The organism is Halosolutus halophilus, assembly GCF_022869805.1.
GTDB lineage: Archaea > Halobacteriota > Halobacteria > Halobacteriales > Natrialbaceae > Halosolutus > Halosolutus halophilus.
The window spans coordinates 276133-387734 of sequence record NZ_CP094974.1 but is presented as its reverse complement, the minus strand read 5'-3'; the positions used below and the strand labels follow the sequence as shown (position 1 = coordinate 387734).

114 protein-coding genes, 1 tRNA gene and 4 pseudogenes (1 of these 119 running past the window's edge) are annotated in these 111602 nt (G+C 65.3%); 50 read left to right on the top strand and 69 right to left on the bottom strand.

Annotated features, from left to right (window positions below; genetic code table 11):
• On the top strand, positions 1 to 29 hold the end of the coding sequence (locus MUG98_RS02030) for a KEOPS complex subunit Pcc1 (RefSeq protein WP_265110520.1). The gene continues 265 nt to the left of window position 1, outside the view; only the last 29 of its 294 coding nucleotides appear in the window; its start codon lies beyond the left edge, outside the window; the stop codon is at positions 27 to 29.
• Positions 26 to 670 carry a 30S ribosomal protein S3ae gene (locus MUG98_RS02025; protein ID WP_265110519.1) on the top strand — a complete coding sequence of 215 codons (645 nt, stop codon included), beginning with the start codon at positions 26 to 28 and terminating at the stop codon, positions 668 to 670. Before MUG98_RS02030 ends, MUG98_RS02025 begins: the two co-directional genes overlap by 4 nt.
• Positions 671 to 921: 251 nt before the next feature.
• Here the strand turns inward: MUG98_RS02025 and MUG98_RS02020 are convergent, their stop codons facing one another.
• Positions 922 to 1356, bottom strand: a complete 435-nt coding sequence (locus tag MUG98_RS02020) for a cupredoxin domain-containing protein (RefSeq protein WP_265110518.1) — start codon at positions 1354 to 1356, stop codon at positions 922 to 924.
• Positions 1357 to 1659: 303 nt separating this feature from the next.
• On the opposite strand from MUG98_RS02020, the gene MUG98_RS02015 reads away from it, so the two are divergent.
• The 3 genes from MUG98_RS02015 to MUG98_RS02005 all read left to right on the top strand — a co-directional run bounded on the left by MUG98_RS02015 (position 1660) and on the right by MUG98_RS02005 (position 5760).
• Positions 1660 to 2388 (top strand): protein sorting system archaetidylserine synthase, encoded by a 729-nt coding sequence (locus MUG98_RS02015; RefSeq protein WP_265110517.1) that lies wholly within the window; start codon positions 1660 to 1662, stop codon positions 2386 to 2388.
• Between the two features lie 66 nt (positions 2389 to 2454).
• Complete coding sequence (locus tag MUG98_RS02010) at positions 2455 to 3804, top strand: HEAT repeat domain-containing protein (protein WP_265110516.1); 1350 nt, start codon at positions 2455 to 2457, stop codon at positions 3802 to 3804.
• 72 nt (positions 3805 to 3876) lie between these two features.
• Positions 3877 to 5760 (top strand): phospholipase D-like domain-containing protein, encoded by a 1884-nt coding sequence (locus MUG98_RS02005; protein ID WP_265110515.1) that lies wholly within the window; start codon positions 3877 to 3879, stop codon positions 5758 to 5760.
• Positions 5761 to 5808: 48 nt separating this feature from the next.
• Here MUG98_RS02005 and MUG98_RS02000 read toward each other — a convergent pair whose 3' ends face one another.
• From MUG98_RS02000 to MUG98_RS01970, 7 genes are all read right to left on the bottom strand, one after another.
• Complete coding sequence (locus MUG98_RS02000; protein ID WP_265110514.1) at positions 5809 to 6243, bottom strand: metal-dependent transcriptional regulator; 435 nt, start codon at positions 6241 to 6243, stop codon at positions 5809 to 5811.
• 109 nt (positions 6244 to 6352) lie between these two features.
• Entirely contained in the window at positions 6353 to 6847 is a 495-nt protein-coding gene (locus MUG98_RS01995; RefSeq protein ID WP_265110513.1) for a M41 family metallopeptidase, read from the bottom strand.
• An 84-nt stretch (positions 6848 to 6931) separates the two neighbouring features.
• Entirely contained in the window at positions 6932 to 8056 is a 1125-nt protein-coding gene (locus MUG98_RS01990) for an MSCRAMM family adhesin (RefSeq protein ID WP_265110512.1), read from the bottom strand.
• A gap of 208 nt (positions 8057 to 8264) precedes the next feature.
• Positions 8265 to 9479, bottom strand: a complete 1215-nt coding sequence (sufD, locus tag MUG98_RS01985) for a Fe-S cluster assembly protein SufD (RefSeq protein ID WP_265110511.1) — start codon at positions 9477 to 9479, stop codon at positions 8265 to 8267.
• Position 9480: 1 nt separating this feature from the next.
• Positions 9481 to 10911 carry a Fe-S cluster assembly protein SufB gene (gene sufB / locus MUG98_RS01980; protein ID WP_265110510.1) on the bottom strand — a complete coding sequence of 477 codons (1431 nt, stop codon included), beginning with the start codon at positions 10909 to 10911 and terminating at the stop codon, positions 9481 to 9483.
• Between the two features lie 61 nt (positions 10912 to 10972).
• Positions 10973 to 11884: an ABC transporter ATP-binding protein gene (locus MUG98_RS01975; RefSeq protein WP_265110509.1), complete on the bottom strand. Its 912-nt coding sequence runs from the start codon at positions 11882 to 11884 to the stop codon at positions 10973 to 10975.
• Positions 11885 to 12116: 232 nt separating this feature from the next.
• Positions 12117 to 14846 (bottom strand): DNA-directed DNA polymerase, encoded by a 2730-nt coding sequence (locus MUG98_RS01970; RefSeq protein WP_265110508.1) that lies wholly within the window; start codon positions 14844 to 14846, stop codon positions 12117 to 12119.
• A 137-nt stretch (positions 14847 to 14983) separates the two neighbouring features.
• On the opposite strand from MUG98_RS01970, the gene MUG98_RS01965 reads away from it, so the two are divergent.
• From MUG98_RS01965 to MUG98_RS01955, 3 genes are all read left to right on the top strand, one after another.
• The gene (locus MUG98_RS01965) at positions 14984 to 15172 is read left to right on the top strand and encodes a DUF7331 family protein (protein WP_265110507.1); all 189 of its coding nucleotides are present in this window, start codon (positions 14984 to 14986) and stop codon (positions 15170 to 15172) included.
• Positions 15173 to 15251: 79 nt separating this feature from the next.
• A complete protein-coding gene (locus MUG98_RS01960) occupies positions 15252 to 15866 on the top strand; it encodes a DUF7322 domain-containing protein (protein ID WP_265110506.1) in 615 nt (204 codons plus the stop codon).
• An 88-nt stretch (positions 15867 to 15954) separates the two neighbouring features.
• Positions 15955 to 16425 carry a DUF7346 family protein gene (locus MUG98_RS01955; RefSeq protein ID WP_265110505.1) on the top strand — a complete coding sequence of 157 codons (471 nt, stop codon included), beginning with the start codon at positions 15955 to 15957 and terminating at the stop codon, positions 16423 to 16425.
• A gap of 49 nt (positions 16426 to 16474) precedes the next feature.
• Here MUG98_RS01955 and rad50 read toward each other — a convergent pair whose 3' ends face one another.
• The 3 genes from rad50 to MUG98_RS01940 form a co-directional block, all read right to left on the bottom strand.
• Entirely contained in the window at positions 16475 to 19153 is a 2679-nt protein-coding gene (gene rad50, locus MUG98_RS01950) for a DNA double-strand break repair ATPase Rad50 (protein ID WP_265110504.1), read from the bottom strand.
• Positions 19150 to 20511 (bottom strand): DNA double-strand break repair protein Mre11, encoded by a 1362-nt coding sequence (gene mre11 / locus MUG98_RS01945; RefSeq protein ID WP_265110503.1) that lies wholly within the window; start codon positions 20509 to 20511, stop codon positions 19150 to 19152. Before mre11 ends, rad50 begins: the two co-directional genes overlap by 4 nt.
• A gap of 174 nt (positions 20512 to 20685) precedes the next feature.
• A complete protein-coding gene (locus tag MUG98_RS01940) occupies positions 20686 to 20949 on the bottom strand; it encodes a MarR family transcriptional regulator (RefSeq protein WP_265110502.1) in 264 nt (87 codons plus the stop codon).
• A 126-nt stretch (positions 20950 to 21075) separates the two neighbouring features.
• On the opposite strand from MUG98_RS01940, the gene pan1 reads away from it, so the two are divergent.
• On the top strand, positions 21076 to 22293 hold the full coding sequence (gene pan1, locus MUG98_RS01935; RefSeq protein WP_265110501.1) for a proteasome-activating nucleotidase Pan1: 1218 nt from the start codon (positions 21076 to 21078) through the stop codon (positions 22291 to 22293).
• A 114-nt stretch (positions 22294 to 22407) separates the two neighbouring features.
• On the opposite strand, the gene MUG98_RS01930 is transcribed toward pan1, so the two are convergent.
• Positions 22408 to 22545, bottom strand: a complete 138-nt coding sequence (locus MUG98_RS01930; protein WP_265110500.1) for a hypothetical protein — start codon at positions 22543 to 22545, stop codon at positions 22408 to 22410.
• Between the two features lie 437 nt (positions 22546 to 22982).
• On the opposite strand from MUG98_RS01930, the gene MUG98_RS01925 reads away from it, so the two are divergent.
• Positions 22983 to 23870, top strand: coding sequence for a cell surface glycoprotein (locus MUG98_RS01925; protein WP_265110499.1), 888 nt, complete (start codon positions 22983 to 22985; stop codon positions 23868 to 23870).
• 117 nt (positions 23871 to 23987) lie between these two features.
• Here the strand turns inward: MUG98_RS01925 and MUG98_RS01920 are convergent, their stop codons facing one another.
• Positions 23988 to 24488, bottom strand: a complete 501-nt coding sequence (locus MUG98_RS01920; RefSeq protein WP_265110498.1) for a hypothetical protein — start codon at positions 24486 to 24488, stop codon at positions 23988 to 23990.
• A 143-nt stretch (positions 24489 to 24631) separates the two neighbouring features.
• On the opposite strand from MUG98_RS01920, the gene MUG98_RS01915 reads away from it, so the two are divergent.
• Together MUG98_RS01915 and MUG98_RS01910 are read left to right on the top strand one after the other, a co-directional pair.
• A complete protein-coding gene (locus tag MUG98_RS01915; protein WP_265110497.1) occupies positions 24632 to 25183 on the top strand; it encodes a GMP synthase subunit A in 552 nt (183 codons plus the stop codon).
• A 294-nt stretch (positions 25184 to 25477) separates the two neighbouring features.
• Positions 25478 to 26383 carry an NmrA/HSCARG family protein gene (locus MUG98_RS01910; RefSeq protein ID WP_265110496.1) on the top strand — a complete coding sequence of 302 codons (906 nt, stop codon included), beginning with the start codon at positions 25478 to 25480 and terminating at the stop codon, positions 26381 to 26383.
• Positions 26384 to 26649: 266 nt separating this feature from the next.
• Here MUG98_RS01910 and MUG98_RS01905 read toward each other — a convergent pair whose 3' ends face one another.
• From MUG98_RS01905 to MUG98_RS01865, 9 genes are all read right to left on the bottom strand, one after another.
• Complete coding sequence (locus tag MUG98_RS01905; protein ID WP_265110495.1) at positions 26650 to 26898, bottom strand: DUF3194 domain-containing protein; 249 nt, start codon at positions 26896 to 26898, stop codon at positions 26650 to 26652.
• Positions 26899 to 27300 (bottom strand): prefoldin subunit beta, encoded by a 402-nt coding sequence (locus MUG98_RS01900; protein WP_265110494.1) that lies wholly within the window; start codon positions 27298 to 27300, stop codon positions 26899 to 26901. It lies immediately after the preceding gene.
• 124 nt (positions 27301 to 27424) lie between these two features.
• Positions 27425 to 27700, bottom strand: coding sequence for a KEOPS complex subunit Pcc1 (locus tag MUG98_RS01895; protein WP_265110493.1), 276 nt, complete (start codon positions 27698 to 27700; stop codon positions 27425 to 27427).
• A 4-nt stretch (positions 27701 to 27704) separates the two neighbouring features.
• Positions 27705 to 27839 carry a DNA-directed RNA polymerase subunit P gene (locus MUG98_RS01890; RefSeq protein ID WP_250141105.1) on the bottom strand — a complete coding sequence of 45 codons (135 nt, stop codon included), beginning with the start codon at positions 27837 to 27839 and terminating at the stop codon, positions 27705 to 27707.
• 23 nt (positions 27840 to 27862) lie between these two features.
• On the bottom strand, positions 27863 to 28123 hold the full coding sequence (locus MUG98_RS01885) for an eL43 family ribosomal protein (protein ID WP_265110492.1): 261 nt from the start codon (positions 28121 to 28123) through the stop codon (positions 27863 to 27865).
• Between the two features lie 42 nt (positions 28124 to 28165).
• Positions 28166 to 28369, bottom strand: coding sequence for a hypothetical protein (locus tag MUG98_RS01880; protein WP_265110491.1), 204 nt, complete (start codon positions 28367 to 28369; stop codon positions 28166 to 28168).
• 106 nt (positions 28370 to 28475) lie between these two features.
• On the bottom strand, positions 28476 to 29234 hold the full coding sequence (locus MUG98_RS01875) for a DUF2103 domain-containing protein (protein WP_265110490.1): 759 nt from the start codon (positions 29232 to 29234) through the stop codon (positions 28476 to 28478).
• Between the two features lie 77 nt (positions 29235 to 29311).
• On the bottom strand, positions 29312 to 29749 hold the full coding sequence (locus MUG98_RS01870; protein ID WP_265110489.1) for a zinc ribbon domain-containing protein: 438 nt from the start codon (positions 29747 to 29749) through the stop codon (positions 29312 to 29314).
• Between the two features lie 110 nt (positions 29750 to 29859).
• The gene (locus tag MUG98_RS01865; protein WP_265110488.1) at positions 29860 to 30132 is read right to left on the bottom strand and encodes a hypothetical protein; all 273 of its coding nucleotides are present in this window, start codon (positions 30130 to 30132) and stop codon (positions 29860 to 29862) included.
• Between the two features lie 140 nt (positions 30133 to 30272).
• Between MUG98_RS01865 and MUG98_RS01860 the strand changes: the two genes are divergently transcribed.
• A complete protein-coding gene (locus MUG98_RS01860; protein ID WP_265110487.1) occupies positions 30273 to 30788 on the top strand; it encodes a DUF8173 domain-containing protein in 516 nt (171 codons plus the stop codon).
• Between the two features lie 99 nt (positions 30789 to 30887).
• On the opposite strand, the gene truD is transcribed toward MUG98_RS01860, so the two are convergent.
• Positions 30888 to 32261, bottom strand: coding sequence for a tRNA pseudouridine(13) synthase TruD (gene truD, locus MUG98_RS01855; RefSeq protein ID WP_265110486.1), 1374 nt, complete (start codon positions 32259 to 32261; stop codon positions 30888 to 30890).
• A 141-nt stretch (positions 32262 to 32402) separates the two neighbouring features.
• Here truD and MUG98_RS01850 point away from each other — a divergent pair.
• Positions 32403 to 32645 (top strand): annotated as a pseudogene (locus tag MUG98_RS01850) (DUF2270 domain-containing protein); the annotation flags it as partial.
• 61 nt (positions 32646 to 32706) lie between these two features.
• On the opposite strand, the gene MUG98_RS01845 reads toward MUG98_RS01850, so the two are convergent.
• The 3 genes from MUG98_RS01845 to pth2 all read right to left on the bottom strand — a co-directional run bounded on the left by MUG98_RS01845 (position 32707) and on the right by pth2 (position 34934).
• Positions 32707 to 33780: a 2,3-butanediol dehydrogenase gene (locus tag MUG98_RS01845; RefSeq protein ID WP_265110484.1), complete on the bottom strand. Its 1074-nt coding sequence runs from the start codon at positions 33778 to 33780 to the stop codon at positions 32707 to 32709.
• Positions 33781 to 33865: 85 nt separating this feature from the next.
• Positions 33866 to 34534 (bottom strand): alpha/beta hydrolase, encoded by a 669-nt coding sequence (locus MUG98_RS01840; RefSeq protein ID WP_265110483.1) that lies wholly within the window; start codon positions 34532 to 34534, stop codon positions 33866 to 33868.
• 61 nt (positions 34535 to 34595) lie between these two features.
• Positions 34596 to 34934, bottom strand: a complete 339-nt coding sequence (gene pth2 / locus MUG98_RS01835) for a peptidyl-tRNA hydrolase Pth2 (protein WP_265110482.1) — start codon at positions 34932 to 34934, stop codon at positions 34596 to 34598.
• Between the two features lie 84 nt (positions 34935 to 35018).
• Here pth2 and dcd point away from each other — a divergent pair, with 84 nt between their 5' ends.
• Positions 35019 to 35621 carry a dCTP deaminase gene (gene dcd / locus MUG98_RS01830; RefSeq protein ID WP_265110481.1) on the top strand — a complete coding sequence of 201 codons (603 nt, stop codon included), beginning with the start codon at positions 35019 to 35021 and terminating at the stop codon, positions 35619 to 35621.
• A 63-nt stretch (positions 35622 to 35684) separates the two neighbouring features.
• Here the strand turns inward: dcd and MUG98_RS01825 are convergent, their stop codons facing one another.
• Positions 35685 to 36065, bottom strand: coding sequence for a DUF8147 domain-containing protein (locus MUG98_RS01825; protein ID WP_265110480.1), 381 nt, complete (start codon positions 36063 to 36065; stop codon positions 35685 to 35687).
• 244 nt (positions 36066 to 36309) lie between these two features.
• Here MUG98_RS01825 and MUG98_RS01820 point away from each other — a divergent pair, with 244 nt between their 5' ends.
• Together MUG98_RS01820 and MUG98_RS01815 are read left to right on the top strand one after the other, a co-directional pair.
• On the top strand, positions 36310 to 37209 hold the full coding sequence (locus MUG98_RS01820) for a thiamine-phosphate synthase family protein (RefSeq protein ID WP_265110479.1): 900 nt from the start codon (positions 36310 to 36312) through the stop codon (positions 37207 to 37209).
• Between the two features lie 19 nt (positions 37210 to 37228).
• Entirely contained in the window at positions 37229 to 37936 is a 708-nt protein-coding gene (locus MUG98_RS01815; protein ID WP_265110478.1) for a class I SAM-dependent methyltransferase, read from the top strand.
• A gap of 266 nt (positions 37937 to 38202) precedes the next feature.
• On the opposite strand, the gene MUG98_RS01810 is transcribed toward MUG98_RS01815, so the two are convergent.
• The 8 genes from MUG98_RS01810 to MUG98_RS01775 form a co-directional block, all read right to left on the bottom strand.
• On the bottom strand, positions 38203 to 38925 hold the full coding sequence (locus tag MUG98_RS01810) for a DUF7345 domain-containing protein (RefSeq protein WP_265110477.1): 723 nt from the start codon (positions 38923 to 38925) through the stop codon (positions 38203 to 38205).
• 2 nt (positions 38926 to 38927) lie between these two features.
• A complete protein-coding gene (locus tag MUG98_RS01805) occupies positions 38928 to 39695 on the bottom strand; it encodes a hypothetical protein (RefSeq protein WP_265110476.1) in 768 nt (255 codons plus the stop codon).
• 177 nt (positions 39696 to 39872) lie between these two features.
• Complete coding sequence (locus MUG98_RS01800) at positions 39873 to 41003, bottom strand: helix-turn-helix transcriptional regulator (RefSeq protein ID WP_265110475.1); 1131 nt, start codon at positions 41001 to 41003, stop codon at positions 39873 to 39875.
• A 190-nt stretch (positions 41004 to 41193) separates the two neighbouring features.
• Positions 41194 to 41439, bottom strand: coding sequence for a hypothetical protein (locus MUG98_RS01795; RefSeq protein ID WP_265110474.1), 246 nt, complete (start codon positions 41437 to 41439; stop codon positions 41194 to 41196).
• Positions 41440 to 41621: 182 nt separating this feature from the next.
• Complete coding sequence (locus MUG98_RS01790) at positions 41622 to 42035, bottom strand: acyl-CoA thioesterase (RefSeq protein ID WP_265110473.1); 414 nt, start codon at positions 42033 to 42035, stop codon at positions 41622 to 41624.
• A gap of 118 nt (positions 42036 to 42153) precedes the next feature.
• The gene (locus MUG98_RS01785) at positions 42154 to 42921 is read right to left on the bottom strand and encodes a DUF7001 family protein (RefSeq protein ID WP_265110472.1); all 768 of its coding nucleotides are present in this window, start codon (positions 42919 to 42921) and stop codon (positions 42154 to 42156) included.
• Between the two features lie 138 nt (positions 42922 to 43059).
• On the bottom strand, positions 43060 to 43950 hold the full coding sequence (locus tag MUG98_RS01780) for an NAD-dependent epimerase/dehydratase family protein (protein WP_265110471.1): 891 nt from the start codon (positions 43948 to 43950) through the stop codon (positions 43060 to 43062).
• Positions 43951 to 44020: 70 nt separating this feature from the next.
• Entirely contained in the window at positions 44021 to 44950 is a 930-nt protein-coding gene (locus MUG98_RS01775) for a sulfide-dependent adenosine diphosphate thiazole synthase (protein WP_265110470.1), read from the bottom strand.
• Between the two features lie 197 nt (positions 44951 to 45147).
• On the opposite strand from MUG98_RS01775, the gene MUG98_RS01770 reads away from it, so the two are divergent.
• From MUG98_RS01770 to MUG98_RS01760, 3 genes are all read left to right on the top strand, one after another.
• The gene (locus MUG98_RS01770; RefSeq protein ID WP_265110469.1) at positions 45148 to 45537 is read left to right on the top strand and encodes an FxLYD domain-containing protein; all 390 of its coding nucleotides are present in this window, start codon (positions 45148 to 45150) and stop codon (positions 45535 to 45537) included.
• Positions 45538 to 45685: 148 nt separating this feature from the next.
• Positions 45686 to 47206, top strand: a complete 1521-nt coding sequence (locus tag MUG98_RS01765) for a flippase (RefSeq protein WP_265110468.1) — start codon at positions 45686 to 45688, stop codon at positions 47204 to 47206.
• 156 nt (positions 47207 to 47362) lie between these two features.
• Positions 47363 to 47638, top strand: a complete 276-nt coding sequence (locus MUG98_RS01760; RefSeq protein ID WP_265110467.1) for a HalOD1 output domain-containing protein — start codon at positions 47363 to 47365, stop codon at positions 47636 to 47638.
• A 104-nt stretch (positions 47639 to 47742) separates the two neighbouring features.
• Here the strand turns inward: MUG98_RS01760 and MUG98_RS01755 are convergent, their stop codons facing one another.
• Entirely contained in the window at positions 47743 to 49194 is a 1452-nt protein-coding gene (locus MUG98_RS01755; RefSeq protein ID WP_265112535.1) for an MATE family efflux transporter, read from the bottom strand.
• A gap of 217 nt (positions 49195 to 49411) precedes the next feature.
• Positions 49412 to 49540 (bottom strand): hypothetical protein, encoded by a 129-nt coding sequence (locus MUG98_RS01750; RefSeq protein ID WP_265110466.1) that lies wholly within the window; start codon positions 49538 to 49540, stop codon positions 49412 to 49414.
• 85 nt (positions 49541 to 49625) lie between these two features.
• Here MUG98_RS01750 and MUG98_RS01745 point away from each other — a divergent pair, with 85 nt between their 5' ends.
• Positions 49626 to 50120 carry a hypothetical protein gene (locus tag MUG98_RS01745; protein ID WP_265110465.1) on the top strand — a complete coding sequence of 165 codons (495 nt, stop codon included), beginning with the start codon at positions 49626 to 49628 and terminating at the stop codon, positions 50118 to 50120.
• Between the two features lie 452 nt (positions 50121 to 50572).
• Here the strand turns inward: MUG98_RS01745 and MUG98_RS01740 are convergent, their stop codons facing one another.
• Positions 50573 to 52591 carry a hypothetical protein gene (locus tag MUG98_RS01740; protein ID WP_265110464.1) on the bottom strand — a complete coding sequence of 673 codons (2019 nt, stop codon included), beginning with the start codon at positions 52589 to 52591 and terminating at the stop codon, positions 50573 to 50575.
• Between the two features lie 568 nt (positions 52592 to 53159).
• Here MUG98_RS01740 and MUG98_RS01735 point away from each other — a divergent pair.
• Positions 53160 to 55688 (top strand): DNA topoisomerase I, encoded by a 2529-nt coding sequence (locus tag MUG98_RS01735; protein WP_265110463.1) that lies wholly within the window; start codon positions 53160 to 53162, stop codon positions 55686 to 55688.
• Between the two features lie 159 nt (positions 55689 to 55847).
• A complete protein-coding gene (locus MUG98_RS01730; RefSeq protein WP_265110462.1) occupies positions 55848 to 60098 on the top strand; it encodes an outer membrane protein assembly factor BamB family protein in 4251 nt (1416 codons plus the stop codon).
• Between the two features lie 90 nt (positions 60099 to 60188).
• On the opposite strand, the gene MUG98_RS01725 is transcribed toward MUG98_RS01730, so the two are convergent.
• Positions 60189 to 60827 (bottom strand): TlpA family protein disulfide reductase, encoded by a 639-nt coding sequence (locus MUG98_RS01725; RefSeq protein ID WP_265110461.1) that lies wholly within the window; start codon positions 60825 to 60827, stop codon positions 60189 to 60191.
• A gap of 202 nt (positions 60828 to 61029) precedes the next feature.
• On the opposite strand from MUG98_RS01725, the gene MUG98_RS01720 reads away from it, so the two are divergent.
• On the top strand, positions 61030 to 61671 hold the full coding sequence (locus MUG98_RS01720; RefSeq protein WP_265110460.1) for a class I SAM-dependent methyltransferase: 642 nt from the start codon (positions 61030 to 61032) through the stop codon (positions 61669 to 61671).
• A gap of 39 nt (positions 61672 to 61710) precedes the next feature.
• On the opposite strand, the gene MUG98_RS01715 is transcribed toward MUG98_RS01720, so the two are convergent.
• Positions 61711 to 62421: a TlpA family protein disulfide reductase gene (locus MUG98_RS01715; RefSeq protein WP_265110459.1), complete on the bottom strand. Its 711-nt coding sequence runs from the start codon at positions 62419 to 62421 to the stop codon at positions 61711 to 61713.
• A 267-nt stretch (positions 62422 to 62688) separates the two neighbouring features.
• On the opposite strand from MUG98_RS01715, the gene MUG98_RS01710 reads away from it, so the two are divergent.
• Complete coding sequence (locus MUG98_RS01710) at positions 62689 to 63297, top strand: LysE family translocator (RefSeq protein ID WP_265112534.1); 609 nt, start codon at positions 62689 to 62691, stop codon at positions 63295 to 63297.
• A gap of 144 nt (positions 63298 to 63441) precedes the next feature.
• Here the strand turns inward: MUG98_RS01710 and MUG98_RS01705 are convergent, their stop codons facing one another.
• The gene (locus MUG98_RS01705) at positions 63442 to 64116 is read right to left on the bottom strand and encodes an HD domain-containing protein (protein ID WP_265110458.1); all 675 of its coding nucleotides are present in this window, start codon (positions 64114 to 64116) and stop codon (positions 63442 to 63444) included.
• Positions 64117 to 64524: 408 nt separating this feature from the next.
• Between MUG98_RS01705 and MUG98_RS01700 the strand changes: the two genes are divergently transcribed.
• From MUG98_RS01700 to MUG98_RS01690, 3 genes are all read left to right on the top strand, one after another.
• Positions 64525 to 64941 (top strand): cobalamin B12-binding domain-containing protein, encoded by a 417-nt coding sequence (locus tag MUG98_RS01700; protein ID WP_265110457.1) that lies wholly within the window; start codon positions 64525 to 64527, stop codon positions 64939 to 64941.
• Complete coding sequence (gene meaB / locus MUG98_RS01695) at positions 64938 to 66032, top strand: methylmalonyl Co-A mutase-associated GTPase MeaB (protein WP_265110456.1); 1095 nt, start codon at positions 64938 to 64940, stop codon at positions 66030 to 66032. Before MUG98_RS01700 ends, meaB begins: the two co-directional genes overlap by 4 nt.
• 174 nt (positions 66033 to 66206) lie before the next feature.
• Positions 66207 to 67139, top strand: coding sequence for an alpha/beta fold hydrolase (locus tag MUG98_RS01690; protein ID WP_265110455.1), 933 nt, complete (start codon positions 66207 to 66209; stop codon positions 67137 to 67139).
• A 141-nt stretch (positions 67140 to 67280) separates the two neighbouring features.
• Here MUG98_RS01690 and MUG98_RS01685 read toward each other — a convergent pair.
• A pseudogene (locus MUG98_RS01685) lies at positions 67281 to 67352 on the bottom strand (hypothetical protein); the annotation flags it as partial.
• A 234-nt stretch (positions 67353 to 67586) separates the two neighbouring features.
• Complete coding sequence (locus MUG98_RS01680) at positions 67587 to 68912, bottom strand: dicarboxylate/amino acid:cation symporter (RefSeq protein WP_265110454.1); 1326 nt, start codon at positions 68910 to 68912, stop codon at positions 67587 to 67589.
• A gap of 332 nt (positions 68913 to 69244) precedes the next feature.
• Here MUG98_RS01680 and MUG98_RS01675 point away from each other — a divergent pair, with 332 nt between their 5' ends.
• The 8 genes from MUG98_RS01675 (at position 69245) to MUG98_RS01640 (ending at position 77487) form a co-directional block, all read left to right on the top strand.
• Positions 69245 to 69733 carry a cupin domain-containing protein gene (locus tag MUG98_RS01675; RefSeq protein ID WP_265110453.1) on the top strand — a complete coding sequence of 163 codons (489 nt, stop codon included), beginning with the start codon at positions 69245 to 69247 and terminating at the stop codon, positions 69731 to 69733.
• A gap of 165 nt (positions 69734 to 69898) precedes the next feature.
• Complete coding sequence (gatB, locus tag MUG98_RS01670) at positions 69899 to 71395, top strand: Asp-tRNA(Asn)/Glu-tRNA(Gln) amidotransferase subunit GatB (RefSeq protein ID WP_265110452.1); 1497 nt, start codon at positions 69899 to 69901, stop codon at positions 71393 to 71395.
• A 181-nt stretch (positions 71396 to 71576) separates the two neighbouring features.
• Positions 71577 to 72599, top strand: a complete 1023-nt coding sequence (locus MUG98_RS01665; protein WP_265110451.1) for an MBL fold metallo-hydrolase — start codon at positions 71577 to 71579, stop codon at positions 72597 to 72599.
• 114 nt (positions 72600 to 72713) lie between these two features.
• Positions 72714 to 74048, top strand: coding sequence for an ABC transporter substrate-binding protein (locus tag MUG98_RS01660; protein ID WP_265110450.1), 1335 nt, complete (start codon positions 72714 to 72716; stop codon positions 74046 to 74048).
• 2 nt (positions 74049 to 74050) lie between these two features.
• Positions 74051 to 74932, top strand: a complete 882-nt coding sequence (locus MUG98_RS01655) for a branched-chain amino acid ABC transporter permease (RefSeq protein ID WP_265110449.1) — start codon at positions 74051 to 74053, stop codon at positions 74930 to 74932.
• Positions 74925 to 76043 (top strand): branched-chain amino acid ABC transporter permease, encoded by a 1119-nt coding sequence (locus MUG98_RS01650; protein WP_265110448.1) that lies wholly within the window; start codon positions 74925 to 74927, stop codon positions 76041 to 76043. Before MUG98_RS01655 ends, MUG98_RS01650 begins: the two co-directional genes overlap by 8 nt.
• Positions 76040 to 76768 carry an ABC transporter ATP-binding protein gene (locus MUG98_RS01645; RefSeq protein ID WP_265110447.1) on the top strand — a complete coding sequence of 243 codons (729 nt, stop codon included), beginning with the start codon at positions 76040 to 76042 and terminating at the stop codon, positions 76766 to 76768. The genes MUG98_RS01650 and MUG98_RS01645 overlap by 4 nt, the downstream gene beginning before the upstream one ends.
• Positions 76768 to 77487: an ABC transporter ATP-binding protein gene (locus tag MUG98_RS01640; protein ID WP_265110446.1), complete on the top strand. Its 720-nt coding sequence runs from the start codon at positions 76768 to 76770 to the stop codon at positions 77485 to 77487. Before MUG98_RS01645 ends, MUG98_RS01640 begins: the two co-directional genes overlap by 1 nt.
• 57 nt (positions 77488 to 77544) lie before the next feature.
• Here MUG98_RS01640 and MUG98_RS01635 read toward each other — a convergent pair whose 3' ends face one another.
• On the bottom strand, positions 77545 to 78006 hold the full coding sequence (locus tag MUG98_RS01635; protein WP_265110445.1) for an acyl-CoA thioesterase: 462 nt from the start codon (positions 78004 to 78006) through the stop codon (positions 77545 to 77547).
• 76 nt (positions 78007 to 78082) lie between these two features.
• Positions 78083 to 78877, bottom strand: coding sequence for an N-acyl homoserine lactonase family protein (locus MUG98_RS01630; protein ID WP_265110444.1), 795 nt, complete (start codon positions 78875 to 78877; stop codon positions 78083 to 78085).
• Positions 78878 to 78981: 104 nt separating this feature from the next.
• On the opposite strand from MUG98_RS01630, the gene MUG98_RS01625 reads away from it, so the two are divergent.
• Together MUG98_RS01625 and MUG98_RS25320 are read left to right on the top strand one after the other, a co-directional pair.
• Positions 78982 to 79116, top strand: a complete 135-nt coding sequence (locus MUG98_RS01625) for a transporter (protein WP_265110443.1) — start codon at positions 78982 to 78984, stop codon at positions 79114 to 79116.
• 312 nt (positions 79117 to 79428) lie between these two features.
• Positions 79429 to 79719 (top strand): annotated as a pseudogene (locus MUG98_RS25320) (halocyanin domain-containing protein).
• A gap of 91 nt (positions 79720 to 79810) precedes the next feature.
• Here the strand turns inward: MUG98_RS25320 and MUG98_RS01615 are convergent.
• Positions 79811 to 81574: a GMC family oxidoreductase gene (locus MUG98_RS01615; protein WP_265110442.1), complete on the bottom strand. Its 1764-nt coding sequence runs from the start codon at positions 81572 to 81574 to the stop codon at positions 79811 to 79813.
• Entirely contained in the window at positions 81574 to 82569 is a 996-nt protein-coding gene (locus MUG98_RS01610) for a gluconate 2-dehydrogenase subunit 3 family protein (protein ID WP_425601105.1), read from the bottom strand. Before MUG98_RS01610 ends, MUG98_RS01615 begins: the two co-directional genes overlap by 1 nt.
• 207 nt (positions 82570 to 82776) lie before the next feature.
• Here MUG98_RS01610 and MUG98_RS01605 point away from each other — a divergent pair, with 207 nt between their 5' ends.
• Complete coding sequence (locus MUG98_RS01605) at positions 82777 to 84075, top strand: NAD(P)/FAD-dependent oxidoreductase (protein WP_265110440.1); 1299 nt, start codon at positions 82777 to 82779, stop codon at positions 84073 to 84075.
• Here the strand turns inward: MUG98_RS01605 and MUG98_RS01600 are convergent, their stop codons facing one another.
• Together MUG98_RS01600 and artA are read right to left on the bottom strand one after the other, a co-directional pair.
• Positions 84076 to 84798 (bottom strand): metallophosphoesterase, encoded by a 723-nt coding sequence (locus MUG98_RS01600; RefSeq protein ID WP_265110439.1) that lies wholly within the window; start codon positions 84796 to 84798, stop codon positions 84076 to 84078.
• Complete coding sequence (artA, locus tag MUG98_RS01595; RefSeq protein WP_265112532.1) at positions 84798 to 85838, bottom strand: archaeosortase A; 1041 nt, start codon at positions 85836 to 85838, stop codon at positions 84798 to 84800. Before artA ends, MUG98_RS01600 begins: the two co-directional genes overlap by 1 nt.
• A 207-nt stretch (positions 85839 to 86045) precedes the next feature.
• Between artA and MUG98_RS01590 the strand changes: the two genes are divergently transcribed.
• Positions 86046 to 86825 (top strand): DUF7839 domain-containing protein, encoded by a 780-nt coding sequence (locus MUG98_RS01590; RefSeq protein WP_265110438.1) that lies wholly within the window; start codon positions 86046 to 86048, stop codon positions 86823 to 86825.
• A gap of 195 nt (positions 86826 to 87020) precedes the next feature.
• Here MUG98_RS01590 and MUG98_RS01585 read toward each other — a convergent pair whose 3' ends face one another.
• Genes MUG98_RS01585 through MUG98_RS01565 form a run of 5 tightly spaced genes read right to left on the bottom strand, consistent with a single transcriptional unit; the run spans position 87021 to position 89238 of the window.
• Positions 87021 to 87788 carry a proteasome assembly chaperone family protein gene (locus MUG98_RS01585; protein ID WP_265110437.1) on the bottom strand — a complete coding sequence of 256 codons (768 nt, stop codon included), beginning with the start codon at positions 87786 to 87788 and terminating at the stop codon, positions 87021 to 87023.
• 6 nt (positions 87789 to 87794) lie between these two features.
• Positions 87795 to 87974, bottom strand: coding sequence for an RNA-protein complex protein Nop10 (locus MUG98_RS01580; RefSeq protein ID WP_265110436.1), 180 nt, complete (start codon positions 87972 to 87974; stop codon positions 87795 to 87797).
• A gap of 6 nt (positions 87975 to 87980) precedes the next feature.
• Entirely contained in the window at positions 87981 to 88781 is an 801-nt protein-coding gene (locus MUG98_RS01575) for a translation initiation factor IF-2 subunit alpha (RefSeq protein WP_265110435.1), read from the bottom strand.
• Positions 88778 to 88951, bottom strand: a complete 174-nt coding sequence (locus tag MUG98_RS01570) for a 30S ribosomal protein S27e (RefSeq protein ID WP_265110434.1) — start codon at positions 88949 to 88951, stop codon at positions 88778 to 88780. The genes MUG98_RS01575 and MUG98_RS01570 overlap by 4 nt, the downstream gene beginning before the upstream one ends.
• A 5-nt stretch (positions 88952 to 88956) precedes the next feature.
• Positions 88957 to 89238, bottom strand: coding sequence for a 50S ribosomal protein L44e (locus MUG98_RS01565; protein WP_250141044.1), 282 nt, complete (start codon positions 89236 to 89238; stop codon positions 88957 to 88959).
• Between the two features lie 502 nt (positions 89239 to 89740).
• On the opposite strand from MUG98_RS01565, the gene MUG98_RS01560 reads away from it, so the two are divergent.
• The 4 genes from MUG98_RS01560 to MUG98_RS01545 all read left to right on the top strand — a co-directional run bounded on the left by MUG98_RS01560 (position 89741) and on the right by MUG98_RS01545 (position 91464).
• Positions 89741 to 90007, top strand: coding sequence for an HAH_0734 family protein (locus MUG98_RS01560; protein WP_265110433.1), 267 nt, complete (start codon positions 89741 to 89743; stop codon positions 90005 to 90007).
• A gap of 64 nt (positions 90008 to 90071) precedes the next feature.
• Entirely contained in the window at positions 90072 to 90884 is an 813-nt protein-coding gene (locus tag MUG98_RS01555; protein WP_265110432.1) for a glycosyltransferase, read from the top strand.
• Positions 90877 to 91323 carry a GtrA family protein gene (locus tag MUG98_RS01550; RefSeq protein ID WP_265110431.1) on the top strand — a complete coding sequence of 149 codons (447 nt, stop codon included), beginning with the start codon at positions 90877 to 90879 and terminating at the stop codon, positions 91321 to 91323. The genes MUG98_RS01555 and MUG98_RS01550 overlap by 8 nt, the downstream gene beginning before the upstream one ends.
• A gap of 66 nt (positions 91324 to 91389) precedes the next feature.
• Positions 91390 to 91464 (top strand) — tRNA-Met (locus MUG98_RS01545).
• A 248-nt stretch (positions 91465 to 91712) separates the two neighbouring features.
• On the opposite strand, the gene MUG98_RS01540 is transcribed toward MUG98_RS01545, so the two are convergent.
• From MUG98_RS01540 to MUG98_RS01480, 13 genes and pseudogenes are all read right to left on the bottom strand, one after another.
• A complete protein-coding gene (locus tag MUG98_RS01540; protein ID WP_265110430.1) occupies positions 91713 to 92237 on the bottom strand; it encodes a DUF7974 family protein in 525 nt (174 codons plus the stop codon).
• Between the two features lie 121 nt (positions 92238 to 92358).
• Positions 92359 to 93324, bottom strand: a pseudogene (locus MUG98_RS01535) (ABC transporter ATP-binding protein); the annotation flags it as partial.
• Positions 93321 to 94370 (bottom strand): ABC transporter ATP-binding protein, encoded by a 1050-nt coding sequence (locus MUG98_RS01530; RefSeq protein WP_265110428.1) that lies wholly within the window; start codon positions 94368 to 94370, stop codon positions 93321 to 93323. The gene MUG98_RS01530 and the pseudogene MUG98_RS01535, both read right to left, overlap by 4 nt.
• On the bottom strand, positions 94371 to 95408 hold the full coding sequence (locus MUG98_RS01525; RefSeq protein WP_265110427.1) for an ABC transporter permease: 1038 nt from the start codon (positions 95406 to 95408) through the stop codon (positions 94371 to 94373).
• 2 nt (positions 95409 to 95410) lie between these two features.
• Entirely contained in the window at positions 95411 to 96358 is a 948-nt protein-coding gene (locus MUG98_RS01520) for an ABC transporter permease (RefSeq protein ID WP_265110426.1), read from the bottom strand.
• Between the two features lie 39 nt (positions 96359 to 96397).
• Positions 96398 to 98065, bottom strand: a complete 1668-nt coding sequence (locus MUG98_RS01515) for an ABC transporter substrate-binding protein (protein ID WP_265110425.1) — start codon at positions 98063 to 98065, stop codon at positions 96398 to 96400.
• 517 nt (positions 98066 to 98582) lie between these two features.
• Complete coding sequence (gene hpt / locus MUG98_RS01510) at positions 98583 to 99149, bottom strand: hypoxanthine/guanine phosphoribosyltransferase (RefSeq protein WP_265110424.1); 567 nt, start codon at positions 99147 to 99149, stop codon at positions 98583 to 98585.
• A gap of 78 nt (positions 99150 to 99227) precedes the next feature.
• Positions 99228 to 99806, bottom strand: a complete 579-nt coding sequence (locus MUG98_RS01505; RefSeq protein WP_265110423.1) for a DUF7344 domain-containing protein — start codon at positions 99804 to 99806, stop codon at positions 99228 to 99230.
• A 126-nt stretch (positions 99807 to 99932) separates the two neighbouring features.
• On the bottom strand, positions 99933 to 101132 hold the full coding sequence (gene coaBC, locus MUG98_RS01500; RefSeq protein WP_265110422.1) for a bifunctional phosphopantothenoylcysteine decarboxylase/phosphopantothenate--cysteine ligase CoaBC: 1200 nt from the start codon (positions 101130 to 101132) through the stop codon (positions 99933 to 99935).
• A gap of 156 nt (positions 101133 to 101288) precedes the next feature.
• A complete protein-coding gene (locus MUG98_RS01495; RefSeq protein ID WP_265110421.1) occupies positions 101289 to 102071 on the bottom strand; it encodes an NAD(P)/FAD-dependent oxidoreductase in 783 nt (260 codons plus the stop codon).
• 93 nt (positions 102072 to 102164) lie between these two features.
• Positions 102165 to 102509 carry a helix-turn-helix domain-containing protein gene (locus tag MUG98_RS01490; RefSeq protein WP_265110420.1) on the bottom strand — a complete coding sequence of 115 codons (345 nt, stop codon included), beginning with the start codon at positions 102507 to 102509 and terminating at the stop codon, positions 102165 to 102167.
• Between the two features lie 74 nt (positions 102510 to 102583).
• Positions 102584 to 103273, bottom strand: a complete 690-nt coding sequence (locus MUG98_RS01485) for a helix-turn-helix domain-containing protein (protein ID WP_265110419.1) — start codon at positions 103271 to 103273, stop codon at positions 102584 to 102586.
• 106 nt (positions 103274 to 103379) lie between these two features.
• Entirely contained in the window at positions 103380 to 104207 is an 828-nt protein-coding gene (locus MUG98_RS01480) for an IS5 family transposase (protein WP_265110418.1), read from the bottom strand.
• 232 nt (positions 104208 to 104439) lie between these two features.
• Here MUG98_RS01480 and MUG98_RS01475 point away from each other — a divergent pair, with 232 nt between their 5' ends.
• Positions 104440 to 104676, top strand: a complete 237-nt coding sequence (locus tag MUG98_RS01475) for a DUF2061 domain-containing protein (RefSeq protein WP_265110417.1) — start codon at positions 104440 to 104442, stop codon at positions 104674 to 104676.
• Positions 104677 to 104704: 28 nt separating this feature from the next.
• On the opposite strand, the gene MUG98_RS01470 is transcribed toward MUG98_RS01475, so the two are convergent.
• Positions 104705 to 105457, bottom strand: a complete 753-nt coding sequence (locus MUG98_RS01470) for a helix-turn-helix domain-containing protein (RefSeq protein WP_265110416.1) — start codon at positions 105455 to 105457, stop codon at positions 104705 to 104707.
• 247 nt (positions 105458 to 105704) lie between these two features.
• On the opposite strand from MUG98_RS01470, the gene MUG98_RS01465 reads away from it, so the two are divergent.
• The 5 genes from MUG98_RS01465 to trkA all read left to right on the top strand — a co-directional run bounded on the left by MUG98_RS01465 (position 105705) and on the right by trkA (position 110400).
• A complete protein-coding gene (locus MUG98_RS01465) occupies positions 105705 to 106166 on the top strand; it encodes a plastocyanin/azurin family copper-binding protein (RefSeq protein ID WP_265110415.1) in 462 nt (153 codons plus the stop codon).
• A 139-nt stretch (positions 106167 to 106305) separates the two neighbouring features.
• The gene (locus tag MUG98_RS01460; protein WP_265110414.1) at positions 106306 to 107661 is read left to right on the top strand and encodes a sulfite oxidase; all 1356 of its coding nucleotides are present in this window, start codon (positions 106306 to 106308) and stop codon (positions 107659 to 107661) included.
• Positions 107662 to 107663: 2 nt separating this feature from the next.
• Positions 107664 to 108185 (top strand): FKBP-type peptidyl-prolyl cis-trans isomerase, encoded by a 522-nt coding sequence (locus MUG98_RS01455; protein ID WP_265110413.1) that lies wholly within the window; start codon positions 107664 to 107666, stop codon positions 108183 to 108185.
• 183 nt (positions 108186 to 108368) lie between these two features.
• A complete protein-coding gene (locus tag MUG98_RS01450; protein WP_265110412.1) occupies positions 108369 to 108890 on the top strand; it encodes an SRPBCC family protein in 522 nt (173 codons plus the stop codon).
• A gap of 172 nt (positions 108891 to 109062) precedes the next feature.
• Positions 109063 to 110400, top strand: a complete 1338-nt coding sequence (gene trkA, locus MUG98_RS01445; protein WP_265110411.1) for a Trk system potassium transporter TrkA — start codon at positions 109063 to 109065, stop codon at positions 110398 to 110400.
• 21 nt (positions 110401 to 110421) lie between these two features.
• Here trkA and MUG98_RS01440 read toward each other — a convergent pair whose 3' ends face one another.
• The gene (locus tag MUG98_RS01440) at positions 110422 to 111489 is read right to left on the bottom strand and encodes a M42 family metallopeptidase (protein WP_265110410.1); all 1068 of its coding nucleotides are present in this window, start codon (positions 111487 to 111489) and stop codon (positions 110422 to 110424) included.
• Positions 111490 to 111602: the final 113 nt, after the last annotated feature.

The window sequence follows — 111602 nt, the reverse complement described above, 5'->3', positions numbered from 1 at the left end:
ACAGCGAACCAGACGATACCCAACAATGAGTGAACGATCAGTTTCACGCGCGAAACAGGAGAAGCGGTGGTACACCGTGCTCGCACCGGAGCAGTTCGACCGGCAGGAGCTCGGCGAAACCCCCGCTGACGAACCGGAAAAGGTCTACGACCGAACCATCGAAACGACGCTCGGCGAACTGACCAACAACGCCAGCGAGAACAACACGAAACTCACCTTCAAGATCACCGACGTCGGCAGCGACTCGGCCTACACGGAGTTCGTGGAACACTCCCTGACCCGCGACTACCTGCGGTCGCTGGTCCGTCGCGGTGCCTCGAAGATCGAGGCCTACGTCACCGTCCTGACGACGGACGACTACCGCGTCCAGATCCAGCCCGTCGCCTTCACGACGAAAAAGGCGGACGCGAGCCAGGAGAAGGCCATCCGCGAACAGATGGTCGAGATGGTCGAAGACGCCGCCGCCGAACGCGACTTCGAAGAACTCATCGACAGCGTCGTCGAGGGCCGACTCTCCTCGGCCATTTACGGGGAGGCCAAGACGATCTATCCGCTGCGTCGCGTCGAGGTCCAGAAAGCGACGCTCGAGGCCCACCCCGAAGAGGTCGCCGAAGAGGAGGCGACCGCGGTCGACGTCGACGAGGAAGACGTCGCGGCCGGCGACGACTGATCGCCGCTGGCGATCGAGTGTCGCGGTACGACGAGCTTTTTTGCGTGTTCAGCGTCCGAGAGCTATCAGTCGGGCGATTGGCAGCGGACAGCTGTTAGTCGGGAGATAGGCTGCGAGCGGCTGGAATAGATCACGTTCGATAGCGTCGTGACTGGATCGCTGTGCCCAAAAAATACCGCAGACCTCGTGTACCCCTACCCGAGGTAGTTCACAGATTCGTCCACTATCATAAATACTTTCTGCAAAGTCAGTTACTCTGTAACGATAATTTCGCCGACCATTCCGGCCCTCACGTGTGGGATGCAGATGTATTCGTAGGTCCCCGGGACGTCGAACGTGTGTTCGAACGTCTCACGGGTCCCCAATCGACCGCCGTGGTGGTCCCAGGCGGTTCTCGCCGTCTCCTCGTCCTCGTAGCCGCCGGTGGCGAAGTAATCGGCACCCTCGGGGAGGCTGTTCTCGAGGGCCGTGATCGTGTGAACCGCACCACTCGTGTTCTTCCAGACGACCGGCTCGCCGACCGTCGTCTCGTAGGTTTCGGGGAGGAACTCGTTTCGTGTCATCCCGATGTCGCACTCGTCGCCGCCGCAGGGCTCGTCGTCGGAGAGGCTGAGAACGGACGAACAGCCCGCCAGCCCAGCGGTGGCCCCGGTTCCGAGGGCGGCGAGCAGGACGCGCCGGTTCATACCTAGGCGTTGGGACACTCGTGATATAACCGCCCCGGTTCGACTCTCGAATCGGCCGTCCGACGCCGTGTAAATGCCCCGAAGATGATCGGCTCAAGCGAGGATGAATTCGGAATCGCGAGCGTCGGACCCCGCGTCGTTCGGTGCGATTTTGTATCGAACGAACAGCCAGTGGTGTCGGTATACTGAACCGATGATTTCAGCCCGGCAGATCACCGAGACCGCTCCGGAACGATCGACACCGCTCCCGATCCGCGATCCGAACGAAAACACGTAAGGTACCCGCCGGACGAATCCGCGAGTATGCTTCCCCGGTTCGTCGGCCGCCTGGGCGTCGCCGACGCGGTGACGATCGCGAACGCCGCGCTCGGGTTCGTCGCCGTCGTCGTCGCGTTCGTCGACATTCGACTCGCCGCTCGCCTCATCCTGCTGGCCGCGATCGCCGACGGACTGGACGGGATCCTCGCCCGGCGCTACGGCGGTACCGAGGCTGGCCCGTACCTGGACTCGCTCGCAGACGTCGCCTCCTTCGCCGTCGCGCCCGCGGTACTCGCGTTCGTCGTGGTCCGCGACGGGCTCGGACTCGAGTCTGAGGCTGTTACCCCGGACCTCCTGCTCGTGACGGCGATCAGCGCGCTGTTCGTCGCGATGGCCGTCGCGCGACTCGGACTGTACACCGCCTACGACACGTCGGGGAGCTACACCGAGGGAGTCCAGACGACGCTCGCGGCGACGATCCTCGGCGCGGCCATCCTCGCGGGGGTGGCGGACCCCCGGCTCGTCCTCGCGGTCACCGGCGCGTTCTGTTACCTGATGGTCTCGCGGATCCAGTACCCCGATCTGCTCGCGCGCGACGCCGCCATCATGGGCGTCGTCCACGCGCTCGCGATCCTCGTCCCCAATTTTGCCGGACGGACGTTCCCGTACGCCCTTCTGATGCTCGGCATCGCGTACATGACCCTGAGTCCCTGGTTCTACTGGCGCGAAGACGAACCACAGCCGACCGAGACGGGCCTGCATGGAAACGCTTAGGAACGTGCTGACACGACCTGTGAGTATGAACGCAGTCACGCGTCGGCGCCGTCGCGGGGTGGAACGATGAGTGACGAGGAGTCACCCGACGAGCCAGCCGAGGAGGCGGACGACCCGGTCGATCTCGACGCGATTCGGTCCGACCTCGCGGCCCTCGAAGACGACCTCGAGGAACTCGAAGCGGACCTCGAAGCCGCCGAGACAGAGGACGACCTGGACGTCGTCGAGGAAGACGTCGAGACGTTCCGATCGGACCTCGAGCCGATCGAGATTCCGGAGCCGCCCGAGGAAGACGAGGACGAGGACGAGGACGAGGACGAGGACGAGGACGAAGAGACGGTCACGCCGGAAGAAGAACTGCAGGACCGGTACGACGACATCGAGAGCGACGTGTCGGACCTCGAGTCCGACCTCGAGGACCAGCGCGGCCCCTACGCCGAAGACGTCGTGAGCGAAATCGAGAGCGCCAGCGGCACGATCACGGGCACCCGCTGGACCGAAGAGGGGAACGCGGAGTTGATCGAGGCGGTCGAGGACTTCCTCGACGAGTGCAACGACATCCTCGGGGCCGCCGTCACGCTGGGCGACGAGGTCGACTCCGTTCCGGAACAGCTCGAGGGGACCCTCGAAAACGCGATCGGCGCGGTCGAAGCGGCCGATCTGGATCCGGACGACGATGCGGAGACGATCGCCGCGCTGCTCGACGCGACCGACGAATTCCAGAGCGACGTCGACGACGCGACCGAGTGGACGGACCTCCAGATCCGCGAGCAACTGCGACGCGAGGGGTTCTACGACGTCCTCGATCACGTCAAGGACTTCCCGCCCGAGTGGCACGCGCTCAAGGTCCACGAGAAGCGGGGCAACGTCGACATGATCCTCCTCGCGCTGGAGACGTTCGACTCGGACTTCATGGAAGAACACTGCATGGAGGCCTTAGAACGGATGGGCCCCGAGGAGGCGATCGAACCGATGCTCCAGAAGGCCGCCCGCCGCGACCAGGCAGCGATGCGCAACCTCGGCAAGATCGGCGTCGACGACGACGAGGTCGTCGACACCCTGCTGGACTACGTCGACTCGAACCCGAACCTGCAACAGCCGGCGTTCCGCGCGCTCGGCGAGATCGGCACCGAAGAAGCCGTCCAGCCGATCGCCAACCAGCTCGTCGACGACAACCCCGACGTCCGCAGCTGGGCCGCACGCGCACTGGGCCTGATCGGTGACACCCGCGCGATCGACCCGCTCGCCGACGTCCTCGAGGACGACGAGGCCGATCGGGTTCGGGCCAGCGCCGCGTGGGCGCTCACCCGGATCGGCACGCGAGACGCCCTCGAGATCGTCGCCGAATACGACGACGATCGCGCGTACCTCGTCCAGGCCGAGGCCGAGAACGTCGACCTCGAGCCGGCAGCCTGATCCCACGCGACGCCGGTCTCCGACCGCGGCTCTCCTCACAGTTTAAGTACGAAGAGGCAGCCAGACGCCCCGATGGCCGATCGACGGTGGACAGTCACCGCGTTCGCGATCGCGCTCGTGCTGGTCGCGAGCGTCACGATCGTCGGACCTCTCGTCGTCGCACCGGCGACGACCGCAGGCGAACCGCTATTCCAGAAGACGGCGACCGGCGAACTGCGATCGCCGACCCCTCGGCCCAGCGATCCGGCCGCCGATCGGAACGGCTCCGCGACGCCGGCGATCGACGCGGACTGTCCGGTCGAGAGCCAGCGAGAGACCGGAACCGGCCCGGAGCCGACGGCGACCACGGACGCCGACACCCGGATCGTCGAACTCTATCCGAACCCGACGACTCGGGGGAACGTCGGCGAGTATCTCGTCCTCGAGACGCCACCCGGAACGAGGCTAACGAACTGGACGATCACCGACGGCCACACGGTCGCCCGGTTCCCGAACGAGACCGTCTCCGGCCGGATCGCCGTGAGTACCGATCCGGCCGCCATCGACGCGATGACCGACGATCCCGTTCTCCAACTCGACGGGACGCTCCGACTCGCGAACGACGGTGACAAACTCACGCTCCGGAACGGGACGGCAATCATCGACGAGGTAGCCTACGATCGGGCACCCCTCGCGGAACGTTGGTACCGGGCCGAACACGGGGACGGGGCCCGCGAGGCCGACGCCGCGACTGCCGACGGCGACAGCAAATCACTGGGACGGTGGTGGCCCCGTGACGCGACCTGTCGCCCGGTTTCGACGTTCGATCCGGACGAAGCGACGGCGTTCGTCCTCCCCGACGCGCCCGAAGTCCCACGCGAGACGATTCGCGACGCCGACGATCGAATCTTGCTCGCCGGCTACACCTTCACCGATCGCGAGATCACCGCTGCACTCGCGGACGCGGCAGCTCGCGGCGTCGACGTCGCCGTCCTCCTCGAGTCGGGGCCGGTCGGCGGTGCGCCGTCGGAAACCCGATCGCGGATCGAGACGTTGCGTGCCGCGGGCGTCGACGTTCGCGTCATCGGTGGCGAGGGAGCGCGGTACCGGTATCACCACCCGAAGTACCTCGTCGCCGACGACACGGTACTCGTGACGTCAGAGAACTGGAAACCTGCCGGCGTCGGCGGGGCGTCGAGTCGCGGCTGGGGCGTTCGACTCACCGACGCCGCGCTCGCGGCCGACCTCGCGTCGGTCTTCCGGACCGACTTCCGCGGGTGGGATACCGAATCTGGAACCGCATACCTCGCGAACGCCTCGTTCGTCGCGGACGACCCCCCGCCACGGCGATCGTTCGACGCCAGCCACGAACGGGCCACCGTCCCGGTCGAGTCGGCCGAACTCCTGCTCGCACCAGACAACGCCGAGTCGCGCCTCGTATCCCTCGTCGCGTCGGCGGAGGACGAACTGCTCGTCGAGCAGGCCACCGTCGACCCCGACGTCTCCCTGCTCGAGGCGACGATCGCGGCCGCTCACCGCGGTGTCACGGTCCGGCTCCTGCTCGACTCGTCGTGGTACGTCGCGGACGAACACGACCGGCTGGCCGCCGACCTCGAGCGAACCGCCGCCAGGGACGACCTCGATTTCGAGGTCCGTCTCGTCGACGACACCGACGCCTTCGAGAAGATCCACACCAAGGGGATCGTCGTCGACCGGACGACTGCCGTCGTCGGGAGCGCGAACTGGAACGACAACTCGCTCCGGGAGAATCGCGAGGTGCTGCTCGCCGTGCACGGCGAGGCGATCGCTACCTACTACGCGACGGTCTTCGAGGACGACTGGGCGGGCGAGACGTGGTCGCTCCCGATCGAACTGTCCGCAGTCGTCGTGGCCGCGATCGTCGGGGCCGCGATCGTCGGTCGACGGTACGTCAGGTTCGGTGACGAGGCGGCCGCGGCGTCACGGGAGCGGAACTGATCGTGGTTGATCGCGGGTATCGGGTCGAAAACGTAACTCGTCGACGGTTCAGTTCGCACAGCCGCCGACTTCGAGTTCCAGACGTTCACAGCAGTCCCGTTCGGGGTCGAAACAGTCGGGACACTCCGCGGGGCGATCGATGATGGTGTCGAGGCGCTCGGCGACGGTGTCGTCGATGACGCTCTCGAGCGTGCGAGCTTCCTCCCGGAACTCCTCGACCTCGAGAACGTTCGCGAGGAACCGCTCGATGATACAGTAGGTCTGGAGCGCGTCGTGAGCGCGTTCGAGTCCTTCGTCGGTCAGGCTGGCACCCTTGTACTTCTCGTGGTCGACGAGGCCGCGTCCCTCCAGTTTGCCGATCATCTCGTTGACGCTCGCGGGACTGACCTCGAGCAGGTCGGCGAGCGTGCCGGTCGAGGCGGGGCCGTCTTCGATGCGCTGGGCGAGATAGATCGCTTTGAGATACTGGTCTGCAGTGTTCATTGCCTCCCTCCGTCGGTCGTGAAGCCGGTATCTGTGGTCGATTCTCGTCGGGGAATCCGGCGCGGCGTACGCGGGTGGACGGCGGGCGTCCGCCAGGTCGTCGCCCCGATCATGCTCTGTGCTCCATGACCTCGGTCACGTCCTGGACCCCCTCCTTCTCTTCCTCGCGGATATTCGAGAGCGTCTCGAGCACTCGATCCCGATCGATCGCGAACGTCGCGTCGGAAGCCTCGATCGCTTCGATCAGGTCGTCGTAGAACTTGTAGGCGGTCTCCTCGTTGGCCAGTTGATCGTAGAGGACGCCGTCCGTGTCCTCTGGCGGTCCGTACTGGGCGTCGACCAGTGCGTTGATCTCTTCGTAGGCGACCGTCTCCGCGTCGAGGTCGTCGATCAGCGCCTCCAGCCGCTCGCGATGGTCGGCCGATTCCTCGGCAGCCTCGGCGAGCAGCGTTCGCACCTCCTCGTCGACAGCCTCCCGCTCGTCGGCGGGCAGCGACTCGAGGTGGTGGGCGGCGCGGGACTCGACGACCTCTTCCAGCACGACCCCGATCTGGAGGAGTCGGGCGAGCTGGTGATCGCTCGAGACGCGCTGTCCCAGACTCATAGGTGGCCTTCGGGGTGCATGGTACTTAACTTCCTGCATCCGATCGGTATCCGAACGCGGCGACGATCGATAGGCAGCACAGCTTCAGCCGGTGAACCGCCAGACCCGACTGCCGTCGCCGCCCTCGATCGCGTCGACCTGTTTGAGGGCCCCCTTCAGACAGGCCCACCAGCTGTCTGCCGTCTCGTACCCCGCGGGAGACGCCGCGTACAGGGCGTCGACGAAGTCGGATTTGCGCGCGCGCTCTTCGTCCCGGAGGAACGCGATCGCCCGCCCGGCGACCTCCCGGCGAGCCTCGATCACGTCGTCGTCGCGACCGGGGACGGACAGCGAATCGAGGTCGACCACGTCTTCGCCCGGCCGGATCGTCTCGTCGACCAGCGTCGTCGACGAGCGGTACTCGAGGCCGGTCTCGACCGGTCGGTCCAGCCGGGAACGCGTCTTCGCGACCGCACGCCGCGAGAGTTCGTCGAGCCGATCGAACTCGACCGTCTCGAGGACGTCGGCGTCCTTCGAGACGGGATCGCCCGGGATGCGCACGACGCGTTCCGGCGAGAGGTGTGCCGACTCCGATTCCGGGTTCCGGTCCGACTCCCGTTCCGGATCCGACCCCGATTCCGGATCGCGACCGGGATCGGTGTTCGACTCCGCCACGGGATCTACGGCTCCGGACTGATCGGCCGTCTCCTCGGCCGTCGAACTGCTCGCCGTCTCGGCAGGACGGTCCCGGGAGACAGTCGTTCGCGGGGACCCCCGGACCTGGACCGACGGATCGATCTTCGCTCGCGTCCACCCGTTGCCGTCCGCTCGCGACTCGTTCGGGACCGATCGGGCATCGTCGTCGGCACTGGCCGTCGCGCCGTCACTGGCGTCGCCGTCGGCTCCGACGCCGCCGTCGCGGGCGAGAGCCGATTCGCTGCCCGTCGCGTCGACGCGGCCCGAAGTCGGCTCCGGGTCGTCCGGTCGCTCACCCTCCGGTTCCGGTCGCTCCCGACTGGTCAGTGCCGCCAGTTCCCCCTCTAACGTGGCGATCCGCTCGCGATAGCCCTCGAGCAGGTCGGGCCCGTCGTCGAGTTCGTCGGCGATCGACGCCCGGTGGTCGACGATCCACCGGACGTACGCGGCACGGCTGTCGAATCCGATCAGCCGTCGCTCCATCTCGAGCGCCTCGAAGGTGTCGTCGTCCAGTTTGACTGAGAGGGACCGCATCGCCACTCGCTACTCTGCTGACGTACTAAAAAGGACGTCAGACGATTTCCCCAGCGATCGATCGTCGGAGAAAACGGACCGCGATCGATACGGTCGGGACGACGGCGGGCGGTGCTCGTCGTCGAGAACCCGACACGCTCGCTTCGCTCGAGTCTCGCTACCCTCGTTCGCGAAGTCGCCGTGGGATCGACGATCCCACGAGCCGTCCTCACTGCCGTTCGCGAAGACGCGTCCGGATCAGGTCCTCGAGGTCGTCGCGCAGTTCGTCGACCGCGATCTCCTCGAGGACCGGCACGAAGAAGCCCTCGACGAGCATGTTGCGCGCGGATCGCGGATCGATGCCACGGGAGGTCATGTACAGCAGGTCCTCCCGGTCGATCTGGCCGACCGTCGCCGAGTGGCTGGCCTCGGTGTCGTGGTTGTTGATGATCAGCTTCGGCGAGGCGTCGGCCTCGGACTCGTCGCTTAACATCAGCGTGTTCTCGCGCTGGTAGGAGCTGGTGTCCCACGCGTCCGGGCCGACGTCCTGGACGCCCTCGTAGACCGATCGGGCGACGTCGTCGGTGACGCCGCGCGTGACGAGGTCCGCCGTCGTGTGCTCCGCACGATGCCAGACCTTCGCGTCGAGGTCGAAGTGCTGATCGTTGTGACCGTAGAAGGCCCCGACGATCTGCGTCTCGGAGCTGTCGCCGCTGAGCGTCGTCGACACTTCGGTCTTGGTCAGTTGGGTGCCGAGGTTGGTCTCGATCCAGTCGATCGTCGCGTAGGTGTCGGCCTCACCGCGCTTGACGGTGAAGTTGTAGGCGTCCTCCGAGAGATTTTGCAGGCTTCCGTACTGGACGCGGCTGTTTTCGCCGGCGGCTACTTCGACGATGCCGCTGTAGTACTGCTCCTCGGCTTCCTCGCCCGTGGCCTGACGCTCGAGGATCGTGACCGAGGACGACTCCTCGGTGACGACGAGCGTGTAGTTGAACAGCGATCGGGAGTTCTGCTCGGTTCGGATGGTGACGTCCTCGGCGTCGACGCCTTCGGGGACGTAGACGACGGTTCCGGTGCTAAACAGCGCGGTGGAGAGGGCCGTCAGGTAGTTCTCCTGGGGGTCCACGACGGAGCCGAACTGCTCCTGCAGAAGCGCCTCGTGCTCCTGGACCGCCTCGCTCCAGGGAAGGACCTCGGCGTCCTCGGGTCCGAACTGGTCCTTGTCTTCGGCGGCGTTCAGCGGATCGACGAGCGACTCGAAGTCCAGATCGTGGAGGTTCGTCCAGTCGCGACCCGGCGTCCGGATGACGTCGGGCATGTCCAGATCCTCGAGCGCCTCGAGCGCTTCGAGGCGGATTTCGAGGAGCCAGTCGGGTTCGTCGAGGTTCCCGCTGATTTCGCGGACCTGTTCTTCCGTCAGATTGGCGTGTACCTGCGTGCTCATATTATCCGAGGCTACCTTCCATCTCGAGTTCGATGAGGCGGTTGAGTTCGACCGCGTACTCGATCGGCAGTTCCTCCGTGATCGGCTCGATGAAGCCGGCGACGATCATCTTCTTGGCGTCGTCGTCGTCCAGTCCGCGCGACTGGAGGTAGAAGATGTCCTCGTCGCCGATCTTGCCGACGGTCGCCTCGTGGGCGACGTCGACCTTCGACTCCTCGATCTCCATGTACGGCATGGTGTCCGACGTGGACTCGTTGTCGAACATCAGCGCGTCGCACTCGACCGCAGTGCTCGAGTTCTCGGCACCGTCGGCGATGTGGACGAGGCCGCGGTAGTTAGTGCGGCCGCCGTCCTTGGAGATCGACTTGGACTCGATGGTCGAACTCGTGTTCGGCGCGTTGTGGTACACCTTCGCACCGGTGTCGATGTCCTGACCCTCGCCCGCGAAGGCGATCGTGATGTGGGTGTCGGTCGCGCCGCGACCCTTGAGGATCGAGCACGGGTAGAGCATGGTCGCTTTCGAGCCCATGCTGCCGGAGACCCACTCCATCGTACCGTTTTCCTCGACGATGGCGCGCTTGGTGTTGAGGTTGTAGGTGTTCTTCGACCAGTTCTGGACCGTGGAGTACTGGACGTGAGCGTCTTCGCCCACGAAGACCTCGACGCCGCCGGAGTGGAGGTTGTGGGTGCCGTACTTGGGCGCGGAACAGCCCTCGATGTAGTGGACTTCCGACCCCTCCTCGGCGATGATCAGCGTGTGCTCGAACTGGCCCATCCCCTCGGAGTTCATCCGGAAGTAGGCCTGGACGGGCATCTCGACGGTGACGCCCTCGGGGACGTAGACGAACGACCCGCCGGACCAGACGGCCCCGTGCAGCGCCGCGAACTTGTTGTCGCTCGGCGGCACGCAGGTCGTCATGAAGTGCTCTTTGACGAGTTCGGGGTGCTCCTGGACCGCGCGGTCCATGTTCATGAAGATGACACCCTTCTCCTCCCACTGCTCTTGCATGTTCTGGTAGACGACCTCCGACTCGTACTGGGCACCGACGCCGGAGAGGGCGTTCTTCTCCGCCTCCGGAATGCCGAGTTTGTCGAAGGTGTCTTTGATCTCGTCGGGCAGTTCCGTCCAGTCGTCGACGCCTTCGCGCTTGTCGACGTCGGGACGGATGTACGGGACGATTTCTTCTACGTCCAGCCCGGAGAGATCGGGCATGCCGGGCCAGCCCGAGGGCATCGGCATGTTCTGGTACTGCTGGAGCGCGCGCAGGCGGCGCTCGAGCATCCAGTCGGGCTCGTCCTTGTCCTCGGAGATCATGCGGATGATCTCCTCGGTCAGGCCCTTGTCGGATTTCACCGCGGCGTTCTGTTCTTTCTTGAACTCGAACCGCGCTTCGGTGTCGGTGTCTTTGAGGTGGTCTTGTTCGGAACTCATAATTTGATTGTGTATATGGTTACGGCTGTAGGGTTATTACCGTTGTTCTAGCCGTATTCGGTTACGCGGTGCCGTAGGCCTCTTCGCGGACCCAGTCGTACCCCTCGTCTTCGAGCGCCTCGGCGAGTTCGGGACCGCCGCTCTTCGCGATCTTTCCGTCGAGCATCACGTGGACGTGATCGGGTTCGACGTAATCGAGAATGCGCTGATAGTGGGTGATCTGGAGGATCCCCGTGCCCTGCTCGTCGCGCAGCGCGTTGATGCCGTTCGAGACGTCCTGCAGCCGATCGATGTCGAGCCCGGAGTCGATCTCGTCGAGAACGGCGATCGAAGGTTCGAGGATGGCCGCCTGCAGCACTTCGTTCTGCTTCTTCTCGCCGCCGGAGAAGCCGGCGTTGAGGTATCGCTGGGCGAACTTCTCGTCCATGTCCAGTTGCTCCATCTTCTCCTGGAGGATTCCTTGGAACTCGGCGACGCCGATCTCGCCCTCGTCCGCGGGGCCTTCCATCGGCGAGGTCTCGAAGCCTGCTTCGTCTTCCTCCGCCGCTTCGTCTTCCTCCTCGTCCTCGAAGAGTTCTTCGCGCTCCTCGATCTTGGCGTTGAGCGCCGTCCGGAGGAAGTTGGTCATCGTGACGCCCTCGATCTCGGCGGGGTACTGGAAGCCGAGGAAGACGCCGAGTGCCGCGCGCTCGTTGGGTTCGAGGTCGAGCAGGTCCCAGGTGCGCTGGTCCTCGTCGATCTCGATATCGTCGCCGAACTCGTCTTCCTCGATGTGAATCAGGACTTCACCCTCGGTGACCTCGTAGGCCGGGTGGCCGGCGATGACCTTCGCGGTCGTCGACTTCCCCGACCCGTTCGGTCCCATCAGGGCGTGGATCTCGCCGGACTCGACCTCGAGATCGACTCCGTCGAGAATCTTCTCGCCGCCCTCCGCTACTTCCGCGTGCAGGTTGGTTAGTTCGAGACGTGCCATAGTACTCTGTCGTCTGAACGGTGGGTCGTATGACTGATAACGGTTTCGTATCCAATTGGATACGGTTTTGCAATGATAAAATAATTTTCCGAATCATAAATCGACGTTGAACAGGGCCGAGGATATTGTACGGTGAATCGGAACGCACGTACGGTACGTTAGGATATACGGATGGTGTAATTTACCCGTATTAAGCTGTGAACGTGCATCTCGAGAGAATCGGGCCGGACCGTTACATGAAACTATCTAGACCGGTTTGCTCCTGGCCACTCTTGACTTCCTCCCACGAGACGTCCAGCGCCTCGAGGATACGCTCGATCGGTCCCTTCAGGGTCTTCTCGAGCATCTTGTCGTAGTCGACCTCGAATTCCTCGGGGACCTGGTCGTCGTACTCGAAGCAGATAACGTCGGGATTTCGTTTGAACGCGCCGTAGAGGGGATCGTGCTGGGGATCGAACCCTTCTTCGGCTTCCATCCGCCGGAAGAACGAGGGGTCGACCCGATCGAGGTAGAGCCGCTTGGGTTTGCTCCCGCGCTGGAAGTTCGTCCCGAGCAACAGGTTCGCGTACTTCGCGCCCCGGACCTGGGCCGTGTCGGTGTCGTAGTTGTCCAGTCGCTTGCCGATGCCGCCGGGGATCCCGATCTCCTCGAGGGAGACCTCGCCCGCGAGAACGTCTTCGATAACCCCGTTGACGTACTCCTTCGCCCCCTCGATGTCGCCCTCCTTGACGATCATCTCGATGACCTGGTGCTGGACCTCCTTCGTGATCGGCGCGATGTCCGAGCGTTTGTACTCGAAACCGGTGATATCGACGTCGTCGACGTCTTTCCCTTCCTTCCAGATGATGTGGCCGGCGTAGCGTTTCTTCGTGCCCGCCTGGAAGAATCGCCGGTAGAGTTTCTCGAACTCGATCTGGAAGCGGTGTTCTTCGGCGTTCAGGTCCTCGCGGGCGAAGTCGTCGTAGCGATCGTTGAGGTACTCCTCGATCTCGAACGATTGCTCGAGTGCCTCCTCTTTCGAGACCTCGGGGCCGAGTTCGAGCATGACCGAGTCGGTGTCACCATACGCTACCTGATAGTCGAGTTCGTTTGCGGCAGTCTCCGTAAATTCGATCACCTCGCGCCCAGTAGCGGTGATTGCAGATGCAGCTTCTTTGTCATATAATCGGAATTGTTCCCATCCCGATACTCCGTACAACGAATTCATGATGACCTTCACCGCCCCTTGCTGGCGATCGTACTGCTCGTACTCGGGGGTCCCGGGCTCGTACTCGTTTCGCAGGTCCTTCTTCTCCTCGCGTTCGGCGAGCAGTTCCGTGATCATCTCGCGCATCACACCGTCGGGTTCCTTGCGGAAGTGGATCGGCTCGGGTTCGGTGGGTGCGATGTAGGTCTCACCGTCGTACTCGTCGGGATCGACTTTCGTCTCGGGCGAGGCGTTGACCGTCGTCATGCACATGGGATACAGCGACTTCAGGTCGAGTACCGTGACGTTCTCCTTGACGCCCGTGATCGGCTCGAACACCGCGCCGCCCTCGTACTCCTCGCCGGCCTCCTGCTGGCCCTTCGAAGGGAGGGCGAACCGGCCGTGTGCCTCGTGGAGGACGTACATGTCGACCGCGTCGCCCGGCGTCGGCGCGTCCTCGAGTTTGCACCCCACGAAGGAGCGCACCTCGTCCCAGAACGGGATGATCTCCTGCTGGCGATCGAGTTCGACGCAGATTTCGACGTCCCGCAGGTTGTACGCGAGCAGTTGCGTGGGATCGTCCTCCCAGAGGTCGCCGATGTCGCCGGTGTACCGCTCTTTCCCCACGCCCAGTTCCGCCTCGCCGACGGCATCCAGCCGGTAGGAATCCAGTTCGGAGAAGACCATCCGCTGGTAGCCATACAGGAGGTCGAAGACGACCCGTCCCTTGATGTCCGGGCCGCCCCAGTTGCTCCGCCAGACCTCGTCGACGCGGGAGAGGCGATCGATCGAGAGATCGTACTCGTGGGGGCCCTGGAGTTCCTCCAGCCGATCGAGGAGGTACGGTGCGTCGAAATCCTCGAAGTTCCAGCCGGTGAGGACGTCCGGATCGGTCTCGTCGTCGATGTACTCGATGAAGGCGTCGAGCATCGCCTCCTCCTCGTCGAACGCCCGGACCTCGTGGTCGAGCGATCCCTCGATCGGCTCGTAGTCCGCGATCTCGGTCGGGATCGGACCGTCGCCGATCGGGGCCTCGTAGAGCCACATGACGTACTCGTCGCGGTACGAGTCGTGGCTGGTGAGACAGACGATCGGTTCCTCGCCGTCCTCCGGGAACCCCGATCGATCGTCGACCTCGATGTCGAACGTACAGACGCGCGGCTCGGCGTGGACGTCGATGGCCTCGACCTCCCCGTGGGGGACGACGAGGGAGTCATCCTCGGCGCGGCGTTCCGGAACGCGGATGCCGCTGCGGACGTCCTTGTCGATCAGGAACCGGTTCGGGAAGAGGATGTCCGCCTCGTAGTGCTCGAACTCGTCGCGCACCTGCCCGACGTCGCGCGGCGTCTGGCCGAAGATCTTGGTCAGTTTCTCGCCACGGATGCTCTCGTAGGGGTCGCCGTTCCTGTCGACGTCGCGGCTGCCGGTGAGTCGATCGTACTCCTCCTCCGGAGGCCGATCGAGCGTGCCCGTCGGCGCGTAGAAGTACGGCCGGAAGCCGACGACCTGGACGTGTTCGAGTTCGCCGTCGGGCGTTCGCCCGAACACGTGCATGATCGGTCGCTCCTCGTCCCCGTAGCCGGCGACGGTGTAATCGACCTGCATGACGGCGAGTTCGACGTCGCCGTCCGCTTCCGGAAGGGTCTCTTCGAGCACGTCGATTACGTCCGCGGCATCGGTGCCGCCGTTGCCGGCGACGGCAACTGCCTCTTCGTCCGGCCGGTCGTCGGACGCCTCAGCAAACTCCGCGAGTCCGGCCTGGCCCGCCTCAGTCATGGTCCCGAGGTTCGAAGTCGGCGAATAAAAACCCCAGTACTCCGATCCGGGCATCGCCGGCCACTGACCGCCAACTACAACGTGATTTTGTGGGGGCAACAAGACATATAATGTGGTAACACTTAACATACAGTCAGGTGATCGAAGTGTCCACCCGTGTGAACGACGACGAGACGACGGACAGTAGCGAACCGCGTAGCGATCTCGACGAGACCGCGACGATCGAATCCTACGAGACGGAAGACGGCATCGTCTTCTACGACGCCGAGAACCCACTTGCCTGGGTAGAGACGTCCCAGACGCTCGCACTCGACGATCTCGCCTGAGCGCTCCCGAGGTCCGAGACGCAGGCACAGGCCGACCCGAACGCGAACCCTTTTGCGGCCGCTTCTCGTCCGGATAGGTGTGCTGTTCGATCGGACCGAGCACGAACCGGAGGAGTACGATCCGGAAGAGGAGTTCAGGGATCCGGACAGCGACTCGTTGACGATCCCCGACGTCTCGCGGGAGCGCGGGGAATCGACCGCCGAGTCGACGTCGGTGTCGATCCCCGACGTCTCGACCGCCGAGACGGACGTTCCGGGAGAACTCCTCGAGCACTTCTGGAGTCTGGTGCTCGTCCTCAACGCGGCGATCCTGGCCGCGTCGCTCGGCCTCCTCTTCCTGTTCTTCGAGGGCCGGACGACCCGCAGTCTCGCCCTGCTCGCTGGTGCCACCACCCTGTCCGTGTTCGCCTACCGCCGGTACCGGGCCTACGAGGCGATGGAGGTCGACGACGGCAAGCCCGAGGCGGCCGAGGACGGGTCCGAAGTGGCGGACGGAACCGAGGCCGACGACGGGACCGGAACGGAAGACGGAGCCGAATCCGAGACCGAAGCAAAGCCCGACGACGTGACGAAATCGGACCCCGGCGACGCGGCGACTGACGCCTCGACGAATACCGGCGGCCGGCCGGACGCGGCACCCGACACCGAGACAGATGCCACGACGAGCGCTGACGGCGACGAAGGGACGACGTGACCGGGCCAGCCGCTCGCTCCGGCCGGTCAGGCGAAACCTAAATGAACGATCATCTATGATTGGCTGATACCGGACGATCGAACCCACCATGAAAACCGTACGCGACGACACCGGCAAACGCTATCTACTGCTCAAGGAATCCGACAGTGCGAGTCTCGTTCGGGATCCGGAAACTGGCAACGAGTGTTACGTCCAGAACGATCGCCTGGAGTCCATCGACGAATCGGCGCTCGAAACCGCCGCCCGAACGGTCAGTACCCCGGTTCGGACGCTCCTGACGAACGTCCACGACGACGAAACGCTCGGACTGCTGGTCGAACTCGACGAACGCGGCCCCCTCGGAATCCGCACGCTCCTCGACGGGTACGACTTCTGCGAGAGCGACCTTCACGGCCGTCTCACGGTGCTCTCGGCTGCCGGTCTCCTCGCGGAAACCGACGTCGCCGGCGAGCGTGGCTACGAACTCACCGAAAAGTGTGAGCGGGCCCTCGACGCGATTCGCACCGCGGACGCGGGGGACGCTACACCGTCCGAAGACCCGTCTATCGATGCCTCCTGATCGGAGTCAGGAATCCCGATCGGAGCCGATCGCGAGTTTGCGACCCACCCTAGTCGGACGCGAGCAGGGCCGACTCCGGTGGCTCGCCGCGATCGAGCTGCGAGCGGTTCGACGTCGCATCTTTCTCGACTCGGACCAGCGAGTCGGCCGCGCCGACGAGTTCCTCGTCGTGGCTGACGACGACGATCTGTTCGACGCCGAGATCGCGCATCGATTCGACCAGTGAGACGAGTTGCGTGACGTGCCCGGAGTCGAGGAAGACGGTCGGCTCGTCCAGGATGAGCGGCGGCATCGGGGCCGTCCCCTCGACGCCCTCGGCGAGCAGCCGGTAGATCGCACACCGCAGACTCAGGTTGAACAGCGCCCGTTCGCCGCCCGACAGCTGTTCCGGTTCGAGGGCTTCGCCGTCCTTCTGGTAGACCGTCAGCCGGTAGTCGCCGTCCAGATCGATCCCCGCGTAGGAGTCGTTCTGGTAGACGAGGTCGAACGTCTCGTTTAGCAGCCGTTCGAGCGTCTCCACGTTGCGCTGGCGCAACTCCGATCGGAGCTCGCCATAGGTCCCCTGTAAGGTCTCCGCCTCCTCGTACAGCGACTCGAGCTTCGCACGGCGGGCGTCGACGGATTCGAGTCGGTCCCGGAGTTCGTCGAGTTCGTCGAGTTCCCGTTCGACCGCGCCGATCGCGTTCCCGAGTTCGTCGCGTTGCTCCTCGAGTTCGGCGAGTTTCTCGTCGACCTTCTCGACGTAGTTCTCCGCGTTCTGTCTGTCGGTCCGTGCCTCCTCGACCCGCTCCTCGTCGAACTCCGACTCGAGGTCGCGCTTGCGCTCGCGTTTCGCCGACAGTCCTTCCCGACGTTCGTCGTTCATCGTCTCCCAGTCCGATCGCCGCTCCCGCAGGCTCTCGATCCGATTCGCCAGTTCGGCTCGCTCGTCGTCGATTTCGGCGATCCGCTCGAGCGTCTCCAGCGTCGCTTTGAGTTCCCCGCGCTCGGTGTTGATCTCGCCGAGTTCGGCCCGCGCGGCGTCGACGTCGTCCTCGAGTTCGTCCGCCTCGGCGCGTTTCGTCTCGGCCTCGGACTCGTACTCGTCGGCCGTCTCGCGCAACTGATCGCGTTTCTCTCGGCGCTCCGCGAGCGCCTCGCGTTTCTCCGCGAGGAGTTGCTCGACGTTGTTTCGGTTGGTCTCGATCCGATCGACCTCCCGTTCCGCCTCGCGAAGGTCTTCGGCCCGATCCAGTCGCTCGTCGAGGTCGTCGCGCTCGGCCTCGAGTTCCTCGCGCCGCTCCTCGAGGGTCGAGCGTTGCGCTCGCTTCTCGTCGAGTACGTCGACGTGTGGCGAGTCCTCGACCGGCTGGCCGCACTCGGGACACTTGCCCTCCTCGAGCAGCGCTTCGGCCTCCTCGATGGCGTTCTCGGCGGCCCTGGCGTCGGCCGTGACGTCGCTGATCTCCTCGGTCAGGTCCTCGCGCTCTCGCTCGAGTGCGGCGACGTGGTCGGCCGCCTCGCCGAACGCGATGGGGGCGTCCTCGAACTTCGCACGTGCGGATTCGAGCCGTTCGTCGAGTTCCTGCAGTTTCTCCTCCCGATCGGCGATCGCCTGCTCGTCGTCCTCGAGTCGACTCTCGAGCGCGTCCGCCTCCTCGCGGGCCTCGTCGGCCTGTGACTCGAGTTCCGTGACCTCCTCGCGAAGCCGATCGACGGTCCCGGTTTTCTCGGTGATCGTCACCCGGACGTCTTCGAGGTCGTCCCGGAGGTCGTCGTCTCGCTCCTCGAGGTCCTCGATCCGGTCCTCGATCGCCTCGTCGTCGGTCTCGTCGAGGTCGACCTCGGCGAGCAGTTCGTCGCGTTCGTCGGCCAGTTCCTCGCGTCGCGCCTCGAGATCACGGATCTCCTCTCGCGCGTCCTCCCGCTTGCGTTCGGTTTCGCTGATCTTCGATCGGAGGTCGTCGATCTCGGCCTCCAGGGTCTCGATCTCCTCGCGGGTTTCCTCGTGGCGCTCGAGGACGTCCTCGGCGGCCTCGAGCGTCGACCGGGCCTGCTCGCGCTGGCTCTCGTAGTGGTCGATTTGCTCGATCGTCTCCCGGCGTCGGGACTCGAGTCCGTTCAGCCGCTCGTGGAGGTCCTTCGCTTCCTTCTCCTCCACCTGCGACCGGAGGTTCTCGAGGACTTCTTGCTGGCCGTCGAGAACCGTCTTCACGCCGAGTCGAGCGTCGCTCGCCCGCTCGCGATACTCCTCGAGCGCACCGAGCTGGAGCAGGTCGTCGATCATGTCCTGGCGATCGCTCGGTGAGGCGTGGATGAGCTTGTTCACCTCGCCCTGTCGAACGTACGCGCAGTTGACGAACGCGTCGGCGTCCATCCGCAGGAGCCGGGTCACCGTCGCGCGCACGTCCCGCGCACCTTCGATCGTCTCCGAGGGCGTCTCGAGGACGCACTTCGTGGTCGCCGCCCGGTCACCGCGCAGTTTGAGGTGGCGTTCGACGTGGTACGCGTGGCCGTCGTGGGTGAACGCGAGTTCGACCTCGGCCGCCTCTTCGCCGATCGTGATGACGTCGTCGAGGGTGCGATCGTCCAGGGCCTTCGAGCCGTAGAGGGCGAAGAAGACCGCCTCGAGCAGCGTCGACTTCCCGCTGCCGTTGACGCCGTGGACGACGGTGACGCCCCGATCGAGCGAGAGGTCGGCCTCGCCGTAGCACTTGAAGTTCCGTAGCCGAATGCGATCGACCCTCACGCGAAATCACCCAGCGACGCGGTGTCGGCGTCGGCAGCGTCGCCGGTGTCGGCGTCGGTAGCGTCAGCGTCGGCGCCGGTAGCGTCGCCGATGTCGGCGTCGTCGGCGTCCGCCGCGTCTGCGGGTGGCTCCGTATCGGCCGTCGAGTCGCTCCCGCCGTCCTCCGCGATCGCGTCGGCGACGGTCGACTTCCCGTCGGTCGTGCGATCGGTCCCGACGGCACCGTCGTCACCAACCGCCGGATCGAACGCCGCGTCGTCGTCCTCGAGCAGGTCGCGGACGCGCCGCTCTACGGTCTCGCGGACGTTCGAGTCCGGAAGATCGTCGTTCCGGACCGCCTCGTCGATGTCGCGGGCGGCGTCGCTGAGCCCCAGTTCGCGGATTCGCTCGCGAACCGCCTCGTCGGGATCGGCGAAACTCACCGTCACCTCGTCCGCGTCGTCGGGGAGGTCCCGGCGATCGTTGACCCGGGCGACGAGCGCGTCCCGATCGAGGGCGAACTCCTCGACCGTCGCGGGCGTGATCGGGGCACCCTCGCCCTCGATCGTCACGATGACGACCGCGTCCTCGAGGTCGTGTTGCCGGACCCGCTCCTGGATCCGATCGATCCCCTCGTTTCCGGCGAGTTCGAGGTCGACGAAGACGAACTCGCGGGTCGCGTCGAGCCCACGGCGGCGGATCGCGACCTCGTCGTCGAAGCTGACGAGGTTGTAGCCGCGGGCCTCGCGTTCGCTCGCGCTCGCGCGTTCGGTCGAGCCGCAGTACGTGACCCACGTGTCCCGTACCTCGGCGGTGCCGGGGTCGTGGTTGTCACCGAGCAGGACGGCGTCGAAGTCGACCGTCGACTCCGCGAGGAGACGGTCGGTGTCCCAGTCGGCGTGGGCGAACGGTTCGAACAGGCCGTGGCCCACGAGGGCGGCGTGGTCGGCCGCGTCGGGTACCGGTTCGAACTCGTACTCGAGGTCCTCCCGTCGCGATCGGGGGACGAAGTCCAGTCCGTAGAACGCGACGTCGTCGATCACGTGCGGGGTCGCACCGAGTCGCGTCGCGAGTCCGAGATCCGCGAAGAGATCCAGCCACTGGGCGTCGCGTTTGCCCTCGTGGTTGCCGACGACGGCGAGAAACGGGATATCCGCGTCGGCGAGCGTCCGGAGAATCTCGACGGTCCCCTGCAGGTCGACCAGTCCCGGCCGCCGATCGTGAAACAGGTCCCCCGCGTGGACCACCGCGTCGACGTCGTCTGCGACCGCGTCGTCGACGACCTGTCGAAACGCCTCGAGAAAGTCCCGGCGTCGATCGGGCGTGTTGTACTGCTGGTACCCGATATGGGTGTCGCCCGTGTGTATCACCCGCGTCATTGGCCCGTGGTTCGAGTGCCTGCCCTAAAGGGGTTCCGCGACCGGAGTGAAAGTAAAGCGAGCCGACTGATTCGCGCCGCGGGCGACGGAGACTGACCGCTTGGAATCGGCCCTACAGACTCGGAATCGGCCCACGGAGACGAGAGAAAGCGATCCGAAAACGCAACACCCAGGTTAGGACTCGATGTCGAGGCTGTAAAGGCGCTTGCGGGCGTCCGAGAACGAGAACCGGGAGTCGACGACGTTCTGTTCGTCGAGTCGATTCAGCGCGTACCGGACCGTCCGGGCCGGCAATAGCGTCTCGTCGGCGATCTGTTGCTGGGTCATCGTGTCGTTGTACTCGAGTACCTTCGCGACGAGTTTGGCACTCGGTGGGAGATCGCGAACGTCGTCCCACGTCCCCCGCTGGGTGGTCTCTTGCTGTACTGATGCGCTCATCGTATCACTACATACCGAATACGGAGTGATAATATTTTCTGTTTCATTTTATTCACGACAGTTATCAACTCCGCCGCGGTGCACCGACCCGAAGCCTCTTATGAACCAACACCCAAACCATGGGTGATGAGTGACACTGTGGACGACGTCGACCTCCCATACGACGAGGACGAGGCGTCCCAACAGGAGAAAATCCAGGCGCTCGAGGAACGGCTGGAGATCCTCGAGACGCAAAACGAGGAGATGCGCGACAAACTCCTCGATGCGAACGCCGAGAACAACAAGTACCAGCAGAAACTCGAGCGACTGACCCACGAGAACAAGAAACTCAAGCAGTCGCCGCTGTTCGTCGCCACCGTCCAGGAAATCACGGACGAAGGCGTCATCATCAAACAGCACGGGAACAACCAGGAAGCCCTGACGGAAGTCACCGAGGAGATGCGCGAGGACCTCGAACCCGACGCACGCGTCGCGGTCAACAACTCCCTCTCTATCGTCAAGAGTCTCTCGAGCGAGACCGACGTGCGTGCCCGCGTGATGGAGGTCACCGAGAGTCCCGACGTCAGCTACGAGGACATCGGCGGTCTCGAAGAGCAGATGCAGGAGGTTCGCGAAACCGTCGAGATGCCCCTCGAGAAGCCCGACATGTTCGAGGACGTCGGCATCGATCCACCGAGCGGCGTCCTACTGCACGGCCCGCCGGGGACCGGGAAGACGATGCTCGCGAAGGCCGTCGCCAACCAGACCGACGCCACCTTCATCAAGATGGCCGGTTCCGAACTCGTCCACAAGTTCATCGGCGAGGGGGCGAAACTGGTCCGCGACCTGTTCGAGGTCGCCCGCGAGCACGAACCCGCCGTCATCTTCATCGACGAGATCGACGCGATCGCCGCCAAGCGGACGGAGTCGAAGACCTCCGGCGACGCCGAGGTCCAGCGGACGATGATGCAACTCCTCTCCGAGATGGACGGCTTCGAGGATCGCGGCGAGATCCGCATCATCGCCGCCACCAACCGCTTCGACATGCTCGATCGGGCCATCCTCCGGCCCGGCCGCTTCGACCGCCTCATCGAGGTGCCCAAGCCGAACCAGGAGGGTCGCGAGATCATCTTCGAGATCCACACCCGCGGCATGAACGTGGCCGACGACGTCGACTTCGCGACGCTGGCCACCGACGCCGAGGAGGCCTCCGGTGCGGACATCAAAGCCGTCTGTACGGAAGCCGGGATGTTCGCCATCCGCGACGATCGGACCGAGATCCGGATGGAGGACTTCCGCAACGCCTGGGAGAAAGTGCAGGCCGACTCAGACGACGCCGAGGACGTCTCGAAGACGTTCGCCTGATCGCAGTCGCTTCGTTTTCTGAAGAGCGACGTCGAGAACGGGATCGTCGTCCGGTCGATCGAACCCCCAAATCCGCCGAGCCGTGCCGTCGTCGCAGGACTTCGAGTCGGCCGACTACAGGGTCGCGAAGACGAGCCACGGGACGACGAACAGGGCGACCGTCAACAGCGCGAGGAGGAGCAGATAGGCGACGCCGGTTCCTGCCGCAGCGGTCCACGCCGGGTGCTCGAACTCACTGAGATCGACTGCCATACGTGCATCGTCCGCCGAACGAGGTATAAACGTACCGGAACGGGAACCGGAATCCAACCCGTTCAGGGTTTCGCGCCGTTGTTCACGGTCGACTGGAACGATCTCCGTCGACTGGCCCGCGTCCCGATACCGTTCCGATCCGTCTCGAAGAGGCGCCGACCGCGGCAACGATAGCGTTCTCGATATCCGGAAAATACGGTATTTTGGAACATCTATTCGTATCCTCCAGAGATAAATAATGTTTTAGTACAAATGGGGTATAAGTCGTCAGTCGTAATCAGGTAGAACGAGTCCACGAATATGACAGAGGAACGGAACACGATACCGACCGCACGCAGGAATCGTTCCCCCCTGCGGCCGGTCGACGGTGGGCCTGACAGAACGGGCGGGACTGGATCCCTGCCGAACACGATATCCAGCACGGGAGCGGGGAACTCATGACGAGAACGAACGCTGTCGCAGTTGCGGTGGCGTCTCTCGTGATACTCTCGGTCGTCGGGATAAGTCTGGCTGCTGCCGGGGCAGCGACCCCGCCGACGGAGTCCAGCGACCGATCTTCGATCGATGGAGACGGCACGACCGACGCCGACGTAACCGTCACGGCTACCGTCGACAGGTCCACCGCCGAATCGTCGTTCACCGCCGACAGACAGGCCGAGTCGTCGTTCACCGCCTACGGACAGGAAGGGACGATCCTGCTCGGTGGAGATCGGGAGGTCGTCTTCCCGGAGAGCGACGAGGACGAACCTCTGCCCGAGAACGCACCGGAAAACGTTGAGTGGGAAGAGGAGTCGTTCGTCATCGACGCCGACGTCGATCTCGAGGAGGGGACGTGGGAAGCGGACGCCGAGGACGTCACCGTCCCGCTGATCACCTCCTTCAACGTCAACGCGGATCGCGCCGAAGTCCAGATGAGCGCGCCGAACGGGTTCGAGGGCACGATCGATCCCGAGACGGGTGAGATGACGGCCGAAGCGGACTTCGAAATCGAGGCCGACGTTATCGATCCGCTCCGTGGCATCGCACCCGACTCGACCTGCGTGACTCAGACCGAACTCGAGATGACGACCGGGACCAGCGACAACGGCCTCACCGGATCGCCGTTCGAGGTCGACGAGGAGAGCGGAACCGCCACGGCGACGCTCGTCGACGACACCTTCGCCGTCCCCGGCTTCGACACCGTCGATGGTGCGGGTCCCGTCTGTGGCTCCGCGGCCGACGAGTTCGGCCTTCCCGCAGAAGAATCGGGCGACAACGAGTTCGAACTCGAACTCTGGTTCGACCTCGAAGGCTTCGAAGAGGCGCCAGAGAGCGACGGCGAGTAGAGCAGTACGCGGATCGTCGAACTCCGATGGATGCCGATGCACCGCCGACGTACCGGAGGCAGCGACCGGCGTCTCCCCCGGTTTTTCCCGGCATCGAACAGGGAGAACCGGACGCTCTCAGTTCGTCGAGTCGGTTTTCTTCCGCAGGAGGGCTGGTGTCTGTTCCGGCGCGTCCACCTCGTCGTCCGCGACGAAGGAAGCGAAACCCGCAACCGTCGCGCTGAGCACGCCGATGATGGCGACCAGTCCGGCGATCGAGACGATATCGAACAGACCTGGTCCGGCGCCGTCGGCCGTGTACCGGCTGATCAGCGTGACCGCGATGACGACGTACAGGACGGATCCGATCAGCGATCCGATCGCCGTCTCGACGAGGAAGCGTCTGTCGGTCGCCCGTCGTCCCTCGTCGAGGCCGATCAGTGCGGTGAGTACCGGCGCGACCAGCAGCGTGACGAAGATCGCGATCAGTGGCGCGAAGACGCTAAGGACGTCGCCCCCGGCCTCGATCGACTGGACCGTCCACTCGATCGCCGTGTAGCCCACGATCCCCAGGGCGATCCCCGCGACGGACAGCAGAACCGTCCACCGGGTCACGCCGCGAAAGGTAGTGACTACCATCGGTACACGACTCTTACGGATCAATTGGTACGTTTTTCCAAGAACGTGACGTTTGCCACGGCGTCGTCCGGCCGAACCGGGCGCGAGCGATTCGAGATCGGTTTTCGGACCGTTTTTACCGGTCGGTCGGCTACGAGGACGCAATGACGAAAATCGTCGTGGTGGACAACCACGGACAGTTTACGCATCTTGAACGCCGGGCACTTCGGGACCTCGGCGTCGACACGGAGTTGATCGACAACGAGACGCCACCGTCGGAGGTAGACGCCGAGGGGATCGTGCTCTCGGGCGGCCCGGACATGGACCGGATCGGCCGATCGGCCGACTATCTCGAGGGGGACGTGCCCGTGCTGGGCATCTGTCTGGGGATGCAGTTGATCGCCGAGGAACTCGGCGGACGGGTCGGAGGCGGCGACTACGGGGGCTACGCAGACGTGAGCGTCGACATCGTCGACGACGCCGATCCGCTCACCGGGTCGCTCCATCCGGAAACCCGCGTCTGGGCGAGTCACGCCGACGAGGTGAAGGAACTCCCCGAGGGGTTCGAGTTGACGGCCCGGAGTGACGTCTGCGACGTCGAGGCGATGAGCGACACCGATCGCGATCTCTACGGCGTCCAGTGGCACCCCGAGGTCGCCCACACCGAAGAGGGCGAGGAGATCTTCGAGAACTTCATCGCGATCTGCGAGTCGTAAACTGTCCCCGCCAGCCGCCCTCTTTCCTGGCACAGGCGTAATCGGCTCGATCACCGGCGACAGCCGGTTCGAGTACCGGCCTCGCGCCGGCGTTCGATCGCATCATCCCCACGACGCTCGGACTCGAACTGTCACTCGATCCCGCTAACGGCGGTGTAACGTGGTTGCACTCTTGCCGCCAAACGAGTATATAGTTACACAACGAACCAGATAACGTAATGCAACCAGCTGCCGCTGCGCCGACATTGGTATCGACTCCGACTATCCCGGCCGTCGACGTGGAGGTGAACTGAGATGGTCGAAAGCGTCCTCGTCACCGGTGCGACGGGGAACCAGGGTGGCGCAGTGGTCGACCACCTGCTCGCCGCGGATACCGACTTCGACGTCTTCGGCCTGACGCGTGACGCCTCGGGCGAGACCGCGCGACGACTCGCCGATCGCGGCGTGACGATGGTCGAGGGCGACCTGAACGAGAAGGCGTCGCTCGCGCCCCACGTCGCGGCGGTCGACGCCGTCTTCGCGGTGACGAACTTCTGGACGGAGGGCTACGATCAGCAAGTCCGGCAGGGCAAAAACGTCACCGAGGTCGCCGCCGAGGAGGGCGTCGACCAGTTCGTCTTCAGCGGCGTCGGGAGCCACTGGGAGGACACCGGTATCCCGCACTTCGACTCCGCGTGGGAGATCGAACGGCACGCCCGGAATCTCGACCTCCCGCTGACCGTTCTCGGGCCGGTGTTCTTCTTCCAGAACTTCGAGGCGTTCGCAGAGGACGTCGTCGAGGACGGGACGATCGCCCTGCCGCTCGCGGAGGGCGTCTCCCTCCAGATGATCGACACGGACGACGTCGGTCACGCCGCGGCCGTTGTGTTCGAGAACCCCGACGAGTTCGTCGGCGACCGCGTCGAACTCGCGGGCGACGAGCAGACGCTCGCCGAGACGGCCGCCGTCCTCTCGGCGGTGACGGGTCGGGACGTCGAACCGGTCCACGTCCCGATCGAGGACGCCTACGACTCGTTCGGCGAGGAGTTCACGGTCATGTGCGAGTGGTTCAACGAAGTCGGCTACACCGCCGACATCGACGCGCTCGAGGATCGGTTCGGCTTCGAGTTCACCGATCTGGAAGCGTACCTCCGCGAGAACGGCTGGGAGGACAAGGAGGGCATGGCGTCGGTGCCGGGCTGGGTCAAGGCCATGCAGTGACCCGGCGCGCTGGATCACGGCGATGCAGTGACCATGGCTGACTTCCGACCGTCGCGAAAAACCGGCGGTAACGAACTCGAACCGCCACCAGCCGTAGTCACGCACCGACTGTATTTGCAGCGTGAACCCGAACTACCGTTCGTTTTCGCGATTCGGTGCACGATCGGCGACTGCCGGGGCAGGCACCCGCAGTTCGCGATCGGTAGGGTCAAGAGCAGTGCCGTCGCTACCGTGGTCGAAAGGCGGGACCCGAGAATCGAGACCGATTACTCGTCGAACAGATCGTCGACGGCCTCCCGTGCGGCGAGGGCGGCGTCGTCGGCGACCTGGTCGGGATCGGCGACGTCCTCGGGCGCGTTCAGGTAGACGTCGACCTCGAGGAGACCGTCCTCGAAGGTCACGGTGACGTCGAAATCACGCACCGCGGACTGCTTGTACCGCGAGAAGATGAGACCCTCCGCAGCGTCGGCAGCCGTCTGGACGACGGTCTCGTCGGAAGGCTCGTCTTCCGTCATTTACGCGCCGCCAGCACCGGGGCCGCCGGGGCCGGCCGGACCGCCGCCCATCGCACCGCCGCCGCCGAGCAGCTCTTCGAGTTCCTCCTGGAGGCTCTCGAACTGCTGCTGGACGCGGTCTTCCTGCTTTTCGAGCGTCTCGAGGCGGATCTCGAGCGTGTCGACCTTGTCTTCGAGGTCCTCCTGGGCCTCGTCGTACTCGGTCTCGACGAGGAGTTCGCCGACGTTCCGGTACATCGTCGTGTCGTCGTCGATGTTCTCGAGTTCGTCGAGCGCGTTCTGGGCTTCGGTGAGGCTCGATTCGGCCTCCTGCTTCTGGACGGCGACCTCCTGTGCAGTCTCCTGCAGGCCCTGCAATTCTTCGATTTTCTCCTGTGCTTCAGGCGGCAGATTACCTTGCATGTTTCGACCCTCGCCCTCCGCACTGATAAAGGCAAGCTTTGACGTTCAGGACCGCTGCGCGAGCGGACGACCGACCGCGGGCGTCGGGAATGGCGGCGACCGACGCGTCCGGTTCGCGTGGCCGCTACCGTCGATCGTCGTCGGTCGTCACCGCGGCTCCGACGTCCGCCGTCCGTTCCGCCACGTCGATCAGCGAGAACCAGGTGTTCAGGGCCGCTCGCAGCGCGACGACGTCGGCGGCGTCGATCGCCACCCTGACGACCGCCCCGTCTCGATCGATCGTCGTCCGGGAGCGATCGTCGTCGATCTCGCCGATCTCGCGGGCGACGCTGTCGGCGACGATCCGTGCGCGAGACGCGGTCTCGTACTCGAACTCGAGGGTCGCGTCGTGAGAAGACACCGGCCTATTCGACGTCGACTTCCTTGACGTCGCGGCTGCGTTCTTTCAGGAGTACGCGGTGGCCACAGTAGGGACAGCGGACACCGCCGTACTCGTCGAGCTTGACGTCGCGCTTACAGCGAGAACACTTGTAACTCATACGTTTGGTCGTGGATCCGGGGATTATTCGTCGTCGGCCAGTGCGGCACGGATCGAGCGCTGGACGGTCCGGCCAGCGGGGGTCTGGGGACGGAACGCGCCGCCGGTGAAGACTTCGCCGGTCTCCTCGTTCTTCCAGATGCCGGTCCCGACGCGAGTCACGTCGTCGCCGTCGACCTGTGCGCTCTCCATGTCGTCTTCGATCTCACTGACACGACGTCGAGCAACGCGACCGTAGCGAGCGCCGAACCGGCCCGCGCTGCCGACTGTTCCTTTCTTGGCCATAGTACTGCTGTCTATCGCCAGCGGATTCTTAAACCTGTTGAGTTACGACTCACCCGATCGTTCGGCGACCGGTCCCACGAGCAACTCGCGAAAGACCAGCGCGAGCGCGGCGAGATAGCCCGTGACCGCCAGCGGGCCCGTGAGCAGCCCCGTCCCGATTCCCGCCACGACTACCGACTGGAGGGCGAGTCCACTCACTCCGAGAAGGGGAATCGCGGCCAGGACGAGGTCGGGACGTTCGAGCATGGCTAATTAAATTTCATTACACCCGGTCGGATAAGGGTCGGACAAGGGGCAGACAGTGTCACTTCCATCGGCCCGTAACAATACGCACAGCGGTCGCGAGGACGAGTTACTGAAACTCCGCGTCGGCGAGGACGTCGTTGAGGTCCTCCCGGATCCGTTCGCCCATCTCCCGATCGCGGGCAGTCGTCACGACGCGATTCTCCTGTACGCTCGAGCCGTCACGCAGGAGCATGCGAACGTTGCCGCCGTGGTCGGCGCGGGTCACCTTCGCTCGGAGCCCCGACTGGGAGCCCTTGCCCCCGGCGTCGATCGGGCCGGGGATCACCTTCTTGACGTGTGGATGGCCGGCGACGGTCTGGATGGCCCGCATTCCGGTCCGGCCGCCGATGAGCGTCGAGTGACTCCCGCCGATCTTCTCGGCCGGCGGGGTCTCGACCACGTCGAGAGCGCGATTCCCGCGCCGATCGAGGACCGCCTGTACTGGCTCGTCGTCGTCGACGCGGTAGAACTGGTGGTGAATGTCCTCGCGGACCGCCCGAATCACCGCCCGCGACCCGCCGGCGTAGACCTCCTCGGGCCGCTTGCGCCGGATCTCGTCGCCGATCAGGCCCGCGAAGTTCCGGAGTTCGACCGTCTCGTTCTCGCCGTCTTCCGGGGTCGTCGTCACCGTCGTCTCCCCGAGAATCTCGTCGGTCGCGTCGGCGTCGGGATCGGGGTCACCCTCCGTGTCACCGCCCGCCAGCATCGTCAGCGTCGCCCGATCGCGCGTCGCGTCGAGCACCACCGCTTCGGTGTTCGCCTCCCGGCAGACCAGACAGAAGTCGCCGGGTTTCTCGAGCGGCGACGCACAGTGACGACACTCCATATCGATAGTTCACCCGCGGGTGATAAAACGGGCGTGTTTTTCGATCGGTGGTCGACGGTCCGCGTCGCCGCCCGTCGCTAGCTCGAGGACCCCATCGTGTCGGCGAGTTTCGCCCCGCAGGCGCGGCAGTACCGCGACCCCTCGGAAACGATGGCCTCACATTCGGGACAGACGACGCCCTCGTCGGGCGTGCTCACCGACTCGCTCTCGACGTCCGTGCCACAGGAGGCACAGTACGCCGCGTCCTCGGACACCGCCGCCCCACACTCCGGGCAGGTCCCCTGTCGATCCCAGAGCACCCGCCGGCGCGACTTCGAGACGTAGTTGTACGCACCCCACACGACGTTCCCCAGCCCCATCGTCCACCAGAACGTCAGGATCGCGACGATGACGTGCGAGGCGACCGAGCCGAATCGACGATCGACCATCACGACCCGATCGGGGCCTTCGTCCTCGATCCGCCAGCCCTGGGCTACCAGATCGTCGATCTCACGCTGAAGACGCTTGCTCCGCATACGAGTCCGTAAGAGACGAACGGACAAAACCTGTTCACACCGATCGCCACGATAATCAGTCCGAACGACAGGTGTGGGTCACGTCACGGACGGAAGACGATATCCGAGGACTACTCGGCGGTCGGTCCGGCGTCGAGGTCGATCCCCCGCCGACTAGCTGCCGTTCGCAGGATCGACGCGGCGCGATCCTCGTCGACGTCGTCGAGGAGGCAGTCGACGAACCCACCGAGGAGTTCGTGTTTGATCCGGAGGTCGACGTACTCCACGCGACCGCCGGCCACGACGACGTCGACGTCCCACTCGCCGTGTTCCGGTTCGGTCATTCGAACGTCGACCCACTCGTCAGCGGTCGTTTCGGGGGCTGTAAACACGTCGTTGGTCATAGACTGCCGTCTGGAGGCGACGGTAGCTGATAAGCTTCTCGCCCGAGTGACAGTCCGAATCGGCTGACGTACGTTCGCTATCCACCTACCGCCCGACGATCGACACGTGCACTTACCTTCCTCCAGTGCGCGAACGAACTATGACCGCACTCCTGCAGGCCGTCGCGACGGTCGCGGTCGCAGAGACGAACGGTATCAGCACCGACGTCGCCGTGACCGACGGTCTCGTCGGCAGCGCGATCGGGGCCGTCCTGACGACGCTGGTCGTCGGGGCGCTCATGATCGCGGTCGTCCCCGACTACACGGACCGGATGACGTCTGTCGTGCTCGAGGACCCAATCGACTCGTTGCTGTACGGGGTCCTCTCGCTGGTCGCCGTCTTGCTCGTGACCGTCCTGCTCGTCGTCACGGTCGTCGGCATCTTCGTCGCGATCCCGCTCTTGCTGGTGGCCGCCCTGATGTGGGCGATCGGGTCGGCGATCGCGTACCTCGCGATCGGCGAACGGCTGGTCGGTCGCGACGACGGCTGGCTGAAACCGTTGCTGGTTGGGGCGGGACTCAACGGCGCGCTCGCACTGACCGGGATCGGCGGCCTCGTCGCGTTCGCCGTCGGCGCTGCCGGGTTCGGCGCAGTGCTCCGGACCGCTCTTCCATGAGCGACGGCGGCAGCCGACCCGATCGGCAGCGGGCCCCCGATCCGCCGTTTCTAACTGCTCCCGCGAACTCCCGGCCCTTGCTGTCGAGAACTGCCGTGGTTAGCCGAGATCGATCGGATCGACTTTGAGGTACTCCCGGAGAACGACCGTCGCGTAGGACCCTTTGGGGAGCGAAAACGAGAGGGTCAGCGGATCGTGTTCGACCTCGAGATCGGTCTGGACGAGAATCGACCGCCGGGTCCCGTTCGAGTAAAACTCGCCGGGCAGATCGAAATCGCCGGATTCGAGGTCGAGGTCGTCGAGGACGGCCCGCTCGATCTCGCCCTGCTCGCCGTCCGCGAGTTCCGTCTCGGTGCCGACCAGCGGCGCGGTGACGAAGGCCCGACCTCGTTCGCAATGGCGGGTCACCGAGTCGACGCGGCGATCGTCGACCCGCTGCAGGCGGTCCGCGTCCGGGAGGACGAGTCCCTCGGGGGCGTCGGTGTCCGCGAAGCAGACCACGTCCCCCGCGACGGGGCGATCGAACGGCAGGTCGCGCGCCAGACGCTCGCTTATCATCCGGTTGAACGCGTACGACTGGGCGGCGTGGACGAACAGCCGCTGGAGGTTCGAGGGAACGCGCTCGAGTGCGGCCCGGAACGTCTCGGGTCCGGGCGCTCCCTCGCACTCGGCCAGTTCGTGCAGCATCGATCGCTCGTAGCGCAGTCGGTTCGGGAACCGATCGAGGGCTTGCTGCCAGTCGCGGGTCTCCTCCACGAACGCGCGGGCCGCCTGCGTCCCTTCGGGTTCCGCGTCGGTCGGCCGTCCGAGGTAGGCCATCACCGCCCCTTCCCAGTCGCCGCGAACGATCTCGAGGCCGACCTCGTGGGTGATCGGCCGCCGACTGCCGAAGCGCTGCTGGCCGAAGAAGTTGGGGACGCCGATCGGTGTCACGTCCGCGCCGTCGACATCGTCCCCGCCTCTGCGGCGGCTCTCGAGGCCGCCGAACGCGCGTAACTCGTCGGTGATCGGGTCCGCGTTCTCCGGCCGATCGGGATCGCTAACGACGAGTTCGAACGCGTTACCCGCGAGGTCGCCGAACTCGATCGATCGGCCGGCCCGGCCGAGGACCTCGAGGTCCGCCCCGTCGACGTCGGGCAGGTCGTCCGGATCGGAACCGTAGACCGAGAAGAGTTGCGTCGTCACCGCGTACTTGTCCTTCGTCCCGGCCCAGTTGACCCGTTCCCGGGAGACGCCCAGTGCGTCGGAGAGTCGAGCGGCGAAGTCGTTGGTGTCCCACCCGCGCAGGGTCGCCCGGAACACGAGGTGCGGGTAGGCGTCCGTCCCCGCGTCGACGGGTTCCGTGTCGAACCGTTCGAGTTCGCGCACCCGGAAGTGCTCGTCGTCCTCGCGCAGGTGGCCGCCGACGCCGTCGGCGTCGGTGACGTAGTACTCCATACCGACGGCCTGCTCTGTGGGGTGGGCTGGACGCATGCTGATTGTCGTCCGTTTCGGGTGCCCGCGGTAAATCGGTTCGTTCTCGCGATCCCCGCCGACATCGCCGGATCGCGAGTCCGACGGTTACACTTGCCGATAGAGCCTCTACGGGGTTCGCGGTGATAGCGGCTCACGGCGATGGAACCGACATCCACGAAAGACGTCGATCCGACCGACAGCGACCATCGCGAGGTGGGCGCGGGACTGTTAGACGAGCAGATGGGACCGAGTTCGGCGATGGCCCACCTCTATCGCGGCGAGATCCACCGGATGAAGTACTGGCGCGAGCGCCTCGATCGCACGTCGAACTGGGCGGTGATCGTCATGAGCGGGGTCCTTACCTGGGGCTTCTCGGGCAGCGGCCGTCCGCACTACATCCTCCCGTCGCTGTCGAGCGGCGTCTGGCGGCCGCCGGTGGGGCCTCGAGAACGAGGCTGTGTCGTCAGTTCGGTTTGACAAGGATCTTCACGTGGTCGCTCTCGGGATCAAGAAGCCGCTCGAACCCCTCGTCGACGATCTCTTCGAGACCGATACGGCCGGTGATGAACGGCTCCGGATCGAGCCGACCGTCCGCGAGCATCTCGATCACCATCCCGTACTCCTCGTCGGCCCGCGGCCCGCCGAGGTACGCGAGGGTCCCGGTCACCGTTCGCTCGCCGAGAACGAGGGCGTTCGGATGGGTGCTCACCTCCTCTTCCCAGATGCTCACGATCGTCGTTCGGCCGCCCGGGGCGGTGCTCTCGATCGCTGCGTTGAACGAGGCCTCGACGCCCGCGACCTCGAACGCGACGTCGACGCCGCCGCCGGTAGCCGACGTAATGGACTCGACGGCGTCCGTACTCGACGGATCGACGAGTTCGTCCGCGCCGCAGTCCGCCGCGCGGTCGCGCCTGGCATCACGCGGCTCGGAGACGTAGATCGTCCCCGCGCCGGCCGCCCGGGCACACTGGATCACGGCCAGTCCGATCGGTCCGCTCCCGAACACCGCCACCGCGTCGCCCGCCTGGAGCCCCGAGCGACGAACCGCGTGCAAACCGACGGCCAGCGGCTCGACGAGCGCGCCGTGCTCGATCGGAACCTCGTCACCGAGGGGAACGGCGTGCTCTGCGTCGATGACGGCGCTCTCGGCGAATCCGCCGTCGCCGCCCGAGAGGCCGAGGAACCCGATCGAATCGCAGATGTGGTAGTCACCTCGCCGACACTGACGGCACTCGCCGCAGTAGAGGATGGGGTTGACGGCGACGGCGTCTCCGGATTCCAGGTCGGTGACTGCCGATCCGACCTCGGTGACGGTGCCGCTGTACTCGTGGCCCATCCTGATCGGTGCCGTCTCTCCCGAAACCGGGTGCGGGTCGCCCTCGGGAACGAAGATCGGTCCGGCGGCGTACTCGTGGAGGTCCGAGCCACAGATCCCACAGGAGTCGACTTCGATCCGAACCTGTTCCGGCCCGACGCTTCCTTCGGCGACGTCCTCGACGCGGATGTCTCCTCGATCGTGATACGCTGCTGCTCGCATGTGTGACGGAACCACTCCACACGGCATAACTGCTCCTAGCCGGATCGGACTGGTCCGGAAGCCGATCGGTCAGTACGTCGATCGATCAGTCCGCGACGTCGGCAACGAGGTCCCGGACGAACTCCAGTTCGTCCTCCAGCACCGTGTGGCCGACGCCCTCGTAGATCCGTTTCTCCATCTCCGCGTCGAGGTCCTCGAACACTCGCGCCGACTCCTCGACCCGATCGACCGGAATGTGCGGGTCCTGATCGCCACAGCCGATGAACACCGGCGTGCGGTCCATCGACCCGTCGTACTCCCGCGGCGTCCCCTCGGGGCCGATCAGCCCCCCGCTGAGCGCGACCACCCCGCCGTACCGATCGGCGTTCCGGGCCGCGTACTCGGTCGCGAGACAGCCACCCTGCGAGAACCCGAGCAGGATCGTCCGTTCGAGGGGGATCCCGTCACCGCTCCCGTTCCCGTCGAGTTCGCCCGTGGTCACGTCGGCGACCGTTTCGTCCAGCAGTTCGAGCGCGGAGTCGAGGTGGGGTTGGTTGTCCTCCAGGTCGGCGAGGAAGGAGTTGGGGTACCAACTGCCGCGCTGGGCCTGGGGTGCGACGTACGCGACGTCGTCGTGACCGATCTCGTCTGCCAGTCCGAGCATGCCGCGGGCGCGTGCGCCGCGGCCGTGGACGAGGATCATCGCCGCCGACGCGTCGGCGAGGTCGGGGCCTGCGCGTTCGATCGGCTGGTCGCCGTGTGGGCCGGTCGCCATACCAGCAGTCACGGTCCCCGGCGGAAAAGACGTTGGCGAGCCGGCGAAACGGGACCGCGATTCAAAACAGCGAGAGGTCGCCGGTGACCCGATCGACGCGATCGTCCGCGGCCGGGCCGACGGCCAGCGCGGTGACGGTACCCGGTTCGAGTTGCGTGTGACCCGCGTCGCGAACGAGCGCGTTCGGAATCCCCTCGCTGTCCGCGATCTCCGAGAGTTCGTGGAGTTGACGTTCGCTCTCGCCTTTCAGGACGACCTTCTTCTGGCCGCCTTGCTTCCACTGGCGCCGTAGCTGACTGTCGGCTTTCTCGTAGGCCGACAGCGACGCGTGGGCGACCTGTGCGGCGAGCTTTCCCCGACCCATTCCGACGTCGGTGCGGGCGACGATTGCCTGTTTCATGCGGAGGCAGACGTGACGGCAGCCTATAATCTCGATGATCCGGATCGTGGGGTTTTACGAACCACCACGGCCACTGCCCGCGTAATGATCCTCTCCGACGCGGACATTCTCGATCGGCTCGAGGCCGGCGACCTCGTCGTCGAACCGCTGGACGACCCGGACCTGCAGATCCAGCCCGCCAGCGTCGACCTCCGACTGGGACGCGAGTTCCTCGAGTTCCAGCGGACGAACATCCCCTGTATCCACCCCAACTCCGAACAGGAGGTCGACGAGTACGTCACCGAAACGATCGTCGAGGACGGCGACGACTTCATCCTCCACCCCGGTGACTTCGTGCTCGGGACGACCTACGAGCGCGTCGAGATCCCGGCCGACCTGATCGCCCACGTCGAGGGTCGATCGTCGCTGGGCCGCCTCGCCGTGGTAGTGCACGCCACAGCGGGGCTGTGCGATCCCGGCTACAGGGGCCAGATCACGCTCGAACTCTCCAACCTCGGCACGGCACCCGTCGCGCTCACGCCGGGGATGCGCGTCTCGCAGCTCACGTTCACGGAACTCAAGACCCCCGCCGATCGGCCCTATGGAAGCGATCGGGGCTCGAAGTACCAGGACCAAGACGGCCCGCAGGCGTCGCGCATCCAGAGCGACGACGAGTTCGGCGGCGACCAGCTCGAGCGCGAGAACTGACGACGGAAGGTGCGGGGATCGGCTGGTTCGACGCGTCGCGCCTGTACCGCGGCGAGCGTCGCGTTATAGCTGCGCTTCGGTCGTCGCTGCCGGTCCCCGGAGTGCGACCCAGGCACCGAGGAGGAGCCCGACGACGACGCCGACCCCGAGCGACGCGTTCGCAGCGAGGCCCGCGAGCCACGTCGCCAGGGCGACTCCGGCGACGAAGCCGATCATGAACCCGGCGAACGCGCCGGTGACGCGACGGCGTCGCGGCGGGGCCTCGCCCGTGAGATCCGCGGTGACGCCGGCCGTCGCGATGGCCCCGGCGAGGGCACCCACGAAGACCCCGAGGAGTACGGCAAATCCGCCCAGCTGGTGGGTGAGTTCGGTGACGAGCGTCGAGACGACGAGAAACGTGGCGACGCCCGATGCGATCGCGAGGACGACGGATCTGCCTGTCATCGTTCCCCGTACGTTTTCCTGGCACCCGTATAAATCGTGTGTCGCGTCCCTGGCCCGGCGAGCGATCGGGACCGAGCGTCCGCCCCTCGAAACCTGGATTCCGATATTTTCTGGTCCACGTCCTGATCCCGGTAGCTGCCCGTCGGAACCCGCGTCTGGGAGATCGAACCGGGCGACTCGGGGGCACGATCGCTCTCGATGACACTACAGTTATCCGCCGGGCACTCGTACGGTCGAGCAACAGATGCGATTCGCCGAAGAGATCGTCGTCGATGAGTTCCTTCCGACCGTCCGGTCGCTGCTCGCCGGTGCGCTCCGCGAACGCGGGCTGACCCAGAGCGAGGTCGCGGAGGTGCTCGGGATCAGCCAGAGCGCAGTGTCGAAGTACGCCCACGGCGACGTCACCGTCAACGAGCGCATCGCGACGGACGAGCGCGTCGAGGCCCTCGTCGACGAACTCGCCGACGGGCTCGCGGCCGGCGACGTCAGGCCGGTCCGGGCGCTGATCGAGATCGAGGTCCTGATCCGGGAACTCGAGCAGGGCGGCGACCTCCTCGCTCAGTTGCACGAGGAGGCCGTGCCGGAACTCGCCGACCACGGCTCGAATTTTCGGGTGCACGATCCGGAGAGCGACCTCCGGACCAGCGAACGGGTCCTCTCCTCGCTCCGGCGCGGGTTACGGCTCCTCGAGAACGCGAGCGGGTTCGCCGGGCTGATCCCCGCCGTCGGCTCGAACCTCGTCGCCTGTACGCCGGATGCGGACGACATCGACGACGTCGCCGGCGTTCCCGGTCGTATCTTCGACGTGAAAGGGAAGGCGACGGTGCCGGCCGATCCCGAGTTCGGCGTCTCCGAACACGTCGCAACCGTGCTCCTTGCGGCGCGCCGCCACGGTGCGGACGCCGCGGCGGCGATCAACGTCAGGTACGATCCCAAGTTGCTCGCCGAACTGACCGAACGCGGCCACGTTACCGCCGAGTTCGACGAAGCCGACGACGTCCCCTCGAGTATCGGCGCCGCGCTGGCGGACGAACCGGACGCGTCCGTGCTGTACCAGACCGGCGGCATGGGAATCGAACCGCTCATCTACGTCCTGGGTCCGGACGCGGAGTCCGTCGCGGACACGACCAGATCGCTCATCTGATACTCGGCGGGGAACGCACATGGGCTCGGAAACCGCACAGGAGTTCTACGGCCGCTGGGCGCGATTCTACGACCTGGTCGCCCGCCGGACGCCCGGTATTCCGCGACTTCGCCGGCGTGCGGCCGCCGCCTGTCGGCTCGATCGCGGCGACACCGTCGTCGAGATGGGATGTGGCACGGGGGCGAACCTGCCGTACCTGCGGGAGCGAGTCGGTCCCGAGGGAACCGTTATCGGCGTCGACTTCACCCGGCCGGTCCTCGATCGTGCTCGCGACCTCACCGCCGCATACGACAACGTCCACGTGGTCCGTGGCGACGCGACGCAACCGCCGATCGGCCGCGCGAACGAGATCGATGGAATCGACGCAGACGACGATCGCGGGATCCCAGACGCGATCCTGGCCACGTTCGTCGTCGGGATGCTCGCGGATCCGGCAGGCGCGGTCGACGACTGGTGTGACCTCGTCGGGCCGGGCGGACACGTCGTGCTCGCCAACGCCGCGAGCAGCAGGAAATGGTACGCCCCGCCCGTCAACGCCGTCTTCCGGGCGATCGTCGTCCTCTCGACGCCGCCCACGACGAAATTCCGGTACGAGGACGACCCGCACCGGCGACTCGACGCGAAGATCGACGCCGCCCACACACGTCTGCGCGATCGATCGACAGCGATCGCGGACGAAACGCACGTGTTCGGCGTCGTTCGACTGACTGGCGGGCGGATCGAGTGACTGGTTGCGGGGTCGCGGCCCGCGCTGATCGTACTTGATCGTCCGGCACGAAAGGGGCTCGATGTGATCGTCTCACGACGACCGTTCGGTCCGTCGGTGCGAACCGAACCACGTTTCACGAGGGAGTTCTCGGCCTCCGGCGCTTTCGACGCCCTCGATAGCGGCCGTGAAACACCGGGTTCGGATCCGGTCCCGATCGAAACGGGACCTGCGACCGGTCGTCAGTCGGGGACACGAAAAATGCGTTATCGAACGCGAATCGGACGTCACTCGTCGCGACGGATTCCGATCCCGATCAGCGCGAGCAGGGTCGCAGCCGTTATCGGAACGCCGAATCCGGGAAGCGAGTCGTCGGCGGCGTCGGTCTCGTCGCCGCCGGTCTCCTCGGCGGACAGCGAGAACGCCGCTTCGAACCCGTCGAACTCGGTCCCGGCGTCCCAGCTCGCCTGTCCGTCCGACTCGGTGTCAGGCTCCGGCGTCGCAGTCTCGATCGTCGACCCGTCCGGCCCGGCGACGACGACCGTCCGATCGGTCTCGTACCCGCTCGCGAACGGCTCGGTCACGACGAGCCGATCGTCCTCGACCGCCGCGAGTTGCGCCCAGGTCACCGAGAGCACGACGACGCCGCGATCGTCGTCCGTCGTGCGGACGTCGATCGAATCCGCCGTAACCGTCATCTCGCGGTCGACGTCGTCGCTCGCGTTCGCGGCGACCGGCTGCATTCGAGCGGTAAATCGATCGAGCAGTTCTGTGCGGGTCTCGTCGTCGGATTCGAGCGTCTCGAACGCGTCGCGCTCGTCCTCGTCTGTGAGGTCGTACACGCTGACGAGCGAGACGGTGGCATCACCGTCGGCCGTCAGTTCGACGTGCAACGTGGGTTCGTCGGTATCGGCGGGATCGCTGGCCGTCGCACCGGCACCTGAAACCGGTGAAACCAGGAGCCCCGAGAGCACGACGAGCACGCCGAAAGCGACGATCCATCGTCCCATTCTTACTGGTTCTCGTCGTCGTTCGTCGGCTCATCGTTGCCGGCCTCGGATCCCGGCTCTTCGGCGTTCGTTTCGTTGCCGTCAGTTTCGTCGTCGTCCGCAGGCGTATCCACGTCCGAAGCGTCGTCAGCCGGCGCATCGGGACCCGCTTCCGGTAGTTCGATCGGCGCGCCGGGCTCTCGATCCGCGTCGACCGGCTGACCGACGCCCTCACCGGCGATCGACGTCGCGATTTCGGCGACTTCCGGACCGCCGAGTTCGCTCGCGTTTTCCGCGAGCATCTGAATCGCCTCGACGTCGATACCGTTCTCTTCGGGCCTCTCCAGTTCGCCGGCGGTCGCTACCGTACCGTTGGCCAGCCGTTCGGTCGTCTTCTGTTCCACCGCGACGGCGGCCATCTCGGCTTTGTACTGTCCGCGTGTGATTTCGCCGGCTTCGTAGGAGGCGTTCAGTTCCTCGGTGCGGTTCTCGATGTCCGCGATGCGTTCCTCGACGTCGGCCTGCTGCTCCAGGACGACGTCGGCTTTGGCGTCCTCTGTCTGTGCGGAGGCGACCTTGATCCCGTACGTGCGCTCCGCGAGTTCACCGTCCAGTTCGGCCTCCTGAACGCCGACGACGGCGGACAGTTGTTCACCGGGTGCGACGTCCTCGTCCTCGGTGTCCTGTTCCTGTGCGTTCGCGGCCGCGCCGACGTCGGCAGCCGCGAGGGGCACCGCCGCCATCGAGACGGCGAGTAGCAGTGCAAGTACGATCGTCGTTGGTCGCTTCATGACGATTGGGACGTGGAGCTACCGCTCCATATACAGGGTCGATTATCACTCCGATTCAACGACTATTAACGACGTTTGACACCGTTGTCGAGCGCCGGCAACGGTCGTAAATTGGGCGAAACGGTCCGTCGCCGTCGTGCGATCGTGCTGGTTTGCCCGTCGATCGCGGGACTCCCCTCAGTCGCGTTGCTCCCCGAACTCGAGCACCGCGTCTCGCTGCTCGGGAAGCGTGAGCACGTTCTCACGACCCAGTCGGAACGACTCGAGTTTTCCCTCCTCGCGCAACCCGCTGACGACCTTGCTCGTCTTCGCGTCGGTCCAGCCGAGTTCCGAGACGACGTCCTGTTGTTTCATGCGGCCGCCGCGGTCCTCGAGCAGTCGGAGGACGCGCTCTTCATTACTCAGGAACTCGTCCGGAACGGCCCGTTCGGCTTCCGCGTCCCGATCGGCCGTCGCCGCGCCGCCCGCTGCGTCGCCGTCGTCGCCGTTGCCGCCCGGAACTGGAGCGGGAACGCCGCCCGATCCCTGCCGGCGATACCACACCGCGACGCCGAGTCCGAATACTCCGAGAACGGCGACGCCGAGCGCGATCGTCGACAGCGACGGTCCCGCCCCCCCGCTCGAGACGACCACACGGGGCTCGTCGGAGACGAAATCCGTCCGCGACCCGCGCCAGATGACCGCGTTCTCTCGATGAGCGTCCGGTTCGGGGCTCGCGCTCGTCAGTTCGTATTCCTCCGGCCACGAAACCAGTAACCGAGTCCCGTCGTCGAGATAGTATCCTTCGATCGCGTCCCCGGCGCGCAGTTCGGTGCCGTCCACGACGGCGAACCCGCGCCAATCGAACGTGTACCTGATGATGCCGTACTCGCGGGCCAGCGACTGCCGTTCCGTCTCGACGGCGAACCCGTCGATCGACATCTCCCGGTCCGTCGCGTTGCTCGCCGTGGCGACCGTCGTATCGATCCGATCGGCAAACCGCGTCAGGTACGGCTCCGGATCCTCGTCGATATCGGTCGCGACCGACTCGAAGGCCTCCGTCGATTCGTTGTCGTCGAGTTCGACCCAGAATTCCACGGTCCACTCGGCGGAGCCGTCGGCCGCCAGGGCGACGTTCATCCGGACCTGGTCCGGATCGACGTCTTCGGGACTCGCCGAAAATCCGTCCGGCGATTCGACGGCGCGAGACGGTGCCTGCGGCTGACTGGCGGTCGCGCCGGCGACCGAAAGCGGCCCGGAAACGACCAGCGAGAGCACGAGAGCGACGATCAGCAGCCGAACGATCGATCGGGGGTTACGGTCGGTCATACTCGTCCAGGACGCCGCTGTAGTCGATCCGTTTGCAATCTATCCACGGGAGGGAAACGGAGGAAAAGACGCTGCAAACGTATCCGGGGGATCACGAAATTCAGTATACTATGGCACTCTAATACGCTTTTTGGTCAGTTACGAGTAGCATCAACGATCTGATCAGCGCGGCGAGAACGGCCCGGCCCGATTACGGCGTCACGGGACCGTGAAGTGCGGCCGCCCCGGGCGTGTTCTCGGAAACGACGCCACCGAGTGCGTCGATCGCGCCGTCGACGAAGCTACTGATAGCCCCGAGCAACTCCGAAACGAAGTCGGGAACCGGCTCCGGGAGGTCGTCCGGCGGACCCTCCCCCGGCGTTGCCGCTGCCGTTCCGGCCGCTCCGACGAGCAGCCCGATGCTGACCACGATCGCGAGTACTACGTGTCGTCTCATGGCGACTGGATAGTCGTCGGGACCGTTTATCAACCGGTCAGGTTTTGTCGCCGGTTTTCGCCGGTTTTCTTTCGATGTCTCAGGGTTATCGGTCAGATAAGTCATTTCGGGAGCGACGAACAATCCCCGATCGGTTCCCAACGCTTCCCGCTCAGGTGGCTGGCGCGTTCAGCGCTTCCCGTTCAGGTGGCTGGCGCCTCGAGTCCCTCGTACTCGCGAACGCGATCGCAGATCTCGTCCGGGATCGCCTCGGGCCGCTTCGTCTCGGGATCGACGCGGACGAGCGTCGTCTCGGCGGACGCGACGATCCCGCCGTCGACGAGGAACTCGTACGCCATCGTACAACTGGTCGTCCCGAGGTCGGTGACGGTAAGCGCGATCGTCAGGTCGTCGTCGATCGTGATCGGCCGCTCGTAATCGATCTCGAGGGCCGCGAGGACGAACGCGTGGTCGCGCTCGTCCAGTCCCAGCACCTCCTCGATGTAGTCCGAGCGGACCTCTTCGAGGTAGCTCGCGTAGACGGCGTTGTTGACGTGATTCAGCGGATCGAGATCGCGAAAGCGGATCGGTATCTCCGAAGTGAATTTTTCACTCATTGTTCATTGTCTCCGGTGTCGGACGGAAGTAGGCACCGGTTCGCGGCGTGTACCCGACAGGAGGCTGGCGATGGCGTCGCCGGTCAGGTCACAGCGAGGTCTCCCCCATCTCCGCAGATCAATCGGCTTCGTACAGCCGCGCGTGCTCGTCACAGAACTCGGGCTCGCGAAGCTGCGCCTCGATCAGGTCCTCGTGGTAGTGTGCGTTGAAGAGTCGACACGTCCTCCGATCGCAAAACGGCTCGCCGGTCTCGAGGTAGTGGGCGGCCTGCAGGACGTATCCCTTCAGCGCGTCGGTCGTCCGGGGATCGTCTTCGATCAGGAACTCGCCCTCGACGCGGTTCTCGAGCACCTCGCGCGGCGGCGTGTCACCGGAGAGCAGCGAGTGACGCTGTTTCTCCCTGTAGTACTCCTCGGGCTTCGCCGGGGCCTCGTAGAGGCCGGGCACCGAAACGAGCGCCGGCTGACCGAGGACGGTCACTCGCTTGTGCCAGCGGCCGTCGTGATCGCCCCACGTCCCGATCGCCCGATCGAGGAGCGGCACGTGCAGCGTGTCGAGACCCCGTTCGTCGGCGGGCAGGGCGGTGTTGAGCGCCCGCTGGACCGTGACGCCGTCGTAGAGGACGCCGCCCTCCCGGTCGGGATCCTCGAGCGCACGTTCCTCGTAGCGGATCGTCCCCAGCATCGTGTTACCCGTGTCGCGATCGTAGGGTGACGTCACCCGGGCTTCGGCGAACCGTTCGGGGAGGTCGCCGGTTCGGTGTCCGTCGAGGAACCGATCCCGGACCGTCACCGTCGCGTCGACGCGACCCGCGAGCCAGTCGGCGATCGTATCGACGTCGGCGACGGTCGTCGGGGCGCGATAGAGGATGACGGTGCTAACCATGTACCATCTAGTCGTACCACTCGGTGAAACTGTTACGGTCGCGGCTCGGTATCCCCGTCAGACGACTGGCGTCAGGTCTCGAGAGCGGGCGACGTCCCGGGAAGTACGGCGGCGACGGTCCAGTCGCGCGTGTCGACGCTACCCATCCAGAAACGCGGGGGGTTCGACGGTCTCGTTCTCGGCGTGGCGCCAGGTGTGGTCCGGCTGCCAGCCCAGTTCCGTTCGAGCTTTCGCCGTCGAGAACGCCGACTCCTCGCCCTCGATGTCACACTCGTCCGGGAGGGCACCGAACACGGCCTCGATCACGTCCGCCGTCGGACGACCGAGGTAGTTGTCCGCGGCCATCGCGTGGTACGGTTCGTGACCGTCGATGTCCGCTTCGAGCGCGGCGTCGACGATCGAGACGACGTCGCGGACGTCGACGTACGACCAGAAGTTACCGCTCGGCTCGGCCGTCTCGGGGTCGAACGCGGATCGCCCGTCGGTCGCCCGGTACTCGCCGGGGTACTGGATCCACGACGGCCGGATCGAGGCGATCGAGATGCCGTGCTTTCGCACCGTCTTCCTGGCGAGTTCCTCGCCGACGAGTTTCGAGGCGCCGTAGCCGTCTTCCGGCCGCTGTGGGTGGCTCTCGTCGATCGGGAGGTAGTCCGGGAGGAACGGTTCCGCGGCGAACGGCATCCCGTAGAGGCTCTCGCTCGAGGCCCAGACCACGTCCGCGCCGGCGCGACCCGCGGCCTCGAACACGTGGTACGCGGTCGCGACGTTCGTCACGAACGTCTCGGTGCCGGGCGCGAGTCCCATTCGCGGGATGCCGGCGAAGTGGACGACTGCGTCCGGGTCGGGGTCGAGGACCGCTTCCCACGCCTGCCCCTGCTCGGCGAGGTCGGCCGCGAGAAACGTGGCGTTCTCGCGCTCGCGCGGCGGTCGCTCGAGGTCGACGCCGACGACCTCGTGCCCATCGTTCGCGAAATGATCGACGATCCAACTGCCCGCCCCGCCGGTCGCACCGGTGACGACGAGTTCCATACCCGACTCCTGGACCCGATCGCGAAAACGGTGTGGGTTTCCCGTTCCGCTTCGGCGCAGTTCCGGGGTATCAGTCGTCGGCGACCGTCGCGCGACTGGTGAGGTCGACGGGGTCGGCGTCGATGCCGAGTTCGTCGATGGCTTCCTGGGCGGCGCGCTTGCCGGAGACGAGCATGGCGCCGAAGGTGGGCCCCATCCGCGGCAGTCCGTAGGTCGTCGCGGTCGCCATCCCGGTGACGATCAACCCGTCGTGGGCGACGCCCGTGTGCTCGACGACGGCGTCCTCGGACTTGCCGACCCACATCGAGTCGTGGCCCGGGGAGTCGTGGCCGGGCGCACCGTAGCTGTCGTCGCCCGTCTGGTCCATCCCGGTCGCCGACGCCTCGGCGTTACCGATGCCCGGCGCGTCGAGCACGCCGCGCTCGTCGAGTTTCTTAACGGCCATCGCGTCGTGGCCGGTCGCGTCGATGACGAGATCCGCCTCGACGGCGATTGGGTCGACACAGGTGATCTCGCGGGGCAGCGCGTGGACCGGCGTCCAGTTCATCACGATCCCCGAGACCTTGTGGTCCTCGCGGATGACGATGTCCGTGAACTCCGTCATGTTCTGCATCTTCGCGCCCGCGTCACAGGCGGCCTTGATGAGGCCGGAACAGGCCTCCGGCCCGTTGGCGACGTAGAGTCCCTCGCTGTCCTCGGACTGCTTGTAGGAAACCTCGAGTTCGTCGAGGATTTGCTGGGCTGGGTCGCGAACCGTGACCTTGTTCATCAGGAAGCCGCCGAGCCAGAACCCGCCGCCGAGGTAATTGTTCTTCTCGACGACCATCGTCTTGACGCCGCGCTCGGAGAGTTCCTTCGCGGCCGTCAACCCCGACGGGCCGCCGCCGACGATGATCACGTCCGAGTCCGAGAAATCCATGAACTCCTCGGTCCACTCCTGTCCGATCGCACGGGTTACGTCCGCTTCACCGACGTCGCTGAACTGATCGAAGTCGCTCATACAACTAGGTGGTAGCAACCAGTGGTGAAAAATCTATCGCGTCGATCGATCGCCGAACGGACGGATTCCGGAGGGGCCGCTGAAACCGACCGCCCACCACGAACGAGCGAGCGGGCCGAGGACGAACGATCGGGTTGGGCGGCCAGAAGGTCCCGCGTCCCGAACGCTGAAGCCTCGCCGCCACGTACGCTGGGCCGATGGAGCGTCGCCGGTTTCTCGGACTCGCTGCCCTGTTTCCGCTCACCGGCTGCCTCAGCTACTTCGAGGAGAACGGCGAGGAGATCACCGAACCGGGGGACGTCGAAATCGTCTGGGACGATCTGGTTCGGGACAACCCCGGGACCGAGGACGAACGCGTCTACGTCTGGGGCGTCGTCAGGAACGTCGGCGAGCGGGAACTGAGCTACATCGAGATCCGGGCGACGTTCCTCGACGCCGAGGGCGAGGAACTCGAGACGGTCATCGAGAACGTCGAGGGTGACGTTAGCTCCGGCGAAGAGTGGCCGTTCGACGTCGAATATCCGCACTTCGGCGAGGCGGCAGCCGAAGTCGAGAGCTACGAACTCGAACCGGCCACGGGAGTCTGATCGGACACCAGTATGGTTACGACTGGATCGACGACCGCGTTCGACGGCCGTGGGGCGATCGATCGGACGAGTAGCGGACCGATCGCCCACGCCCACGGACGGTGCCGGCGCAACCACAGGAGACCCAGATGAACCGCACGTTGTCGCCATGACCGACCACGACGAAGGCGTCTCGACGCTCGCGAAGCAGGGCAGCATCACGTTCGTCGGTAACGTCGTCAAGGGAGTGCTCGGGTTCGCGATCGTCATGCTGATGACCCGCTTCGTCAGCCCGTCGGTCTACGGGCTGTTCGTCCTGGCGACGTCGGTCATCCTCTTCACGCAGATACTCGCGAACCTCGGCCTGCCGCTCGCGATCGACTACTTCGTCCCGCAGTATCTCGACGAGGGCGAGCGCGGGAAAGCCAAGGGCGTGATCGTGCAGGTGACGGCAACCGTCCTCGTCACCTCGTCGCTCGTCGCGCTCGCGCTCGCCGTCAGCACGGCGCGGATCGGTGACTTCTTCGGGGAGCCCGCGATGCAAATCGCGCTCCTGTTGCTCTCGGTCACCATCCCGATGCTGGCGATCTACAAGGTCCTGCTCACCTCCTACTACAGCATCAAGAAACTGCAGTACCGGGTGATCATGCGCGACCTCGTGCGCCCGATCGTCCGGTTCGTCGTCACCGCCGGGTTCTTGCTCGCCGGGTTCGGTCTGCTGGGGTTGATCGCCGGCTACGTGATCGGGCTGTTCGTCGCCATCACCGTCGGTTCGATCGTCTTCGTCTACAAGGCGTGGGACCTCCTGACGGCCGACATCGAACTCGTCGCGCCGGGCCCGCTCGTGACGTACTCCGTCCCGCTCGCGATGACCAGCGTCGTCTTCGTCCTGATGGGGCAGGTCGACTACTTCTTGCTCGGCTACTTCCTTTCCTCCGACGACGTCGGCATCTACCGCGTCGGCTACATGCTGGGCTCCGGCCTGATGATCATCTTCAACTCGCTGTCGCCGGTATTCAAGCCGCTGATCGCCGAGACGCGCGACGATACCGTCCTCGTCGAACAGCGGTTCCAGGTGATGGCCCGCTGGATCGTCGGGATCACCTTGCCGTACGCGATCGTGCTCTCGCTCGGCGCCAGTTCGTACCTCGCCGTCCTCTACACGCCCCAGTACGCCGCGGCGACCCTCGTCGTCGTCCTGCTGGCCGGCGCGTTCCTCTTCAACGTCACGTTCGGCGGTCCCGACGGCACGCTGCTTCAAGGGCTGGGCTACTCGCGGATGGTCTTCGTCAACACCCTCGTGCTGTTCGGTGCGAACCTCCTCGTTTCGATGACGCTCATTCCGTTCGTCGGCATCGAGGGTGCGGCGATCGGCTCGGCCACGGCGCTGTTCCTGGTCGGCGGGCTGACGCTGGTCGAGGTGTACTACCTCGACGGCATCCACCCCTTCACGAGGGACTTCGCGAAGGTCGTCGGTGCTGGCGTCCCCGCGACGATCGCCGGCGCGCCGATCGTCCTGTTCGTCGACTCGGACCTGGTGATCGTCGCCGCCCTCCCGATCGTCGTGATCGTCACGTTCTGCCTCTCGCTGATCGCGACCGACGCGTTCACCGACGAGGACGCCCAGATGATCGCCGAGTTCAGCCCGACCCTCCAGAGGTGGCTTCCGGCCAGCCTCCTGAACCGCTGATCGGGGCCGATCGCTACTGGGGGACGACGGTCTCGACGCCGCTGTCACGCGTTCGACGGCGCATCGCGCCCCGATACCGGGTAAATACTGTCCGAGCGACTACAGTCACCCAGATCCTCACAACAGACATAACCGAGTCTGTTACGTCTGGGACTTATGGAGGAGTCTCACACGTACTCTGGGTCGGTCCAGAGTCGATACGACTGGTCGAAGATCGCGCCGAGCATAGCCGTCATCGACACTATCGCGTCCATCGCCGATACCGAATCGACGACCCTCTCGGCCAAACTGGACGGCACCCTGTACGATTACGTCGATCCCGAAGCGCTCGATACGCTCGTCACCGACCGCGAAGCCATCGCGATTTCGTTTACGATCGACGAGTACAAGGTCCAGATCGACGGAAAGAGGATAGAAATCTTCTACAACTGAGAATGCCAGCGGTGGCTCTACGAGCCGGTCGATCCACGTGCGAGCGTACCGGGATTCCGTCCGGAACCACACGGACCATCCTTCGTCCGAATCTCCATCCGTTTTTAGTCGTCGACGAAATCCGTCTCGCTGCCGCTCCCGGCGGACGTGTCCTCTCGCGTCGACCGTTCCTCGCCCTCGTCCTCGATCACGCCCTCGCGCCACGTCCCCAGTCGGAACCAGGCGACGGCGACGACGAACGAGACGGTCATTCCGAACGAGTACGCCCACCAGATCCCCTCGATCCCCCAGCCGAGTGCGCCGATCGTGACGCCGATTCCCGGGACCGTGACCGTCCACGCGAACGCGAGCACGAGCGCGACGGGGATCCGGAACACCCACCGCGAGAGGAACGACAGGGCCATCGCCGCCTTGGTGTTCCCGGCGCCACGCAGCGCGCCCTGAACGACCATCACGCCCGCGAACAGCGCCCAGAACGGGGCCGTGATCCGCAGGAAGACGACGCCCTCGGCGATCACCGCGGGATCGGCGACGAAGAGCCGAATCGCCTGCGCAGGGAACGCGACGAGAACGGCCGCGACGACGAAGATGAAGACCATCGTCGCCGCAGTTGCGGTGCGTGCGACCGCCGCGGCCCGATCGGGCGTCTTCGCGCCGAGGTTCTGGCCGACGCCGGTCGCCGTCGCCTGCCCGACCGCGCCCGAGACCGCCCACGTGACCGACATCAGTCGGACGCCGATCCCGTAGGCCGCCGTCGGCGCGGCCCCGAAGCGCGCGACGAACCCGGCCATCGCCACCGAGGCGAAACTGCGCGCCCAGCCGTCGATCGTCGCGGGGTAGCCGATGTCGATCAGCTGTTTTTGAATGGCCAAATCCGGCGTGAGATCGCCGATCCGGAGCCGAACCCCGTACCCGCCGTCCAGCAGGATGTAGATCCCCGCCGCCGTGGCGAGGCCGCGGGAGACGAACGTCGCGATGGCCGCGCCGCGGGTTCCCAGCGCGGGGAACGGCCCCCAGCCGAGGATGAAGAACGGGTCCAGCACGACGTTGATTCCGGCCGAGACGAACACCAGCCACATCGCCGTCTTCGTGTCGCCGGCGCCCTGCAGCGACGATCGGAACGCGAAGAAGAGGAAGGTCAGCGGCAAGGCGAGGAAGATCACCTCGATGTAGGCCAGCGCCTCGACGAACACCTGATCGCGTGCGCCGATGAGCCAGAGCAGCGGCCGACGGAACGCGAGGCCGATCGCCGCGAGCACCGTCGAGACGGCCAGCGTGAGCAGGATCGTCTGGGCGACGACCCTGTCGGCCATCCGATCGTCGTCCGCGCCGACGTACTGGGAGACCAGCGCGATCGTGGCGGCGGTGATCCCCATCGCGGTCGAGACGAACATCCACGAGAGGGGAAACATCAGGGAGACGGCTGCGACCGCCTCGGCGCTCACGCGGCCCACCCAGAACATGTCCGCCAGGTTGTAGACGGTCTGGAGGAGGTTCCCGAGAACGAGCGGCCACGCGAGTTCGAGCAATTTCGGGGGAATACCCCCCGTCGTCATGTCGACCCGTTTTCGATCGGTCGAGGCGTCCGTCTCGGCCACGATCGGTTCTCGTCCGTGTCTCGTCCGGTCGGGGGAAAAGGACTCGCCTCGCGGCCGTGGCTTGCCGGCTCCGGACCGATCGGCGGGACGGGGCCGAGACTCGACGGGGAGTGGCAGTCGACCCAATCCGACGAAACCTCTGCTGGACAGTTCGGGCGGTTCGCAGACCTCGCGTTCAGCTCGAGCGGTTCGCGAAGACGTCAGCCTTCGGTTCGGCCTCCGTTCCGTCACCGCCATCGGTGTCGATCCCCAGCGGCCAGTCGGTGACGCACGTCTGGACCAGGTTGCCGGAAACCCTCTGCATCACAAAGTTCATGCCCCCGTGACCGGCCAGATTCGGCAGGTTGCTGGACTGTGGCCTGGCTCCAGTGACAGTCCCTCTCACACCAATGACCACGTACCTCACCAGACGATCGGTCCTCGCCAGTTCGGTAGCATTGCTCGGTGGCTGTTCGTCCGCCGAGAAAACGTCAGATCAACCACCCGCCGACGATTCCTCCGGGAACGCCACGCTCGACAGTATCCTGCTCCACAATCGATACGAAAAGGATACGGACGACGTGCCAGCCGAGGAGGGCGACGCCATCGATCGCGGCGTCGGCATCGCGCTGGCGGTCGAACTGGATGACACCCTGGTCCAGTGGTCTGAGCACGCTCTCGATCCCGACGAAGAGTACATTATCCACGAGGGATGGCCGTCGAAAACCGGCGCGTGGACGATACACGCACGGGAAGTAACGACGGGCAAACAGAGTGTGTATACGGAGTGGCCGTCGATCGAACTCGACGACTACATACAGGGAGCCGACCCGAAGAGCGTGGCCGTCGACGTGATAGTCAAAGACACCGGTCGGATCGCACTCGACGCAACACCGACGTCCTGACCGTAGCCCGTCGTCCCGTACTACGCGGTTCGGTACCGCGATCTAGCCGTCGATACCGGGGATCCCTCGATGAGTGACTCGATCTGTGTCGCGTCGCCAACACCTGGGTCACCCGCTCACGTACAGAATCACGAAGGAGACCGCGCTAAGAACGAGGAGTGAGTGAGAGCCGGCAGACGGAACGGTACTCACCACACCAACACTGAGGACGAACGCCACCGCTGCAGCAGTGGTGAGTTGCTCCTTACAGGGAATTGGTGTAGTCATTTTCGATTGTTCGATGATTACTACTGTAGTATAAATCTGTGTCAGACATTAGTTAAAGATACTACAACTCGATCGAGATGAACTGGAATAGCAGTCCCGGATCGAAAGTGGGCGGGGGAGCCGTGATGGCGAGTCGAATTCGACCGACAGGTGACAGTTCGTCCCATTCGCGTTCACCTTCAGATTCACCCTGACCGCCGGGAGAGGAGGAGGTGGGCCCCCAGGACGGTCACGACCGGAACGGCGGCGAACACCGCGGCGACCACGTGCTGTCCGCCGAAGAACGCCATCGTCGCCCCGATCGTCGTGATGGTCACGAACGCCATCATCACCAGTCCGAAGACGTCGTCCGTTACCATCCGCTTGAGGACGTTCCGCTCCTCGGTCGCCACCTGCTCGCGGAGGTCCTCGACTTCTATGTGGAGGGTTTTGAGGTCCGATTCGAGCTTTCCGTTGATCCGGTTGAGCCGCGACTCGATCTCGTCGACGGCCGATTCGACGTCGGCGTTCGACGCGAGTTCCGCCTCGAGGGTCCCGAGATCAGCCGCGATCGTTTCCAGTTGACGCTGGTGGGTGTCGACGTCCGTGCGAAGGTCCGTGACAGCCGGCTCGAGGTTCGCCACTGACGCTTCGACGTCCTCGGTCCGCCGACGAGTCCCGGCCAGTTCCTCCTGGAGCGACGTCACCGACTCCGCGGTGGCGGACTCGCGTTCGACCGTCTCGACCGCCGCCCGCAGATCGTCGACGGTTGCGGCGAGGTCGTCGATTGCGGCTGGATCCTCGACTTCGCTCCGCAGATCGTCGACCCGTGTTTCGACGGCGTCGATCCGCTCCTGTGCCGTCTCGACCTCCTCGCTGACCGTCCCGACCTCCTCGTTTACCGTCCCGACCTCCTCGTTGATCGTCTCGACCTCCTCGCGGACGGAGCGGACGGTCTCGTCCGTCGACTCGATCGACCGTTCCAGCGCGGGAAGGGTTTCGACGGAGTCGCGAAACTCCTCCAGGGTCCCGTCGAGAGTCGATAGTTCGGCGTCGATCGCCTCGAAACGGTCCTGGACGCGGTTTTCGAGTGCGTCGAGATCGGCGTCCGTCGCCCAGTTGTCGTTCGACGTCCACTCGTCGAGCCGTTCGAGACGAACCGAAACCGCACTCTCGAGGTTGTCGACCGTGTGGGCGATCATCTGGAACGCCTCCTCGAGGTCCCGGATGCGGTCCGCGTCGGCCAGACCGTCGATCGCCGCTTCCAGATCCGACTCGTCGACCGCGGTCTCGACGATCGACTCGTGGTCGGCGGCCAGCGACTCGAAATCGTCGGTCAACCGTTCGACGTCGCTCCGGAGTGACTCGAGGTCGCCGTCCAGCGCTTCGAGATCGGTCGAAGACGGCCCATCCTCCTCGACGGACTCGACCGACGAAACGGTTTCCGCGAGCGTCGCCAGTTCGGTCTCGAGATCCTCGACCACGCCCTCGAGTTCGTCGAACTGCTCGTCGACGTACTCGCGCTTCGCTCGCTCGGAGAGTTGGTCTTCGAGCGAGGCGAACGACTCCGTCAGCGACTCGAGTCGTTGCTCGACGCCGGCCAGGTCGTCGTCGATCGACGTCTCCCACTGCTCCCGCCCCTCGACGTCGTCCCGCAGCGATTCGAGATCGTCCGCCAGCGCCCCGACGTCGGCTTCGAGCGCCTCGACTGTCGCCGCGTCGACGGACTCGTCGGTCGCCTCCGCCACGTCGTCGATCACGGACGTGAGCGCGTCGAGTTGTGCGTCGACGTACTCTCGCCTGGCCCGTTCGGAGAGCTGTTCTTCGATCGCCGAGATGTTCTCCCGGACGGTTTCGAGATCGCGGGTAAGGTCCTCCGTATCCGCCTCGAGCGATTCGAGCGTCCGTTCCGCCCTGCTCATCGCGGCTTCGAGGTCGACGATCCGGTCGTCGGACCGCTGTCGATCGCCGTCGGCGTTTCTCACGGTTCCGCCGTCGGTCATCACGCGTCGTGAACCGGCGTCGCTCGCCGCGTGCGCGCCGTCGCTCGCGCACGACCGCTCGCGTTCCATCTCGGAACGGAGGCCCTCGAAGTGGCGCGTCGAGAGACCGCCTGGAGCGACAGGTCTCGACGCGTCACCGTCGAGAACGACGGCTCGCCGTCGATCGCGTCCCCCCACGCGCGCGGCGATCCTCGATAGTTTCGCGTTGGTTCCAGTTGGCATCTTAAATAGAATACGAACGGAACTATTTGGATTTTATTGATAGTAAATTGACGTATGCACGGAACCGGGACGACCTGCTCGAGTTCGATGGTGATCGGTCCGATCGGGATCGAGTACGAGACGATGGTTGTACGGCTCGTATATGCCGATTCGACGCTCTCGATCGGGTGGTCCCTTCAGCGAGGGATGCGTTTCCTGTATTCGGCGTGGTTCTGCGGATATCACTGGTATCTGATACACCTTCGAGCGATCGGGTCGCAGAGACGCGTCCCGAATCGATCGATTCGAGATCAGTCGCGACGCTGAATGAAGAGACCGGAGCATCGACGGCTGGTAACAGCTAGCACGCCCTCGTGGAGGAGTGACTCGGCGGCCGTAATCGATCGCGTAGTGGTTCGGGTACGGCGGTTGGTCCTCGCGCACGCGAACGCTCGCGCGACCGCACGCACACCCGCGCAGTCTTGCGGTTTTGGGCGAAAGCGTTATCAAATGCTCAGTCGTAGCGAGCGACGATGATCGATACACGTCCCGGGTCGACGGGCCACCGAACCAGCGGAGGTGAGCCGCCGTGGAACTGATAATCACGGAGAAAGACAACGCTGCGCGGCGGATCGCCGACATCCTGAGCGGCGGCACGTTCGAGTCGAGTCGCGAGAACGGCGTCAACGTCTACGAGTGGGGCGGCAAACGCTGCGTCGGCCTCTCGGGCCACGTCGTCGGCGTCGACTTTCCGCCGGAGTACTCCGACTGGCGGGACGTCGAACCCGTCGAACTGATCGACGCGAGCGTCGAGAAGACCCCCACGAAGGAGAACATCGTCGCCACGCTCCGGATCCTCGCCCGCAAGGCCGAGCGCGTGACGATCGCGACGGACTACGATCGCGAGGGTGAACTCATCGGCAAGGAGGCCTACGAGATCGTCCGCGACGTCAACGAGGACGTCCCCATCCGTCGCGTACGGTTCTCCTCGATCACGGAGAACGAGGTCCAGAGCGCCTTCGACGAACCCGACGACCTCGACTTCGACCTGGCCGCCGCCGGCGAGGCCCGCCAGATCATCGACCTGATCTGGGGCGCCGCGCTCACCCGCTTCCTCTCGCTCTCTGCCGGCCAGCTCGGTGACGACTTCATCTCCGTCGGCCGAGTGCAGTCGCCGACGCTCAAACTGATCGTCGATCGGGAGCGCGAGATCGAGGCGTTCGATCCCGAGGACTACTGGGAACTGTTCGCCGACCTGCAGAAAGACGACACGACCTTCAGGGCCCAGTACTTCTACCGCGACGAGGACGACAACGAGGCCGAGCGCGTCTGGGAGGAGGCCGTCGCCGACGAGGTCTACGAGACGCTCGCCGATCGCGACACTGCGACGGTCGTCGACGTCAACCGGCGCACGCGCACGGACACGCCGCCGGCCCCCTTCAACACGACCCAGTTCATCCGCGCGGCCAGCGCGATCGGCTACTCCGCCCAGCGGGCGATGTCGATCGCCGAGGACCTCTACACCGCCGGCTACATCACGTACCCGCGAACGGACAACACCGTCTACCCCGACGATCTCGATCCCGAGGAGTTGCTCGACGACTTCGTCGGCCACTCGACGCTGGGGGAGTCCGCGGAGTCGCTGCTGGAGGCCGACGAGATCGTCCCCACCGAGGGCGACGAGGAGACGACCGACCACCCGCCCATCCATCCCACGGGCGAGATTCCGTCCCGCGGCGACGTGAGCGACGACGAGTGGGAGATCTTCGAACTCGTCGTCCGTCGGTTCTACGCGACCGTCGCCGACGCCGCCGTCTGGGAACACCTCAAGGTCGTCGCCGAGGTCGACGACTGCCGGCTCAAGGCCAACGGCAAACGGCTCGTCGAACCCGGCTACCACGACGTCTACCCGTACTTCAACACCAGCGAGAACTTCGTCCCCGACGTCGACGAGGGCGAGGACCTCGCGATCGACGACGTCGAACTCGAGGAGAAACAGACCCAGCCGCCGCGTCGATACGGCCAGTCCCGGCTGATCGAGACCATGGAAGACCTGGGGCTCGGGACGAAGTCGACCCGCCACAACACCCTCGAGAAACTGTACGATCGCGGCTACATCGAGAGCGATCCGCCGCGCCCGACGAAACTCGCCATGGCCGTCGTCGACGCCGCCGAGAGCTACGCCGACCGGGTCGTCAGCGAGGAGATGACCGCCCAACTCGAAGCGGATATGGACGCGATCGCGAGCGGCGAGGCGACGCTCGACGACGTCACGGACGAGTCCCGGGAGATGCTCGAGGAAATCTTCGCGAACCTCGCCGACTCCCGCGAGGAGATCGGCGACCACCTGCGGAAGTCGCTGAAAGACGACAAGCGACTGGGCCCCTGCCCCGAGTGCGGCGAAGACCTGCTCGTCCGGCAGAGCCGTCACGGCTCGTACTTCGTCGGCTGTGACGGCTACCCCGACTGCGAGTTTACGCTTCCGTTGCCCTCGACGGGCAAACCGCTGATCCTCGAGAGCGAGTGCGAAGAGCACGAGCTGAACGAGGTGAAGATGCTGGCCGGGCGGCAGACGTTCGTCCACGGCTGTCCGCTCTGCAAGGCCGAGGAGGCCGGCGAGGGGCCGATTCTGGGCGACTGTCCCGAGTGTGGCGAGGACGGCGCGACGACGGAGTCGTCGCGAGACGAAGGCGGTGAAACCGCCGACGGTGGCGGCGAGTTGGCCATCAAGACCCTCCAGAGCGGCTCCCGTCTGGTCGGCTGTACGCGCTACCCCGACTGCGAGTACTCCCTACCCCTCCCGCGCCGGGGCGAGATCGAAGTCACCGACGAGTACTGCGACGAACACGACCTGCCCGAACTCGTCGTCCACAGCGGAGACGAGCCGTGGGAACTCGGCTGTCCGATCTGCAACTACCGGGAGTTTCAGGCCCGCGAGAGCGACAGCGGCTCCGACCTCGAAGCGCTCGACGGGATCGGCGCGAAGACCGTCGAAAAACTCGCCGACGCGGGCATCGAGAACATCGAGGACCTGACCGAGAGCGATCCAGACGACGTCGCCGACGACGTCGAGGGCGTCAGCGCCGATCGGATCCGCGACTGGCAGGCGAAGGCCTGAGCGCTCGATACCGGCTTCTCGTGGCGACAGTCACTTCGACGGTAGCGTCTTCAAAAACGGACGATCGGAGGTAGAATTAACTTAACGTGTCTGGATTCTCACCTAACTACCCGGTCGTGTGAGTCGGTCGCGCGAACCGTGGGTGGACGGGTGACCACGATGAATTCGCCAAGTGATAGTTCCAGGGGCCCGACGCAGGGCGAACAGGACGGCGAAATCGAAGTGACCGTCGGTGTCGATCGGCTCGAATCGTTTCTGTCCGCGGACGATCCGGAGGTCAGGGAGTACGCGGCCCGGACGCTCGCGACAGAAGCGACGGACAGGCCCGCGGGCGTCCGTTCAGCGATCGAGACGCTGACCGAACGGCTGGACGACGAACCGGCGATCAGGTCCCACGCGGCGGCCGCGCTGTCGACCGTCGCTGCATCCTATCCCGCGGACGTGCGTGACTCGGTTCCGGCGCTGACCGAGCGTCTCGAGGGGTCGACCGCCGTCCGGGCCGACGCGGCCGACGCACTCGCGTCGATCGCGGCCGAGGACCCGCGGGCCGTCGCCGACTCCACTACGGCACTCGCGGCCTGCGTGACCGCCGACGAGGAAGTAGTCCGGGTCCGCACGTCGGACGCACTCGCCGCGATCGCCCCGGTCGAGCCGACGGCCGTCGGCCCGGTCGTCGACGAGGTTGCTGCCGCGACCGACGACGAGACGGTCGCCGTCCGCGAGAACGCCACCGCGGTCCTCGCAGCCGTCGGCCGGACCCGTCCCGACGACGTGCTCGACGCCATCGATCAACTCGTCGATCGACTCGCGGACGAACCCGCGATCCGGTCGAACGCGATGGGCGCGCTCAGGGCCGTCGCCGCCGAGACGCCGGCGGCGGTGGCGACGGAGGCCGAGGCCGTTGCAGCGCGGCTCGCGGACGACCGGTACGAGGTCCGGGTCGAAGCCGGGGCGACGCTCGCCGCGATCGCGGACGAACGACCCGACGCGCTCCGCGGCGTCGTCGTCTCCCTGGCGGCGAGTCTGGCCGACGATCGCGATGTTCGCCGCGAGACCGCTCGGGCGCTCCGGGACGTCGCCGAGACCGCGCCGGCGGACGTCGTCCCGGCAGTCGATCCGCTCGTCGATCGACTCGGGGACTCGCTCGCGACGGTTCGGACGGACGCCGCGGCGACGCTCGCAGCCGTCGCGACCGCCGAACCCGCCGCGGCCGTAGATGCCGTCGAACCGCTCGCAGGCCTGCTCGAGAGCGACGAGTGCGCCACGTCCGGGTCGGCCGACGACGACGCCGAGAGCCCCGCACTTCGGACCCACGCCGTGACGGCGATCGCTGCCGTCGCCGCCGAGGCTCCGGCGGCAGCCGAGTCGGTCGTCGCCGATCTCGCCGGCGTACTGGACGACGCGGACGAGACGGTCCGCCGAGAGGCCGCCCGCGCCATCGCGGTCGTCGCCGAGGAGACGCCGGGGGCCGTCCGTCCGGTCGTCCCGGACCTGGCCGATCGCCTCGACGATCCGCACGAACCGATTCGCCACCACGCGGCGACGGCCCTCGGTGCTATCGCGCTCGACGGGCCGGACGATCGGCCGGACGTGCCCACACTCGTCGATCGACTCGAGGACGGCGACGAGTGGGTTCGGGGGTACGCCGCCCGCGCGCTCGCCGAGGTCGCGCAGTCGCGAACCTCGGCGGCCCACCCCGCCGTCAGGTCGCTGCGCCGGCGGATCGACGACGGGCCGACGGCGGTCCGCCGGGCGGCGACGCGGGACCTGGTGAGCGTCGCCGCCGAGGAGCCACGCGCCGTCCGATCGGCCGTCGACGCGCTCGCCGATCGACTCGACGACGACGACGCGAGCGTCCGAAACAACGCCGCAATCGCCCTGGCGACGGTCGCGTCCACCTATCCTGGCGACGTTCGCGACGTGCTGGCGTCGCTGTTCCGCGCGCTCGACGATCCGGATCGGAGTGTCAGGGAGACGACCCGCGAGACCATCGCCGCGATCGCTCCGGCCCCGGGACGCGATCGGCGGGCGGCGTTCACGCTCGCAATCGAGGAAACGAAGGCGGACGACGAGACGGTCCGCGTCGCCGCCTGCCAGGCACTGTCGGTCCTCGGTCTGACGACGCCAGCGGAGGTCGAGGCCGGAATCGGCGCGGTCTGTGACCTGCTCGACGACTCGGCCCCGGCGGTCCGGGTCGAGGCGCTCGAGACCCTCGAAACGTACCTCGCGGCCGACGTCGACATCGACCCGACGCCGATGGCGGCGCTCCTCGACGTCCTCGACGAGCGGGACGGCCGGGCCGGTGCGGTCGCCGCGGGTATCGCCGACCTCGCCAGAGTGGACCCGGCTCTCGTCGCGTCCGCGGCGAAACCATTGTTCGAGCGTCTCACCGACGTATCGGACGAAACGCGCCGGGAACAGGTGCGCGCGCTCACGACCATCGTCGCGGGGACCGATCGGCGACCGGTTTCCGAACTGCTGCTGGACGACCTGGGCACGGGGCATTCGACCGCGATCCTCGCCGAGGTTGCACGGCTCGCGGCGGCGGACCCCGACGACGTGTCGCCGCAGACGGACGACCTCGTGACGGTGCTCGACGCCGACGACGAGGCGGTCCGTGGCTACGCGACGCTCGCGCTCGGGACGCTCTCGAGGACCGGTCACGGCGGCAGGTCGGCGCTCGAGGACGCCCTCGATCGGGTCGACGATCGCCTGCTCGACGCCGCCTCGCTCGTGGCCGGCGGCGAGACGCCGACCCGCGCCGACGCGATCGACGACCAACTGTCGGGGCTGGGACGTCGCCTCGACGACGATCCGTGGGCGGCCGCGCTCGCGCTCCTCGGACTGTCCGTGCTGGCCGACGAATCCGACGCGCTCCGGCCGACCGGCGTCTCGAAGATCGCCGACGGCCTCGCCGTCGAGAGTTCGGTCGTCCGGGTGACCGCCGCGCGCGTCCTCTCGACGATGGCCGCCGAGGATCCGAGCGGATTCGACGACGCGATCCCCGCGCTCGTCGACGCACTCTCGGATCCGGACTGCGCCGTCCGGGCGAACGCCGCCGGCGCACTCGTCGACCTCGCCACGGCGGGCGAACTCGAATCCGGATCGACCCTGCGGTCCGAACTCCGATCGCGCCTGGTCGATCCGAACGCCCGCGTACGGACGCGGGCCGTCAGGACCCTCGGGGCGATCGACGCCCTGAAGTCTGTAGCCGCGATCCGGCCACTGACGGACGATCCGGTCCCGATCGTCTCGGCGGCAGCGACCGAAACCGTCGAGCAACTCGAGGCGCTTCGAAACCTCGAGGCGGAATCCGAAACGGACGCCCCCGACTGGCGGATGGCCCGTGGCGGCCCCGCAGCGACCGGCCGCGTCCGATCGGGCGACGCGCTCGGGAGAGAACCGAGCGAGCGGTGGCGGATCACGACCGACGCCGCGATCGAGGCCTCACCGGCGCTCGTCGGCGACACGATCTTTCTCACCCGCACCGACGGGGCCGTCGCGGCGCTGGCCCTCGAAGATGGACGCGAACGCTGGGCGTTCGAGACGGAGCGGCCGATCAGGACGTCCCCTGCGGTGGTGGACGAACGCGTCTACGTCGGCGGCGACGACGGGGCCGTCTACGCGCTCGACGCCGAGACCGGCGAGCGCGCGTGGCGCTACCAGACCGACGAACCCGTTCGCGCGTCGCCGGTCGCGGCCGACGGGACCGTCTACGCCGCCAGCGACGCGCTCCACGCGATCGACGGGGAGACCGGCCACCCCCGCCGGACGGCCGATCTCGACGGGACGATCACGGGTCTCGCAGTCGGCGACGGCGCGGTCTACGTCGGCTGTGACGATCGGGTGATCGCCGTCGGGACCGACGCGGGCGAGCGACGCTGGGAGACGCCACTCGAGGACGGCGTCGGGACCACGCCGGTCGTGGCCGACGGCACGGTCTCCGTCGGCAGCGGGGGGCGACTCGTGGCACTGGCCGCGTCCGACGGCGAGAGACGATTCCGGTTCGAAACCGGCGGGCGACTCAGGGCCGCACCGGCCGTCGCCGACGGGACCGTCTTCGTCGCGAGTGCCGATCACAGCCTCTACGCCGTCGACGCGGGGGCGGGTACCGAACGCTGGCGCGTCGACGTCGGGGCCGCCGCGACGGCACCCATGGTCATCGACGATCACGTCTGTCTCGGCACCGACGAGGACCGCGTCCACGCCATCACGACCGACGACGGGGCCGAGCGATGGCACCACGCCACGACCGGCGATGGCCTGACGGCGATCGCCGTCGCGGGCGGTCGACTCTGTACCGTCGACGAGGACGGGATCGCCGTCGTCGGTGACGCGACGACCTCGTGGAAAGACCGGATGGACCCGATCTCCGGACTGTTGACCCGGATCGGGAACGGCAGGCAGTAGCCGCATCACTCGCCGGTCTGGGACGGATCGTCGTCACCGCCGCCGGTCGTCGGTCCGTGACGGAATTCGTCGTCACCGCCGCCGATCGCCTCAGGCAGTCGACGTCGACTCCTCGTCGGTATCGCCGGCGTTGCCCGTCTCGTTCGCGGTCGACGCCCCCTGTCGCGCGTCCAGTACGGGCTCGGCGGCCTCGACGATCGTTTCGGGATCCAGGACGCCCTTCTCCTGCCACCGGTTCTCGCCGTCCGCGTCGATCACGACCGTGACGGGATAGCCGACGACGCCGTACGACGCCGAGAGCGACGAATTAGGGTCGTAACCGACCGCCCAGTTGCCGTCGTGGGCCGCCCACCAGTCCCGGAGTTCTTCGGGTGGCATCTTGCCGAGCGACTGGTAGGTGACCGACAGGAACCGGACGTCGGAGCCGTAGTCGTCCCGGAGGTCTCGGCGGGCCTCGGCGAGGTGCGGCATGTGTGCCTGGCACTGGCCACAGCCCGTGACGAAGAAGCTGACGACCGTGACCCGATCGGCCGGCACCTGGACCGTCCCGGCCTCGCTCCCGCGGGCGTCGATCGTCTCGACCTCGACGGGGCCGTTCGATCCGTCTTCGTCGGCTGGCTCGGGACGGCTGTCGTCTCCGATCGAGGGCATCCCGTTCCGCAGGAGCGCGACGCCCCCACCGAGGACGCCGAGGCTCCCGATACCGGCGACGAGGTCGCGGCGTCTCACCGGCTTCTCACCTCGATCTGCGACCGATCGCGCTGCGAGAGAGACCGTCGCGGCTGACCCACGGCCGCGACGCAGCGATCCGAGTGACGAGTCATGCGTGACAGTACGCTTCGTCGACCAAAGGTTCCACTGGTTCGATCGTCGAGTCGTCGCGCCGCCGATCGGGGGAACACCCAAGCGGCCGCCGTCCGTCATCCCTGACGTGACCGACGAACGCGAGCGCTGGAACGAGAAGTACAGGGACGTCGAGTTCGACCTCCCCGACGATCCGATCCCGGACCTCGAACGACGGATCGCGACGTTGCCGGAGGGACGCGCCCTCGACGTCGCGACCGGAACCGGGCGCAACGCCGTCTTCCTCGCCGATCACGGCTACGAGGTCGACGCGATCGACATCTCCGACGAGGCCCTCTCGCAGGCACGGACGCGGGCCGAGGCTCGCGGCGTCGACGCGAGCGTCAACTGGCACCGGACCGACGTCGCCGACTTCGATTTCGGAGCGGAGCGGTACGACGTCATCACGGTAAGTTTCTTCGCGGGGCTGGACGTGATCCCCGACCTGAAAGACGCACTCGCGCCGGGCGGCGTCCTCGTCTACGAGCACCACCTGCGCACGAGCGATCCCGTCGAGATCGGACCGACGAGCGATCGCCACCGGTACCGCTCGAACGACCTGCTCCGGGCGTGTCTGGACCTGACCGTGCTCTCCTACGAGGAGCGGCGGCGACCGCTACCGGGGGGAGTCGCGGCGGTCGCGACCCTCGTTGCACGGAACTCCGTCGGTGGGGAGCAGTCGTATCCGGCGCTCGCCGATCGTCGGGGAGCGGAAGGGCGGAAGACGTGACCTCACCGCAGTCGACGGCGATCGATCGTCGCGAGTCGGTCAGTCCGCGTCCGAACGTCCGTCCGCGTCGGTTTCGTTGGTCTCTCCGGCCGCGTCGTTCTCGTCGGTCTCGGCCGTCGATTCCGTCTCGACGCCGGACTCGGCTTCGACGGCGCCCCTGACGCCAGAGACGATGTTCGACGGCGTCGTCCCGCCGAGATCATCCCAGTGGACCTCCCCGTCGCCGTCTATCGCGGCCGTCCCCGGGAACTCGTCGGTGTTGTGGTACTCGTCGAAGAACTCGCCGGATCGATCGATGCCGATCGGCCAGTAGCCGTCGTTTTCGATCCACCAGTCGGCCAGTTCCTCGTTCGACGGCGTCGCGCCCTGGGTCCAGTCGATGACCGACAGCACGAACACGTCGCCGTCCGGTCCGACGTCGTACTCCGAGGCGAGTCGGTCGTACGCCTCGCCGACGTTCGAGAGATACCCGATGCTCGTCGGACAGAACTGCCGCGTGAAGTTGACGAGCACGACCTGGCCCGACTGCGGGACGGTGACCGTCCCCGCCTCGCTGCCGGGCGCGTCGATCAGTTCGATTTCGTACGGCGGGCCGCCGTCGCCGTCCGCGCCGTCGTCGGCGTCGTCGGCGTCGTCGATCTCGTTCCCGCCCGAACCACCATCGAGACAGCCACCGGCGCCGACCGTCCCCAGACCGGCGGCGGCCGCGAGGAGGGCGCGCCGATTCATCGTCGCTCCGTCCAGGTCCATCGCCCCGTCCCGATCGAGACGGCCTCGCGTTCAGCCAGCGGTCTCGACGGCGTCACACCGGCAATTCGATCCTCGCCCATACCCGCCGTTGAACGGGGTTCGAAATAGGTCCGGCGGTTCGACGCCCATCCGTGCCCACGCTGCCGAAGTCAGTGCGCTTTTCTCCCCCGGTCACTCACTCGATATCGAACAGCAGTGACCAGTGCTCTCGTAACGGCACTCGCCGGCATCGTCTTCGGCGTGGCCCTCGCCGCGCCGCCGGGACCGATGAACGCCATCATCGCCGAGGAGAGCGTCGTCCGCGGCTGGACGGCCGGCTTCTGGGCCGGCCTCGGCGCGATGGTCGCCGACGTCGTCTTCTTCGTACTCGCGCTCGCCGGCATCGTCGCGATCATCGACCAGTACCCGGCGGTCCGGCCGATCCTCTACGTCGCCGGCGGACTCCTGATGTGTTACTTCGCCGTCGGCGCGATCGAGGAGGCCCGATCGGCGGCCTCGTTCACGGACGGCGGCCGCGGCGAGTCGAAGGGGTTTCGCAAAACGTTCGTGCTCGCGCTGACGAACCCCTACCAGATCGGGTTCTGGCTCACCGTCGGCGTCGGGTTGCTCCAGTCGGGCAGCCTCGACGTCTTCTCGCACGTGCCGGGTGCGGGGGCGGTCCTCGAGGGAGCGCTCGTCGTCCAGACCGGTTCGCCGGCCCTGCTGCTTGGATTCTTCGGCGGCATCGGGCTCTGGATCGTCGCCTACCCCGCCGCGCTGGTCGCCGCGGGGCGGCGGGTCGACGCCTTCGCGCCGATCGTCGCCGCTCTCAGCGCCGTCGTGCTGGCCGGATTCGGCCTGCTATTTCTCGTCGTCGGCACCCTCGGGGTCCTCTGAGGGCGTCCCGATCGACCGCTCGCCGACGCGGACGCGAGGACCGATCGGCCGGCGACTGAACCGAACGGGGGTCGGACCCGAGAGTCGTCACTGTCGATCGCAAAGACGGTCGGGGACGGAGACTGCCGCTCTGGAACGAACGCGTCAGTCACCCATCGCGGCGATTTCGTCCTCGAGCCACTCCTGGAACCACGTCACGCGCTTGAGTCGCTGGTGAGCGATGCTCTCGGCCGTATCGCTCTGGACGCGCGCGGCGGCGTCGTAGCCGCGTTCGAGGACCCGATCGACCATCTCGTCGCAGTCCATGTGGGTGCGGGCCTCGTAGCCCATCCGCAACAGCATCAGGGCCATTCCGTTCGCGCCGACCTTGTCGAGCAGGTCGGCCTCGATGAGCGACTGCGTCTCGAGTGCGAGGTCGTCGAGATCACCCTGGTAGGAGTGGTGTTCGATGGCGCGACACACCTGCTGGATGAACGACTCGGGGTACTCCGCTCGAGATTCGAGGTACTCCCGGGCGACGCGAGCGCCGGCCTCGGCGTGGAGTTCCTGGTCCGTCTCGAGTTTGGCGACGTCGTGAAAGAGCGCGGCGACCCGCGTGACGTCGACGTCCGCACCCTCCTTACGGGCGATCTCTTCGGCGAGATCGACCACGTTGAGGATGTGGTTGTGCCGGTACTCCGCCGAGTGCCACGGGTACCAGCGCATGCGGCCACCTTCGTCTTCCTTCTCGACGCTGGCCGCGAGATACTCGAAGACGAATCCTTTCATCTCCTCGAATTCGGCGTCTGGTACCCTGGTTTCTTTTATTTCGACGCCCACGAGAGATCCCTCCGCCACAGACGAGCGATAGTCATTGGCGGAATGTAAGGTAGTTTCGCTCTTAGGCCTTTGGTTCAGGATGTGACCCGGTGACAATGGCAATTATACGGGTGGCAAACGTGTATACGTCTTGAATATTTCGGGCCGACGGTCCGATCGACGCCCAAACGGGAAGGGGGCTGGTTCGGACAGGCGGATAGGGCAGTGGGTTCCGGTTCGGACGGTGCTGGATCGAACACGCGACTCGTCCTCCGCGACCGAGAGGCCTTCGCACGGCGTCTCTCACCGTCGAATCCCCCGCCTCGTCCCGGTCCGAACTCGATCGCTATCGACGCGATCCGCACGAACGCATCGCAAGCCTAGGCAATATCCGTTAAAGTCAAACAGGCGGCACGGGAAGAGAGGTGTATGAGCAGCGAACAGGAGCAGGAGTCGATCCGGTGTCTCGTCGCCAAAGTCGGTCTCGACGGTCACGATCGAGGTGCACACGTCATCGCCCGTGCGTTCCGTGACGCCGGTTTCGAGGTCATCTACTCCGGCCTCCACAAAGCACCCGAGGAGATCGTCCAGGCGGCCGTCCAGGAGGACGTCGACGTTCTCGGCATCTCCATTCTCTCGGGGGCACACGACACGCTCGTCCCGAAGATCATGGACGGCCTCGAAGAGTACGGCGCCGAGGAGGACACGCTCGTGCTCGCCGGGGGCGTGATCCCCGAGGAAGACCGGAACGAACTCAAGCAACAGGGCGTCGCCGAGATTTTCGGTCCCGGCACGTCGATCGAGGAGACGATCGAGTTCGTCCGCGAGAACGTACCCGAGCGATGAACGCGGACCACGAATCGTTGCTCGAGGATCTGCTCGCGGGGAAACACCGCGCGCTCGCCCGCGTCATTTCGAAGATCGAGAACCGATCGCCGGGCTACCGGGACCTCGTCTCCGAACTGTACGCCCACGCGGGCGAGGCCGACGTGATCGGGATCACCGGCAGTCCCGGCGCGGGAAAGTCGACGCTCGTCGACAAACTGGCCGAGACGTACCGCGATCGGGGCGAGACGGTCGGCGTCATCGCGATCGACCCTTCCTCGCCGTTCACCGGCGGCGCGGTGCTCGGCGATCGCATCCGGATGGCCTCCACGGTCGGCGACATGGACGTGTTCGTCCGGTCGATGAGCGCCCGCGGGACGCTGGGCGGTCTCTCGACCGCGACCGCGGACGCCGTGAAGGCGATGGACGCCTTCGGCAAGGACAAGATCATCATCGAGACCGTCGGTGCCGGCCAGAACGAGATCGACGTCGTCCGGACCGCCGACACCGTCGCCGTCCTCGTCCCGCCCGGTTCCGGCGACGACGTCCAGACCCTGAAGGCCGGCATCCTCGAGATCGCCGACGTCTTCGTCGTCAACAAGGCCGATCGACCGGGTGCCGATCGGACCGTCCAGGAACTCCAGGACATGATCCACCTCGGTGAAGGGACGGGGATGGGTGGCAACACCGGCCACCACGGTGCCGATGCGATGGACGCCGGCGGTGCCGACCGGGGCGACGACGGCACCGGTGGCGACGACGGTACGGAGACCGAAGACTGGACCCCGCCGATCGTCGAGACCGTCGCGACGAAGGGCCAGGGCGTCGAGGCGTTCATCGACGAACTCGCGGCCCACCAGCAGTACCTGGTCGACTCCGGTACCCGCGCCGAGATGACCCGCCAGCGCTACGCCGAAGAGATCCGAACGCTCCTGCGCGAGGACGTCCACGCCATGCTCGAGACGCAGATCGATCGAGCAGGTGGGATCGACGACCTCGCGGACGCGGTCCGAAACGGCGAGTCGGACCCCTACACGATCGCGAGCGACCTCCTCGCGCCGGTCGAGGCGTGTATCGACGACCTCGAGTTGGACGAACTCGAGTCGAACTGAGCCCGTGTCGGCCGGTTCCGGGGGCGCGTAGCGGGTTCCGGCAGCACGTTCCGATAGCACGATCTCGTAACTGGGTCCAGCAGCGCGTCGACGAGCGCCCGCGTTCGCAACCGCAGCTAACAGTTTCTGAACGCCAACCGCACGCCTAAGGACGTTGCCGTCGTACCGGCGGCTATGAAAGCCCGAACAGTTCTCGGTGCAGCCGCCGGGATCGTTGGCGGTGCCGTCCTCGGAAACCGACTCCTCAGGAACCGTGCAAGCGAGTTCGAGAACCCGTTGCCGGGCGTCGAACGCACGTATCGGTGGCGCGGGATCGAGGTCGCCTACACCGTCGCGGGCGATCCGAACGACCCCGACATGCTGCTGTGTCACAGCATCCACGCCGGGGCGAGCAGCCACGAGTTCGAGCCGCTCTTCGAACAGCTCGCGGAAAACTACCACGTGTTCGCCGTCGATCTCCCCGGGTTCGGCCGATCGGAACGACCGCCGCTCGTCTACTCGCCGACCCTCTACGCCGAGTTCGTCCGGGACTTCGCTCGCGACGTCACCGACGAGCCGATCGTCCTCGCCTCCTCGCTGACCGGGTCGTTCGTCGTCGACGCCGCTTCGGAGACCGACTTCGAGCACCTCGTCCTGATCTGTCCGACCGACGAGACGGCCGCGGAGAGACCCTGGCTGCGGACCCTCATCCGGACGCCGATCGTCGGCACGACGCTCTTTAACCTCCTCGCGAGCAAACCCTCGATCCGGTACTTCTACGATCGGGACGGCTACTACGATCGCGACCGGATCGGCGAGGACGAGGTCGAGTACGCGTGGCGGAGCGCCCACCAGCCGGGAGCCCGGTACGCGCCAGCCTCGTTCGCGTCGGGGACGCTCGATCCCGACTTCGACCTCCAGACGGAACTCGCGGCCCTCGACACGCCGGCGACGCTGGTCTGGGGCCGCGACGCGGAACTCGTCCCGCTCCGTCAGGGCCGGACGCTCGCCGACGCGGCCGATCTGGATCTCGTCGTCATCGATTACTCGACGCTGCTGCCACACGCCGAACACCCGGACAAGTTCGTCGAGTACCTCACGGCGGAACTCCCACGTGCGGAGCAGTAGGAACCGCGGACGGGCGGCCCAGCGCTGCCAGTCGTGCCGGCGAGGCGGTTCAGGCCCCCGCAAGCCGGCCAGGAGCGTGAACCCTGCGGTCGCGAGCAGGAGAAGCCCCTGCACGACGGCGACGTCGTCGCTGTCCGGGGCCAGTCGTTCGAGCGCGACGACGAGCGTCAGGCCGACCATCACGAGGGGATTCATCGAGCCGAGCGCGACCATGAGCGCGACCAGCGGCCAGGTACAGCCGATGCAGTCGTCGACGTCGGCGAGTCCGGAACGGTGTTCGAGCGCCGGTACTGACGATCCACGAGACGCGAGGCACCGGCGTCGCCGTCTTTTCCCGTCGATCCCGGGACTAGTACTGTCCCTGCTGATCCCGACTTGAGATCGCCGACTCGTCGGGCCCGTGCGGCGCGCGTCGTCCGAATCCGCGGCCCGCGGAACCGCCCCGGGTCAGTCGCTACCCGATGCGGTTTCGCCGCCGATCTCGAGGCCGCGGGTCGGGTCGACCCACGAGCCGCCGTCGAAGTCGATCGCGTCGTTCCAGTGGGCGACGACCGTGGTGACGGCGAGGTCGCCGGTCACGTTCGTCATCGTCCGCAGCCGATCGAGGATCGGGTCGACGCCGGCGACGAACCCGACCACCTCGAGCGGCAATCCGAGCTGGGTCAGCACCAGCGTCAACATGATCAGCCCAGTGCCGGGGACGCCCCCCGCGCCGATGCTCGCGAGCACGGCGATGAGGACGACCGTCGCCTGCTCGACGATGCTCAACTGGACGCCGACGAGGTTCGCGGCGAAGATGGCGACGACGCCCTGGTACATCGCGGTCCCGTCCATGTTGATCGTCGCGCCCAGCGGGAGCGAGAAGCCGTAGACGCTCTCGTCGATCCGGAGGTTGTCGTCGGCGTTGGCCATCGTCACCGGGAGCGTCCCGCTCGACGAGCGGATCGAGAGCGCCGTCACGATCGCGTCCTTCGATCCCGCGAGGAACGCGATCGGGGACTGCCTCGTGAGCACGACGATCAGGCCGCCGAGGTAGACGACCCCGATGTGGATCAGGATTGCTGCCAGCAGGGTCGCGATCAACAGCGCGAACGGGACGATCGCGTCGACGCCGGCCTCGCCGAAGACGGCGGCCATGAGCGCGAAGACGCCGATGACGCCGTACTCCATGACGCCCCAGACGATCTTGAACAGCGCCTCGGTGCCGGCCTCGACGATGTCGAAGATCGACTCGACGCCGCGCCGAACGGCCTCGTCCTCGGTCGACTCCTGGATCATGAGGAGCGCGAGTCCGAAGACGATGACGAAGAAGATCGTCGCGAGGACGTCGCCCTCGGCCATCGCGCCGATCGGGTTCTCCGGGACGATGCCGATCAGCACCTCGGCGAAGTCGGGGGTATCGGCCGGGTCGAACTCGACGTCCTCGGCCAGCGTCAGCCCCGACCCCGGGTTGACCAGGTTGGATACTGCCAGTCCGATGACCACCGCGATCGCCGACATGACGGCGTACAGCGCGATGACCTGCCCACCGATCTTTCCGAGTGTCGAGGGCGTGATCCGCCGGATCCCCATCAACAGCGTGAAGATGACGATGGGGATGACGATCATGCTCAGCAACCGGACGAAGATATCGCCCAGCGGCTGGAGTGCCGTCGCGGCGTCGCCGACGAGCAGGCCGACGATCGAGCCCAGCACGAACGCCGCACCGATCCGGTAGACGATCGGGATCGCACGGTAGCGTCGCCACGCCGATCGAATGTTAGTTGTCACCATTTTACAGCCTCCGTATCACAGTTTAGATTCCGAATACAAAAGCGCATGAGAAAGTTCCTGGAATATATACGAGTAATAGGGCCCGTAACGTGATCAAAAAGACGAGTAATGTCGATATAATTCGATGAGCTGTCATCTGATAGCGCTCGTCGTGCGGTTCGATCCCCGACTTGCCGGATCGATCCTGTCGATCGGGCGGTGTCTCCGGCCCCCGTGAAAAACCGTTATGATCGGAGCGCACGTTCTAACACCCGATTCAGGCTGCCCCGACCGAGCAGGTGTTTTTCACGCCCTCGCGTGACGGCCCGCAATCACCGCGGATGTGAGACGCCATGGCTACGACATCGAAAGAGCAAGCTGAAGCGGCCCGTGCCGTCGACCTGTACCAGTTCGAGGGCACGGACTGCTACCAAGAGAGTGACGAACACGCCCGGTTACGCGGATACTTTCCGCTGACGCCCGGCACGCCGAACGCGAGCGACGCGGGTTCCGAGGAGGTGATGATCGTCTGCATCGAGATCGAACCCGGCGACTACCTTCCGTCCCACCGGGACAGCAACGAGGAACTGCTCGTCGTGACCGCGGGACGAGTCGAGGCGACGGTCGGCGACGACACGATCGACCTCGAGACCGGACAGTGTGCGGTCGTCCCCGAAATGGCACCACACGGGCTCTACAACGGCGGCGACGAAACCGCTCGCATCATCGGATTCTTCCCGGACACCGAACTGACCGCGACGTTCGAAGAACCCCTCGAGCCCTTCGGAACGGCCGAGGTGACGATCGAACCGGACCGGGAGGCGGAACGGGGGGACGACTAGCCTCGATCGCCGAGGTCGCACTCGACGCGACGGAAAGCGATCCCCGCCAAGGGTCCCGAAGCGACGGGATCGGGAGGTGTCGCGGTCGGCGTCGATCCGATCGCTGCCCCGGACGACGAGTCCGTCCCGTTACGCTTTACCCCCGCCGGCCCGAATCGGGGGCCAATGACTGCCCAGACCGCCCAGCAGGGCGACCTCGTAACCGTGATCGGCCTCGAGGTCCACGTCCAGCTGGAAACCGACACGAAGATCTTCTGTGGCTGTTCGACCGCCCAGACCGACGAGCCGAACGACAACGTCTGCCCGGTCTGTCTCGGACTGCCGGGTGCGTTGCCCGTCCTCAACGAGGCAGCCGTCGAGGCCGCCGTCAAGATCGGGAAGGCGATCGACGCCGACATCCCCGAAGAGACCCGCTTCCACCGCAAGAACTACTACTACCCCGATCTGCCGAAGAACTTCCAGATCACCCAGTACGACGAGCCGATCTGTGCTGACGGCGACCTCGAAATCGCCGTCGAGGGCGAGCGCCGGACGGTGACGATCGAGCGCGCCCACCTGGAAGAAGACCCCGGCAGCCTCCAGCACGTCGGCGGCGGTGGCGGCATCGACTCCGCCGACTACACCCTCGTCGACTATAACCGCGCGGGGACGCCGCTGATGGAGATCGTCACGGCACCGGACTTCCGCAGTCCCGACGAGGTGCGGGCGTTCCTCGCCGAACTCGAGGAGGTCCTGGAGTACCTCGGCGTCTTCGACGCCGAACGCGACGGCAGCCTCCGGATCGACGCCAACCTCTCGATCGTACCCGCCGACGAGATCGACGGCGGAGACACCGATGAGATCGGCGCGGACGCGCTCGCGGCCGCCAACCGGACGGAGGTCAAGAACATCTCGAGCCACAAGGGCGCACAGAAGGCCCTCGCCTACGAGGAGACCCGCCAGAAGAACGCGATCCAGCGCGGGCGTGCCGTCGAACAGGAAACACGTCACTGGGACGAGTCCCGCGGAATCACGGTCTCGATGCGATCGAAAGAGGAGGAGAAGGACTACCGCTACTTCGAGGAGGCCGACCTGCCGCCGCTTCGGGTGTCTCACTGGAAAGACGAGATCTCGATCCCGGAACTCCCCGCGGCCCGTCGCGATCGGTTCCAGGACGAGTACGGCCTGAGCGAGGAGGCCGCGTCGAAACTCACCTCCACGAAGCAGGTCGCGGACTTCTACGAGGACGTCGCGGGCGAGTTCGACCCCGACCTCGCGGCGACGTGGGTCGCGGACAACCTGCTGGGCGAACTCAACTACCGCGACATGGCGATCACCGACATCGCGGATCGACTCGACGAGATCTCGCGTCTCGTCGAACTCGTCACCGAAGACGAGATCACGGCGAAAAACGCCCGCGAAACCGTCCTTCGATCGATGCTCGACGACGAGAAAGCGCCCGACGCGATCGTCGAGGAGGAAGGACTGGGCAAGACCGGCGAGGACGAGGTCCAGCAGGCCGTCGTCGAAGCGATCGACGAGAATCCGGGTGCCGTCGACGACTACGAGTCGGGCGACGACGGCGCGATCAACTTCCTCGTGGGTCAGGTGATGCAAAAGACCGGCGGCAGCGCCGATCCGGGTGACGTCAACCAGCTGTTGCGAGCCGAACTCGAGGGCTGAGCCGGCCGATCGACGGGCGCGGACACATCGGACAGGCGCGGGCATCCGCGATTCCCCATGGTCCGGCGCGTCCGGCCGCTCGCCCTCGTTCTAACTCTGTTCGGTTTTTTACAACCTGAGTTAACAGAGTTGTATACTCCCACCACACAACTTACTATTGGACAGAACGTGTACGAGAGGTATGGATCGCATTTCGCTGGGGAACGACGAATTCGAGGGGCGAAACAACGCGTACGTACTCGCCGACGACGCTCACGACGAACTCGCACTCGTCGATACGGGGATCGCGATCGACGAGGTCCGATCGGAACTCCGGGCAGGATTGGCCGAGCGGGGCTACGAGTTCGCCGACGTCGACGACGTCGTCCTCACGCACTACCACGTCGACCACGCGGGACTCGCCGGCGAGATTCAGGCCGAGAGCGGCGCGACCGTCTACGTCCACGAGTCCGATCTGCCGCTCGTCGAGGGAGATCCGGAGGCGGTCGCCGCGGCCGACGAACGCCGCCGGACGTTGCTCGAGGAGTGGGGCGTCCCCGGGGACGCACAGGACGACCTGTTCTCGTTTCTCGAGGGGATGGCCCACGTCGATGGCGCGTCCCCGGACGCGACGCCGATCGAGGACGGCACGACCCTCGACGTCGGTGGACGGACCCTCGAGACGGTTCACACGCCGGGACACGCGGCCGGACTCTGTTGTTTCGAGACGAGCGTTGCGTCGGAGACGCAACGAACGGACGGCGAAGCCGTTGGTGACGGGGCCGAGGCGTTCGTCGGTGATGCCGTCCTCCCGGTGTACACGCCGAACGTCGGCGGCGCCGACGTCCGTGTCGAGCGACCGCTGGAAACGTATCTCGAGTCGGTACGCGAGATCGCGGACAGGGACTACGACTGCGTCTGGCCCGGCCACCGCGACCCGATCGAGGAACCGAGGGCCCGCGTTCGAGAGATCGTCGACCATCATCGGGAGCGGACCGCGGCGATCCTCGAAATCTTGCGCGACTGTGGACCGGCCGACGCCTGGACGGTCAGTCGACGACTGTTCGGCGACCTCGAGGGGATTCACGTCGTTCACGGGCCCGGCGAGGCGTACGCTCATCTCGACCATCTCCATCACGAAGGGATCGTGACGGTCGAGAACGGCCAGTATCGACTCGAAGATTCGGTCGTAGACGTCGAGGGCGTCGACCTGCCAGCCGAGTGAACTCCCGTCTTGTTTCTTGTTTCCACGTGTCGAATGTGGCATGCTAATCACCCTCATCTTTAATACAGATTAATCGAAACAGAACGATGAGAATCGGTAAAACAGTGACCTACAATGGTTAACAACGATAACAAAACTTCCAATTCGGGAAAAGATGGAAAAGGGGGAGTGAGTCGACGAACGTTCCTCGGGGCTGCCGGTACGGGGGCGGTCGCGACGACGTTCGCCGGCTGTCTGAGTGGCGGCGGCGAGGGCGGCTTCACGATCGGGCTCCTCGGTCCACTGGGGATCACCCAGGGCCTCGGGTCCGATCGAAGCGCCAAACTGGCCGTCGAAGAGATCAACGAGGACGGCGGAATCCGGGACGAAGACGTCGAGGTCGTCAGTGCGGATACGCGGGCCGATCCGTCGACAGCACAGGACGAGGCCTCGCGGCTGATCAATCAGGAGAACGTCGACGTGCTCATCGGGACCTTCTCCAGCGAGGTCTCGCTCAACATCATGGACATGATCGCCGAGAACGACGTTCCGTACATCGTCACCGGATCGGCGTCGCCGCAGATCATCGAGAACTCGGTCGGATCGGATTACGAGGCGAACAAGAACATCTTCCGATCCGGGCCGATCAACTCGTTCTTCCAGGCCGAGGCGATGGGCGGGTACGCCGACTACCTCTCGGACCATCACGGCTGGAACACGTTCGCGTACCTCGCCGACGACGCCGCGTGGACGGATCCGTTCACGAATAACCTGCCGGGCGAACTGGAATCGCGCGGCTACGACGTCGTCTACGAGGAAGAACTCTCGACCGAGATCGACGACTTCACGCCGGTCATGAACACGCTCGAGGACGAAGATCCCGACGCAGTCTTCCGGTTCTTCGCCCACATCATCGGCGGCCAGATGCTCGGGGAGTGGCACCAGCGCCAACTCGAGTTCGGCATCGAGGGAATCCACGTCGCGTCCATGACGCCGGACTTCTACGAACTCTCCGAGGGGGCGGCTACCTACGAGACGACGTCGCAGTCGGGCGCCGCCGGCACGACCGACATCACGGAGAAGACGCTCGACTTCGTCGATCGCTACCAGTCGTTCGTCGAGGACGACGAGGACGCGCCGCAACTCCCGATGTACATGGGGTTCAACACCTACGACGCGGTCTACCTGTACCGGGAAGCCGTCGAGGAGGCGGGCACCGCCGACTACGAAAACGGCCTCGACGACATCGTCGACGCGATGCTGGGCCTGGACTACACCGGTACCGCCGGCCACATCTCGTTCTACGACGAGAACGGCGAGTACCCACACGACGTCCAGGAAGAACGAGACGACGATGGCGTGATCAGTAACTTCCCGATCACTCAGTGGCGTCCCGAGGGCGGACTCGAGTGCGTCTATCCCAGTCAGCACCGCACTGCGGACCACATCGCACCGAACTGGATGAACTAGGAATGCTCGAATCGATCCTCTCGATACTGATCACCGGAGCGATGATCAGCGCGCTCTACGCACTCATCGCTATCGGATTCACGATGATTTTCGGCGTCGGCGGCGTGTTGAACCTCGCCCACGGCGCCCTGATCATGGCCGGTGCGTACGCGTTCATGGTACTCAACCGGGAGATCGTCTGGGAGTCGGTCGCGTTGCCCCAGATCGTCGTCTTCCCGCTCGCGGTCGGTATCGTCGCAGTACTCTCCTACGGGCTGTACGTCGGCCTCGTCCGACACATCGAGGATAACCCGGTGATCACGTTCCTCGCGACCGTCGTCCTCGCGACCGCGGTGACCGAAATCGCGATCGCCACCTTCGGCGACCAGCCCTACTCCTACACGGTCATCTCGGGGAGCATCGGCCTGGCCGGCACGGCCGTCTCGTACAACGATCTGGCCGGGTTCGTCGTCTCCTGGATCGCCATCGGGGTGTTGTGGTACTACATCACCCAGACCGATGGGGGCCGATCGATCCTCGCCGCGTCGATGAGCGAGCGGGGGGCACGACTGACCGGTGTGGACCTGCACTCGGTACAGACCCGAACGTGGCTCATCGCCGGCGTGCTTGCGGGCGTCGCGGGAGTCTTCCTCGGCGGCAATCAGGCTGCCACGCCGCTGATGTGGCTGAACCCGCTCGCACTGGCGTTCATCATCGTGGTGATCGGCGGCATCGGCTCGATCAAGGGATCGATCGTCGCCGCGTACCTGATCGGGTACACCGAGACCCTCACGGTCTCAGTGCTGGGCCAGAGCTTCCGTGGTATTCTCTCGCTGATCATCTTACTCGGCGTACTGTTCCTGTTACCGCAGGGACTGTACGGGAGGGAGTTCGTCCATGAGTGAAGACGTTCACCGTCTCGGAACGTTGCGCAGTACAGTCCAGCAAACGATCCTCGGCCCCAGCGGTCGAGTCGTCGCTCGCGCACTCACACCGATCGATCGGGCGCTGCAGCCCGGTGCGAATCACTTCAATCGCCTGTTCGGCCGCTACGTCGGCGACGTGACCGGGCTCCAGCTGGGCGTTCTCCTCGTTTCGCTCGTCGCGCTCGTCGCCGCCCCGGCCTGGGCGCCGTTGCTCGCGGGCAACTACATGCGAACGCTCACGCTCGCCTGCATCTGGGCGATTTTCGCCATGGGGTGGGACATCCAGAGCGGCTACACCGGCTACATCAGCTTCGGGCACTCGGTGCTGTCGGCCGCTGCCGGGTACACGACCGCACTGCTGGTCGTCAACGTCAGTCCGGACCTCGGGCTTGTGGTCACCATTCCCATGTCGATCCTCGCGGCGCTGGTGGTGGGACTCCTCATCGGGCTCCCATCGCTCCGACTGTCCGGGCCGTACTTCTCGCTCGTCACGTTCGTCTCCGTGCTCCTGTTCTACCGGTTGACGATCGGGTTCAGCGAGACACTCGGCGGCGAAAACGGGTTCCAGGCGGTCGAGGTGTTCACCTGGGACTTCACGGTGCGGTACTACTACATGCTCGTCCCGATGCTGCTCATCGCGGTCGCGTTGACGTTCGTGGCGCGGTCGAACGTCGGGATGGTGCTCGTCGCGATTCGCGAGAACGAACGCGCCGTGGCGGCTGCAGGACTCAATCCGACCAAATTCAAACTCTGGTCGTTCGCGCTGAGTTCGATCACGATGGGGATCGGCGGCGTTTTGCTCGCCCACTTCGGCGGGAACGTCGATCCCGCCACCTTCGTCGTCGTCGACCGGAGCATCGAGATGATCGCGATGGCCGTCATCGGCGGCATGAGTTCCGTCCTCGGCCCGATCGGCGGCGCGTTCCTGTTCGTGTTGCTCCGCGACGAGGTGTTGCGGCTCTGGTTCGGCCACTCGACGCGATGGCTCGTGCTCTGGTTCCTCGTCCTGCTGGTCCTCGTGTTCGCCCGGAACGGCCTGTTCCGCTGGTTCTGGCACACCGTCGGCTCGATCGGAGGTGATCGCGAGTGAGCCTCCTCGACGTCTCCGGCCTCACGAAGCGGTTCGGCGGACTCGTCGCCGTCGACGACTTCTCGCTGGCGGTCGATCGAGGCGAGATCGTCGGCCTGATCGGTCCGAACGGCTCGGGCAAGTCGACGGTGTTCAACTGTATCATGAGCAGCTACGACGTCACCGAGGGCACGATACGGTTCGACGGCGACGACATCACCGACGACGCGACCTACGAGGTCGTCAACAGGGGCCTCTCGCGGGTCTCCCAGGAGTCGAATCCGATCGACCTGTACCCCGTCGCCGGGAACATCAAGCTGTTCACCCTGCCGAACAGTATTCGCTCGTTCCACGGCGGGGCGAGCGACGAGGAGATCTACGAGTACGCCGCACGGATCGACCTCGAAGACAAACTCCACGAGATGCCGGACGAGTTGCCCCACGCGGACGTGCGTCGCCTCGAGATCGCGAAGGCGCTGGCGACGGACCCCGAGTTGCTGTTGCTCGACGAGCCCTTCGCCGGGATGAATCAGGCCGAGATCGACGAACTCGCGGCGCAGATCGAGCGCTTCCGCGAGGATGGGATGACGATGGTCGTCGTCGACCACAACATGGGCGGGTTGATGGACCTCGTCGACCGCGTCGTCGTGCTCAACAACGGCGAGAAACTCGCGGCTGGCTCGCCAGAAGCGATCGCCGAGAACGAACGCGTCCAGGAGGCCTACCTCGCTGGGGAGGGACGATAATGTCCGACACAGTCCTCGATATTCAGGATCTGAACGTTTACTACGGCAAGTCACACGCACTGAAAGGGATCTCCCTGTCGATCGACCGCGGAGAGATCTACGGCGTGATCGGTCCGAACGGCGCCGGCAAGACGACGATGCTGAACGCCATCGCCGGATTCGTCGACTACGACGGAACGGTGACGTACGACGGCACGGACCTGGCCACGAGACGGTCTCAGGAGATCGTCAGGGACGGCCTGATCTACTGTACCGAAGACCGGGACCTGTTCCCGTTCTTCTCGGTCCACGAGAACCTGCTGATGGGTGCGCAGTTCCGCGACGATCGCGACGCGGTCCAGGCGGACCTCGACATGGTCTACGACCTGTTCCCGCGGCTCGACGAACGCCGCGAACAGGAGGCGGAGACCATGAGCGGCGGCGAACAGCAGATGCTCGCCCTCGGCCGGGCGCTCATGAGCGATCCGGACCTGCTGATGCTCGACGAACCGACCCTCGGGCTCGCTCCGGTCATCATCGAGGACATCGGCAACGCGCTCGAGACGCTCCAGGAGAACGACGACCTGACGATCCTGCTCGCCGAGCAGAACTCGACGTTCGCGTTGCGCCACGCCGAACGGCTCTCCCTGATCGAGACCGGGGAGATCGAACTCGTCGGCACCTCCGACGAGTTCCACGACAACGAGTACGTCCGCGAGGCCTACGTCGGCGTTCACTGATCGTCGATCGTTCTCTCACCGCCGTCTACACCCCGCATCGGGATCGGAGCGCGAGCGCTACTCGATCGTCTCGAGGCCACCCTGGAACTCGGCGACGGCATCGCGGAACGCGTCGGGGACCCGCGTCGTCTCCTCGGTCTCGAGATCGACGGCGACGTGCGTGACCGTCCCGTCGGCGAGGAGTTGTCCGTCGTCCCGACGGCGGGCCCGATACTCCGACGTGAAACTCGCAGTCCCGAACTCGACGACGCGCATCTCGTTGACGACGACGTCACCGAACTCGGCCGCCTCGTAGTAGTTCAGTTCGGTGTTCGCGACGTGGGTCTGCCAGCCCCGATCGACCATGTCCTGGAAGGTGTACCCGATCTCGCGGAAGAACTCGCTCACGGTCTCGTCCTGGAAGGTGAAGTACTCGCCGTAGAAGACGATCCCCTGCTGGTCGGTCTCGGCGAATCGGACGCGGTTCTCGAACACGGGTTGAAAGCCGGGCCCGTCGGCGTCGCGGTCCGTCTCCGTCATACCGGCAACGGTCGGTCGACGGATAAAGCCGTATCGGCCCCGGCAATCGCTCACGCGAGCCACACACGACAGTCTCTCAGAGTCCGTCCTGTAACGCCGCGAGGTCGTCGGCGTCGTGCCCGCAAACGATCCGGGCGTCGTGACGGCGCTCCTCGTCTTTTAGCAGGCGCAGGCTCTCGTACCAGGCCCGTTTGCTCCACAGCAGGTCCCCGCCCATGGGGTGTTCGTCGTCGTAGTTCGCCCGCACGTAGGCCTGATCGCCGGCGAAGATCACGGTCCCGGCGTCGTCGAGGTCGAGTCGCACGCCGAGCAGTCCCGGCGTGTGTCCGGGAAGGTGGACGAACTCGAGGTCCTCGAAGTGCTGTTCGCGGGTTCCGTGGACGATCTCCCAGTTCAGGTTCCGGTCGAAGTCCCCCGCCACGTACGCGTCGCTGCCCGCGCCGGTCTTGGCGCTGTAGTAGGCGTATTTGAGTTCTTCTTCGTGGACGAAGATCGGCGTCTCCGTGTCCTCGAAGGCGTACAGGCCGCCCGCGTGGTCGAGGTGGAGGTGAGTCTGGATCACGTAATCGATGTCCCCCACGGCGTAGCCCGCCTCCGCGAGGTCGTCCTCGATCGGCCGGAGGCCCGTGTGTTCGAAGGCCGCGTACAGCTCGGCCGGCCAGTGCCCCGAATCCGCCTCGGGGTGGGAGCCAGTGTCCCAGAGGATCGTCCCCTCGGGGTGGTCGATCACGAGGTTGTAGACGGGGCCGTCGCCCATCGTCACGTCCGGATTGGGGTTGGCCGCCGTGCCCAGCGTGTAGCCCTCGACGATGTGGTTGAAGTCGGTGGTGATCGTGCCCCGATCGATCGGCGTGACGGTTGCGTCGACCATACCTCGATCACGACGGACCGACAGTTATAGATAGTGGGCTTCGTTGACGTGTTTCCTGTGCATGCCGGGCACAACTCTACCTGGGCTCCCGTCGACGAACCCACATGGTCAGGATTTCGACGATCGTGATCCTCCTCGGCGTCGGACTGCTGTTCGTTCCGATTCCACCGATCGCGACGATACTCGGCGTGCTGGTGATTCTCGTCGGCGTCGCGCTCAGATTGCTCACTGATAGCTAGCCCGGTGGATCGCGGTGTGCACCGCTGAACCCGATTCTGACCGGTGGTGAGGGCGCGTACGAAAGGTTCCTCGCTTTCCCTTCGGGCCGCCGAACGCTCTTCGTGAGCAATCTCGACCGACGAACGACGCTGAAGGCGATCGGCGCAGCGGTCCCGCTGGTCGGTGCCAGCGGAGTGGCGGGCGCACAGGACGACGGCGACGAACCCGACTAAGACGACGGGTTCGACGACGTCGACAACTACGAGGAGACCGAGGACGAGACCGACGCGGACGAGGTCACCGTCGCGGTCGGCGCGGGCGATCAGGGATTCCTGTTCGACCCGCCCGCGATCCGCGTCTCTCCGGAGACGACCGTCGTCTGGGAGTGGACCGGCGACGGCGGCGGTCACAACGTCGCTCACGTCCCCGACGCCGAGGAGGAACGCGACCTCTAGGTCGCGACCGGTGCCGACGAGCCCGTCTTCGAGAGCGAAGTCACCAGTGAGGAAGGGGTCACGTTCGAACACGACTTCGAGGAGGCGGGCACGTACCTGTACGTCTGTGAGCCTCACGAATCGATCGGGATGCGCGGGGCAGTCGTCGTCGAAAGCGACGACTCGTGAACGGTCGGCGTTCCCGTTGGCGGATCGACAGATAGTCTGTGTGCGGCGTTCGCTGACGGGTTCAAAAAACGGCGGTCGGGAGCGGAACAGGCTACGGACTCGCGAGCAGGTCCGGACTGTCGAGGAACTCCTGGATCCCCTCCGCGGCACGGAAGGCCAGCGCGCCGACGGTGCCGGTCGGGTTGTAGCCGCTGTTGTGAGCGAACGCCGACGCGCCTGGGATGAAAAGGTTGTGTGCATCCCAGCACTGCAGGTAGTTGTTCACGACCGATTCCTCGGGATCCTCGCCCATGATCGCACCGCCGGTGTTGTGGGTCGACTGGTAGGGCGTGATGTCGAAACTCCCCTCGAGAGACGTCGTGGCGTCGACCGTGTCGGCGCCCATCTCCTCCATGAGTTCCTCGAGTTGCGGCCCGATGTGCTCGACGAGGTTGCGGTCCTGCTCGCGCCAGTCGAAGGTCATCCGCAGCAGCGGGCGGCCGTACTGGTCCGTGTAGTTCGGATCGAGGTCGAGGTAGTTCTCCCGGAACGGGAGCACCGCCCCCTGGGCGGCAACTGACACCGAACTGTGGTAGTAGTCCAGACTCTGCTCTTTGAACTCCGACCCCCACGATGGGGTTCCCTCGGGAACCGGGTTGTTGGCGATCGGTCGATCGCCGGTCTGGTTGAGGGCGACGTTCCCGCCGTGGAGGAAGTCGAGGTCCTCGTGATCGAAGTTGTCGCCGTTCAGGTCGTCGAACGAGGCCCCGAGCGCGCCGGCGCCCATGTAGAGGTTCCACGCCTCGTCGTCGAAGAACCCGCGGGCGCTGGCGCCGAAGTTCTGGTAACAGTAGTTCTTCCCGACGACGCCCTCGCCCGTCTCGGGGTTGTACGGTTCGCCGATGTCCGAGAGTAACAGGAGGCGGACGTTGTTCAGCACGTAGGCGGTCAGCGCGACGACGTCGGCCGGCTGTTCGTACACGTCGTCGGTCTTCCTGTCGACGTAGCGAACGCCCTCGACGCGCTGCTCGTCCTCGTCGTACACGAGTTCGACGACGTCCGAGTGGGTCCGCAACTCGTAGTTCCCGGTCTCCTTGGCGGCCGGCAGCACGGTCGTGATCGGCGACGCCTTCGCCCCCCACTCGCAGCCGAACCGCTCGCAGTAGCCGCAGTACTGACACTGGCCCTGCTGGACGCCATCCGGGTTCGTGTACGACTCCGTCAGGTTGGCCGAAGGAGCCTGGAACGGCTCGAATCCGAGGTCGTCGGCCGTCTCCTTGAACCGCTCGAGCACCGGCGTTTCGAGCATCGGTGGCAAGGGGTAGTCTCGCGATCGGGGTCCCTCGTAGGGGTTACCAGCGTCCTGGATCTCGCCCTCGATGTTGCCCGCGGCGCCCGCGATGCCGGCGGTGTACTCGAACTCGTCGTAGTACGGCTCGAGTTCCTCGTAGCTGATTCCCCAGTCCTGTATCTGCATGTTCTCGGGGATCTTCTCCTCGCCGTACTCGTCGATCGTCCGCGACTGGATCTCGAAGTCGTACGGGAGGAACCGCCACGTCTGGCCGTTCCAGTGGACGCCCGCGCCGCCCTCGCCGGTTCCGGGGAGGAACGCGCCGAACCGGCGCATCGGCAGGGCGGGTTCGTCGACCGAGTTCCTGAAGGTGATCGTCTCCTTCGAGAGGTCCTGCATCAGCTTGTACCGCAGCGCGTAGCCCAACTCGTCGTGGACCGTGAAGAAGTTCTCCGTCTCGCGCTCGCCGCCTCGCTCGAGGCTCACGACCTGGTAGTCCTCCTGGGCGAGTTCCTTGGCGACGATGCCGCCGGTCCAGCCCGCGCCGATCGTCACGACGTCGACGGGATCGAGTTCCTGCGCCATCATCGATCAACCCCGTCGGCGGCCTCTTCGTCCAGATCCGCGCTGGTGACGTCGGCCTCGGCGTCGCCGCGTGCGGCCGCCTCGTCGACGATGTTCGGGTAGTCCGCCCCGGCAGCATCGTGGACGTGGGCGTGTCCCGCCTCGCTCTGATCGTTCGCCGGCTGATCGTTCTCGCCGCCGATCTCCAGCGACTCCACGTCGTCGGCCAGTTTTCGGTAATCACCCTCTTCGAGTTCGATGTACTCGCCCTCCTCGAGCGCTCCCCTGTAACTGCCGAGCGCGCCCGGCGTGCCTGGGAATCCCTTCAGTCGCCAGCCGATCATCTCCCGGTTGCCGCCGTACATGGGATCGGAGAACATCCCCTCGAGAGTGTTCTGTCGCAGGAGGAGGAAGAACCCGCCTGCGTCGAGGTCCGTCTCGTCGAAGGCGTCTACTTCGTCGTCCTCGAGCGCAGCGACGACTTCGTCCTGCTGCTCGTCGTCCAGGTCCGTAAACGAGTCCGCGTCGTACTCCGCTTGCGAGTACTCCTCGACGGCCCAGATACCCTGATCGTAGGCCTCGTTCGGCGTGAGCGAGTACTGCCACCCCTGCGTCTCCGAGGGGTTCGTCTCCGCCCAGGGGACGTCCACCTCGGGGTCGACGTCTTCCGGCTCTTCCGGATCGTCCTCGAACGGATCGGTCGGATCCTTTCCGGCGAACGGTCCCTGCATGTACCACCGTTCCCCCCGGCCCCAGGCCGAGTTCATCTGGTCGTCGATGAAGTAGACGACGCCGGCCTCCGGCGCACCCGGTCCGTTCTCGTCGGACGGATAGATCCGTCCCGTCAGGTCGCGGACCACCCGCGCCTGCTGGATCGTGAAGTACTCCAGCCCCTGCTCCTCGACCTCGACTTCTTCGACCTCCTGCATCGGCGCGACGTCGAATCGCTCCGGATCGAACGCGCCCTCCGCCGGCGCCGCGATTCCGAATACGGCCAGCCTGCCCCCGACCTGCATCATCTTCCGCCGCGACACGTCACGCGTAAAATCTATCTTAGAGTTGTCATGGTCTCCCATACAGGCGATGGACTCCGAATCGAGAGTTAACGAATATCCCTGCAGATGACGGCATCTCCGGGATACCACTCGCGGTGACGGGACGGACGGCAGTTCGCCCTTGCCGTAGGGTTCACGGTTTTCCGTCTCGTCGTCGAACGGTCCGGTATGAGCCAGACGCCGCGAGTGGTCGTCGTCGGTGGGGGACTCGCCGGCCTGGTCGCCGCGCGTCACCTCGCCGCCGGCGGTGGCGACGTGACGGTGTTCGAACGCCGCGATACCCCCGGCGGTCGCGTCCGGACGCGCGAGCGGGACGGGTTCCTGCTGGATCGCGGGTTCCAGGTGCTCTTTACCGCCTATCCTGCCGTGAAGCGAGAACTCGACCTCGACGCGCTCGACCTGCGTCGGTTCGCGCCGGGGGCCACCATCGCCCGGCCCAACCACCGATCGACGCTTTCCGATCCGATCCGCGATCCGATCGCCCTGCCGGCGACGCTGTTCAACCCCGACGTCTCGCTGGGGGACAAACTCCGGGTCGCGCGGCTCCGCTGGGACCTCCTGCGGACCGATCCCGACGCGATTTTCGATGGCGATCGCGGCGACGACTCGATCGACACCTACCTCCGCGATCGGGGCTTCTCCGATCGCTTCGTCGAGCGGTTCGCCGCGCCGTTCTACGGCGGCATCACGCTCGATCGATCGCTGTCGACCTCGAAGCGCGTCTTCGAGTACACCTTCCGAGCGCTCGCGGCAGGTGACACTGCCGTCCCGGCGGCCGGCATGGGGGCGATCCCCGAGCAACTCGCCAGCCGCGCACGCGACGCCGGCGCGACGATCGAGACCGGGACCGAGGTGACGGCCGTCGCGGCGGACGGGGACGCCGACGGCGACACGAACGCGACGGTAACGGCCGGAGGCGAGTCGATCGACGCCGACGCAGTCGTCGTCGCGACCGATCCCCCGACCGCTCGCGACCTGACGGGCGTCGAGTCGATCCCGACCGACGCGCGCGCCTGCGTCACCCAGTACTACGACCTGCCGGCGCGGACGGACCTCGAGACGGGACGTCGGCTGCTGTTGAACGCCACTGAATCCGGACCGAACCACGTCGTCCCCCACAGCGAAGTGGCCCCCGAGTACGCACCCGACGACGCCGTGCTGCTAAGCGCAACCTACCTGGGGGAGCGCGAGGAGAGCGACGACGAACTGGCCGATCGCACGCGGCGAGCGCTCGCCGACTGGTACCCCGAACGGCGGTTCGACGGCCTCGAGCCGATCCACACCGATCGGATCGGGTTCGCCCAGTTCGCTCAGCCACCCGGGATCCACGATCGGTTGCCGGGCCCGCGTGATCCGGCGGGGGCGGTCTACCTGGCCGGAGACTACACCCGGTGGTCGTCGATCCAGGGTGCGATGGAGAGCGGTCTGACGGCGGCGAAAGCCGTGATCGAGGATCGCGCCGGCTGATCACAGCATCTGACGGCACTCACCCAGCGGGGGAAACCACAGCGGTTCATCGTTCGCGTCGTCCCACACTGCCGGGTAGAACGCGTCCGCGTCGGTGACCAGTGGCGACTGAAAGTCGCGGGCGGACATCCCGTTGACCGTCGCCCCGCGCGCGAGGCGGGTGAACGCCGGCACTACGAGCACGTCGGCTCCCTCGTACGCGCCCGGTCCGTAGAGGAAACACGGTCGTTTGCGGCCGTCGATCGACAGCGCCGGGTGGTCGTGACCGATCACGTACCGATCGGCGTCCTCGTCGGGCCGTTCGTGGCCGTGACAGACGATCGTCGTTTCGCCCGGATCGCTTTCGAGGCGGTACTCGTCGACTGGGTCGCCGTCGAAAATCGACTCGAGCATCGTGTCGTGGTTCCCGCGCGCGACGACCAGCGACGCGCCGGCCCGATCGACGGCCCCGACGAGCCGCGACAGGTCGTCCTCGACGCCGTGGGGAATCCGAGCGAACGAGTGGAGGAGGTCGCCCGCGACGACGACCGTCGCCGGGGTCGTCGCCGCGAGGGCGTCTTCGAGTCGGGCGGCGGCGTCGGTGCCGTCGTCGATCGGGGCGTCGACGCTCGAGGCGGCCCCGCGACCGAGGTGGACGTCGGCGAGGACGAGCGCATCGGCTGCAGGAACGTAGACGGCGCGATCCTGGATAGCGAACGGGACGTCGACCGCGGTGTCGCTCATCACTCGGCGTTCGATCCCGATGCAGAACTATCTTCAGCCCCGGCGGAGTGGCCGCCGTCGGCCCGGACCTCGTTCCTGAGCGCCTCGTGGAGGTCGTACTCGGTGCCGGTGAGGATGAAGAGGACGTCCTCGAGCGGATCCAGCACTTCGGGGAGGATCCGGACCACGAGGTAGGTGATCCCGATGAGTGCGACGACCGACAGCGTCTGGGCGATGTAGTTGTGTGCGACGAGGAAGGAGACGCGGTCCGCCTCGGCACCCATGTAGGTCGTCATGAACGAGACCAGCCAGTCCTGCTGGAACCAGCCCCACGGCGACGCGATGCCGATGAAGACGTTCCGGACGAGGTTGAGGAACCAGATGACCCCGATCGCGAGGGCGAACGCGGTGACTTTCCGGCGGAGCGGTGCCTTCACCGCGGCGATCAAGCCGCCGAAGATGGACATGCTCCCGATGCCGGTACAGGCGAGGACGATGTAGGTCGTCCGGCCCGTCACGGTCTCGTCGGGATCGAAGGCGAACTTGCTCTGGTAGCCGTCCGCCCCCTCCGCGAGCCCGGGGCTGTACCCCACCAGCTCCATCGCGTAGTGGGTCTGGGCGGCAGTCGTCTCGATCAACCACGTCCGGACGAACGGGATCGTCTCGGCTGGCAGGTAGATCAGCCCCATGAACATCACCGCCTTCGTGAGGAGCATGAGCGAGTCCCGGCCCCGGTAGAGGAGATAGCCGGTGTAAGTACACAGCGGAAGGGCAGCGAGTGCGAGGACCGTCTGTAACGGACTCTGAATCTCGGTGTAGTAGTACGGCACCATCGTCAACCAGAAGACGCCGAAGACGAACCACGCGGCCGCGGCGACGTGACGGGCCGGGCCGAGCCGATCGCGCCACTGCAGCACGAGCGCGGCCACGAACGCGCCGATGGCGATCCACGCCAGTCCGTCGGTCATCCCGGAGTTGAGAAACGCCGGTATCAGCGGGGCGGCGTCCACAGTCTCGACGCCGACGACCGGTGCGCCGGTCGTCGTTACGAGCGACGACATTGTCATCTTGATGCGAAGGACTCTCGCGCTATCAACTTGACGCTCTACTGCAGCCTGTGACTCGACGCTCTACTGCAGCTGTGGGTCCGCGCGGCGACGGGTTGGTGTCGGCCGATCGGCCGCCGGTTAGCGGTCGACCGCTCGATCGTCGCCGGCCGCCGTCCCGCGACCGAGTACCTTTTTGCCGCACTCACGAGAAGATGGCCTATGGTCGACGTCCTCGACAACAAGCGAGCGGCGACGCGGTTCCGGATCCTCGTCCAGATCGCCGAGCGCCAGCCCGCGGTCAGTCAGGGAGAGATCGCCGAGGAGGTCGGCGTGACGAGCCAGGCCGTCAGCGAATACATCCGCGAACTCGTCGACGACGGTCTCGTCGAGAAGGAAGGACGATCGCGGTATCGCGTCACGAACGAAGGCGTCGACTGGCTCTTTCGCGCCGCAGACGACGTTCGCCGGTTCGCCGACCACGTCACCGGCGACGTCCTCGGGGCGATGAGCGAGGCCGCCTACATCGCCACCGACGACATCGAGGAGGGCGAGACCGTCTCTCTGTTCGTCGAGGACGGCCTGCTCCACGCGAGTCCGGGCGACGAGGGGCCCGCGACCGGCGTCGCGACGACCGACGCGGAGGCGGGGACCGACGTCGGCGTCACCAGCTTCGAGGGCGTCATGGACCTCGAACCCGGCTCCGTGACCGTGTTGCAGGTCCCGACGGTCCGCTCCGGCGGAAGCCGGGCAGTCGACGATTCGACTATCACCCGACACTGTGACGACGACGATCGCGTCGTCGCCGCTGGCGTCGAGGCCGTCGTCGCCTGTCGACGGGCCGACGTCGATCCGATCGTCACGTTCGCGGCCGGCGAGGTCGCGGCCGAGGGGGCCGAGCGCGGCCTCCACGTGACCGCCGTCACGACGACCGACGAGGTCGGACGGATCACCGACACGCTCCGGGACGCCGGCGTCTCCTACGAAGTGCTCGAGGACTGACCCGCCCGGACGCTGGACGATTCCGGGGCCCGTCGCGCTCGAGAACGATCGCTCCTGGCGTCTCGGCTATCGAGTTCGACGGAAGGACCTGATTCTGCGTCGATGCCGTCACTGCCGTCGACGATCGGCGTCCGCCGACGGGCACGCTCGACACGAACACGATCGGCGACGGTCCTGGACCGTCGAGCGTGGTCGTTACCCGATGTAGCGCAGGTCGTCGTCGGTCGGGACGTCCATCGCCTGTTGCTGTTCCATCTCCTGGATCTTGCCGACGACCTCCTCCATCTCGTCGGCGCGCTCGTCGAGCGTCTCGTAATCGAGTTCGAAGCCGAGCACGGCTTCGAGCACCTCGAGGACGGCGCGGGCACTCTTCGGATCGACGAGGTAGCCGCTGGTTTCGCCCATCAGGCAGACCCCGTCGAAGCCACGCCGCTCGCCCAGTCCGAGCAGCAGTCCCGACACGCCGACGATCCCGCCGGCCGGTTCGTCCTCGCGGAACTCGACGCCGGCGTCCTCGTGGGTTTCGAGCAGCGACTCGTCGTTGACCGCACCGACGACGGCGTACTCCTCGATGAGTTCACCCGTCGGCACGCCGCCGAGCGCGTACGCCACCGTCGCGCCGAACTCCGCGGCGATGTCGAGGAAGGCGTCGGTCAACAGGTAGTGGCCCTCGTTCGTCTGCGCCTGGTGGTCTCCCGTCAGCAAGAGCATGTCGCGGCCGTCGGGGACCGAGACGGCGTATATCTCGGCACACGTGAGTTCCGAGACCCCGTCCTCGACGCTCACTTGCGGTGGGAACTCGCGGGAGTAGACCCGACGCACGAGCGTACTCTCGGCTTCGAGTTCCTCGAGCAGGTGTTCGACGGCGAGCGTTCCGACGTGACCCACACCAGGCAACCCCTCGACGAGGACGGGATCGGTGAGGTCGACTTCGGCGACTGCGTCGATCTCGAGTTCGTCCATACCGTATCAGCGCCGGCGACGTTTAAGAGACCGTCGGTACTTGCCGTACGGATCGGCGGGATCGAACGGGGCCGGCGCGCTGTTCTCGGCGTCGGCTCCGCACTTCGGACAGCTGTCAGAAAGGGTGTACACCGGGCGATCGTGGGTCTCGCGCCACGCCGAACACACCCGGATGTCGGATTTCATCGCTCGTTACTCGTCGTCGGTCCGGCGTTCGCGATGGTACTCGCCCTCACCACCCTGCTGCTCGATCGCGGCTATCGCGCGCCGCGCACTCTCCTCGAGCTGGGACTCGGCGGTCTTGTAGTTCGGGGCCTGCACCTCGATGCGGTACTCGGGTGCGCCGACGTAGCTGACGTCGAGGTCGACTTCCTCGGGGACCTCGCCGTTGCCTTCGGCGGCCGCGAGGGCCTCGCGGATCCCGTCGACGCCGCTCGGCGAGGGGTTCTCGAGGTCGACGTAGCCGGTGACGTTGACGTACGGTACCGAGACGTTCTCGCGTGCCGTGTCGACGATCGAGTCGATCTCGTCCTCGTCGAGATCGGTGTCCTCGAGGGCTTCTTCGCCGTGGATCGCGGCCTGTTTGAAGCCCTCGTAGAGGCTTCCGTGGGCAGCGATCAGTTCGTTGGCGATCGCGGTGTAGTCCTCGTCGTCGATCTCCTCGCCGAGTGCGAGGCTCATCCAGTTGTCGGCCTTCTGCTCGTTTTTCCACTGCTGGATCTTCTCCGAGCGCTGGTGATCGTTGACGTCTTTCAGCGAGAGGTCGATCTGCTGGGAGCCCTCGTCGACGTCTAAGACCTTGCAGACGACGATCTGACCCTCGCGGACGTGATCGCGGACGTTCTTGATCCAGCCGCTCGCGACCTCGGAGATGTGGATCAGGCCGCGCTTGTCTTCGTACTCCTCGAGATCGACGAAGACGCCGAAGTCTTCGATCTCGTCGATCTTGCCGACGACGAGTTCGCCGGGATCGGGCCAGCCGCTGTATTTCATCGTGACTCGACTGTTTCGAGTACTTCGTGCTCGATCTCGGCCTTCCCGCCGGTCGGCCGGGCGAGGGTCGTGCCACAGACGGCACACGAGACCTCCGTGGCGGCCTTGCCGAAGACGACCTGCTCGTTCTCGCAGTCACTGCAGCGGACGCTGTAGAAGTTTCCTGACATGGTGATCACTCCTGGAACTCGAGTCGGCCGGCGCGCCATCCCTCGCGGAGGTGGGCCTTTCCACACTCGCTGCAGCGGTACTTGAGGTCGGTTTTCTTGGTCGGCTTCTCGCCACCGGGCACTTTCGAGAAGCGACCGGAGTTCCCGATGCTCGCGGTGTTGCGTCGGGTTCGGCGAGCGTCCCACTTCATCCCGGAGGAACGACCCGATCGGGCCTTCTCGACTTCGTGTTCGTGGTGTTCGTTACAGTGGGGGCAATAGGTGTTGAATCGGCGTGGCATCTGCATGGTTATCTCACTTGGCGTGGGCTAAGACAGCGCCGTTTAAAACCCGTTTGGTTCGTCGCGGGCGGCCGGTCGGAGACGTCCGTGTTGCATACGACCGCCAGTCCCGTGACCGGACGCTGGCCCCGTGTCACGTCGTTGCTGCCAGTGGGGTCCTGCAGGTGTAGTAGCTACTGACAGTCAGTGCACACCCGATCGCACGACGGCTATGCGATCGGTGTGAACAGGTTCAGTCGTTACGATAGGCACCGTCTACCGGGACGGGTACGCCGCCGCCGGGGCCTCGAGTTCGACGACCAATCGCACGCCCGGACGCTGCTGTGGATGCGAACGCTCGGCGCACGCCGATGATCATCGGCGCGCTCGCCGTCACTGCGAGGGCGGTTCGACACCCGCGAGCTCACACGATACCGTTCGATCGCGAACGGCTAACCAGCCGATCGTCGCCGCTCGTGGCGGCCCGGACTCCGAAACGCTTACTCCCCTCTCGGGAGAATTCGCCGCCATGAAGCAGCTCATCATTCACGGGGACCCCGGAATCCGGAAAGGTGCCGTCATCGAGTACGACGGGACCGAAGTGGTCTGTTTCGCGATCAATCGCAACGGCGAGTACCACGGCCCCGAAGAGGTCCAGCTCTGGTGTACCGTCGGCACCGACGACGAGTTCGAGGACTTCGAGAAGCGGAACTTCCAGCCCCACTTCCTTGACGTCGATCGAGTCGACGCGGACGCCGTCGAGGTCGTTCGGCCGAGAGGCGACCTCGCGATATAAGGCCCGCCAGCCAGCGGTCGGTCTCCGAACGTTTTTCGTCCCGTAGTTAGAGGGTGACGTACGAATGAGCCGGACGGTCGGTCTCGTCGTGCCCGCATTCCGTCCGAACGTCGACGCGCTCCGCGCTTACGTCCGCGAACTCGATCGCCGTCTCGACCTCGAGACGATCCGGGTCGAACTCGACGATCCGACCGCCAGCACGCGCGATCGACTCGAGGGGCTCCCCGCGTCCGTCAACGCGGTCGACGAGCGTCGCGGAAAAGGCGGTGCCATCACCGCGGGTTTCTGTGCGCTCGAGACTGACGTTCGCGCATTCGTCGACGCCGACGGCAGCACGGCCGTCGACTCCGTCGGTGCGATCGTCGATCGGGTTCGTGGCGGGCGGACGGATCTCGCGGTCGGATCGCGTCGCCATCCCGACGCCGACGTCGTCACCCGGCAGTCGGCACGCCGTCGGCTGCTCGGCGACGCGTTCGCGTGGCTCGCCTGCCGACTCCTCGCCGTCTCGGTGACGGATTACCAGTGCGGTGCGAAGGCGATCGACGCGGCCGCGTGGGCCGACGTCAGTGACCGGCTTCGCGAGCGGGGGTTCGCGTGGGACGTGGAACTCCTCGCCCTCGTCGACGCGCTGGACTATCGCATCAGCGAGGTGCCGGTGACGTGGGCGGACGACCCGGAGTCGACCGTGTCGTCGATCTGGGCGACCCGAGACCTCGCGACCGGCCTCTGCCGGGCGCGCCACCGGGCGAAGCACCTCCGGGGCGATCGGTTCCACACGGCGATCGCAAACCGTCGATCGGACGCACAGACAGTGATCGAAGCCCTGGAGCGTCGTCGGACGCGCTCACCGCGAGATCGGACCCACGACGATGAGTGATTCGCTCGCCGACGCCATCCGAACGCGATTTCGGGCGCTGCTATCGGCGAGCAGGTTCAGCCAGTTCGCCGGCGTGGGGGGCGTCGGCGCGATCGTCGACAACGGCGTCCTCCTGATGCTCGTCGAACTGGCCGACGCCGGATTCGTCCTCGCGAAAGTCGTCGCCTGGGCGATCGCGATCGCGGTCATCTTCGCGATCAACGAGGCGTGGACGTTCGCGACGTTCGGCGATATGTCGCCGCGAGCGCTGGCTGTTCGGCTCTCGCGATCGTACGTGGTCCGGTTCGGCGGGTTCCTGGTTACGCTCGCGGTGTACTGGGGACTGGTGATCCTGTTCGACGTCATGTACCTGCTCGCGAACGTGATCGGGATCGGCGCCGGCTTTTTTGTCAATTACGCCTCCGAGAGCCTGTTCACGTGGAAGGTTCATCGGGACTAACGGTAGAAACCCACATACGGCGGCCGAATCACAACCCTTAACTAGGGCACTCGGGTATAATCTGGTAGCGGGATGGGATAGCCAGGAGATTCCGGCGGGCTCATAACCCGCAGATCGGTAGTTCAAATCTACCTCCCGCTATGTTTTGGCGCGAACAAATTCGTGAGCGCCACCCATAACACGGTGGTTCAAGCTACCTTCCGCTATACTTTTGCCGCGAGCAAATTCGCGAGCGGCAAGTCTAGCACGGAGTTGTTTGAACCAGATAGCACCCGAGCACAGCGAGGGGGACGGCGTGGTTCAAATCACCCTCCCGCTACTTTCGACGCTCCCGCCCGAGAGCCATACGATCGTCCGCCGGCCGATTCCGATCGCGGGCGACCGACGTGTTACGGCGAAATCGTAAAGGTCGTCTCGCTGTCGAGGTTGCGTTCGGCGGGCCGATCGACGTTGAGGGCGACGGAGAGGGTGTGCGTACCGGACTCGAGCGGTTCCCACTCGCGTTCCGTGACCCGAATCTGAGGCTTCCAGCGCCGTTCGACCACCTTGCGTTCGCTACGAGAGAAGTTGATGACGCTAGTTCGGTCCGGGACCCGCGCCGGGACTTCGCTCGCGCGGGCGATACCGTCGACCGACCACCGCCAGAGTTCCGGCGACTCGGTGACGATGCGAACGGGAAACGGGAAGCGATTGCGAAACGTCGCCCGCCAGCGGACCGCTTCGTCCGGCGCGTACTCGTCTTTGTCCGTCTCGAGGTGGACGCTCACCGCGCGGTCACGGAGCCAGACCGGGAGGAACGCGTGGCTGGCTGCCTCCCAGTCGATCATCTTCCGTGAGCGCTCGTCGGATTCGCTCGGCGAGAACGGGTCCTCGTCGTCCCGCGAGAGCGCGTCGGACTCGTAGATACGACGCATCGGGTCACTGTAGGAAGCTCCCGCCCAAGAAACGTTCGTTTCGACACGCAAACGGACCGATCGTCGGAGACTCGAACGGCGATCAGACGTCCGTTTCGATCATCTCGTGGTACGGGCACGCGATTTCGTGCGTTCCACTGACGGACTCGAGGTCCGGGTGCGCCTCCCACTCGCTGCAGTCTTCCTGTGCGATGGGACAGCGCGTGTGGAACTTGCACCCGCTCGGCGGATCGAGCGGCGACGGAACCGACCCCTCGAGGATGACGCGATCGCCCTGCCAGAGCGGATCGGGTTCCGGGATCGCAGACAGCAGTGCGTGCGTGTAGGGGTGATACGGCGGCGTGAAGATTTCCTCGGCCGTCCCGACTTCGACGATCTCGCCGAGGTACATCACGGCGATGCGATCGGCAATGTGTTCGACGACCGAGAGGTCGTGGGCGATGAACAGGTACGAGAGGCCGAACTCGTCCTGGAGGTCCTCGAGCAGGTTGAGGATCTGTGCCTGCACGGAGACGTCGAGTGCGGAGACGGGTTCGTCACAGACGACGAAGTCGGGGTCGACCGCGAGCGCGCGGGCGATGCCGATCCGCTGTCGCTGGCCGCCGGAGAACTCGTGTGGGTAACGGTTGGCGTGACTCGGCTTCAACCCGACCGTATCGAGAATCTTCGCGATGCGAGCGTCCCGCTCTTCACCGTCGGCGATCCCGTGGACGTCGAGTGCCTCGCCGACGATGTCGTTGACGGTCAATCGGGGGTTCAGACTGGCGAAGGGATTCTGGAAGATGTACTGCATCTCCCGACGCTTTTCCCGGAGGTTCGAACCCGACAGGTTGGTGATGTTCTCGCCCTTGAAGTAGACGTCGCCCTCCGTGGGCGCTTCCAGCTGGAGGAGCGTGCGACCGAGCGTACTCTTCCCACAGCCGGATTCGCCGACCAGGCCGAGGGTTTCGCCTTCGCGAACCTCGAGGTCGACGCCGTCGAGGGCGCGAACCCACGACCGGTTGCCGAGCACTCGATCGAGAAAGCCGTCGGCGTTGCTGTAGTACTTCGTCAGTCCGTCCGTCCGAACGAGCGGTTGGCTACTCATGAGTCCCCTCCGTCCGTCATGACTTCTACCTGGTAGGACAGTTCACCCTGGAGGTCGCCCGTGTACGCCAGACACGACGCGGCGTGTTCCTCGTCGTCGGCTGGGTTCGACGAATTTCCGGTCTCGGTGTCGACGAGTTGCGGCTCTTTTCGGCTACAGCCCTCCTCGGCGTACGGGCACCGCGGGTGGAAACTACAGCCCGGCGGCACCTCGACGAGATCGGGCATCGTCCCCGGAATCGTCTCGAGACGGTCGCGCCTGTCACCGATTCGAGGGATCGATCCCATCAGTCCGACCGAGTAGGGGTGTTTGGGCTCGTAGTAGAGGTCCTCGACGGGTGCTTTCTCGACCGCCTTGCCGGCGTACATCACCATCACGCGGTTGCAGATCTCGGCGACGACGCCGAGGTCGTGCGTGATGAGCTGGATCGCCGTGTCGAAGTCCGACGCCAGTTCGTCGAGCAACTCGAGGATCTGCGCTTCGATCGTGACGTCGAGTGCGGTCGTGGGTTCGTCACAGATGAGCAGGTCGGGATCGCACGAGAGCGCGATCGCGATGACCGCACGCTGTTGCATCCCGCCGGAGAACTGGTGGGGGTAGTCGCTGTATCGCTCCGCGGGGTCGGGGATGCCGACCTCGGCGAGCATCTCGATCGCCTGCTCTTTGGCTTCCTGGTCCGAGACGTCCTTGTGCGTGCGGATCCCCTCGGCGATCTGCTCGCCGACCGTGTAGACGGGGTTGAGCGCCGTCTCGGCGTCCTGGAACACCATGGCGATCTCGTTCCCCCGGATGCGGCGCATCTCTTCGGGGCTTTTCTCGAGGAGGTTCTCACCCTTGAACAGGATTTCCCCGCCGACGATCTCGCCGGGGCTCTCGATGAGTCCCATGACCGACAGGCTCGTCACGCTCTTGCCGGCACCGCTCTCGCCGACGATGCCGAACTTTTCACCGCGGTCGATCTGATAGCTCACGCCGTCGACCGCGCGAACGGTTCCGTCCTCAGTGTAGAACTGCGTAACTAGATCGTTGACTTCGAGTAGTGCCATCTATTGCATCCTCTGTTTCGTTGCGGTGTCTCCCTGTGGGTCGAGCGCGTCGTTGATTCCGTCGCCCATCAGGTTGATAGCGAGCACGAACACGACGATGGCCAGGCCGGGGAAGACCGACACCCACCAGTACCCCTGTGCGATGGTGTCGCGAGTGCTCGAGAGCATCGTCCCCCACTCGGGGGTCCCCGGCGTGAGACCGAGCGAGAGGAAGCCGAGCGCGGCCGCAGAGAGGACGACGGTCCCGATCGACAGCGTCGCCTGGACGATGACCGGTGCCATCGCGTTCGGGACGACGTGCCGGAAGATGATCGAGCGATCGGTCGCGCCGAGCGCTTTCGCCGCGAGTACGTACTCGTTTTCTTTCACGCTCAGTACCTCACCGCGGATGAGACGGGCGTAGCTGATCCAGCCGGTGATCGTCAACGCCAGGATCAGATTCCAGAACCCCTGTCCGAGCACTGCGATGATCGCGATGGCGAGGACGAGAAACGGGAACGCGTAGAGAACGTCGACCAGACGCATGATCGTCTCGTCGACCCAGCCGCCGAAGTAGCCGGCGATTGAGCCGAGCGGGATCCCGATGAACAGGGCAAGGACGGTCGCGATCAGCCCGATCGTGAGGCTGTACCGGGTCCCGACGAGCACGCGCGAGAACAGGTCTCGTCCCGACCAGTCGGTTCCCATCAGGTGTTCGGCGCTCGGGGGAGCGTTCGGCGCCCCGACGAACATCCGGCCGGGATCGTACGGCGTAATCGAGAACGGCTGCAGCGGAAGCGACATGCCGGCGACGTCGACCGTTATCGGCCGGGCGAAAACGGCCACGAGAGTCATAAGTGCCATGACGCCGACGCTGAGCATCGCGAGCCGGTTGCTCTTGAACCGTCTCCAGGCGTACTCCATTCTGCTGGTACCGCCTTCGGCTTCGGCCTCGGTCCAGCCCGAGAGGGAGTCTCGGTTACGCACTCGTTCGGCGTCGAATCCAGTGATTCGGATTCGACCTCGCTTCGACGTCGTATCTCGTTGTTTCTGCTTCATTCTTAGTATCTGATCCGTGGGTCGAGCCACGAGTAGACGATATCGGCCAACAGGTTGGCGACGACGATCGCGACGCCGGTCATCAACACGCCCGCCTGAATGATCGGGAAGTCACGCTGACTGATAGCCCTGACGAGAAGTCGTCCGAGGCCAGGCCACGAGAAGACCTGTTCGATGACGACCGCCCCGTTGATGATGAACGCGATCTGGATCGCCGCGACGGTGACGACCGCGATCAGCGAGTTCCGAAGGACGTGCTTGAAGATGACCGTTCGTTCGCTCAGCCCCTTCGCGCGTGCCATCCGAACGTACTCCTTGTTGAGTTCCTGGAGCATCGACGACCGGACGAGACGCATGATCAGCGACGCGGATGCAGTCCCGATGGTCACGGAGGGCAGGATGAGGAATTTTAGCTTCGCTGCGCTCAACAGCGGGGCGTCTGGCGGAATCACCCGGAAAATCCCGAGGTTGACGCTGAGAACGAGGATCAACATCAGACCGAGCCAGAAGTTCGGCGTCGCGATTCCCAGCAGGGCGGCGATGCGACTGGCCTCGTCGGTGACGGTTCCGCGTTTGACTGCGGCGATGATCCCGGTCGGAATGCCGACGCCCAGACCGATCAGCCACGAGAAGAGACCGAGCGCGATCGTGTGGTCCAGTCGCGAACTGATCTCGTAGGCGACGTCGCGGCCCGAGATGATCGATTCGCCGAAGTCCAGGACGATCACGTCCTGAAGCCACAGCAGATACTGTTTCCAGATTGGCTCGTTGAGGTTGTACTTGTCGTACAGCTGTTTTTCCGCCTCGGGTGAAACGTTCGTAAACTGGAGTATGAATTCGATCGGATCACCCGGGATCATCTGTATCAATCCAAACGAAACCATCGTTACCCCGACCAAGACGGGGATAGAGACGAGGATGCGTTTTACAATGTACCGTGAGAGGCTCATGGTTTGATAGACAAGGGGAAGGGCGCTTAGAGTCCGACGCTACTCTTCGAGGATTTTGAGGAGTTCCTCGTTGTCGAGCGCGAATCGCTCGGCAACGGGCGAAATCGGGCCGTACGCTGGGACGCCGATTCCGTTGTAGACGGTGTCGATGATCTGTTGGCGCGGGATCAGGAGGGACACTGCGCGGCGCACCTTGGCGTTAGTGAACGGCTTGTGCTGGACCGGGGGAATGAGCATGTCGAAGCCGCCAGTCGTCGTACTCTTTGCCACGATTTCGTCGTTATCGTCCAGCTCCTGGAACGACGCCGGGGGCGGACTCACGACGTGGACGTCGCCGGCCTCGAGGGCACTCTGTCGGACCGAGGATTCGACGATGATGCGGAACTGGATCGTGTCCGGTTCGGGTGCGCTGTCCATCAGTTCCTGCCCCCAGTAGTCGTCGTTGCGCGAAATCCGGTAGAGTTCGTCGGGCTGGTACTCCTCGTGCATGTACGGGCCGGTCCCGATCGCTTCCTCCTGCAGGTCGACGGCACCCTCCCCGCCGTACTCCTCTTCGATGGCTTCGAAGGGGACGATGAGCGCGTTGCCGACGTTGAGCAGGAACGGCGCGTAGGGTTCGGCGAGTTCGATTTCGAGTTCGTAATCGTCGACGACTCTGATTTCGCCGTCCTCGCCGAGCCAGTCGTAGACGTCGGCCTCGCGCGGCGTGCCCTTGTACCGCTCCATCGAGGCTTTGACGTGTTCGGCGGTCAGCTCCTCGCCGTTGTGGAACTGGACGCCCTCACGGAGGGAGAAGGTGTACGTAGTGTCGTCTTGCTGCTCCCAGCTTTCTGCGAGAAGCGGCTGAGGCTGACCCGAGTAGTCGACGTCGACGAGACCCTCGAAGATGAGGCCCGTTACCTGAGACGACGTGGTGTCGTTCTGCTGGACGGGGTCGAAGTTGGCGGCGTCGGCACCGACGGAGGCCTTGAGTTCGCCGTCGCCGTCCGGGTCGTCGAACGTGATGGCGGTCTCCGCCGCCACGTTGTAAATCGTCGAGAAGCGCGTGCTGTCGAACGGAGAGACCGTCCAGTTGCCGAGTGCCTCCTTGCGGTGGGCGATGAGTTCCTCACCGAACCGGACGAAGCTAAGCGGCGATTGCTTGGCGACGACCTTCTGGAGTTCCTTGTACACCTCGACTCGAGCCTCGGGATCGGTCTCGGTCTTCCCCTCTTCGATGAGGGAGTCGAGTTTATCGTTCGCGTAGTGGTTCGTGTTACAGCACGCCGGCGTGTGGAAGTCCGAGTGCAGTAGGAAGTTCACGTAGGCGTCCGGGTCGTATCCGGCGCTCCACCCCAGCGCTGCGAGGTGGTTCTCCTCGGCTGACTCCTCGCTGAGAACGACCTCCTGGTAGGTCGTCCACTCGTACTGCTGCAGTTCGAGGTCGAAGTACTCCGTGTCTTCGAGCACCTGCTGGACGATCTGTGACCACTTGACGCGCTCGGGGTTCTCGTTCGTGACGAGGTCGGCTTCGTACGGCGGTTCGAAGCCTTCTTCCTCGAAGCCCTCCTCGAGCAACTGTAGTGCTCGTTCCTTGTCTCCGTTGTCGTTATCATTGCTCTCACCGCCGAGACAGCCTGCGAGTGCTATCGCACCGGCGCCTCCAACGCCTTGGAGGAGTTTTCGTCGGTTAACAGTCCGTTCCGTCTGCGTGTGATCCCGCACCATGGATACGAAATGTGAATCACAAATATAAATATGTATTGCTTCCCCTCCAAGCAATTCTTACCCCGTTTAATATACCATTGGGAAAGGGAAGAAGCGTATTGATATCCGGGTAACCGTGATACAATCTCGAGTGAAAATCACGAAATGCTTCAAGAAATAGGAAACTGTGTGAAGCGGAAAAGCAAAATACCAGTTCGAGAGGTTGGCATTACCCCTTCGAAGAGGACTGTACGTGTTCAGGTCCTCTCCCCGAGCGCGTCGGACCACCGGTTCCGACTCCAACCGAGACGACAGGCGATCACCGGACGTCGGGGCGTTCAAATTCCGATCGGACGGAACCGATGATGGATCCGTACGGAAGACCTAACGATCGGCCCACGAGACAGCCGCCAAGAGGGCGAATCCGCCCGGCGACGAGTGGGACGGACGTCTCTCGAACCCAGGACGGGTCGGGAGCCGACCCCAAATTCTGCGCCGTGATTCCAGGCCGGGCGTCGTAGGGGAAGCCAACCGACCGTTAATCGCCTTCTTCGTCGACGATGACGACCTCGCCGTCGACGACGTCGACGTTGATCAGCGTCTTGACCTGATACCCGGCGTCGTCGACCTTGTTCTCGCCGCCGACCTTCTTGATGACCGCGACGGTGTCGATGACCTCGGCACCGATCTCGTTGAGCGCGTCGAGGACCGACGCGAGCGTGCCGCCGGTCGAGAGCACGTCGTCCAGGACGAGCACGCGCTCGCCTTCGCGGACGTCGTTGATGTACATCTCGTTCTCGGAATAGCCCGTTTTCTGGGAGATGGCGACCTCGTCTTCGAGTCCGTACTGTCGTTTGCGGATCACCGTCAGCGGAATGTCGGTCATCAGCGAAACCGCGGTCGAGATGTGGATGCCCATCGCGGCCGGGGTGACGATCCGATCGACGTTCTCGAGTTCGGCTTTGCGAATGATCCGGATGACGATTTCGCGCAGCAGTCCCGGATCGAGTTTTGGGACGCCGTCGCTGATCGGATGAACGAAGTAGTGGTACCCGTTTTTCTCGATGATCGGCGCCTCGAGAAGCGACCGTTTCAACTGATCCATGTCGTCGGTCGGTCGGTAGCGGAGTAAAAGTTGACGATACCGACGAGCAAACGTGAGACACCCACACACCCGTCGAAGTCAGTCGTCGGCGCCGTAGCTCAGTTCCGGCGGCTGCTCGCCCTGTCCGACGCGCATGTTCCGCTCGTGGTAGATGTGGACGATCGCGGTGACGGTGAACGTGACGGCGATTATCGCCGCCCACGTCAGATCCGATAGCAGCGTCATGGGGTAGATCCTGAGCCACAGCGCGGCGACGAGCGCGCAACTGATCGCGCCCAGCGAGAGGTACAGTTCCCGCCACGCGAACTCGCTTCCCGGCACGATTTCGAGGTAGACGCTGATGTCCCGCGTCCGATCGGTCGGCTCGATGACGCCCCGATCGGAGTCGAACTCGAGGATGCCGGCCGTGTCCATCTTCGGCAGGTGCGTCTGCTGGAGGGTCGTGTAGACGCGCTTTCGCTGCTCGGGGGTGACGCCGTCGAGGGTGGTCTCGTACTCCCAGGCGGCGATCTGCTGGGCGAGATCACCGAGTTCGACGGGACGGCCGTCCTGTTTCAGGAACTGGAGCACGTAGCGCCGCCGCTGGTTTCGAAGAACTTCGAAAACTTCGCCTTTCGAGAGGGGGCCGTCGGGTTCGTTGCGCTGTTGCTGGGCCACCACAGATCACCTCTTCGCGCCGGTCAAATCCGGACGTACACCCATTAATTCGTGGCAGGATCGCCACCTATATAATTCTCCTGACTGGTCAGCAGCCGCGACGATCGTCGGCCACTCCGCCGACGATTAGTCGCCGAGTATCGCCGCGATCGAGGCAGCGATCTCGCCGCCGAGCCCGGCCTTCGTCCCCTCGTATCGTGCGGCGTCATCCTCGTGGACCAGTACCGCGCGCGTTCGATCGGCCCCCATCACGCTCGCGTCGTTGGCGACGACGAACGCGAGGCCGACCCGGTCGAGCGTCTTCCGGGCGGCCTCGATCATCGCCCCGTCGTCGCCCGACGTTTCGGCCTTGAATCCGACGATCGGCAGGTCCGGGTACCGGTCGCGGACCTCGTCGATGACCTTCGGCGTCGGCTCGAGGTCGAGCGTGATGTCCTGACCCGACCGGAGCTTCTCCGGACTGGTCTCGACCGTGTAGTCGCCGATCGCAGCGGCCGACACCAGCGTGTCGGCGTCCCCGCAGGCGTCGATCGTTGCCGCGAGCAGGTCGTCGGCCGTCTCGACCTCGCGGACGTCGGCGTACGGAACGTCGCCGCCGGAGCGCGCCGACTCGCGGGAGACCGGTCGCGGGCCGACGACCCCGTGGACGAGCGTCACGTCGGCCCCGCGGGCGTAACAGGCCTTCGCGACGGCACGGCCCATCCGTCCCGACGACCGGTTCGTGAGCACCCGGACCGGATCGATCGACTCGGCCGTCGCACCGCTTGTGACCACGACGTGCTCGCCCGCGAGCGGCCGATCGTCCGCGGCGCGGGCGACGTCACAGACGATGGCTTCCTCGCTGGCGATTTTGGCCTTGCCCTCCTCGATGCGCGGGTCGACGAAGTCGACGCCCCACGCCTCGACGGTCTCGATCGCCTCGAGGACGCCGGGGTGATCGTACATCGGTTCGTGCATCGCGGGCGCGACGACGACCGGCGTACCGGATCCGAGCGCGGTGGTCGCACAGGTCGTCACGGGCGTGTCGTCGACGGCCCCGGCGATCTTGCCGACCGTGTTGGCCGTCGCGGGCGCGATCAGCAGGACGTCGGCCCAGCCGTCGTATCCGCAGAGGTCGACGTGTTCGACGCGCCCCGTGATCTCGGTCACGACGTCGTCGTCCGTGGCGAACTCGACCGCCCACGGGTGGACGATCCCCCGGGCGCTGCCGGTCATCACGGCCCGCACCTCGGCTCCCTGCCGCCGCAACTCGTGGGCCAGTTCGACCGTCTTGACGGCCGCGATCGAGCCCGTCACCCCGAGCGCAACGTTGACTCCCTCGAGCATCTGGTTGAATTTCTCACGGTAGCGTGTTAAGAGTAGCGAGCCCCCGGGCACTTCTCGGACACGATCGACAGCCGATCGCGCCGGTTCGTTTATCCCTCGTTTCGGGACCGCGGACACTGTCCGAAATCGCGAAACGAAGCCGAACGCCCGTCCCGATCAGTCCCGATCGACGCTCGGGTGCATCGTCGGTTGCTCGTCGAGCGGTTCCGAGAAGGCCTCGAGAATCCGCTCCCGTGCCTGCTCGTCCCGTTCGCGGCGTTGCGCGTCGCCGATCTCCTCACAGCCCGGCGGCACCTCTCGGCCCCGACCGGTGAAGTAGCCCTCGGGGACGACCCAGTCGTGGTAGAAGTTCACCTCGGAGTCGTGGATAACCGCGAGGCCGACCTTCGCCCCGTGACCGGCGGCCACGATCGCCTGGTGGGGTTCGTCCGCGATGCGGCCCGCCGCGTAGACCCCTTCGACGGCCGTCCGGCCGGCCTCGTCGACCGCGACGAGGTGCTTGCTGCCCCGCTGTGTGCGGCCGACGTCCAGCGGTTCGAGGTAGTCGCTGTCCGCCCACGAGGCGGCGAGCACGCGGCGGGTCTCGATCGGCTCGCCACCTTCGGTTTCGAGGACGAACCCCTCCTCGGGAGCCGTTTCGTCGCCGGTGTCACCGGCCTCTCGCGATTCCGGCGGCGTCGCGCTGTCGATCGGGGCGGCGCGCGTGACCCGGCCCAGTTCGAACGCGGCACCCGCGTTGCGGGCCTGCTCGCGGGTCAGTTGCAGGTAACGGCGGGCGTCGACCCCGTCCGGGAAACCGGGATAGTTCTCGAGGCTGGCGTTGCGCGCGAGGATCGATTCCCCGCCGTCGACGACGAGGGTGTCCAGTCCGGCCCGGGCGGTGAAGATCGACGCGGCGAGTCCGGCGACGCCGCCACCGACGATACAGACGTCTCGCATGACTATCAGTTGGTCACCGCGCGTATAGAAGAATTTGGCCTTGTTGAAACCGTTCAGGTCTGACACGTTAAACGCCCAAATGGCGCTGGTGGATTACGGCCAGTCGGTCGGGAGTCCTTCTTGCTGGTCGTCAATCAATGTGAGAAGCGGCTCAATTTCACCGAAGCGGGGCCCGCGGGTAATTGTCCCAGTCTGGGAGTCCCAGTTGATGAACCCCGCGTCTGCCAGAGCAGGCAAATGAGTGTGGTGGAGTTCAATTTTAGGCGAGTCGTGATTGCCCTCCCCTACGGCGAATTCTTCGGCCTCGAATTCAGCCGCAGTCCGTGGATTGTGATCGGCCAGTTCCAAGAGAATCCGTCGCCGGGAACCGTGGGTGAGCACATCGAAGACCTCGCTTAGTGATGTCTTGTCCGTCGAGGCCGGATCGTCGTTTGCCATGCAGGTTTCAGTCCGGAGCAACTACGAGTAAGGGTGTTCACTGACGAGTCAAGCCCTTTTATTTCCCGTGGAAGTTAATCACCACCACGCTCCGCAACTGCCGAGGAGAGCAACGTCGTTTCGAGAACTTTCTCGTTGGCACGCCGAATGCGGGCCGAGACCGCCTGTTTTGTAATACCGAGTTCGTCCGCTAACTCGTCGAGACTCACTTTGCTCGGCGTCGCAAAGTAGCCTCGCTGAACTGCGAGCACTAACGCTTCCCGTTGTTCGAACGAAAGATCGAACTGTCGTCGGTGATCGGTCTCCTCGGCGAACGTGTAGATACGGTCGATATGGATTCTGACCTCGTGATCAGCCAAGGTGTTTTGAAACAACGCCAACTTATCGTGATCCACAAACCGAACGCTGAACTCCCATCGCGTTCCCTGCTCGGAGCGTGCTTGGAGGATAGTCGCGTCTGACATAATGATCGCATCGAGGAGATCCTCTGTAGGATCTGTCCACGAGATTCGGTAGAATATTCCGTTTTTTATCTTATCGAGAGCCAGAATTTTCTTGACATACGGACTGTCGAGGAGTTGCGTTTCAAACGTTTCCACCACCTCGTCGAGGTCTTCTTCTGTGGTAGCCCACAGGAACGGGAGAGCAAGGTCTCCTGTTGGGACACACCGTTCAAGTTCAAAGGTGATACCCGGTACGCCCGAGAGGGTGTCACCGAGTTGAAACTGGTCTGCATCGACAGTGAATTCGGCGACGACACTCATAGTGTCGGTATGCGCCCAGCGGCATAGACCTCACCGGTGAACTCATCACTGGTTTGATTGCAGATGACCGCTGGGTCACTGTCTCGTAACGCTCTCTGTGAGCCGATTAGTTGGAGAGATCGATCTCAATATTGTAGACAACGCACCTGATGACGAGTTCACGGAACTGTTTCCACCAGTACCGTGACCGTACGAAGGCACCGTACTTCCGTTTGAGAGCGGAATTAACCGTTTCACTTTGACTGCGGTGCCCGTAGAGATCAGTGTCCATCCGCGCATTCCACGCGTAGTGGAGTGAGGTGAATTCCCGATGCTTGATGAGTGGACGTATCTCATATTCCCGTGCGAGCGATCGGATTGTCTGGTCGTCGTATCCCTTGTCTCCGAGCAGGATACGGATGCTGTTGCGATTGCGCCTGATGAGTGATGGAGCGATCTGTGAATCGTGTTTTCGGGTCGTTGTGACGTGAATATCAAGGATAGCGTTCGCTTTGGTATCGATCAAGAGTGTGACTTTCAACTGCTGGATAGTGAGTTTCGCTCGTTTCGTATAATGCTTGGATGCATAGCTTCGATCGAAGCCTGACGCGTCAATGCTGACAACACCATTGGTTGGGAGCAACGCGACCGAGAGATTGAGAAGCACACGCCACACAGCCATCTCAAGGCGATGGAACGCTTTACACAGTATTGACGGCGATGGAATTTCAGCGAGACCAATTTCGTTTCTAATACGTGGCATCTCGATGAGTTCGTCAAGAAGTGTACGGTATGACGTGTTCTTGCGGATTTTCAGACAGAGCAGAACGATGTGTTGGTGGAGCGTGTAGCGTTGCTTCGAGAACTTGGAGGAGTATCGGGCCGTAGCTCGTTGAGCTAAGTGAAATGCCTTCTCTACGAATTGAAGCAACCTTGATTTTGGGAGAGTCTGCATTCGGTCAACCCACTACTCGAAGCTGTAACTCTCCGAGGATTTCAACAGAGCCAAGAATTTCCATCGACTCCGTCGGCGTCGAAACTCGTCGCTCTCGAAGCCCGCTACGGCGTCTCGAGTCCCCGGCGTCGAGACACGTTCCCGAAGAAGGGGAACCGAATACCATTATATCGTCTCGAAAATGGTACCGGTATCGGTTACATTTAAGATGGCGAATGTGGTAATAGTCGGCATGTCACACTCGACGTCCGTCTCGTCCCGTCCGCTTCAGGCGCGAAAGCGGGCGATAATAAAGACCCTGGGCTATCGGCTCCTGATGGTCGCGATCACGATCGCGGTCGCCTGGGTCGTCGTCGACGACGCTCGGGCCGCCATCGACATCGGGATCGTCGCTAACGTGGTGAAGACCGGCACCTATTACACCTACGAACGCCTCTGGGACCGGATCGCCTGGGGACTCTTCGCGTAGGTATCGAGATAGCCGTCGTCCCGATCGATCACGTGTGTTTCGTGGCTCGAGCGCGGAACTCGCCGTCGGAACGGTGGAGGTAGCCTTTGGCGAGTCGTGCTTCCGCCTGACGGAGGCGATAGGAAACCGTCGATTGCGGAACGTCGAGAACGTCCGCGAGTTCGCTGACGGTGATGTCCCGCGGCGTCTCGTAGTAGCCGTGTTCGATCGCTGCCCGGAGCGTTTCCCGCTGTTCTCGCGGAATCGACACCGACGCCAGCGAGTCGTAGTTCAACTGTTCCGCGTCACAGAGTCGGCCGAGGGTGAAGCGAATCCCGTCGTCGAGGTGCGCTTCGGCCTGCTCGCAGAACACGTCGACGTTCTCGTCCGACGGCATGAGCAAGCGCCAACTGTGACAGTTGCCGCGTCGCTGTGACTGAAAGATGACGCCGAGATCGAGGTGTCGAGCCGCAAGGGCCATCACGGAATTGCAGGTGTGCGTCCGTTTCACAAACGAGTACAGAACGAGCGTCGTCGAGGGGCGTTCGAGTATCTCGTGCTGTCGAATCGCTCGGCAGTCCGACGACGTTATTTCCTCTCTCGGCGTGTCCCCGTCTAACCTGATGCGTTCGATGCGATCGAGCGCCGCCGAGGGCCCCACGAATCGATCGATCAACCAAAACCGATCCCGCTGAATGCAACTGCCGATGGAGTCCGCCGTCAGCGTCGGATACTCCATGAATACGTCCATCAGGGGACAGGCTCCGTCCTGATATCCGAGTTCGAAGGTGAGTTCTCGCATGTGATAACAACACTCATGGGACACTAAATATGTGATACTATTTCATACGATAGGTACGAGTATCCGTAAGTGTGCGACTGCTCGAATTTTTCTCTCGCACTCGAGCAGCGAGACTGCTGTTCCGTTCGAGTCGGATAACGAGGTCCGTGACGTTTGCCCATCTCGCCGGCGGCCTTCGAGTTCGGAATCGGTTGGTCTGTGCCAATTCAGGTTATATGTAAGCCGCTTACCTGCGATGGCGTGCAGGATGATCGAACGACGTACGTTCCTTCGGACGGCCAGCGCGATCGCGATCGGGTCGGCGCTTGCAGGATGTTCCGGGGAACAGGACGACGACGAACAGGACGCCAACGGATCTAGCGACGACGCCGACGGATCGGGCGACGGCGACGTCACCGAGGTCGACGTCGGCCCGGAAGGACGCCTCCGATACGAACCCGAAGAGGTCGAAATCGAGGTGGGAGACACCGTTCGGTGGACCGCGTTGAGCGAAGGGCACAACGTTACGAGCCATCCGGACGCGTCGCCGAAATGCGAAAATCCGGACGATGCCGACCCGTTCACGTCCTACGAAGGCGACGACCACTTCGCCATCATGGACGTAGACGAAACGTTCGAACACGAGTTTGCCGTTCCGGGAGAGTACGTCTACGTCTGTACTCCCCACGCCGGACAGGGAATGGTTGGAACGGTGATCGTCACCGAGTAGCGGTTGGTGTGGACCAGCCGATGTTTGATATTGGTTACCACAAACAGTACACCGCATGTCACAGCAGCAATCGAGTGAGGGAGAAGGGTCAGACGGTGGTTCGCTACGCGACCGGTTCGTCGAACGACGGCGGTTTCTGATGGCAACGGGGTCGCTCGCCGGCGTCGGCGTTCTCGCCGGCTGCGGAGAGAGCGGCAACGGTGACGCGGAAGCCGAAGGAGAGCCGACACAGGACGAAGGGGAGGACGAAACGGAGGACGAGGGACCGGCTCTCGAAGAACGGTATCCGGGACTGCGGATTCTCTCGCCGGAGCCGGAAAACGCAGAGGCCGCGGCCCGAGAGACGTACGCGGAGTACATCACGCCGCGTGAGGAACACTACATCCGGAACCACTACCCGACTCCCGAAATCGAGGAGTCCGAGTGGACGGTCTCGCTGACCGGCCTCGTCGACGAGGAGGTCGAACTGTCGATGGAGGAGATCAAACACTCCTTCAGCACCGACTCGGTCACCCACACGATGCAGTGTGCCGGGAACGGCCGATCGTACTTCGAGCCGCAAGTGGGCGGGAATCAGTGGACCTTCGGGGCCGTCGGGAACACCGTCTGGACGGGGACGCCCGTCTCGGAAATCCTCGAGTACTACGGGGCGGAGACGAGCGGGGAGTACTTCCTCACGGTGATGGGCGGCGAACACCCGGAGGGCGAGGACGTCTTCTGCCGGTCGATCCCGATGGAGAAGGTGATGGACGATACGCTGTTGGCGTACAACATGAATGGCTCGCCGGTGTCGCCCGACCACGGGTTCCCAGTTCGGCTGCTCGTTCCGGGCTGGTTCGGCTGTAACAACGTGAAGTGGCTCAACCGGATGCACGTCATGGAGACGATGGTCATCGGCGAGGAGTGGGAAGAGGAAGGCGCTCCCGAAGACGGACAGCGGACCTACACGCACTGGCAGCAGTACTCCTACCGCATCGTCCCCGAGGAAGACACCAGGGCGGAACACTATGAGGACATTCCGGTCTACGACACGCGCGACCAGATGGAGCGGACCGACGAGATCCGCAACGCCTACATGTACGATCAGGTCGAGAAGTCGATCATCGGCTATCCGGGCGAGGGCCAGACCGTGTCACCGTCGCCCGCGGGAACCGTCGAAATCATCGGCGTCGCGTGGGCCGGGGACGACGGCCTCAACACGGTCGAGGTGTCAACGGACGGCGGCGACACCTGGGGAGAGGCCGAGTTCTTCGGCCCTGTCGACGGCAACGCGGGCTGGCGGCAGTTCCGCTACGTCTGGGAGGACCCGTCGTCGGGCGAGCACACGCTCGCCTCTCGGGCGACCGACGAGCGCGGCTACACGCAACCGGCAACGATCTCCGACCCCGACGACCAGCTCCGCAGCATCGAGGACGACCAGTACCCGTGGAATCAGAGCGGATACGGCAACAACGCCTACATGCCCCACGCCGTGGACTGCACCGTCGAGGAGTGACCATGATCGAACCCGGCCAAATCGCGATCGTCCACCTGACCGGTCGCCTCGTCGACGGTCCGGACGCGGGACAGATATTCGAGACGACCGACGTCGACGTCGCCCTCGAGGAGGGAATCTATCACGACAACCGCGACTTCAAGCCCCTCGAGTTCCGCGTCGGCGAGGGCCACGTGCTGCCGGGGATCGACGAGGCCGTGCAGGGGATGTCCGAGGGCAACACGCGAACGGTCGTCCTCGATCCCGAATCGGCCTACGGCACCGTCGACGAAAGTGCCGTGGTCACGGTCCCCCGGGACGAAATCGAGGCTCGTAGCGACACCACGGCCGAAGTGAACGAACTCGTCGAGAGCAAGACCGGCGAGGTCGGCTGGATCGTCGACGTGGCCGACGACGAGGTGACGATCGACTTCAATCACGAACTCGCCGGCGAACGCGTCGAGTTCGAAATCAACGTGCTGGAGACGCACGGCTCCGAGACCGGTCACGACGTCGATCCCGCCGACGGGATCGGGACCCCCTGATCGGTGCCGTCCGTTGGCGGGTGCCGTCCGTTCGCACCAGTCGGCAGGGAGCACCCGGTCGCGGGGGGACCGCCGCCGGTCGCCTGGAACGGGGTCGATTCGTTCTCGGATCGATCCCGGGTCGGACGGCTCTCGGTTCGGGGATAGCAATCCTTACTATCGAACCGCCCCTACACGGCTCCCGTGGACAGAATTCTCCTCAGCACGCTCGCCTACCGCCCCCCCGAGGAGGTCTTCCCGCACGTCCGATCGTTCACGGACTACACCCGGTACACGGACCACCTCACGGAGGTCCGGGTGCACGGCGACGGCAGCGTCGGTTCCGTCTACGATCTGGTGCTCTCCTGGTGGAAACTCACCTACACCGCCCGATCGAAGGTGACGGACGTCTCCCCGCCCAACTCGCTGCAGTGGCGACTGACCAAGGACATCGACGCTCGCGGAGAGTGGCGAGTCGAACCGGAACCCGAATCGGCCCCGACGGACGCACCGACGGCCAGTCGAATCTACTTCGACGCCGTCTACGACCCGTACTCCGCGGACAGGAGTTCGATCTCGCTCCCGCGATTCGTCTCGCTGGACTGGGTCGTCGACAGGGTCGAACCACGACTCATAGACGAGGCCGAGACCGTCGTCGAACGACTGGTCACCGATATCGAAGGGCGACGACGCGACGTCGAACTGACGATCCACGAGATGCCCTGACCCGATCCGTCACCCTGCGGGCCCCACGCAAACTCACTTCCCGCTCGCCCGAGTACACTGACTACATGAGTCCGATCGGTCCGCGCCGACCGCCCTCGACCACCCCCCGTCGATCGCCCGCGTCCGTCCCCCGTCGATCACGCCCGATCGACCGGAGTGAGGTGACCCTCGCGTGCGGGTGATCGTCGTCGGTGCCGGCGAGGTCGGCACCAACATCGCCGCCAGTCTCGACGACGATCACGACGTCGTCGTCGTCGACATCGACGGTGAACGCGTCGAATCGGTCACCTACTCGCACGACGTTCTCGCGATCGAGGGCGACGGCACGTCGATCGAGACGCTCGAGGAGGCGGGGATCGACGGCGCCGACCTGGTCATCGCCAGCACGGACGTCGACGAGACGAACATCGTCGTCTGCGGGGCGGTGAAGGCCGTCTCCGATCCGTTCACGATCGCTCGCGTGCGGGAACCGGGCCTGTTTCACACGTGGCAACGATCCGAGCGGGCGTTCGGCGTCGACTTCATGGTCTGTACCGACCTCCAGACCGCACGGACGATCGTCCGGATCGCCGGAATGCCGGGAGCCCGCGACGTCGAACTCTTCGCGAACGGACTCGTGACGATGGCCGAGTTCGAGGTCCACTCCGACAGCCCGGTCGCGGGCGAGACCGTCGCCGAGGCCGATCGCTACGAGTCGTTGACCTTCGCGGCGATCATCCGGGACGACGACGTCGTCGTCGCCCGCGGGGAGACGGCGATACGGGCCGGCGACGCCGTCGTCGTCATCGGCTCCGAGGAGAACGTCCGCGGGTTCGCAGGAGCGCTGACGCCCGCACCGACGATCGAAGATGTGGACGAGATCGTCATCGTCGGCGGTACCGAGATCGGTGCCCAGGTGGCCCGGCTCTTCGAATCGAGGGGACTCGAGCCGCGACTGGTCGAACAGGACCCCGACCGGGCACGGGAACTCGCCGAACGCCTCCGCAACACGCTGGTCCTCCAGAGCGACGCGACCGACATCGACTTCCTCGTCCGGGAACACGTCGCCGAGTCCGACATCGTCGTCGCCGCCCTCGAAGGCGACGAGCGGAACCTGCTCGTCTCCCTGCTCGCGAAGCGGATCGGCGTCGATCGCACGATCGGCGTCGTCGAGGCCGGCGAGTTCATCGACATCTTCGAGACCGTCGGCATCGACGTCGCGGTCAATCCGCGCCTCGTTACTGCCGAGGAGATCACCCGATTCACCCGCGAGCAGCGCACCGAACGGATCGCGATGCTCGAACACGATCGGGCGGAGGTGCTCGAATTCGAGATCGAGGCTGCGAGTCCGCTGGCGGGGACCCGGATCCAGGAGGTGATGGCCGACCTGTCCGATCGGGTCGTGATCGGGGCGATCGCGCGAGACGGAGAGCTGATCACGCCGCGCGGCGAAACGGTGCTCGACGCCGGCGATCACGTGGTCCTGTTCGTCGATACCGAGGTCCTCGACGCGGTCGTCGCGTACCTGTGACGGTGCGATCCGGTCGACCGGCTAGAACGTGTACTCGTGCTCGCCGTCCTCGCTCTCGAGAAACGCCGCGAGGAGGTCGATCGTCGCCGCGACGTCGTCGACGTGGGCGGCCTCGGTGACGGTGTGGAGATAGCGCGTCGGAACGGAGATCGCTCCGACGGGTTTCGCGCCCGCCGAGAACTGGAAGCCGGCGGTGTCGGTGCCACCGGCGGGCAGGATCTCGTGCTGGTAGTCGATTCCCTCGTCCTCGGCGACGGCTTTCAGCCGGCGGTGGACCTTGGGGTTCGTGATGACGCTCGAGTCCTTGAGCTTGATCGCGGTCCCCTCGCCGAGGTCGGTGACGTGATCGCCGTCCTCGAAGCCGGGGACGTCGTTGGCCACTGTCACGTCGAGTGCGATCGCGAGGTCCGGATCGACGTCGACGCCCAGCGCGCGAGCGCCGCGCAGGCCGACCTCCTCCTGGACCGTGGCACAGAAGTGGATCGTCACGTCGGGATCCTCGATCCGGCGCGCGGCCTCGAGCATCGCGAACAGGCAGACCCGATCGTCCAGCGCCTTGCCGGTGATCGTCTCGCCGACGCGCTCGGTGGATTGATCCATCGTCACGAGATCGCCGGGCGAGACGCGCTCGGCGACCTCTTCGTAGGGGAGGCCGACGTCGACGGCGACGTCGTCGACCTCGGGAGTCTTCTCGCGTTCTTCCTCGTCCAGGGTGTGTGGCGGCGGCGAGCCGATCACGCCCGGCAGATCGCCGTCCTCGGTGTGGATCGTCACCCGCTGTGCCTTGAGGACGCGGGCGTCCCAGCCGCCGAGCGCGTCGAGTTCGACGAAGCCGAATTCGTCCTCCTCGCCGCGGACGTGGCGGACCATGAACCCGATCTCGTCCATGTGGGCCGCGACGGCGACCGAATAGTCCGATCCGCCCTCGAGCGTTCCCACGACGTTCCCCATCGCGTCGGTCCGGACCCGATCGACGCTGTCGTCGAATTCCTGGAGAACGAGTTCTCGAATCCGGTCCTCGTAGCCGGGAACACCACTCGTCTCGGTCAGTTCGGTGAGCAGGTCGAGATCGAACGAAGCCGTTGACATGCTCTCACGTGAGTCGCTCCGGGCTATAAGCGCGTGGAAAGCGGGTCTGTCATCCGCATCACGCGAGAGAGGGTTCATCACCCGCATCACGTGGAAAGCGGGTCGCCCGCAGA

Bases quoted from the DNA above. Each gene is read 5' to 3' on its own strand.
- MUG98_RS02025 (WP_265110519.1), top strand. From the start codon at position 26: ATGAGTGAACGATCAGTTTCACGCGCGAAACAGGAGAAGCGGTGGTAC.
- MUG98_RS02020 (WP_265110518.1), bottom strand. From the start codon at position 1,356: ATGAACCGGCGCGTCCTGCTCGCCGCCCTCGGAACCGGGGCCACCGCT.
- MUG98_RS02015 (WP_265110517.1), top strand. From the start codon at position 1,660: ATGCTTCCCCGGTTCGTCGGCCGCCTGGGCGTCGCCGACGCGGTGACG.
- MUG98_RS02010 (WP_265110516.1), top strand. From the start codon at position 2,455: ATGAGTGACGAGGAGTCACCCGACGAGCCAGCCGAGGAGGCGGACGAC.
- MUG98_RS02005 (WP_265110515.1), top strand. From the start codon at position 3,877: ATGGCCGATCGACGGTGGACAGTCACCGCGTTCGCGATCGCGCTCGTG.
- MUG98_RS02000 (WP_265110514.1), bottom strand. From the start codon at position 6,243: ATGAACACTGCAGACCAGTATCTCAAAGCGATCTATCTCGCCCAGCGC.
- MUG98_RS01995 (WP_265110513.1), bottom strand. From the start codon at position 6,847: ATGAGTCTGGGACAGCGCGTCTCGAGCGATCACCAGCTCGCCCGACTC.
- MUG98_RS01990 (WP_265110512.1), bottom strand. From the start codon at position 8,056: ATGCGGTCCCTCTCAGTCAAACTGGACGACGACACCTTCGAGGCGCTC.
- sufD (WP_265110511.1), bottom strand. From the start codon at position 9,479: ATGAGCACGCAGGTACACGCCAATCTGACGGAAGAACAGGTCCGCGAA.
- sufB (WP_265110510.1), bottom strand. From the start codon at position 10,911: ATGAGTTCCGAACAAGACCACCTCAAAGACACCGACACCGAAGCGCGG.
- MUG98_RS01975 (WP_265110509.1), bottom strand. From the start codon at position 11,884: ATGGCACGTCTCGAACTAACCAACCTGCACGCGGAAGTAGCGGAGGGC.
- MUG98_RS01970 (WP_265110508.1), bottom strand. From the start codon at position 14,846: ATGACTGAGGCGGGCCAGGCCGGACTCGCGGAGTTTGCTGAGGCGTCC.
- MUG98_RS01955 (WP_265110505.1), top strand. From the start codon at position 15,955: ATGAAAACCGTACGCGACGACACCGGCAAACGCTATCTACTGCTCAAG.
- mre11 (WP_265110503.1), bottom strand. From the start codon at position 20,511: ATGACGCGGGTGATACACACGGGCGACACCCATATCGGGTACCAGCAG.
- MUG98_RS01940 (WP_265110502.1), bottom strand. From the start codon at position 20,949: ATGAGCGCATCAGTACAGCAAGAGACCACCCAGCGGGGGACGTGGGAC.
- pan1 (WP_265110501.1), top strand. From the start codon at position 21,076: ATGAGTGACACTGTGGACGACGTCGACCTCCCATACGACGAGGACGAG.
- MUG98_RS01930 (WP_265110500.1), bottom strand. From the start codon at position 22,545: ATGGCAGTCGATCTCAGTGAGTTCGAGCACCCGGCGTGGACCGCTGCG.
- MUG98_RS01925 (WP_265110499.1), top strand. From the start codon at position 22,983: ATGACGAGAACGAACGCTGTCGCAGTTGCGGTGGCGTCTCTCGTGATA.
- MUG98_RS01920 (WP_265110498.1), bottom strand. From the start codon at position 24,488: ATGGTAGTCACTACCTTTCGCGGCGTGACCCGGTGGACGGTTCTGCTG.
- MUG98_RS01915 (WP_265110497.1), top strand. From the start codon at position 24,632: ATGACGAAAATCGTCGTGGTGGACAACCACGGACAGTTTACGCATCTT.
- MUG98_RS01910 (WP_265110496.1), top strand. From the start codon at position 25,478: ATGGTCGAAAGCGTCCTCGTCACCGGTGCGACGGGGAACCAGGGTGGC.
- MUG98_RS01905 (WP_265110495.1), bottom strand. From the start codon at position 26,898: ATGACGGAAGACGAGCCTTCCGACGAGACCGTCGTCCAGACGGCTGCC.
- MUG98_RS01900 (WP_265110494.1), bottom strand. From the start codon at position 27,300: ATGCAAGGTAATCTGCCGCCTGAAGCACAGGAGAAAATCGAAGAATTG.
- MUG98_RS01890 (WP_250141105.1), bottom strand. From the start codon at position 27,839: ATGAGTTACAAGTGTTCTCGCTGTAAGCGCGACGTCAAGCTCGACGAG.
- MUG98_RS01885 (WP_265110492.1), bottom strand. From the start codon at position 28,123: ATGGCCAAGAAAGGAACAGTCGGCAGCGCGGGCCGGTTCGGCGCTCGC.
- MUG98_RS01880 (WP_265110491.1), bottom strand. From the start codon at position 28,369: ATGCTCGAACGTCCCGACCTCGTCCTGGCCGCGATTCCCCTTCTCGGA.
- MUG98_RS01875 (WP_265110490.1), bottom strand. From the start codon at position 29,234: ATGGAGTGTCGTCACTGTGCGTCGCCGCTCGAGAAACCCGGCGACTTC.
- MUG98_RS01870 (WP_265110489.1), bottom strand. From the start codon at position 29,749: ATGCGGAGCAAGCGTCTTCAGCGTGAGATCGACGATCTGGTAGCCCAG.
- MUG98_RS01865 (WP_265110488.1), bottom strand. From the start codon at position 30,132: ATGACCAACGACGTGTTTACAGCCCCCGAAACGACCGCTGACGAGTGG.
- MUG98_RS01860 (WP_265110487.1), top strand. From the start codon at position 30,273: ATGACCGCACTCCTGCAGGCCGTCGCGACGGTCGCGGTCGCAGAGACG.
- truD (WP_265110486.1), bottom strand. From the start codon at position 32,261: ATGCGTCCAGCCCACCCCACAGAGCAGGCCGTCGGTATGGAGTACTAC.
- MUG98_RS01845 (WP_265110484.1), bottom strand. From the start codon at position 33,780: ATGCGAGCAGCAGCGTATCACGATCGAGGAGACATCCGCGTCGAGGAC.
- MUG98_RS01840 (WP_265110483.1), bottom strand. From the start codon at position 34,534: ATGGCGACCGGCCCACACGGCGACCAGCCGATCGAACGCGCAGGCCCC.
- pth2 (WP_265110482.1), bottom strand. From the start codon at position 34,934: ATGAAACAGGCAATCGTCGCCCGCACCGACGTCGGAATGGGTCGGGGA.
- dcd (WP_265110481.1), top strand. From the start codon at position 35,019: ATGATCCTCTCCGACGCGGACATTCTCGATCGGCTCGAGGCCGGCGAC.
- MUG98_RS01825 (WP_265110480.1), bottom strand. From the start codon at position 36,065: ATGACAGGCAGATCCGTCGTCCTCGCGATCGCATCGGGCGTCGCCACG.
- MUG98_RS01820 (WP_265110479.1), top strand. From the start codon at position 36,310: ATGCGATTCGCCGAAGAGATCGTCGTCGATGAGTTCCTTCCGACCGTC.
- MUG98_RS01815 (WP_265110478.1), top strand. From the start codon at position 37,229: ATGGGCTCGGAAACCGCACAGGAGTTCTACGGCCGCTGGGCGCGATTC.
- MUG98_RS01810 (WP_265110477.1), bottom strand. From the start codon at position 38,925: ATGGGACGATGGATCGTCGCTTTCGGCGTGCTCGTCGTGCTCTCGGGG.
- MUG98_RS01805 (WP_265110476.1), bottom strand. From the start codon at position 39,695: ATGAAGCGACCAACGACGATCGTACTTGCACTGCTACTCGCCGTCTCG.
- MUG98_RS01800 (WP_265110475.1), bottom strand. From the start codon at position 41,003: ATGACCGACCGTAACCCCCGATCGATCGTTCGGCTGCTGATCGTCGCT.
- MUG98_RS01795 (WP_265110474.1), bottom strand. From the start codon at position 41,439: ATGAGACGACACGTAGTACTCGCGATCGTGGTCAGCATCGGGCTGCTC.
- MUG98_RS01790 (WP_265110473.1), bottom strand. From the start codon at position 42,035: ATGAGTGAAAAATTCACTTCGGAGATACCGATCCGCTTTCGCGATCTC.
- MUG98_RS01785 (WP_265110472.1), bottom strand. From the start codon at position 42,921: ATGGTTAGCACCGTCATCCTCTATCGCGCCCCGACGACCGTCGCCGAC.
- MUG98_RS01780 (WP_265110471.1), bottom strand. From the start codon at position 43,950: ATGGAACTCGTCGTCACCGGTGCGACCGGCGGGGCGGGCAGTTGGATC.
- MUG98_RS01775 (WP_265110470.1), bottom strand. From the start codon at position 44,950: ATGAGCGACTTCGATCAGTTCAGCGACGTCGGTGAAGCGGACGTAACC.
- MUG98_RS01770 (WP_265110469.1), top strand. From the start codon at position 45,148: ATGGAGCGTCGCCGGTTTCTCGGACTCGCTGCCCTGTTTCCGCTCACC.
- MUG98_RS01765 (WP_265110468.1), top strand. From the start codon at position 45,686: ATGACCGACCACGACGAAGGCGTCTCGACGCTCGCGAAGCAGGGCAGC.
- MUG98_RS01760 (WP_265110467.1), top strand. From the start codon at position 47,363: ATGGAGGAGTCTCACACGTACTCTGGGTCGGTCCAGAGTCGATACGAC.
- MUG98_RS01755 (WP_265112535.1), bottom strand. From the start codon at position 49,194: ATGACGACGGGGGGTATTCCCCCGAAATTGCTCGAACTCGCGTGGCCG.
- MUG98_RS01750 (WP_265110466.1), bottom strand. From the start codon at position 49,540: ATGCAGAGGGTTTCCGGCAACCTGGTCCAGACGTGCGTCACCGACTGG.
- MUG98_RS01745 (WP_265110465.1), top strand. From the start codon at position 49,626: ATGACCACGTACCTCACCAGACGATCGGTCCTCGCCAGTTCGGTAGCA.
- MUG98_RS01740 (WP_265110464.1), bottom strand. From the start codon at position 52,591: ATGCCAACTGGAACCAACGCGAAACTATCGAGGATCGCCGCGCGCGTG.
- MUG98_RS01730 (WP_265110462.1), top strand. From the start codon at position 55,848: ATGAATTCGCCAAGTGATAGTTCCAGGGGCCCGACGCAGGGCGAACAG.
- MUG98_RS01715 (WP_265110459.1), bottom strand. From the start codon at position 62,421: ATGGACCTGGACGGAGCGACGATGAATCGGCGCGCCCTCCTCGCGGCC.
- MUG98_RS01710 (WP_265112534.1), top strand. From the start codon at position 62,689: ATGAACGCCATCATCGCCGAGGAGAGCGTCGTCCGCGGCTGGACGGCC.
- MUG98_RS01700 (WP_265110457.1), top strand. From the start codon at position 64,525: ATGAGCAGCGAACAGGAGCAGGAGTCGATCCGGTGTCTCGTCGCCAAA.
- meaB (WP_265110456.1), top strand. From the start codon at position 64,938: ATGAACGCGGACCACGAATCGTTGCTCGAGGATCTGCTCGCGGGGAAA.
- MUG98_RS01690 (WP_265110455.1), top strand. From the start codon at position 66,207: ATGAAAGCCCGAACAGTTCTCGGTGCAGCCGCCGGGATCGTTGGCGGT.
- MUG98_RS01680 (WP_265110454.1), bottom strand. From the start codon at position 68,912: ATGGTGACAACTAACATTCGATCGGCGTGGCGACGCTACCGTGCGATC.
- MUG98_RS01675 (WP_265110453.1), top strand. From the start codon at position 69,245: ATGGCTACGACATCGAAAGAGCAAGCTGAAGCGGCCCGTGCCGTCGAC.
- gatB (WP_265110452.1), top strand. From the start codon at position 69,899: ATGACTGCCCAGACCGCCCAGCAGGGCGACCTCGTAACCGTGATCGGC.
- MUG98_RS01665 (WP_265110451.1), top strand. From the start codon at position 71,577: ATGGATCGCATTTCGCTGGGGAACGACGAATTCGAGGGGCGAAACAAC.
- MUG98_RS01660 (WP_265110450.1), top strand. From the start codon at position 72,714: ATGGTTAACAACGATAACAAAACTTCCAATTCGGGAAAAGATGGAAAA.
- MUG98_RS01655 (WP_265110449.1), top strand. From the start codon at position 74,051: ATGCTCGAATCGATCCTCTCGATACTGATCACCGGAGCGATGATCAGC.
- MUG98_RS01650 (WP_265110448.1), top strand. From the start codon at position 74,925: ATGAGTGAAGACGTTCACCGTCTCGGAACGTTGCGCAGTACAGTCCAG.
- MUG98_RS01640 (WP_265110446.1), top strand. From the start codon at position 76,768: ATGTCCGACACAGTCCTCGATATTCAGGATCTGAACGTTTACTACGGC.
- MUG98_RS01635 (WP_265110445.1), bottom strand. From the start codon at position 78,006: ATGACGGAGACGGACCGCGACGCCGACGGGCCCGGCTTTCAACCCGTG.
- MUG98_RS01630 (WP_265110444.1), bottom strand. From the start codon at position 78,877: ATGGTCGACGCAACCGTCACGCCGATCGATCGGGGCACGATCACCACC.
- MUG98_RS01625 (WP_265110443.1), top strand. From the start codon at position 78,982: ATGGTCAGGATTTCGACGATCGTGATCCTCCTCGGCGTCGGACTGCTG.
- MUG98_RS01615 (WP_265110442.1), bottom strand. From the start codon at position 81,574: ATGGCGCAGGAACTCGATCCCGTCGACGTCGTGACGATCGGCGCGGGC.
- MUG98_RS01610 (WP_425601105.1), bottom strand. From the start codon at position 82,569: ATGCAGGTCGGGGGCAGGCTGGCCGTATTCGGAATCGCGGCGCCGGCG.
- MUG98_RS01605 (WP_265110440.1), top strand. From the start codon at position 82,777: ATGAGCCAGACGCCGCGAGTGGTCGTCGTCGGTGGGGGACTCGCCGGC.
- MUG98_RS01600 (WP_265110439.1), bottom strand. From the start codon at position 84,798: ATGAGCGACACCGCGGTCGACGTCCCGTTCGCTATCCAGGATCGCGCC.
- artA (WP_265112532.1), bottom strand. From the start codon at position 85,838: ATGTCGTCGCTCGTAACGACGACCGGCGCACCGGTCGTCGGCGTCGAG.
- MUG98_RS01590 (WP_265110438.1), top strand. From the start codon at position 86,046: ATGGTCGACGTCCTCGACAACAAGCGAGCGGCGACGCGGTTCCGGATC.
- MUG98_RS01585 (WP_265110437.1), bottom strand. From the start codon at position 87,788: ATGGACGAACTCGAGATCGACGCAGTCGCCGAAGTCGACCTCACCGAT.
- MUG98_RS01580 (WP_265110436.1), bottom strand. From the start codon at position 87,974: ATGAAATCCGACATCCGGGTGTGTTCGGCGTGGCGCGAGACCCACGAT.
- MUG98_RS01575 (WP_265110435.1), bottom strand. From the start codon at position 88,781: ATGAAATACAGCGGCTGGCCCGATCCCGGCGAACTCGTCGTCGGCAAG.
- MUG98_RS01570 (WP_265110434.1), bottom strand. From the start codon at position 88,951: ATGTCAGGAAACTTCTACAGCGTCCGCTGCAGTGACTGCGAGAACGAG.
- MUG98_RS01565 (WP_250141044.1), bottom strand. From the start codon at position 89,238: ATGCAGATGCCACGCCGATTCAACACCTATTGCCCCCACTGTAACGAA.
- MUG98_RS01560 (WP_265110433.1), top strand. From the start codon at position 89,741: ATGAAGCAGCTCATCATTCACGGGGACCCCGGAATCCGGAAAGGTGCC.
- MUG98_RS01555 (WP_265110432.1), top strand. From the start codon at position 90,072: ATGAGCCGGACGGTCGGTCTCGTCGTGCCCGCATTCCGTCCGAACGTC.
- MUG98_RS01550 (WP_265110431.1), top strand. From the start codon at position 90,877: ATGAGTGATTCGCTCGCCGACGCCATCCGAACGCGATTTCGGGCGCTG.
- MUG98_RS01540 (WP_265110430.1), bottom strand. From the start codon at position 92,237: ATGCGTCGTATCTACGAGTCCGACGCGCTCTCGCGGGACGACGAGGAC.
- MUG98_RS01530 (WP_265110428.1), bottom strand. From the start codon at position 94,370: ATGGCACTACTCGAAGTCAACGATCTAGTTACGCAGTTCTACACTGAG.
- MUG98_RS01525 (WP_265110427.1), bottom strand. From the start codon at position 95,408: ATGAAGCAGAAACAACGAGATACGACGTCGAAGCGAGGTCGAATCCGA.
- MUG98_RS01520 (WP_265110426.1), bottom strand. From the start codon at position 96,358: ATGAGCCTCTCACGGTACATTGTAAAACGCATCCTCGTCTCTATCCCC.
- MUG98_RS01515 (WP_265110425.1), bottom strand. From the start codon at position 98,065: ATGGTGCGGGATCACACGCAGACGGAACGGACTGTTAACCGACGAAAA.
- hpt (WP_265110424.1), bottom strand. From the start codon at position 99,149: ATGGATCAGTTGAAACGGTCGCTTCTCGAGGCGCCGATCATCGAGAAA.
- coaBC (WP_265110422.1), bottom strand. From the start codon at position 101,132: ATGCTCGAGGGAGTCAACGTTGCGCTCGGGGTGACGGGCTCGATCGCG.
- MUG98_RS01495 (WP_265110421.1), bottom strand. From the start codon at position 102,071: ATGCGAGACGTCTGTATCGTCGGTGGCGGCGTCGCCGGACTCGCCGCG.
- MUG98_RS01490 (WP_265110420.1), bottom strand. From the start codon at position 102,509: ATGGCAAACGACGATCCGGCCTCGACGGACAAGACATCACTAAGCGAG.
- MUG98_RS01485 (WP_265110419.1), bottom strand. From the start codon at position 103,273: ATGAGTGTCGTCGCCGAATTCACTGTCGATGCAGACCAGTTTCAACTC.
- MUG98_RS01480 (WP_265110418.1), bottom strand. From the start codon at position 104,207: ATGCAGACTCTCCCAAAATCAAGGTTGCTTCAATTCGTAGAGAAGGCA.
- MUG98_RS01475 (WP_265110417.1), top strand. From the start codon at position 104,440: ATGTCACACTCGACGTCCGTCTCGTCCCGTCCGCTTCAGGCGCGAAAG.
- MUG98_RS01470 (WP_265110416.1), bottom strand. From the start codon at position 105,457: ATGCGAGAACTCACCTTCGAACTCGGATATCAGGACGGAGCCTGTCCC.
- MUG98_RS01465 (WP_265110415.1), top strand. From the start codon at position 105,705: ATGATCGAACGACGTACGTTCCTTCGGACGGCCAGCGCGATCGCGATC.
- MUG98_RS01460 (WP_265110414.1), top strand. From the start codon at position 106,306: ATGGCAACGGGGTCGCTCGCCGGCGTCGGCGTTCTCGCCGGCTGCGGA.
- MUG98_RS01455 (WP_265110413.1), top strand. From the start codon at position 107,664: ATGATCGAACCCGGCCAAATCGCGATCGTCCACCTGACCGGTCGCCTC.
- MUG98_RS01440 (WP_265110410.1), bottom strand. From the start codon at position 111,489: ATGTCAACGGCTTCGTTCGATCTCGACCTGCTCACCGAACTGACCGAG.